Raw genomic sequence first — 87,662 nt, 5'->3', positions numbered from 1 at the left:
TGGGCAGTCGGTCGAGCGTTCGTCGCTGGTGTTCGCAGTTTGTACATTATTATAACCGCCAGCGACCGCATCAATCGCTAGATGATCGAACGCCAACTGAGGAGGTCGCTAACTAGACAGTGCCTGTATACTATAATGGTCAGATGGGTTAAATATTGTGTTGGAGCCCCGTCTATGCCATCGGTGGTGGTTGAATACTGTTAGTCGGCTTCATCCCCGCCCTGAAGGGCGAGGCTTTCGCCTCGAATTTTCCGTAAATCCGACAACCGTTCCACAGTCCACTGTCGATAGCTGGCCGGATATTCAACACTATTCCATATCATTAAGTAGGTTTGTCTACAGGCGGAGCAGGCCGAGTGCCTTGGGGCTTGACCCCGGGGCGGTTCACTCGTTTGACGAGTACTCCGACGGAATCGAGAGGATTACAAAAAGATAATCATCATCACCCTCTCCGAACAGTTTGAGAACCCCGTTATTGGCTCATTTGTCGGTAGCCTACCACAGCTACCACAGCCAATACGATTATTACCAGCAGACCAACGAGTGCTGTTGATCCAGGGCCGTCATCTTGTTCGTCGTCTGCCCCACTGTCGTCTGCCTCACCGTCATCTGTTCCAGACTGGGTTTCAACCTGGTTTACCTCGGCCACTGCAAAGAGCGAGAAGCTATCAGTATCTGCCTCTAGTGTTACTTCGCCCTCGCTCGTCTCCTCAACAGTTGTTTCTAATGTTTCCCAACTGTCTCCAGTCTCGTGAACGATCACTGCATTTTGCGGGTTGTCAAGCCTGTCACGATCGGCAGTCATTGTAACAGCACCATCAGAATTACGGGCCTCGTCGGAGTCCGGTGAAATATCTGCGACGGTCACGACCTGTGCTTCAACAGAGGTAACTTGTGCGTCGCCGCTGTCATCGCCGTCACTGCTATCACTGCCATCGCTGCCATCGTCGCCACTCTCTGCTTCTGCTTCTACTTCCTCTGCTACTTCTTCGGCGAGTTCCTGATCGTCTTGTAGTGCGCCAGAAACGGACTGTGAAACTGTTTCTGGTGGATCCTGCCACTCTCTCACATCAAGATTACCGCTCGCCTGTTCGTTGTTGATAGTGACTTCTCGAACAGATTCTGTCCCTTCAGGATTAATATTCACTCCGGGCCTATCAGGGTCGTTATCAGCGATCTCTGACCGCGACTCTGTGTTTGGCTCTGTCTGTTCAAGCTCTTCACGTACTTCTTCGACAGTCGGTGATTGCTCTTCTTGTCCTTCACCGTCTTGTTGTTCCTCTTGCTGTTCTTCTTGCTCGTCGTCTACTACACCGACACCGCCGCCACCGCCACCACTACTACCACTGCTACCACTATCATCGTCGTCGCCGCCATTATCGCCGCCGAGAGTGAACGTGCCCGTCTGGCTACTCACGGCATTTTTGTTATTCTCGATTGTACCTAGGTAGACATACTCGTATGTTCCTGTTCTCCAATCATTATTTGTCTCAATAGTCAGAGTGTGATCCCCACTTTCGTCTACGTCTGCGTCCATCGATGCGTTAAGTACCGTAGCAGACGATGTGCTCAGCGAACTATCAAAACTCGTCGGAGGAACGTTTCCGCTAAGCTCCTCTCCAATAAAGTCGACCATCGCCCCTGAACCTACAGAACGCGAGACCGTCCCGTCGGAGAGTTCAATCCCATTTACTGACGCTCCATCTTCGACAGTCGCTGTCCCGTCGACCTTCTCAATCGAGTGGAAAAACTCGCTGTCGTCCTCAATGTTGAAGTTTTTGTCGAGATTATTCCGGTCAATATCGATCAGGTGTGCCGAATCCCTTAGCGTATCTCGGTCGTAAACCGCGATGGCATGCGTAACTCCTGATTCGGCCAATTGCTCAGATGCATCAACGTCAAAATTGATTGTATCTCCGGGTTGTGGATTACTTGTTGTCCGGTCGACCGTTGCGGAACCACGTTGCACCGTGACGGCATCACCACCGATCACGGTTATGTCGTCGGAGATTGAGATGTTCTGACTACTCTGGTCAATCGAAATCTCCGTATTGTCATCAGTAGCCGCAATGAAGAATGCGTAGTGGCCTGCTTTTGGCGGCGTAAACGTGAACTCGGTTGTCGTCGTCGCACCATCACTGTCTGAATTCAACTGCTTACCCTGATCCACCCAGTAGTACGACGCGTTTTCATTCGCGTTCTCGCTTGTGAGAGCATCTAACGCGTCGGAAAAAGTATCTGGGGCAGTGCCGTCTGTAGGTTCCGCACGTGCAGCCACAACTTGCACGTTTTGATCGTAGAGCTCACTGTTACCCGTATCGTACTCAAATGTGAGCTCCGTCCCTTGATTGAACGTTGCTGTGAAATCTTTCCCGAGTGATGATTCCAGAGAACCTGCTTTGACATTAACGGATGGATTCTGAACGCGGAGTGCCGCATTATCCGTTTGCACTCGATAATTTAGTGCTGACTCGTCCCACACATTCACAACATCGGAAGCCTCAATAATCTGATTGTCGGGGAGGCCTGTGGGATCTCCACTCCCCGCGATCACTGCTGGTGCAACAGCTATCTGGCTTAGTAGTAATGCTGATACTACGAGTAACACTCTTGAATGTGCCATTTATATGCCTCTTGTCTCATTGCCATCACATTAACTTTTCGGACAATATCTCTTCTGTTTGAATTCAATCTAGATTGTTAAAGCCAATTATCCGAAGTTACATCATCCTCGCCGTAAACAGCGAGGAGGATCTCACTATGACCGACGAGGGCGATTTCAACTCAATCATCGTAGAGCGCGGCCTGAAAGCCGCGCTCTTCGAACCGATTCAACCCGTTGTATACCGTCTGGCAATCCCAGCCGTACTTTGCTTCAATCTCATCAGGAGAGTTCTTCCAGATATTTTCGTGCGGCGGTAAGACGCTTGATCGCCTTCGGATCGGTCTCGTCCGCGAGATGCTCGCGGACTCGACCCTTTGTCAACTCAGGAATCTTGCCCCCTTCCTGGGTCATGTGACCAGTTGTTTCTTCAGAGTGTCAAAATCTTTGACCGAGAGTATATGGAATAGAGTTATGTAACTGTGTAAGACAGACTGGGTATGGTACGGATTCCGGGTCACACATCAATCCTGCTCGTCATGGTGGCTGTTATGATTCTAATGGCTACTGCGCCAGGAGTCGTAGCCCAGTCTAGTTATCAACTCAGCACTCCAGATAGTGTCGACACCCCCACCCGCGAAATCACGCTTCGGAGTACCACATACGAGGTATCAGCCCTGGGAAGAGCTGAACCAGATAGCAGTGTTGATTTAACAGTTGATGCTCCGGATAACCAGTTCTATCGCGTTTATTTATATAACTCCAGCCAAACCCCGGTAATTCGGGAATCTGGAACTGGGGATAGTAAGTTAACATTCGATCTGAGCGGTCAAGACCCCGGCACGTATATGTTTGCCCTGCAAGAACAAGGAACGACGCAAGTGATACATCCACTGGTGATTAAGGGCTATGGTGTAGATCTTGACACGCCAGATCAGGTCTCGTCTGGCGACTCATTTACAGCGGACATCTCTCTCAGCCAAACTGGATCCGATTTAACGGCTGACCGCGTTGAAGTTGTTGTTGCCGGACAAGAATCACAGATAACAGAAACCGCTTCCGAAAACGGCGACTCCTATACAGCGACTGTTTCTACAGACCCACTTTCTGACGGGTCATATTCAGTTTATGCAAACGTCCGTGGAACTAATACAGTCTATAACGAGCAAGAAATACTCGGCGTTAGTAGTACAAACGAGGTCATCGTCGGTGACAACGAGAATACTGACGGGGATGAGACGACAGACAACGAAAATACTGACGGGGATGAGACGACAGACAACGAGACTCCCAATGACACCAACGAGCCCTCCGGACAGATCAAAGATCCTGAAGCCACAGAAGAACTCCCAGACCCAGAACCTGATGAAGGTGATCAGACAGACACCTCTAGTGAGGACGACCAGGGACAGACGGACACACAGTCCGAAACCTCAAGCACGATTCCCGGTTTTACATTCCCACTCGCAGTCATTGCGGTGATGCTGACGTCTCTGACTATGCGCTTCTACGACCGATAGCTTCCGTACCAAATCACGGATGCGGCACGGCAACGTGAGCAATAGACGCCGTCACGCCAGCGAACCTATCGTAGCAGGGTCGCAGTTCAATGTTCCGAGACAAACGTCTTGGTTGGGAACATTGTTTATCGGATGATACGTCCGTGGTACCTTTGCCGGCTGTGACTTCCAACTGCTGAGAACTGACCAACAATCCTCTACAGAGGAAACAAGGCGAGTACCTCGGGGCTTGACCCTGTGGCAGTTCACCTAAGAGTATAAATGAAGGTGTTTCGACACTGGTCTCATTGACGGCAACAGGAGAATGAATTCGAATCAGTCCGCAGGCCCTGTTTGTGCCTGATCTGTCTCAGTAGGCTCTTTAGACTCAGATACGTGCTGTATAGGGAGTTTGTCCGTTACTTTCTCGGTTCCGCGATCCGGCAGTTGGTTGCGAAGTCGACGCCCGATCCCGTGAGCTTCAGCGATTTCGATATCACCGAGAGCTTGAATGAGTGTAACTGCCCGTTCGATTCTGGTCTGCTGCCAAGAGTGCTCACGGGCTTCATAAGTGCGGATCCCACGGAGGAAGTCGATTTTCGAGAACTCCGGCCAGTAGGGCGCACAAAAATACACGGCAGCCTCATTGCCGTTGGCGTGCCACGGCAGGAAATTCGAGGTCCGTTCGTCGCCGCCGGTCCGGATGATGAGATCAACATCCCGAATCGGCTGGCGGTAGAGGTGAGACTCAATGGTCTCGACGTCGATCTCCTTGGGTCGGAGGTCACCTGCCTCAATGGCAGCGGTCACATCACAGGCCGCACGCAGCAGTTCGTTCCGGCCACCGTATGCCAAGGCGACATTGAGCCGAAAGCCGCTGTACTGGTTTGTTTCGGTTTCAGCATACTCAATCGCAGATTGAATTCGCTCGGGGAGCCGTTGAATCTCTCCGAGAGCCCGAATACAGACCTCAGCGTCGTGTACTCGCTGGCTATCGGCGAGTTCGTAGAGCTTTGATTCGATAATATCGAAGAGGGGTTCGCGCTCTTTGAGCGGCCGATCGAAATTCTCCGTCGAAAAGGCATACAGCGTCAGCTCCGAAATGTCGAGCTCTTCACACCAGTTGAGCACCTGTTCGGAAGTATTGGCACCCGCTTGGTGACCCTCCGGCGTTTCGCCACCTTGTTTGCGGGCATAGCGCCGATTGCCGTCTTGGATAATGCCGACGTGGGTTGGCCCCTCGCCGACCTCTCGGCGAAGCACCTGCTCGTATGCTCGCCGTAGTTGTCGACTCACCCACGAATACATCTACTCAGAACTATCTTCACGTAGCTATAATATTCTTTCTCATATAATTTTAGTGAGAAGTTGTGTGATATCCTTGCCCGCCGTGAACAGTAGCCTACCTGTTTAATCAAACTTCGGGGTGTTTCGCACCGAGCGAGCAGGTTGTTGCAAATCCTAATATCCCAACGCTCGGGAAGTCTTGTCGTTTACGGCGAGGAGGATGTCAATTCTTGTTCTGTCGGTTTTATCATCCGGCTAAAGACGGGTGTATTCGACTTATACACTATACTATACTCGGCTCTGCACGTTTATATACAACCCTCAGAGCCCTCTGAATGGAGGAAGAGATGGTCGATGTCTTCCATCAGTCCATCAAGATCACGGTCTGGCTGCTCACGCACCCACGAAAACATGTTGTAGATCGTCTCTTTGAGGCCGTGTTCAAGCTGGGCTCGGAGCGACGAGGCTTTCGAGACGAGTCGCTCCGAGACGCTCGACGGAGAACCAAGCCGAAGCAGACTGTAGGTCAACATCTGAAGGTGCCAGTGCCGACTGGCACCGTCAGAATCACGCACCTCGCAGCCTCCAAGGCCAAGATCCTCTTTCGAGTCCTCGAAGAATGTCTCAATTCGCCACCTCTGGGAGTAGCTTCGAATGATATGAGCTGACGGAGCGTCAACCTTGTTCGTCGCAAAATACTTGATCGGATTCTCTTCGTCCTCGTCAACTTCTTTCTCGGTGATTACCAGCCGGACCTCACCCAATTTTGATACAGGCAGCGTTTTCGTCCAGATGTTGTAGACCTCATCGTCAATCTCCCGTTCTTCAGTGTCGATACTCTCTGCGAACGCATCGACCCGCTTCTCTTCGCCATCAAATGTGACCTGTCGATTGCTCCGGAGAGGTCCAATCCAGTCCTTTCGGTAGGATTCGACATGCTTGATCAACTCAGAACCGTGAGCGAACCACGAATCGAAGAGATAGGTGACCGCAGGTACACCTATCTCTTCTTCGAGTTCCGTGATTATCTCTTGTGCAAGCTCATACTTCGTCGCTTCTACGTCCTCCTCGTCGTCATCAGCTTTCTCGTACTGGCGAAATGCCAGAGGATAGGACGTTTTGTGGTCAGTATAGAACGCATAGACGAGATCTTGTCCCCAGACAGGCTCGCCTTCGCTGTGATCATAGAACGATCCAGCACCGGGAAGTTCCTTCCCGGTTCGCTGGAGCACTGAATCGTCGATGACAATGTAGCCGTCCTTCGACCACCGCGTCTCACCGTGATTTTGCAGTTCCTCTAACCGCTCGTGGTTAAGCTGATCTTCGTCCCAATCATACTCGGTGATGAATTTGTTGAGTGCCCGGTCGCTTCCAGCAGGAAGGACCTCTCGTGCTATTCCAGTGACGGTCTTGCTGCTGGCCGCAGCAAGACCTGTCACGTACGTTTTGGCGTGCTGTATTTGGTGATACGACAGCGAATCGAAGTCATCCAGTGGATCAGTGCACGATAGGAAGTCCGTAATCGGCGGAATTGGCTGTCAATACTGTGTTTTCTTGGATCCTAGTTAAACGTGCAGAGCCGAGTACTATGTATGACAGTAATGTATTTATAATATGTAATCATAAGTTTATTTACCTGCAATGAATTTGACTTCGAGTCAAAGAAAGATGCTCTCTGGATTAATTGACCTCTATCAGCAGACCAATGATCCAATCAAAACCGGCGACCTTGCTATGGAAGTAAACCGGGATTCCGGGACGGTCCACAATCATATGCAGAACCTCAAGTCTCTCAGGCTTGTTGAGGGCGTACCTGGTCCAACAGGAGGGTATAAACCGACCGCAAAAGCATACGAAACACTTGAAATTGAGCAGATCGACGATTCAGCAACTGTTCGATTGATGCGGAACTCTGAGGTTATTGAGGACGTGGATGTTGTGGAAGTCAACCTCTCAAGCGTTCATCATCCAAATATTTGCCGAGGGAAAATTCATATTCAAGGCTCCATCCAAAATTTCCGCGAAAATGATGTAATTGTTGTTGGTCCAACACCAATATCTGAACTCCAGATTACTGGAACTATCGATGGTATAGATGAAATAAATAGTATACTCATAATACAGGTGACAGACATGAATGCTCCAGTTGAAGACCCGTCTCAGTGAGCTCATCCTACAGTAACTCTGAGTTTGTGTAGAATACCATTTGGTACTTAGCTGAAAGTAGGTGCTAAGCCCCCTTCCTCAGCGAGTGCCGACCGAAGGGAAGGCGCGAGCAGGGAGGGGATACAGCGCCGCATAGTTCTCATACACGATTCGGTGACAGGCCCACAGACCCACGCAGTCGCAACGTTTTAACAGTAGGATAGTATTATATTGACCGAACTCAATGGAGTACGATCTCGACTCGGGAGCACACTCGACGTATTCCCTGCACTACCACCTGATACTCACCACAAAGTATCGGCGCGGAGTGCTAACCGAGGAGCGAACCCAATTCATCCACGAGGTCATCAGCGGGTTCACGGACAACTATGGTGTCGAACTGACGAACCTCGACGGCGAGGACGACCACGTACACATCCTCTTCCGAGCGAAGCCAACCACAGACCTCGTGAAGTTCATCAACACGGCCAAGGGCGCGACCGCCCGCCGTATCCGCAACGAGTACGCGGACGAACTCAAGACCGAACTGTGGGGCGACTCGTTCTGGAACGACTCGTACTGCCTCATCTCGACGGGGCAAGTGTCGCTGGATGTGCTGAAACAGTATGTAGAGGACCAACGCGAGTAGAATGTACTACGCCTACAAGTACCGTCTCAAGCCGTCCGACGCCCACCGAGAGGAGTTGGACCGCCACCGAGACATTTGTCGGCAACTGTACAACCACACGCTCTACCGTCTCAACGAGTATCAAGACGAACACGGTGAACTGCCGTCCATGACCACCCTACGGTCGGAACTCCCCGACCTCAAGAAGTGGTGGGACGGCCTCTCGGACGTGTACTCGAAGGTTCTCCAAACCGTCGTGGAACGCCTGTTCGACAACCTCAAAGGACTCTCGGCGCTCAAAGAGAACGGCTACGGCGTCGGCCAACTCAAGTGGAAGCCGCCACGGGGGTTCCGCAGTTTCACCTACAGTCAGTCTGGCTTCAAGCTCGACAAGAAGGGCGGTCAGACTGTCCTGTCACTCTCAAAACTCGCGGACATCCCGATTCGGCTCCACCGCGCCATCCCCGACGACGCCACGCTCAAACAGGTCACGGTCAAGAAGGAACCGACGGGCGAGTGGTTCGCCACGTTCGGCGTCGAAATGGACCGTGAACCACCCGAACCGCCTGAGAACCCCGAGAAGTGCGTCGGTATCGACGTGGGGATTCTCAAGTACGCCCACGACACCGACGGCACGGCGGTCGGGTCGCTCGACCTCTCAGACGAACGCGACCGCTTGGAGCGCGAGCAACGGAAGCTCTCGCGCAAACAACACGGGTCGAACAACTACGAGAAGCAACGGCGTCAAGTCGCGGAGTGTCACGCCGACCTCCGACGGAAGCGCCGCGACTTCTTGCACAAGCTCTCTAACTACTACGCTCTGGAATACGACCTCGTGGCAGTCGAAGCCCTGAATGTGAAGGGGATGATAGAATCCCCGTCGAACAGCCGCAACACGGCGTCTGCTGCGTGGCGAACGTTCCTCTCGTTGCTTGAGTACAAATGCGAGCGTGAAGGAACGCACTTCGTGGCGGTCAACCCGAGAGGGATGACCAAGGAGTGCGCGTCATGCGGCGTTTCGACGCGAAAGCCGTTGTGGGTCCGTGAACACTCCTGTCCTGCCTGCGGGTTTGAGGCGGACAGGGACGCGAACGCAGCGTGGAAGATTCTGTCTCGCGGTCTCGAAGATGTAGGAGTGGGGCACTCCGAAAGAACGCCTGTGGAGACTGCGCTCCCTGTGGATACGCCTGTATCTGCAAAGCGCGTCGTTGAAGCAGGAAGCCCTACCCTCAAGGAGCGAACGGCGTTAGCCGTGAGCGAGTAGGGTAGGGTAGGGTAGTTCACATACCAACCGTTCCCATGCCGATGTATCTCGGTATAGGTGGGGCCGACGTATCTAGGAACGGTATCCAAGGAGATACTCGGTGATGGATGAGATACGATGGCAACCAACTGCTCCACACACGGTCGACAGTACGCGACCGACACCGCTGCACAGGGAACGCTGATCGAGATGGCCTCGATTATCGGCCACAAGTGGTATCCGGTAATCCTCAACGAACTGTGCGTTGAGGACGACCGCGGCTTCAGCGACCTCCACGACTCCATCGACGGGGTCTCAAACAAGATGCTCTCGGACAGCCTCTCGGCGCTTGAAAACCGGGGGCTGGTCGACCGAGCGGTCGTCAGCGACAAACCGGTCCGGGTCCGGTACACGCTCACCGACGCGGGCCACGACCTCGAAACCGTCCTCGCCGCGATGCTCGACTGGGGACAGGCGAATCTCGACCACCGGGAGACGGGGTCGACACCCACGACTACTGTGGGAACCGAGCCGGTCGCCGCAGCCGTCTCTTCCGGCGGCCACTCCACGGGGGCCGACCAATGAGCAGCGGTGCCGAATCGGGAGCCCCCCGCGATTGGTCGGCGCTCATGGCCAACCGGTGTGATCCTGACTCCGAGCCGTCAACGCGAACTCCTGACCCCTCGGCAGTCACAGTGGCCCAGACCGTTTTGGGACTTCGGTCGCAGGATCTGGCCACCTATGATGCGGTCAGTTCCCAGCCCGGTGCGTCGACCAAGGAGCTCGCTGCCGAACTCGATCGCGACCGGAGTAACGTCAACCGGTCGCTCACTCGGCTCGACGAGGCGGGACTGGTGTGTCGACAGCGACGCCTCCTGGAGAGTGGCGGCTACTTTTATGCGTACTTCGCCGAGCCGAGCGAGACCGTCACCAACCGACTCCGCGAGGCGCTCGACCGCTGGACCGAGGCCGCAGCCTCGACCATCGACACCACGCAGTGGAACGAACGGATCGCATCGGACGTGTGAGTTGGGGTGTCTGGGGTTTTTTGTTCGTTTCCTCGCGGCCTCACTCGGCCGGCGGCAGCGTGAGTGTCACCCGGCTGCCGCGTGGCCCGTTTCGCTCGAATGCAATCCGGCCACCCGTTCGGGTGATGATCCAGTTGACGATCCACAGCCCGAGCCCACTACCGTGTTTCAATGGCGTTTCTTCGCCATCGAGGAGCACCTCTTTTTCATCAGCGGGGATACCCGGTCCGTTGTCGGCGACAGTTAGCTCGACGACGCCACCGTCGGTTGTGGGTGTCTGTGCGGAGATGTCGACCCGTGGAGTGGCAGCGTCGTTGTGCTCGGCGGCGTTTCGGACGACGTGTTCGACTGCCAATCCGAGTTTCGGGGCAGCCATGACACACACTCGCTCGGGGAGGTCGACCGAAAACGCGACGTCGGGATCGGAGTCGGCCAGTTCGTCGACCGTCTCGTCGACGAGAACCGATAGATTATGTGGTCGTTGGGTGTGGTGGGCCGATTCGAGGATGTCGGCAAGCTCCTTCGCGTAGGAGGCCTGTTCGTAGAGTTCCCACGCCTTCGAGACGACGGCCTCACCGCTGGCAGCCACCTCCGGTGTCTCGGCGTCAGCGAACTGCTCGGCGTGGCCGATGACGACATTGAGTCCGTTGCGGAGATTGTGACGCAACATCCGGTTGAGGACGACTGCCTGCTGGCGACTTTCCTTGCGGGCGGTCACGTCCCGAGCATTGAGCACGTAGCCGGTGATCGGCGAGTCGGGATGGCTGCTGAGTGTGGCTTCGAGCCACGCCCACGAGCCGTCGGCCTGACGGAATCGAAACTCGTGGGCGCTCTCCGAGTTACCGCCGATGACCTCGAACATCTCGATCGTCTCTCGAAGCGTCGACTCGTCGTCGGGATGAACGTAGTCGAAAACCGATTCGTCGCGGACCGTTTCGTGTCCCAACACGGTTGTCAGCGACGCACTCTCGTATCTGACCGTTCCGTCGGCCGCGACGATCAGCATGATATCGGTGCCGTGTTCGATCAGCGATTGAAACCAGTCGCGTTCGGCACGGTCGGTCGTCTCTCGAATGTGGTTGACGAGATGCGGACGGCCGTCGAGTTCGACCACCGAGGCCGACATCTCGGCGGGGACGATCTCGCCGTCTCGCCGGTAACAGGTGATTTCGTCGGTCCACCCGTCGCCGTCTTCGATAACGGTCTCGGCGAAGGAAGCGAACTGTGAGAAGTTGTGCGGGTGGAGCTCCGAGGCGTCCATCGACAACAGTTCCTCGTGTGAGAAATCGACCAGTTCCTCGGCGGCGGGATTGCAGTCGACGATGCTATCTTTTTCGATGTCGACAATGAAGATCGCGTCGTTGGCGTGCTCGAAGATGGCCTCGAACGTCTCCCGTGAAGCCGCCGGGCGACCGGACGGATCGTCGCTGCCAGTCGTATTCATTGAGTCTTCGTCTCAGGATCCCCGGACGGTTTTATAAAGGGCAGGTAACCCTCCTGTAACTGTCTCCACTTCAAAAAGCAACGCTTGTGTATCGCCGTCGACCGGCCGCGACATTGTTGTTACAATAACGTTCGTTACAATCTGGTATGTCGTCGACCGAATCCCCACCAGGACCGACTCCCGACCGAACCGATCCGATCGCTGGTTCGTACGCCATCTACGTGACTGCCGAGCAACTGCACGTCTGGCAGTATCAACACAATATGTCTACCCCTGAGGGGAAATGGCAGCTCGTCGAAACGCTCGACCGGGGAGACAACCCGCAGCTCTCGTTGACCCAAGCAACACTCACCGCTCCGACTGACGATAACTACTGGGTGTATGCCAAAGAGTATGACTGTTTCCTCGGCTGTAACTAACTATCGTCGATCAGATTGTAACGTGTCGATGCTAACGTAGCTACCACATACTGAATACTACTGTCCGCTGATACCGGTACGGTGGTGTGGGGATTACAATCACCGGCTTCGGTATCACTCCTCGGTGCAACCCCGCAGAACGGTCGGAAAATCCGATGTTGGTACGTAGCGTTGGAACGCGACTACGTGTGGTAGGACGACTCACAACTCGCGTCGCAGAAGTGTTTGTACTCGACTTTCCCATCTTTCGTGGTTGCGATGACACGATGAGTTGGGTAGTCGACGATTTTGTTACTACAGACGGCACACTTCGGAGCGTCTTCCTTTGGGATCGTTGTATCGCTCATACATCAATATAGTAACCTTTGTGCTGAATAACATCAGCGCTGGAGTGCTATTCTGCTGCACATCCGGTCTGTGAAACAGTTTCACATGGATGGGCTGTGCCAGCCCACCGGTGGGAACTCGCCTAATCGTTCGGCACCGACTCCGAACTGCTCAAGATACAGATGTTTGGGACGAGGAGATTGTTAATTACGCCCACCGAGATACAGTACCGCAAACCGCATTCATAGAAACGATCCCCCGGCTAGCTGCTTACTCTGGCCGACCCACACCGGCGTATTCGATCCCGGTCAGCTCTGCGATATCGGATTTCCACGTCGTGAGATCCCGCTGTTCGAAGCCGGTTAGCGAGTCGTGACCACAGGCACGGGCCATCACTTCCATCAACTCGACCGTTGCATCGAAAAACCGCGCGAGGTTGTCGGCAGCCTGGTCGACCACGAGCCGCGACCGGAGGTCGTCCTTTTGAGTGGCGATGCCGACCGGACAGTTGTTCGAATCACAGGCCCGCATCCCGAGACAACCGATGGCCTGGATCGCACTGTTGGCAACTGCCACCCCATCAGCGCCGAGCGCCATCGCTTTGATGAACTCGGATTCGGTCCGCAGGCCGCCGGTAGCGATCAGTGTCACGTCGTCTGCGTCGCGCTCGTTGAGGTGTCGACGGGCCCGAGCGACGGCAGCCATCGTCGGTACCGAGATGTTCTTTTTGAATACATCGGGGGCTGCACCAGTGCCGCCGCCGCGGCCATCTAGGATGATATAATCTGCGCCCGCTTCGAGGGCGAAGTCGATATCGTCCTCGACGTGCTGGGCTGAGAGCTTGAAGCCGACCGGGATGCCGTCGCCATGCTCCCTGACCGTTTCGGCGACCGCTGCGAAGTCATCAGGCGTCTCCAGATCGGGGAACCGCGAGGGGCTCACCGCGTCGGTGCCGGGTTCGAGATCCCGAACGTCGGCGATCTTGCCCTGGACTTTTTCGCCGGGGAGGTGGCCACCGGTACCGGTTTTCGCGCCCTGTCCACCTTTGAAATGGAAGGCTTGGACCTTCGAGAGGTGGTCGACGTCCCAGCCGAACTTCCCGCTGGCGAGTTCGTAGAAATATTTTGTATTAGCTTCTTGCTCCTCCGGCAACATCCCGCCTTCGCCCGAGGCGATGCCGGTTCCGGCCTGCTCGGCCCCCCGTGCGAGCGCAATCTTGGCCTCCTCGGAGAGCGCACCGAAGCTCATATCGCTGACGAAGATCGGAATATCGAGTTCCATTGGCGAGTCGGCTCCCGGTCCAATAGTGAGTGAGGTGTCGACCGGTGCGTCGTCAGCCAGCGGCGTCGTTGCCAACTGAGCCGACTGGATCTGGATATCGTCCCACGAGGGCAGTTCGGTGCGTGGGACGCCCATCGCGGAGATCTTCCCGTGGTGGCCCCACTTGTCGAGCCCGTTCTGGGCGAGATGTTGAATATACTTGGTGTGTGGCTCCTTTTCGGGATGGGGATCGCCGTAGAAGTCGGGAAACGAATCTTCCTCGTCGTACTCGTTGGGGTTGTCCTCGTTCCAGGCACGGATTTCGGCGGCGTCGACATAGACCGCGTCGTCATCCTCGTCGATCCATGCGGTGAATTTCTCCAGCTGTTCGCTGTTGTCGTACTCACTGATCCCTGTATCATAGCGATAGTCCCAACCATGGACGCCACAGATCAGGTTCTGACCGTCGATGTGGCCGTCCGATAGCAGGACGCCGCGATGCTGACACCGGCCGTATAGCACCGATACCTCGTCATCGTAGCGGACCACGACGAGGTCGACACCGGCGACTCGGGCATCCGTTGGTTCCCTGTCGGGGAGTTCACTCCATGTTGCGACAGCTTCTGGATAGTCGATCTCGGCTGGTGGGCCTGTTTCACTCATAATCAGTACGATTTAAAAAGTGACTTCGCTGAATCTGTTCGCACACGTATCTAATCCGAGTCAGAATAGGATATTAAGATGCTGCCGCAGTGCGCTGAGTACACCTAACCATCCATTTTGTTTCTCAACTACCGTTTCTGGATGTAGTACGTCGGCTATTCCAGCACTGTTCAAATAGTGATCTTAGGTCATTGACGGCGAGGTCCCATTCGTGATGAGCGTGTATTTTCGGTCTTGACTGGTCCGCGGCTCATCAACTCGCTCTGTGTACTGATCGATGCTAGATGTTGCCGTCTCAGACCAGCTTCGGTGGCCCACCCAACTTCAGCCCCTGTTCTGTGAGCAGTTCTTTGAGTTCCTCGGCTAACGCTGCTTTCTGTTCAAGTGCCTCAATACCGACATCCCAAGAGTAGTCCCCGTCTATCTCAGTTTCCCATGTCGTGTAATTCTCTGTATTGCGACCATCTGTGGGCTCTATAATTGAGATCGTGTGAATGATTTCTGGAAGAACTGTCGGACTAGGGAATGACACAGTCTTCTCAATACGCATCTCGATATCTGTTATTCGCCACTGCTGTACCGTCTTCGAATCAACAGACACATCAATAGAATTTCTATTGAACCGGTCCCCTATACCGTCCAAAACCTTACTGGCGGTATCGTGGATCTCATCAGCCAAGCCAGTGGATTCATGAGTACCATGTTCCCGAACGTAGGATTTGATCTTCTTCTTGATACTGGGGCTGAGGTCGCCTCTCGAGTCGATATACTCAAGCAGTTTCTCTATCGCTTCAGCTGATAAGGTGGACAGTTTCGTCGGATCGAGTTCGGGGATGTCATCGCCGATGTCGTCGACTCCTCCGTTCTCAGTGTAGATGAGGCCCGCAAGTCGGAATGGTTTGATTAGCCCCCACTCGATTTCCGATTCATGGCCGTAATCCATCTCTTCGAGAAATTCCCAGATGCTTGGGTCGACCTGATACGTGACGTTGCCAACATCTGAGGGGCGTGCGTTGATGTAATAGCCTTCTTTGCCGACATAGGCTTTCAGGGTTGGCATAACACTGATTAGTTGTTGAATATATTAAGTTTTCAGTCTTGGAGAGGCATCAACGTGCGCCCATACCGACGCCAGAGATGTCCTCTGCCCAGTCGAATCGTTCTTGAAGGGCGTACATGACGAGTGTAGCGGCTTCGTGAACTTCGTGATCGTACCCGATGTTTAGATTTCCTTTTGCCTCCAAGAGGTTGTACCGGGTCATCTTTGAGAGGTAGGTTCGAACGAAGGCTTCGGCATCCTCAGTGAGATCGATGTCAAAACGACGGTCAAAAAGAAACACGACGTCGACTCAGCCAGTATCAAATCCTTGGCGCGTGCAATCCCGCGCTCGCCCATGAGGGGCTTGTAGAAGAGCCAGAGTTAGGGGCACTACTTCCGTGCAACGTCATCGTCTACGAAACTGAAGAGGGAAATGTGGTGGTGAGTGCAGCTGATCCACAGCAACTGTTGTCTCTTGCCGACAACCCCGCACTCGATTCCATTGGAGATGATGTCTTCGGCCGGTTCGAGCGTGTCATCTCGACCGTCGACGACGAATTCGAGACCGTATCGGAGGCCTAATTCCTGATGTCCTCATTGACTCAAGTCGATACCACGACCATTGTACTCCTGATTATTGGGGTAATTATCATAGAATAACGTATACGCCAAACTATTAATTTCGAAGAAATACGCGTTTTAATAATTTCCACAGTCAAATTCCCACAGTCAAATTCCCACAGTCAAAGTAGATACGAGACGATTGGAGTCGTCATGTCGACGACTGTAACACATGAGTGATACGTCATTGATTCGGTTGTATCCGAACAAACGTCCGAGAAGAACTGCTTTCGAAAGCCCGAACACATACACGCGACTGCGCACTGAGGGCCATTGTGTCGAAAGCGGGTCTGGGTTCGTGACTGAGAAAGGCCGTCCGGTACTCTTGGATGCTAATGTGACGCCGAAAGTAGCCGACACACGAAAGCTAAACAGCATTTGCCCTCCGAGTCACTGTATGCCTCACGACCGTCTTCATGCCCAGAAACCGACACATGATCTTGACCGTTGGTCGACCGGGACTATCGATTCAGTCGAACAGCGGGACGGCCACTGTGTCGTCACTGTCATCGACGAGGACAACGAACCCGTAGAATTGGGTATTACACTCGCGATCCGGGAGTTGTTCCTCAGTCGGTTGGATATCGACGATGGGGAATCCCCAGTAGGTGAGCGCGTCTGGTACCGGAAACACGGTGGCTGAAGACTGGCCAACTGCTTCGTTCGTCTTCCTCTCCACCTCTTGGTTTCCCGGAAACGACCCAAATTGGTTTTTGTACTGACCGTTCTTCCCTGAATGTGGATGGCCGATGCTGATCTCTCGCAGGCAGTCGATGTCGACCTCGATAGTGACGATGTCGTCACCGTCGAGACGCTGAACGACGAAATTGCCGATCTGATCGACGACCAGACTGATCTGAACCACGACTACGTTGTCGGCGACGTGTCTGGATGCCGCGACTCAAATGGCCACGTCCACTTTGATCTCGTCTTCGGGGATGCCTCGATTCACTGCGTTCTGTTCGGTTTCCGACGGAGTCAGACAACTGTCGAGCCGGAAGCGGAGATGCAGGTCGCGGTTCGAGGCGAGTTGTCCTTCTACGAGCCACAGGGCTCCTGTTCGATCCTCGTGACCGACGTCGTCGACATGGGCGAAAGCGAGTACAGCCAAATCTATGCCGAGAACAAGCAACTGCTCGCCGAGGACGGGCTGCTTTCAGATGGCCGCAAGCAACCGCTGCCGGAACTTCCGGAAACGATCGGGCCGTAACCTCGGCCGATAGCGACGCTCGCGTCGACGCTGTCACAGCCATACATGCCCGCTACCCTGATGTCGACATCAAAGTTCAGCACGCCAGCGTCCAAGGCCCAGATGCCCTCCAGGAGCTGATGAGTGGCGTGGCCACGCTCGACGAGGATGCGACGGTCGTCTTCGAAACCGAGTCGGCGATTCCCGACGACCTCGCGGGGCTGCTTGACGACTACGGTGGCATCGCCCGGTCGATCCTCATCGGAGTGCCGACGTGGTCCTGGCCGACGGCGACATTGGGATGGCCCACCGCGAACTACGGGAACGCGATCAGCTTATCGAAACCATCGATGCTGCAGACAAGGAGTTGTACGGTCATGACGACCCCCATGCGGCACACACCATGGGGCTGTTGCTCGATAGTGTGCGGCGGAGTGCTGAGTACGGAGCCAACGCTGCAACGATCGGTATCCAGCAGGTGCTTCGTCAGGCCGAATCGGACGAGTAGGGAGTCGTCTATTTGCCGGGTGAAGTCAGCACATCGTCCCCGGTGATTGATGATCCGTGAATGCCCTTTTGTTGAATATGAGTAACGAGTCGTGGGAGAGGCGGCCCCAAACACGTCGACGGCAGGGAGTTCGAATGAGCAGCGAACTCGCTGGACTGGACAGCCTCGGTGCGGCTGGCAGTTCGACAGTCGTCGGTGGATCGGAGTACAACCCGAAGGTCGTCGACGGCGCGGTCAGCCGGCGCGTCTCGCTGGCGGCCGAAGCGATCGATCGATGCCTAGCAGTCACATGAACGGCGACAGCGACACTGGTAAGATAACGCTCGCGTTCTCGCTCTCGGCCATCGAACGACTCGAAGACCCGAAAGCGGCGTTCGAGGATGCACAGAATTGGAGTCAGTCGATCGGTCTCATCGACGATGATACCGACCGGATCGAGCGGATCGTCACCGAGTACGACCTTCGACAGGATTTCGATATCCAGGGCCGCGACAAGTGGTTCCTCCTCGAAGAGATCTGCGAGACGGTACCGACACCACGGCACGTCTACGTTGGGGCGAGCGACGAGGATATGCGGGTGTCGACGCTCTTTTGTTGGGAGTACGTCCGTGTCTCGAAGGCGGCCGAGAGAGCCGACTGGAAGGTCTCCGAGACTCGATCCGATCCCGGGCTCGTCGCTCGTCTCCTCGCTCCCGTTCGAGACCTGATTGATTGAGATCTTCCCCACGCTGAAGCGCGAGACTTTTTCGTTGATTTCGCACCTGTGCAATAGTGGAATCGTTAGCTGATCGAACGCCAACTGCGGAAGTCGGTAACTAGACCGTGCCGAACGACTGCGAGTATGCGCATTGAGAGACGAATCTTCGATACCGAGAGCCACTACTATTAGATTCGTACGAATACGGACATACGTGAACCACAGAACGCTTGGGACGATCGACTCGGTAAGTGAAATCGGGTATGGGTCGTGGGAGATCGGCAGTGACTGGGGCGATGTTTCATCGGCCGAGGCACAGCGGGCGGTCGAAACCGCTCGCGAAAGCGGCGTCGACTTCTTCGACACTGCGGACGTCTATGGCGACGGGCGCTCCGAGCGCATCCTCGGCGACGTGCTGCGAGAAGACATCGACAGCTCAGAGGTCACAGTCGCAACGAAGGCAGGTCGACGGCTCGATCCACACACAACCGAGGGATACACCGAAGCAAACCTTCGGCGGTTCGTCGACCGCTCGCGGGAGAACCTCGGCGTTGAGGCGCTTGATCTCCTGCAGCTCCACTGCCCGCCGACCGACGTCTATTATCGCCCCTCGGTCTTCGATGCGCTCGACACGCTCTGTGACGAAGGGCGGATCGAACGCTATGGCGTCAGCGTCGAACGCGTCGAGGAGGGACTCAAAGCGATCACGTACCCTGGCGTGGAGTCGGTACAGATCATCTTCAATCCGTTTCGACAACGGCCCGCCGAGTTGTTCTTCGAGGAGGCTGCGGCCCGAGATGTCGGCGTGATCGTTCGGGTGCCGCTTGCCTCGGGACTGCTCACTGGGACGCTTTCACGCGAGACCGAGTTCCCCGAAAACGACCACCGTAACTACAACCGCGAGGGCGAGGCCTTCGACGTCGGCGAGACCTTCGCTGGTGTGCCCTACGAGGTCGGTCTCGATGCTGTCGACGCGTTGACCGAGCACGTCCCGGCGGAGCTCTCGTTGGCGCAGTTCTCGCTCCGGTGGATTCTCGATCACGAGGCCGTCTCGACGGTTATTCCCGGATCGACGACGCCCGAGCATATCCGCGCAAACGCCGCGGTCTCCGAGGTCGACCCGCTTGGGGTCGACGCTCACGAGGCGGTCGAAGCAGTCTATGAGAAGAACGTGCGCGAGCACGTCCATCACCGGTGGTAGGCCACTTCGCCAATTCGATGACGTCGGGCTACCTCTGTACACCCGACGAAATCGTCTCTTTCTGATCGAGTCTTGGTCGACCGACAGTATTCAACTGGCAGTCGACCCCTGTTCCACTGAGCAGGGAGTGCGCGCGAGTGTGGTCAGTATGGCTTTTGGATACAGAAGCGGGCGCATATTGGAGGTGCCACCGGCAAATTCAGATTTCCCATCCCATTCTGGCCTGATTGCGAAAACGAGTGAGATCGGATTATAAAGTATCTAAAGAGATTTGAAGCCTCAATAAAATGTTGAGAGGAGACTCATTTCATGTCTAAAGAGTCTGAATCTGTCCGAACGCTCGTCGTATTATATGGGTATCTGGATTGTTGATGTAGTCAGACGGTGACCATCTGATGTCGAACGCCACACCAAACCATGCACAGAATACGAGCCCAGTGACGAACTGGGCTGCAGATGTCGCACAGCAGGGAACGCTTGCGCTCAGAGCAACCGTTCGAGGAATGAGTTTTTGGGCAGCCATCCTGTTGCCGCTGGTCTACCTGCCACTCCTCTCGGGTGGCTTAGGCTCACAGACCGGCTTCATATTCCTCGGTCTGCTCGCAGTGAATCTGATCGCCCTGTTCGTCGGACACAACCACACCCATACCAACCAATGAGCGCCTCATCCCATCCTGATACCTCGACCAGCGACGCCAAACCGAAAGACGAGCGGCTTGCCGACTATCTTCGTGCCCGTGTCGAAGATGGTGAGTTGTACTTCAAAAGCAAGTTCATCGCCGAGGATGTCAGCCTCTCGTCGAAGGAGATCGGCGCGCTGATCGTCAAGCTTCAGGACTCGGTCGACGATCTCTCGATCGAACGTTGGTCGTATACTGGGGCGACCACGTGGCGTGTCGAGCAGACCAGCTAACGGCGTCGTCACCGTCGACCCACCACCACTCCTTTGGACCAATTGCTTCGAGCACCAGCAGTGTCTCGGCTGACAGCGAGACGAAGACGATCTCTTGCAGAGGCCTTCCTAATCCGCTTGGATACCTCGCTGTTTGGGTGCGGCAGTGAGAGAACCCTCGGACCGCATTTTGGGATCACGTTAACCAACAGGTGACAGCAGACTTAGCCCACTGTTGGTTAATAATTGGTTACAGACGAACCCTCGTGGGGTCGAAGTCAGAGTGAGTGAATCCGACCTGGACAAACTGGTACTGTTTCAGATTGACACCACCAGCGGCATATGATCGCTTGCGTCGATCCAGTCGTTGTACTCACCGACCGTCATCTTGATATTCGATTCCAGGAGTTCGCGTGGGACGAACGTATAGTCAATGTGGTAGGGCCGTTCTTCTTTCTTATACATATAGAACGTCGCGTCTGTCTCCTCGCCGAAATCCTCGCGCTCTAGCGCGGGGAGAATGTCACGTATCCCAGAGGGCCCAGAGAATCACGATCGTTTGTTGGGTGCTACGGAAAAGCCTCGGTTAGCTGGTTACTTCAGTTCGATCTTGAGGTCGCTACCGTCACTTACTGCAAGATTGGCGACACCGTTGCCAGCGGCGAAGGCGACTCGTTCGGCACCGAGACCCAAGCGCTCAGCAATGCTCCGATCGGGCTCGAACTCTTGGGTTTCAACATCGGCATCGATCAGATCGCCAATTCTATTCTCGATATCGGCTTCGGTTCCGAGTTCGTCGACGAGCCCGATTTCTAGCGCATCGCTTCCGAGATAGATACGGGCCTCCGTATCGCGGATGTCTTGTGGGTCCATGTCACGGCCGTCGCTGACGGTCTCGACGAACTGGTCGTAGTAGCCGTCAACGATATTTTGGAGATACTCGCGCTCGTCGTCCTCGATTTCGCGGAGCGGAACACCAGCGTCTTTGTACTCACCGGCTGTGAATTGTTCGTAGGAGAGCCCGAGTTTGTCGGCCAGTCCAGCTGCGTTGGGTCGGGAGCCGACGACACCGATTGACCCGACGAGGCTGGCATCTCTGGCCCACAGCTCGTCGCACCCACTTGCGATCCAGTACCCGCCCGAGGCACACGTGTCGGTCGCATACGCAATCGTCGGCCCCTCGAAGTCGACCGCCGCACGGCGGATGTCGTCACTCGGAAGCACTTCCCCACCGGGTGTATTGAGTTCAACGAGGAGGGCTTCGACAGCCTCGTCGTCGTCGGCTGCCTCGATCTGCTCGACGATCTCGTCGGCAATGCACACATTTCCTCCCGAGAGTGATGAGGATCGACTGCGGGTGCGCTGAATCGGTCCTGAGACGGTGACTTTCGCTACATTGTAATCTCTAGGACCGCCGAACCGGCCGTCTGTGAGTCGACCAACGAGTTGTTTTCCAGCGAGGGTCGCTGCAGCACCCGCGAGCCCTGCAGCAACCATGGCTGATTTGTTGGTATCGGCGTCAGTGTTCATATTTGATCTGACTTATTTTCGGGAGTGGCTCGTATATATCACTCGCCACGTAGCCCACTGACTACCCGATTGCACTGGAGACTTCGACAAATTGATTCTGTTCGATACCCTGACGAACTCGCTGGCTGGCAGGAGACAGCAACCGTCAGCGCCACTCTTCAAGACCAAAAACGAAGCTCTCGGTGTCACTTCGAAGCCATGCCTCAGGAGACTCGGCTGACTCGTCAGGCCTGAACTCTACAAAACCCTGCGTACTGAGTGTTGTACAGAGCTGGCTCTTTTCGTACTCAAGATCGGAGGCACTGGGCGTATTTGCTAACCCCTCAAGCTTCGATTCAAGGAATTCGTTGGAGACCATACAGTCGAGACGCACAGAGGTGACTTTCAGTACACGTCGACTACTGTTCGTAATCGCACAGTAGGGACTGCCTACGACGACTAACTGACCGGTAGCCACGAACTACTCTCAACCCAGTATGGCAGTTGGCTAGTCGCCTACTCGTTGAGCAGGGCTACGTGTCTCGGTAAACACCAGCGACGGATGCTTGACTGACTGCCCACCCACGAATTATGGAAGCGGTCGATCCGAGTGACAGACCTGTTTTACCTTAGTCGTCTGAACCATTTTTTGATTAACCCAGCCCTAAGAGTCTCAGCTAGGTTCGGCAATTACTGTTCAGGGCAGGGAGGATATCAACTGATATCCAGTCTCACCTCCCACTTAGGACGCATACGCATCCCTACTCAACGGTGACGCCAGTGATTTCAAATCGTGCACCGCCCGAACCGGCTTCTGTGACGTGAATCTGCCAACGGTGAGCTGAGACTAACTGCCGAACAATCGAGAGGCCCAATCCAGTACCCGTATAAGCCCTGCCCTCAAAACGCCAAAGGCAGTTAGGGTGGGGTAGTTGATGGAGAACATTCCGGACTTGGTGTGCTCCGGGCCATGCATATGAGGCTTCGAGCAGAAGACCGAACTGATGGCCGAGTCGCCACATGCTGCACCGGCCGATCAGGTTCTGGACCGGGTCGACTCCCACCCCGAGGGGCTCCCAAGCGAGGAGGCCCAGCAGCGACGCACCGACTACGGCGAAAACACGATCGCTCGGGCCCGTGGACGCCCAGCAGTCGGCATCTTTCTCGACCAGTTCAATAGCGTCCTGATCTGGGTCCTGCTGGCCGCCGCCGGGCTCTCGATCTGGGCTGGCCACACCGTCGACGCAGTCCTCATTTCGGTCATCGTCGTGGCCAACGGCGTGTTTGGGTTTGTACAGGAGTACCGGGCCGAACGAAGTCTCGAATCGCTTCGGGAGATGGCCGCACCGACAGCCATTGTCCGTCGGAAAGGGGAGCAGCACACGGTTGAGGCGACTGAAATCGTCCCCGGTGATGTGGTCGTTCTGCGGAGTGGCAACGTCGTCCCAGCTGATGGTCGCCTGCTTGAGACAAGCGGTCTCGAAACCGACGAGGCAGCTCTGACCGGTGAGAGCACGCCCGTCTCGAAGTCGACCGAACCAGTCGATGCCGAGACGCCGCTGGCCGAGCGGACAAGCATGGTCTACAAGGGGACGACGATCACCCGTGGGACGGCAACGGCGGTCGTCACGGAAACCGGGATGGAGACGGCGGTCGGCGAGATCGCCCATGCACTCGCCTCGACCGAGGAGACTCGGACGCCACTCCAAGAGGAACTCGACGAGTTGGGACGGACGCTTGGTGTTGGAGTCATCCTGCTGTCGGTCGTGGTCGCACCTGTGCTGGTAGTTCGGGGGACGGAAGCGGTCCAAGCCGCACTCACGTCCGTCTCGCTCGCGGTCGCCGCGGTTCCGGAGGGGTTACCGGCGGTGGTCACACTAACCCTTGCAGTCGGCGTTCGAGGGATGTCGGCCGAAAACGCACTGGTCCGACGGCTCCCGGCGGTCGAAGCACTCGGCTCGGTCGACGTGATCTGTACGGACAAAACCGGCACCCTGACACGGGGACAGATGACCGTCAGCAGGCTCTGGGTGAACGACGCCGTCATCGATGTCGACACCGCTCGCGACGGTAGTCGTACGATGGGCGATGCCGGCACGGCTCACGACGATCGTGATGCGGTGGCATCCGAATCAGAACGGTGGTCGGAACGAGACGATCTCCTCGTGCGGATCGGGGTGCTCTGTAACGACTCGACGCTCGAAGACGGCGATCCAACGGAGCAGGCGCTGCTCGAATTGGCCGACCGTCGCGGCATCGATATCGACGCCCTTCGGGCCGAACAACCACGAACTGGTTCGATACCGTTTGCCTCCGATCGGAAGTGGATGGGGACGGTCCACGACGAGATCGGTTACGTCAAAGGGGCACCGGAGGTCGTCATCGAGAACTGCGACCGGATCTTCACCGCCGACGGGCCGGAGCCACTCACGGCTGAGGCCCGCGAGCGAATCGAGGCGATGGTTCGAGCCTTCGCTGACGACGCTCTTCGGGTACTGGCGATGGCCTACCGTGAGTCGACTACTGTCGACGATCTCGATGGTGGACTCGTTTTCGTCGGATTGACCGGGATGATTGACCCGCCGCGAGAGGCGGTCGAACCGGCGATCGCGGCGACGACGCGTGCGGGAATCGCCGTCAAAATGGTGACCGGTGATAACGTCCGGACCGCGCGGGCCATCGCCGAGTCAGTCGGGATCGGCACCGAGGTGCTTGCAGGTCGAGAGATCGAGCGAATGGACGACGAAACGCTTCGGGAGCGAGTCGAGTCGGTCGACGTCTTTGCCCGGACATCGCCGGACCACAAGGTGCGCATTCTGGAGGCTCTCCAGTCGAGGGATCACGATGTCGCGATGACTGGCGACGGCGTCAACGACGCGCCAGCACTCAAAAACGCGGATGTGGGTGTTGCAATGGGCGTTCGTGGGACGGATGTCGCCAAACAGGCCGCCGATATCGTGCTGCTGGACGACAACTACGCGACGATGGAGCGGGCCGTCGAGCGCGGGCGGGCGATCTTCGACAACATCTGGAAGTTCGTCGCCTACCTCTTGACTGCCAACGTCGCAGAGGTGGCAATCGTCTTCATCGCCTCGCTGTACGGCTATCTCATCTTGCCAGCCGTCCAGTTGCTGTGGATCAATCTGCTGACCGACGGGCTGCCAGCACTCGCCCTCGGCGTCGACCCCCAGAGCGGTGAGGTGATGGAGCGGCCACCACGTGAGTCCGACCAGGGAATCATCGGTCGAGAGATGCTCGGCTTGATCGGTGGCATCGGAGCGGTGACGACGAGTGCACTGCTCGTGTTGATGAGCGTCACGCTCGACGGTGCGCCGGAGACCACGCCGTATGCGATGACGATGGTGTTCACGAGCTTCGTCTTCCTCGAATTCGTCGGGCTCTACGTCATCCGCTGGTTGCGGGGGACGCCAGCGCTGTCGAATCCATGGTTGCTCGTCGCCGTCGTGGTTTCGGCTGGACTCCAACTTGCAGTGGTGTATACGCCACTCAACCGGTTTTTTGGAACGGTGCCTCTCACTGTAACCGACTGGGGAATAATCGGGCTCGTGCTCGCGGTCTGCCTTCCGGCGTACATGGGGGTCGCCGTGCTGGCCTCGCGCTTCGCTCAGTAGTAGGGGCGGACCACCTGCTGGCCGACTTGACCCCTCTCAGCCCCGCAACCCGAGACTCCCGCACCGGGAGCTCAGTCGAAATTGATAAGCGGCTTGATAAGTCGACTGCAGTTCGCCATGAGTAGCCGACAGCCACCACTTATAAGAGCAGGTTGCCAGCAACAGGCCGGATAGTTGTGCCCCATCCAAGCGACTATCGATCCTGGCATGGAGTATCATGACATGGTGTCGACACGCCACCACCGTTGCAACCTCTGTGGCCGGGGGGCCGAGACAGGCAAGCAAGTCGAAGATGACGTCGACCGTCGGAACCCGAAAGAAGACCTGTACTGGTGGGTCGTCGCCGAAGACTCCACGCGGGACCTACGGTTCGAGCGGTGATGCACGGATGGCGCTCGAACGACCGTCGCGCCGAACGACGCTCGCGCTACTGGTCGCTGGCGGCCTCTCGCTACTCGTGGGTCGGGTGGTCGACGCGTTCGGACCCTTCCGATCCGACGGCGGTGAGCGATGGCCAGCCGACGATACCGTCTCGCTGCCAGCGCCGCGAGACCAGAGCAATGTCTCGGTCGAGGACGCAATCGACAGCCGCCGCTCCCGGCGTACCTACAGTGACCGCCCGCTCGACCGCAGTGAACTCGGGCAGGTACTCTGGGCGGCACAGGGTGTAACCGACCAGGTAGATGATCACCGGGCGGCCCCGAGCGCGGGCGCGCTCTATCCCCTTGAACTGTACGTCGTCATCGGCTCGCCCGGCGTAGAGGGACTCGACCCCGGCGTCTACCGCTACCGGCCGGAGGGTCACGAACTCGGCCAGGGCCGAACCGGCGACCTCCAGGCCGAGCTTCGGGCAGCGACACTCGATCAGGAGTTCGTCGACGACGCACCCGCCGACATCGTCATCTGTGGAGTCGACGAGCGCACGACCGGCAAGTACGGCGACCGCGGGCGGCAACGGTTCGTGCCGATGGAGGCTGGCCACGCCGGTGAGAACCTCTACCTACAGGCCGAAGCACTCGGCCTTGCGACCGTCTCGGTCGGTGCCTTCGACGACGACCGCGTTCGGGAGGTCTTGGAGGCCCCGTCGACCCAGCGACCGTTGTACGTCTTCCCGGTCGGCGAGCGAGTGGGAGTGACCGACGAGTAAGCGAGATCGACTGTTGTGTCTGGCTGTCGTTGTCTCGCAGCTCGGGCGCCGCAGCGTCGATCCGTGTTGTGAGGAGACCGCGAGCGTGTCACAAGCGGAACCAGCCATGAAAGATACCCCATATCTGGCATTGGCCGAGGCGGCAGGCGTGTTCAGCCAACTCGTAAGTTAGTCGCCAATATGCCCTTATCGCGGAGTCTGATAGGGGTTGTATGCCGTCCCCGATTCGTATCAACGACATCATGAGCAGTCCCGCCGAGACAGCTCCTCCCGACGCCACGGCGACCGCGGCTGCGGCCACCTGCCAAGACGAAAATATCGGATCGCTGGTCGTCGTCGACGAGGGCGCAGTCGTCGGCATCGTCACCAGCGACGACTTCGTGGGGGTGCTTCGCGACGACTCGGACCCCCGAACGCGCAGGCTGGCCGATTTCATGTCGACTGACGTGGTGACCGTCGATGCCAGCGCGACTGTCGGCGAAGCCGTCGAGCGGATGGCCGACAACGACATCGCTCGGCTGGTCGTCCTCGACGGCGAAGAACTCGTCGGGCTCGTCAGCACCGACGACATCGTCCACCACGTCCCGCAGGTCCTCCAGCGCAGCGAGCTCGACCGGCCCGACGACGCGGCCCACCGCTACCACCGGTTCCAGGAGACCGCCTACGAGATGGACAACTGGGAGACCGAAAGCCGTGGGCTCTCCGATGCGGCGGTCTCAGTCGGCGACCGGATCGCCTTCACGAAACCGATCAGCGAAGGGGACGTGCGGGGGTTTGCCGCTGCCAGCGGTGACACGAACCGTCTCCACCTCGACGAGGCCTACGCCCGCGAGACACGGTTCGGTCGACGGATCGTCCAAGGGACGCTTGTCGGTGGGCTGATCAGCGCCGCGTTGGCTCGCTTCCCCGGCGTGACCATCTACGTCTCCCAGACCCTCTCGTTCCTCCAGCCGGCCGACATTGGCGAGCGACTCACCGCAGTCTGTGAGATTAGCGAGCACGTACGCGGAGACAAGTACCAACTGACGACGGATGTCGTCGACGCCGATGGCGAGCGGCTCGTCGAGGGACAGGCCGCTGTGCTGATCGACGAGCCACCGGATATCGGTCGGATTGAGCTCGAAGCGATCCCCGCTGGATGAGGCCCTACCTAATGATGGTTACCGGAACTGGAGCACCCTTGAGAACGCTCTGGGCGACGCTGCCGAGGATGACGCGAGAGAGGCCAGTGCGACCATGTGATCCCATAACGATCAGATCGATGCCGTGGTCCTTCGTGTACGAAATAATCTCGGCTGCAGGGGTGCCGAAGACGTACGCGGTCGTGAGTCGATCCTCGTCGGTCACGTCTGCGGTCACGTCTGCGAGCAGCGCCTCGGCACGCTCGGTCGTCCGCTCGTGTAGTTCCTCCCGTCCGATCATCGCCTCGGCGACGTCCATCTCCTCGATGTAGTCGATAACGTGTAGCACCGTGATCTCTGCTGTCGGGTGGACTGCCAGTGCATACATTAGTGCGTCCCGCGAAAGTGGTGCGCCGTCGGTCGGGACGAGGACCCTCTCGACATCAGCAGCCATGGACGAACTACAGGCCAGGCTCGCTAATAATTATGTTCCGGATACGGGCCGACTAAATATTATATTACAAGCGGAATGACAACCAGTATGATCGGCACGAGGAGCAACGACCCGACGAACACGACGAACGCGCGGCGGTCTTCGAGCAGGAGATCGTCGACGGTTTCGATGCTCCACACGTACCAGTCGAGCAGTAGGAGGGCCACGACCGTGGCGACGGTCGACAGTCCGAGGATCAACAGGACGGTCGTGACGCCGACCGGTGTCGACAGGACGAGCGCAACGAGCAGTGCATCGAACAGCGTCCCGATGTTCGCGCCGAGCACGTAGGGAATGATTTCGGTCCGTTCGACGTAGCCACGGTTGTAAAGCGGGACGATCACACCCACCGAGAAGGCGACGCTCGTCGTCACAGTCGTGATGAGCAGCCCGAGGCCGAATGAGAGCCACGTTCGCTCGAAATGTCGGAACAGATAGCTCCGTAACACGGTGGTTTCGATCCCATCGAGGATACGGTCGAACAGCTGGAGACTCCCGAACAGAACCGCGACTGCCAGCAGGAATGCTGGCGCTGGTCCGAGGAGTTCCGTGAGCTGCTGACAGAGCGTCGGGATCGCTGCGAGGATTCCTCCGTCGACAGTTGGGAGTCGACCGACAGTCCGGGCTGGGCCCGTCATCCGTGGCAACAGCAGATAGCCCACGGCGGTCACTGGCAGGTAGATCGAGTGTGTCAACAGGAACGTGAGTAGTCCCATACTCACGCCCTCCTGCAGCGAATAGCGCTCCTTCTGGAAGAAATCCAAGGCTCCGATAAACACGACGATGGCGGCCGCACCGAGCCGTGAGCCCGCTATCATGAGGAACAACTGCGAGACCGGAACGAGTCCCGCGTTGTACAGCGAGAGGGCAAGCGCAGCAACGACTGACCCGTTCCCAAGTACGTAGGCCGCGAGCCAACTCACACCGAGCGCGGAGCTATCGCCGACAACCACCCTCGTTAGTGCCTGTCTGAGTGCCGGAGCAGCCGCGTTCGTCGTCGTTCCCAACAATTGGACTGCGAACAGAAACAGCGCGACAGTAGTGACCGTGGCAACCACGAGTCGAAGCGACGACGAAATCCGGCCGAGCGACCGCTTCCCGGGCCAGTTCACGAGTCTCAGTCCTCCATTGTATACGGCCGCTGTACAGTGAAACGACAGCCATTCGAATAAGCTGTGTTCCCACTCATGTGATAGGACAAGTCGTATGCCCGCCACGAGTACAGAATCCAAACGCGAGAGTCGCCATCCGAACCACAATCTCGGAGGATGTCAACGCTCGACTAAGCTTCCACTAGATCCTGAATCTACTCCGAACCGTTCGTGTCGACCTCGTCGAACAGGTCTGTAACGCGCTGTTCGATATCGTCCCGGATCGCGCGGACCTCATCGAGACCCTGCCCATCGGGATCGTCCAGTGCCCAGTCACGCACGTCGACGTCGTCGGCATCGAGTTCGAGCGTCGAACAGCCCATCGTGGCGACGACGTCACACGATTCGAGTTCGTCAGTGGAGACCTCCCGCGGCGTTCGATCCGAGAGGTCGATATCGTGATCCTCCATGACGGTCACGACTTCGTCGTGAACGCTGTCGGCGGGGTGGGTGCCGCCGGTGATGATCTCGACGCTGTCTTCGAGCCCACGGCGCTCACGCTCTCGTTCGGCGAAGGCGGTCGACATTTGGCTGCGCCCGGCGTTCTGTACACACACGAATCCAAGGGTCGCCGTCGAATCGTCTCCCATACCGACCCCGACTGCCGCTGTCGGATTAACGACTTCTATGTGGTGTATATATGTCTCAATAGACGCCGTCTGACAGCATGGAGGGACCACGGCTCGACGGATGACAGATGACGGCTCGATCGGTTACGGCTCGACGGATCGGGAGCCGTCGAGCGCGACCAGCATGGCGGTCGCCCGGTTGGTCGTGTTATACTTGCGCCACTTGCCGTCCTTTCGCCGTGTGAGGAGCCCGGCGTCGGTGAGCTGTGACAGTGCATGGCTGATCGCACTGTCGCTCACATCGAGCAGTGGCGCGAACTCACAGACACACAGCTCCTCGCCAGCCGTGTGAATGATGCGAACGATCTTGTACCGCGTTTCGTTAGCCATCGCCGACAGGAGGTCGACGTCCGATTCGAGATCGGGGCCGCCGACAGCTGCATCCAACTCCTCTAGTTCTTCGAGTCGCTCCTGGAGTGCGTCGTTCGTACAACTCCCCCGTTCGTCGGTGAGATACCGCTGGAGCCGGTTGCTCGCGGACATACGAATAGTTGATCGACATGTAAATTAACTCTTTTGCAGCACTACCCACGATATCGTCTCACCCACAACAAAACAATTTAGAATTTACTAATCTAAGCCCGTATATAGTTATCCGTACAGTACAGTGGCGGGTGTCACAGTCGACGCGGCTAGCGACGAACAAAAAACGTCGACCACTGACACCAGTCGACTCTGGGACTGTGGGGTGGGCATAATGTCGTACACGCGCGTCAACTACACCAACATCCAACCGGTTTCGGGAGCAATGCACACGCTGCGTGACCCACTCGACAGCAAGGAAGTCGGCGTTATGATCGCCCGCCGTGAGCCGGAGTGGCGGAATCGTCCACACGACCACGCCGACAGCGACCACGAGGAGATCTACATCCTCATGGAGGGCCGCGCGACCGTCGTTGTGGATGACGAGTCCGTCGCAATGGAAAGCGGTGACGTAATCCGCATCCCGCCGGAGTCGACCCGCCAGATCAGAAACGGCGAAACCGAAAGTGCGTTCGTGCTGGTCAGCGCGCCCGCCTCCCGGTGTATCACGACCGCTGAAACGGCCGATGACGACGGTTCGTGGATCGCAGACGGCTTCGTTGGCTGAGCCGATTCGGCCGACAATCGGTTTAGTGTTCATCGAAACGTTTAGGTGACTGTTTCACGTTTTGCTCAAATGAGTACGAGACAAGACGATTTTCACTCACGGTCGACGGTTCCGACCAGTCGAGTCTCGTTTGACCAACAATCAATCAACCCATGACCCAAATTCAACTCTACGAAGAAGCGATGTGTTGCTCCACAGGCGTCTGTGGACCGGACCCCGACGACGAACTCGTCGAACTGAGTGCTGCGCTCGACCAACTCGAAGACGAATTCGACGAGGCCGAGATTTCGCGTGCCAATATGCAGCACAACATTGAGGCGTTCCTCAACACCGAGGAGATCTACGACCTCGTTCAAGAGAACGGCCCCGAGATCCTCCCGATCACGACCGTCGACGGCGAGATCGTCGCCAAGGAAGAATACCTCTCCTACGACGAGCTGGCAGCCGAACTGCGCGCCAATCAATCTCAAGAGGCCTAATTAATGGCAACAACGCAAACAACGACGGACGCACGAGGGATTGTTGAACCGAGCGGTGACGACACCGAGTTCGTCTTCTTCAGCGGGAAAGGCGGCGTCGGCAAGAGCACCGTCAGCTGTGCGACGGCAACGTGGCTCGCCGACAACGACTACAACACCCTGCTGGTGACCACCGATCCCGCACCGAACCTCTCGGATATCTTCGGCCAAGAGATCGGCCACGAGGTCACCGAGATCCAGGACATCGACAACCTCTCGGCGATCGAGATCGACCCGGATCAGGCCGCCGAGGACTACCGCCAGGAGACCATCGAGCCGATGCGCGAACTGCTCGACGACGAGCAGATCAGCGCGGTCGAAGAACAGCTTAACAGCCCGTGTGTCGAGGAGATCGCGGCCTTCGACAACTTCGTCGACTTCATGGACTCCCCGGAGTACGACGTGGTCGTCTTCGATACCGCGCCGACGGGTCACACGATCCGGCTGATGGAACTCCCATCCGACTGGAACGCCGAACTCGAAAAAGGAGGGTCGACCTGTATCGGCCCCGCGGCCTCAATGGAGGACAAAAAGGCCGACTACGAGCGCGCCATCGACACGCTCCAGGATAGCGAAAAGACCTCGTTTGCCTTCGTCGGCAAACCAGAGGACTCCTCGGTCGACGAGATCCAGCGGAGCGCGTCGGATCTCGGCGAGTTGGGCATCGAGTCCCAGCTGCTGATCATCAACGGTTACCTGCCCGAGTCGGTCTGTGAGGACCCCTTCTTCGAGGGCAAACGCGAAGACGAACAGGCTGTCATCGAGCGCGCCGAACGCGAGTTCGACGCCGACGCGATGGCGACCTACCCGCTGCAGCCCGGTGAGATCGCTGGTCTCGACCTGCTTGCCGACGTCGGTGGCGTTCTCTACGACGACGACGAGGCCACCGTCGACGTCGGGTCGGCAACCAACGTCGACACCGAGGAGTCGGTCGACTTCGACCCTCTGACCGACCCCGATGCTGTCGCCGAGAAACTCCAGCCGGTCGACGGCGAGACGCGCTATCTGTTCTTCACCGGGAAGGGCGGCGTCGGCAAGAGTACAATCGCCGCAACCTCGGCGACGAAACTCGCCGAGGCGGGCTACGAGACGCTAGTGGTCACGACCGACCCCGCGGCCCACCTCGAAGACATCTTCGGCGAACCCGTCGGCCACGAGCCGACCTCGGTGAGCCAGGCCAACCTCGATGCAGCCCGCATCGATCAGGAGCAGGCTCTCGAAGAGTACCGCGAGCAGGTCCTCGACCACGTTCGGGAGATGTATGAGGGCAAAGAGGACACCCAGATCGACGTCGAGGCGGCCATCGCCAACGTCGAAGAGGAGCTCGAATCACCATGTGCCGAAGAGATGGCCGCCCTCGAAAAGTTCGTCGGCTACTTCGACGAGGATGGCTACGACATCGTCGTCTTCGATACCGCACCCACGGGTCACACGCTCCGACTCCTCGAACTCCCATCCGACTGGAAGGGGTTCATGGATCTCGGCTCGCTGACGAAGGGAGCCGCCCCCGCGAAGGGCGACCAATACGACAACGTTATCGAGACGATGCAGAACCCCGACAAGAGTTCCTTTGCCTTCGTCATGTACCCCGAGTATACGCCGATGATGGAGGCCCACCGCGCCGCCGAAGATCTGAATGATCAGGTCGGCATCGAGACGGCGTTCGTCGTTGCCAACTACCTTCTGCCCGAGGAGTACGGCGATAACGCCTTCTTCGCCAACCGCCGGGCCCAACAGCAGCAGTATCTCGGCGAGATCAAGGATCGATTCGAGACACCGATGATGCTCGCTCCCCTTCGCGGGGACGAGCCGATCGGCCTCGACGAACTCAGCGCGTTCGGTGACGCGGTGACCGGACTGGCTGAGCTCACTGACAAACAGACCGCAGAAGTCCCACACCAATGAGTGAAACCCAATCCGTCGAAGACGCAGTCGAACAGAAGCTTCAGGCGTTCATCGACGCCATCGAGGACAGCGAAACCTACCAGCAGTTCATGGCTGCCAACGAGCGGCTCGAAAACGACGACGAAGCCATGGAACTGCTCGATGAGTACCGACAGAAACAGCGACAGATGCAGCAGAACTTCGATCAGTCGCTGATGGCCGAACTGCAAGAGCTCCAAGAGGAGCTCTCGGAAAACGAGACGATCCAGCAGCACCGTGCGGCACAGTCCGACCTCATCGAGTTGCTTCAGGAGACAAACGACGTAATCAGCGAACCGATCGGCATGGAGTTCGCCCAGTCATCGGGAGGTGGGTGCTGTTGAGCACCTCCAACGACGAGGTCATGGCGGCCGCAGAGGAGCTCGGCGAGGAGCTTCGCAACGCCCAACGCGAGCAGAGCCAGTTCCAGTTCAATTCCCTGCTGATGCGGTGTAACGACGCCATCGGCCGGGAGATCGGCGTCGACTACGGCAGCGCTTGCGGTGCTGGCGACGACTGCTGCTAAGTAGTCACACCGCGCTCCGTTTTCCCTGCGACTTCCCTCTCAGAGGCACCATCATGACCCAGAGCCACCCATCCTACGCGGATATTGCCCGCCGCGAGCGACTCGCCGAGTCGACGCTGGATCTGCTGGCGTTCGATACCCAGAACCCACCTGGGGAGACCACCCAACTATTGGCGTGGCTTGAAGATCGCATTTTGAACTGGGGTGTCGACACCGAATGGATCGAGTCCGTCGACGGGAAACCGAACCTCGTAGCGATCGTCCCCGGCGACAGCGAGTGGACACTGCTCTACGAGGGCCACGTCGACACCGCGCCCTACGAGCGCGAGGCGTAGAGCTACGATCCCCTCGGCGAGCGCGTCGACAACCGCATCTACGGCCGCGGAGCGACCGATATGAAAGGTGCGGTCGCGGCGATGGTTGAAACGCTCCGCATGTCTGTAGTCGACGACTTCAGTTCGGACTCTCTCAAACGATCGTGTCGATAGATGGCCTGTCGAGCGCGAGACGGGGTCGTCACTCATCAGGAGTCCAATCGGCATGCTGCAGATGGCAGGCGCTCCAGTCGGAGTTGGGATCCCGAAATACAGTCGTTTGATACGGATTATCGTCGGAAGGTACCGCTTGACCACCACCGAGCGGCGGCCAGAGCGGCTAATTTTGTATAGCGTAATATGATTTATTCTTACCGCGGATTATTCCACCACATTTGCGTGGGTTTAGCAGACTGTACTGGTCTGCATAACCCACAGAATTATAAGATTCTCTACTGAATGGCTAAACGACCAGTCTATGCCACTCTTAGAATTAGGTCGACAGACAGCGATCGGGCTCCCTTACGCGATTTTCGCGACCGAGGAGGAACCATTTAATGAGTGACTCCCCGCAGACTCTGGACGGTGACTCACCTACATTCGACGATATCCGATGGACAGAATGTTCGCTGGAGGACTTTGTCGAACTGTACTGGGACCGTATCGCTCCGTGTCTCGAGGCCGAAGATATCGATCCCACGACCGAAAAGCCCAGCCACCAGTGGTTTCGGGACCACGGTGCGCGATCGTTTGTTGCTGCCCTCCGACGGCACCACGGTCGCTCTTTTGGCGACTTCTGGGCTGAAACCCTTGCGCTCGGCGTCGACGACGGGTACGACTGGGCTACCCAAGACAGCGAGACAGTAGCTGCGCTTGAGGGCTTTCTCGATCGTCGTCAGTCGCGGTACAGTCTCGCTCAGTCCTCGGTCGACGCACTCAGGACACGGCTCAATCTCTATGTCCGGGCCTATACGGAAGCCAACGATACCGACGATCTCCTCACACCCATCCAACGAGACGAAGAGATACCGGCCTACGAGGCTGTCGACGCCTGTTATGCAGCCTTCGATTGGCTCAATGAAGGTGCTGACCACGAATACAGTGCTCAAACGCTCCAGCGGGTGCGGCGCATCGTCGATGCGTGGTATCAACATCTCGTCGGTCGACGGATTGCCTCGCTTAATCCGGCGAGTGGACTCTACGACGAGTTCAAATGGGAAGTCGGGGCCTCCTCAACGCCGTCGCTTTCTGCTGAACACATTCAGGAGCTCGTTGCAGCGACCACCGAAACCCGAGCGAAACTCTTGATTATGGCCTTGGCTGGTTGGGGCCTCCGAGCCAGTGAAGTCGCTGGCCTGCATGTCTCACAATTCAATCGTGATGTCCCAGACAACGATGTCCCCTATATCGAATTCGAAGACCGGAAAAACGGCCCTGGAGAGGTCTCTGTGTTGTTTGGAGCGGATCTGCTGGACTCACGGATAGAGACATTGGCAGCCGATGAGACATGGTCTGGCTATCTGTTCCCGTCCTCACAGGGGGCGAAACCACACGTCACGAGAGATACAATCCGCAACCGCTTCCGAGCGCTTGCGTCAAAGGCCGATCTCCCAGAGCAAATCGACGGTGAACAGCCCAGTCCACAGCTCTGTCGACGGTTCTGGTACGATACCTATACTGCGGTTCTGGAGGGCGTGCTTGATGGAGTCGAAGAAATTGCTGCAGAACAGGGCAGTAGTGATCCACAGGTCGTCATGCAAAACTACCTTTCAGACAATCGGTCTCGCCAGTTACGTCGACAGTTCATGCGGGAACAGCTAGCTGAGGCGTTTAACCCCCTATAGTGGGGCCAGAGAATTTCATCGTTACTGCAATTGTAAACTTTATACCGCTATATCAATTCGACAACCGGTAAGTTGAGACTACAGTGGGTTTAGCGGGGCTATAATGCGTGAATTTGACCGATTCGGTCAGTGGAAACTGCCTCAGGTCGCTCTCCAAACAGCCATTCTTGTTATTCTGCCAATCATACGAACAGATTTTGATATATCTAGCAGTGTAGCCACTCAGACGGTCTGCTAACCCGAACAAAACACCTCACTACCCGATTCCTGTCTGCTTCTTCAGCAGGGTCAGCGTGTTGTCCGCTGTAATCAGCGGTGAATGGTCATACTCACCGGTCAACTCGACCTGTACCAGCAGATCGACTGCTCGCCAGATCGAGTACAGGAGACACGCGAACGCGAAGTAGAAGAACCGTAGCCCAAAATTTTTTGAGGTTATCGCAGCCATGAACCGCTTGATCGATTTGTACCCGCTCTCGATCTCCCACCGGTAGCCGTACTCAGTGAGGTGCCCGCTCCCCCGATTCGTTATGAACACCGAGTACTGCCGGTGATCGTCGTGCTCGGAGTTCTCTTTACGTCGGTAGATCAGCGTCGTTTCGTGCCACTCGTTGTTTCCGAGGTGGAGTTTCCGGTCGGTCTCATACCGATCTTCCCCTCGTTGGATGAGTCGCTTTGCTTGGGCTCTCTCGCTGGTCTGCATCCGTTTCGGGACGACATATGAGAGTCCGCGTTGACTGATCATCTCCAGCACGTGCTGGCTGTCGAACTCACGATCCATCAAGACATTATCAACGTGCACGAGGTCCTCAGCCGAGTCCAGTAGATCGTCGACGATCTCCTTCCGTGACTCCCCTCGTCGAACTGGTCGTGCATCGAGGACAAGTGGGACAGCGTTTCCGACCAGCTGTACTGTCGCCCACTGGTAGGCGTACTCGTCAGTTGGCTCTTTTGTCCCGATAATCTCGTCTTCGTGGCCAGTTCGGTCGCCTGTAAAGGGATCGGTCTCGGTAATCTCGATTGCCACGATTCCGGCACAATAGAACTCCTCCGTCGCTGCTACCCTATCTAAGAGTCGGTCGACTGCCTGCCGGTACATCTCTCTAATTTGGTCGACTGAGAGGCTTCGGAGGTGATCTCGGTGGGTATGCCCGAGCGGTGTTCGATCACGCCGTGATTCGTGAACGAAACTGAGAGCCCCCTCATCCGCCGCTAAATTTTCGCGCAAACCGAGATACGTCTGTAGGTCCCAGAACGCATGTTCGTGTATTTCACAGCTCTCTCCACGTTCAAGTGAGAACGCAGGATAGGCAATCTGACCCACGTGAGTAGTGATCTCTTCAGCCCGATCTAGTGTACCAATTGATCCGTAAAATTTCCATCACCACTCTCGTCACTACGAAATTGGCGTGAAGGCTTTCTGGGAATACTGACACCTTCATCCTCAGCTTTGATCAGGATTGCCCGAGCACCCTTCTGAATCGTTTCTCGGAGGGTTGTCGGGAGTCGGCGGTGCCACGTTCGCCACAGTGTCGACTGATCAGGGACGGTCTCAAAGTCAATCTGCTGCCGGACGTTCGGATAGCGTTCAAGATACTCGACAAGTGATGTCTCGTGCTCCCATCCGTGGACTTCCTTCAGGAGAGATAAGCGTACCAGCGTTCGCATACGGTACGTTGTTGAACTGCTGTACCGATCATGACCTGTGAAATCCATGTATTGTAGTGGTAAATCGCAAATGAACTCGTCAACCGAGTTGTGGGAGTCATGACTAAACCAAACAGAGGCAACAGTTCTGATATCCTCATCAAGTGCTCCAAGCGAGGAGGTATCGTACAGTGGTATTGTATCGTAGGCTGGCCAATTGTAATACGAAGTCGTCGCAATCTCTCGAAAAATCTCACGTCTTGAGGAGAGCGTTGAAGACATGGTGAAGTAGTAGACCTGTTATTTTCAAAAAGAACCGAGATCATATGTTCAATAGAAATTGCAAGACTACGACCGCAAATGTGGCACTGATAAAATCGCCTATAAAAAGAACGGATTGGTCATGACTGTAGTTACCTCTTGAACCGCGTTTCGGAAAGATTCGTTGCATCAACACATGGCTTATTCGTTACCTACGCTGGGCTGTCGTCGTCGAGGTGACGTTCGAGTTGCTGTTCGAATTCGGCTTCGGTGAGTTCACCTCTGGTGTATCGTTTTTGAAGCCATTCGATGGGATCGCTAGTGTCCTCGGTTGATGCCTCGTCCGGTTCCGTCTCTGCGGTCACGAGTTTGTAACCGACGTATCCAATCCCCAGTGCCAGAAACAACGGTAGGATGATGAGAACCGACGACCCTCCCATCAGGCCTCAATTCCGTCATAGTAGTAAACGGCCGTGTACTGTGAGCCGACAGAGCAACTACCAAATAAAAATTGTGTGGCTACTCTTTGGGGAGCCGGATCACGTTCTCGCGGCCGATCCGGATCTTTTCGATTGCCCCATCGTCGGCCATCTCCGAGAGGACGCGGGAGGTCTTCGATTTCGACCAGTCGAGCGCATCGACGATGTCTGCCTGCTTCATCTGGCCGTCGTGCTGTTCCAACACGTCGACGACCTGTGACTCGTTCGTCACGAGATCATACTCCCGCCCAGTAGGGGCCTCAGCGTCAGTTGTTACATCGGAAGGGCTGGCATCACTTGCGGTCGCGGGACCGGTGTGGTCGTCGTCGACCGCAGCCTCGTCGGTCGGTAGTTGGTCGGAACCGGTCGACTGCTCGCTTGTCGACCGATGTCGTCTGACGGCCAGCACCCCAACAGCGACAACCACTACGAGACCGACAATAGCCGGAATCAGTGTGGAATCGACCGGCAGCGCGCTGACAGGGGCTGCAACGACCCGTGGCCGACCGTCGGCGAAATCTTCACGCCCGCTCCACTGGACGACGCCATCAGTGGTCTCGTCAGGGGCTGGCGCGGAGCTGCTGACGGTGTATCCTTCGGGAGCAGCGATTTCGAGGACATCTCCCTCACTGATGAACAGTCCACCAGCAAACACGTCGCCCACGACCCACTGCTCGTCGTTCTGGGCGGCGAACCCTTCCCAGCGAAACTGGAAGCTAACGATCCCCCATCGGTTTGGGACCTCTTGGACGCTGGTTTTAGCCTGAAATTCGACGGCGCGCATCTCGCGGTCGTACTGTTGGTTCGCCCCAGCGACGACCGCCGTCATTCGCTCCTCGAATGGACCGAGATACTGACTGGTGTCGTTGCTGAACGCAGCCTGAAACGCTTCGTACTTCTCGGTAGCAGCCGACGTCGAGAGCCGAGTTCGGAACTGGATCGTCCACACCGCATCGCCGTTCGGACGAAGGTCGATCCGCGTAACAGTGTTGTCCGGCTCGGGCTGGTCGGTTGCGATCTGATACGGACCGGTGTGGTCGGTGGCCGCCACACCGCCCGCGATCACGCTACTACAAACGAGAGCAAACAGACACATTGAGACGAGACGTGATCGCATTGCCAGCGGTATTAACTGATTTGTATTAAACAGTCGTATTGTGGCCGGATAAGTAGTAGAGATATACAGATACACCCATTTCAGATGAATATACGCCCCAAATAGAACAGTCCGAAACAGTGTCGGAACGTCCTGAACAGTCGTGAAATCGGCCGGAACGTCCAGAAACCGGCAGTACGGTCGTTGGCATATATTATGGCAGGGTGACTGGTAGAGAATGATGAGAGCGACACAACTGATCGCTGTGCTGGTGGCGTTGGGCCTTGTGGTTGGTTCAGTGCCCGTCGCCGCGATGGCAAGCACAGCTACGACCGGGGGCGCACAGACAGCCCCACTCCAGATGGACAGCACCGAAACCAACCAGTCGGGAACGAATCAGTCGGGACCCAATCAGTCAGCATCTATTCGTGCGAGTACGGGCCAGCAGCTGACGACCGTGCTGGCGGTGACCGATGACGAGGTGAAAAGTGCCGTCGAGGAGTCGTCGGTCGAGGCCTCGTTTGCGGCCGCCGCCGAGACCGAACGCGCCGAACTGATCGCCTCGCGTGCGTCGACGCTTAGAGAGCGCGCCGAGGGACTGATCGCCGAGCGGCGAGCGGCGACCGCCGACTACGAAAACGGGACGCTGTCGAGCGCCGACTACGCCCAGCGTATCGCCGTGCTGAGCGGACGAGCCACGGCGGTTAGCAACGCCATCACGAGGGTCCAGCAGCGCGCAGTGACAGTCTCGGCCTCGGAACTGGAGGCCGCAGGCTACGACGTTGCGGCCGTTGCCGACAGCCAAGAGCGGCTGCAGGCGCTGACCAGTTCCAGCTCGCGTGCACTGCTCGACCAGTACACGGGGATGAGCAGCGGTGAGATCAAAATCGAGCGAGCCAATGGCGTCGAGATCGAGATCGAAAGCGAGGACGGCGAACAGTCACGGAGCTTCGAGCGACCACAGCCAGGCGACGGGAGCTTTGTCGTGAGCATGGATGATGCACAGGCAACCGCCGAGTCGGCACTCTCGACCGACACCGACGGCGAGTGGACACTCGAAGAGGCCAAACGCAAAACGGAGTACGGCTTCTACGAATTCGAGTTCACCTTCGAGGGACCGAGCCACACTGGGGAAGCTGAAGTAGACGTTGACGGCCAGACCGGCGAGATATTCGCATTCGAGGAGGAGATCGAACCGCGGGACGCTGAAGACGAAGACGAAGAAGACGACACACGACTGTTGATCTCGGTCGTCGAAGGCGAGCCAGCCCCGGGTGCGACGGTCACACTCCGGGTGACTGCCGCAGGCGATCCGGTGTCGGGCGTGAACGTCGAAGTCGGCGGTGAGATCATCGGGACGACCGACGCCGACGGCCGACTGATGGTCACCCTTCCGGACGACGAGGAGGTCGACATAGAGATCGAAGACGGCGAGCGCGAGGGAGAACTTGAACTTGAGTTTGCCGACGAGGAAGACGGCGAAACCGAAGACGACGAGCAAGACGACGAGCAGGACGAAGCGGAGCCCGAAACTGAAGACGACGAGCAAGACGACGAGCAGGACGAAGCGGAGCCCGAAACCGAAGACGAGAACGAAACCGACACCGACGACAGCGGCGACCTTTCGATCAACGTTGTCTCCAGTGATCCGGCACCGGGCGCAACCATAACGCTCGAAGTCAGTCAGGGCGGCCAGCCGGTTGCAGATGCGTCGGTGACTGTCAACGACGAACCGGCCGGGACGACCGACGCAAACGGACAGCTGACAGTCACGTTGCCCGACGACGATGGCGTCGAAATAACAGTCGAATCCGGCGACAATGATGGAGACCGCGACTTCGAGTTTGATAGTGAGGACGACAGTGAGGAGGACGAATAATGTCTCGACGCCGCCCACGTGTGATTACACTCGTGATGACGCTAGCTGTACTCGCGGCGGCTGGTGGCTCGGCAGTTGGTCCAGCCAGTGCGACGACCTCGGTCGACACACTCAGCGAGCCAGCGTTCGTCGTCGACCTCCAGTCGGATGGCGACGCGACAGTGAGTCTGGTCGTGAGCTACGACCTCGCTGACGACGCCGACCAGCAGGCATTCGATCAGCTCCGGGAGGATCCCTCGAATCTCACCGGCAACTTCGAGCAGCGACTCTCGCGGATCGCGGACCGAACCGCCACTGACACCGGCCGCGAGATGACGATCAGTGGTGTCAGCGCCTCCGTCGAGACGAGGGACGGGGTTGGCGTGATCCGTGTTTCCGCCGAGTGGAGCAACCTGGCAAGCGTTTCGGGCGACGAGCTGACGCTCACCGAACCGTTCGCCAGCGAGTTCCAGCCCGACCGGCTGTTCGTGATCAAACCACCTGAGGGCTACCAGCTCGCAACCAGTAGCCACGAGCCTGCCAACACGGACGCGGAGACGGTTCAGTGGACCAGTGGTGTTGACCTCTCTGGATTCAGCACCACGTTTGCGACCGACAGCTCAGAGTCGCTTCCCACACCGCTGACGACGCTGCTTGCGCTTGGACTCGTGAGCGCGCTTGGATACGCAGGCCACCACCGACTTCGACAAAAACAGTAGTACAGCCAGTCAATCGCGCCTATTTTTCGAACTGTCCTACTCGCCGTCGAACATACCGGTCGACATGTATCGTTCGCCGCTGTCCCAGAAGACTGTAATCACGAGTGGGTCATCGACGCCCGACTCAACGAGTCGTTCGGCGATGCGTTTGGCGGCGAGATTCGACCCCCCTGCTGGACTGGCTGACGAATTCCGTATGCATTGAGCAAAGGACTCTCAACTTCAAATACAGTTTCAAAAGGTTTCGTCTGTGCTACTGGCGTCGATACCAGAGTACAACCCCGATTCCACCGAGGCCGGCCACGAGCAACACCACGATCAGGGTAGTACCACTACTAGCTCCATTCGATTCGCCACCGACAGCAACCGACCCAACCGACTGCTGGCCGACGCGGAGGTTGTAGTCACCTGCTGCATCGAAAGCGGGCGAGAGCGTGAGTGTCGTGTCGCTCTGTGCGTCGATGAAGACCGTCTCGGAGGTCACGACCTCCCCGTCTGCGGTGAGGGCTGCGGTGTAGTTACCGGCTTTACCGCCGCGGTTGGCCACCGTCAGCGTGACGTCGACCGGCTCGCCGGTTGCGAGACTCGTCTTGCTGACCCGGCTGTCGGTCAGCTCGTACAGCGGCTGGATCGACCCGACAGTAAAGATCGACAGTCCGGGTGAAGTCGCCTCGAAGACGTACTCGGAGTCGGTTTCGTCGACGAGGGTGGTGGGCAGGGCGTTCCACCGGACCGTCTCGTCACGGTAGAGCCCGACCGACTCGGCGCTAATCCCGCTCCTGTCGAGGTAGGACTTCCCGACGCGGAACGTGAACGTCACGTCCTCGATATCCTCGTCGGGGATGCTGTGGTCGACGGTCACCTCTCCGATCGCCCGTGACCCGGTTTCGCGTGCGAACTCACGATCGGTCTCCGAGAGCCCATCAAGCGAACTGGCCGGTTGGCTCTGGGGCGAGTCAACCAGTGTCTCGCTGCCATCGGCGTCAGTCCCGGTGGGCGTCTCACTGTCACCGGTGTCCGTGCTGGTTGGCTGGTCGCGTTCCCGAGTCGTTACATCGAGTGTGAAGTCACCGTCTGTGTTGATGTTCATCCGGATTCTCGGTACTCTGATGTTGGGCTTTGTCGTCTCGGCTGACTCAGTATCGTCGGTTGCAGCGTCATCGGTGTCAGCGCCATCCGTTTCGTCCGTCTCTGGCTCCTCGAAGGAGATGTCGACCGGCTGGTCGGCCCGTGCGTTTGAGACGGTGACACTCCAACTCGAGTCCGTCGTCGAGTCCGACTCGGCGTCGTCGGTTCCGGTCTCCTCGTTTTCCTCGCTCGACTGGTCGACAGTGACGGTCGTTTCTTCGGCCTCTGGCTCGTCGTCGGATGACGAACCCGAAGACGAACCCGAAGACGAACCAGATCCTGACGAGACTTCTTCGACGGTCACGGTGAGCGTGTCGGTGTCGTAGTTGCCGGCCCCGTCCGATGCGTTCAGCGTGACGGTGTAGGTGCCGGGTGAGCCGTAGGTGTGAGTCGGTTTCTCACCGGTCGTTTTTGAGCCGTCGCCGAACGTCCAGTTGTATGTCGACACACCTACGTTGTCGGTCGTATTCGAGCCGTCGAACTGGACGGTCGTTCTCTCGTCTACGGTCCGGTCGCTGCCAGCGTCGGCCGTGGGGGCGGTCGTATCAACCGTAATCGCGGCCGTCCCCTCGGAGTAATGGATGCCAAAATCGACACGGACGCCGCCGGAGACGGGCGTAATCGTCGTCGACCGGCTCTGGCCGTTGAGTTCTCCGGCGAGTTCGGTCGCGTTCACGCCCCAGTCGGTGAGCAGTGTCTGGGGTAAGAAGGCCTCGAAGAAGCCGGTGTTGTTCGTGCCGTCCTTGGCGAAGTGGGGCGCTTTGACGGTGAGTTCGACCTTATCGTTCGTTCCCGTCGTGTTGTACTGCGGCGTGCCGAACTCTTGGGCGTCGGTCGTCATAATCGAGCCGTTGAGTCGTTCGCGGTAGGTCTGTGACATCACGCTGAGGTCGTCGACCGCGAACGTCAGCGCGGCGTCCTGCGACTCGTTGGCTTGGTGGGTGCCGGGCCACGACATGGGCGACGAGCCATCGGGCTTGAAGTAGGATTCGACAGCAGTGGGCGTCCCCTCGATAGAGAGGTTCCACGTGTTGTCGCCGTTGTCCGTCCGTGTCCAGTTGGCGTCGTGGGCGCTGCCGATCAGTACGCGCGGCGTGAAGTTCTGAACGGTGACGTTCATCCGGATGAGCGTACTGCTGTCGGCTCCGAGGCCGGCGAGTTCGTAATCTGGTTCGGTGTTGGTGTCGCTTGTGCTTGCGCTCGCGTTCTTGGCTTGGATCTGCAGGAGACCACCCGAGAACCGGGCATCAAGCGTGACGTTTGTCATGTCGGGTTTCGTGCCCGAGAGGTGTTCAAGTGACGAGGAGACGACCGCGGTCCCGATGGCGACACTGTCGGATTCGCTGTTCGCCCCGTTGTTACCGCTCGCATCGCTGGCGGTATAGAGGGTCGCCGTGTAGCGTCCGTCGCTGCTCCCGTTGTAGGTGGCGGTGTAGCTGTAGGGACCGCTGCCGGTTTCAGTGAAGTTCGACGCATCGAGCAGTGCTGATGCCGGGCCATTGAGGCTAACCGAGATCGTGCTCAGTTGTTCGCTCGCGTTGAACGACACCGTGACGTTCTGGCCGGTGGCATTCGTCGACGAGAACTCCGAGATTGTCGGCACGACTGTGTCGACGGTCACACTGTCGGTCTCGTCGCTCGCACCGTCGTTGCCAGCAGAATCATTAGCCGTGTTGAGCGTAGCTGTGTAGGTACCATCACTGCTTCCAAAGTATTGTGTGACGTACTGATAGGTACCATCACCGGTATCCAGTTGCTTAAACTGTGATTCAGTAAGTGTTGCCGTCTCTGCTCCACTGATTGTGACGTTTATCGAAGACAGTGTTTCGGTCGAATTGAACGACACTGTGACGTTTTGACCCGATGGGTTCATAACTCCGAACTCCGAGATCGTCGGCGCGGTCGTGTCGAAACGTACCGTTCGGGATTCACCACCCGCACCGTTGTTGTCTGCCGAATCGTTGGCCGCATTCAGTGTGGCGGTGTAGCTCCCGTCACTGCTCCCGTTGTAGATCGCAGTATAGTTGTAGGGACCATTGCCGACTTCGGTGAAGTTGGTTTTGTCCAGTGTTGCTGTCTCCGCCCCACTGATCGTGACTGTGATCTCGTCGAGTGTTTCGCTCGCATTGAACGCAACCGAGACGTTCTGTACCGATTGGTTCGTCACCGAGAATTTCGAGATCATCGGTGCGACCGTGTCGACAGTCACGCTGTCGGATTGACCGTTCGAACCGTTGTACCCGACCGAATCATTGGCTGTGTTGAGGGTCGCTGTATAGCTTCCGTCACTGCTGCCGACGTACCGTGTGTTGTACCCGTATGTTCCGTCTCCGTTGTCCAGTTCGCTGAAGTCGCCCGTGGTGAGCGTTCCGGTCTCTTGACCGCTGATGGAGACGGATATCTCACTCAACTGTTCGCTTGCGTTAAACGACACCGAGACGTTCTGACTGGATGGGTTTGTTGCCGTGAACTCCGAGATTGTCGGCGCGGTCGTGTCAAAACGTACCGTTCCGGATTCACCGCCCGCACCGTTGTTGCCTGCCGAATCGTTGGCCGCATTCAATGTGGCCGTGTAGCTCCCGTCACTGCTCCCGTTGTAGATCGCAGTATAATTGAAGGGACCACTGCCGACTTCGGTGAAGTTGGTTTTGTCCAGTGTTGCTGTCTCTGCACCACTGATTGTGACAGTGATCTCGTCGAGTGTTTCGCTCGCATTGAATGCAACCGAGACGTTCTGTACCGACTGGTTTGTCACCGAGAATTTCGAGATTGTCGGTGCGACTGTGTCGACAGTCACACTGTCGGACTGACCGCTCGCGCCATCTCTGGAACCGCTGTCCTCGGCAGTATTTATCGTCGCAGTGTACGTTCCATCAGTCCCGCCTGCGTACGTAGCAGTATAGGTGTAACTTCCAGCGGAGCCGGTTTCAGTAAAATCGCCTTCAGTGAGCGTCCCTGATTCAGCTCCGCTGATCGATACCGAGATGTTCACGAGTTGGATATCCGAATCGAACGAGACCTCGACGTTTTGGTCAGACGGGTTCGTTGCACTCAGACTCGAAAGAGCCGGTCCAGGCTGTTCGAGCGCGTGAAGTTTACTCACTGAGCCGTAGTAGAGCGTGCCATTCCATGCCAATGGCGTCGGGTAGAGGGTCGTTGTCGGCGAGGTGTACTGCCACCGTTCGGTTCCGGTTGTGGCGTTGAATGCGTGAACAGTATCGTTTCCGAAATCGGAAATATACAGTGTCTCACCGGCCACAACCGGTGCACCGCGGAAGTCGGACCCTGTGGTGTTCCAGATTTCCTCCCCGTCGGTCGCGTTCAGCGCAACGAGGTCACCACCACGACTTCCTGCATACAGGGTGCCGTCTGCATATACTTGACTAGCGTCGACATCTCCGGTCACTGTGTAGTTCCACCGCTCGGTACCGTCGGTCGCGTTCAGCGCGTATACATATCCGGTTCCCGACGTTTCGCCCGACGTGCTCTCACTCCCGATAAAGACGGTATCACCGACAACCGTCGGATCCGACTGGCTCTCGTCCGGTAGCGTGTAGTTCCAGATTTTGTCTCCAGTCGTCGCGTTGAGCGCGGTGACGTTGTCGTCGGCGGCTCCGAAGTAGACGACATCGTCGACGACCGCTGGATTCGACTCGACGAGCACGGGCTGGTAGAGTCTGTGATACCACAGCTCCTCACCGGTGGCCGCGTTCACCGCAGTCATGTTGCCGTCGTTGCTGCCAAAGTAGACGACGCCGTCGACGACTGCTGGTGCCGACCGGACGTTGGTCTGTGTCGAGTAGTTCCATATCTCACTGCCGTCAGTCGCGTTTATTGCGTGGAGTTTGTAGTCGTTGGTTCCAAGATAGAGCACGCCATTGGCGTAGGCGGGTGTTGTCCATGTCGACCCGTCTGTGCCACCGGGTGTAGCGTTCCACTTCTCCGCGCCAGTCTTCGGGTCGACTGCGTAGAGTTTGCCGCCGTTGTGGAAAGCGACGTACAGCGTGTCACCGACGACAGTCGGCTGCATCACCAGTGGTGTGCCATCGGAAATGTTCCACACCTCTTCGGGCTGTGTGGTCGGTCCCTGCTGGTTCGGATAGTAGCCGCGATTGTCTGCCCCGCCGTGGTACTTGGCACTCGCCGTCTTGACCGTCACGGTCTCGCTTGCGCTCTGACCGCCGCCTGCAACCGTGACCGTCCGGTCACCAGTATTCCAGAGCGTCTTCAGAATCGTGACTGTTCGGCTCTCACCCGCGGCGATGGTTCCGTTCCTCCATTCGACGACTGTCCCGTCAACGCTCAACGAAACCGCATACGTCTCGGCCGAGCCGCCGGTGTTGTTCACCGTAATCGTCCCGTTAGCTGCACTGCCTGCATACAGCGTCGACGGCGTCACCGATGGCTCCTCGTAACTCACCGGTCCTGCTGCCGCAACCGTCCCGGCTGTGGCAACGAACCCACCGACTGTCGACCCCACAAGGAAGACCACCATCGTGAGCGCGAGTAACCGATCTCTCCGACTGTGGCTCATTGTCACACCCCACTGGCAGTCGGCTGAAACAACCAATCCCGACAGGAATTCGGCTGTGTCACACTGATCGAAGTATCATACCACTGACCACAAGCTGATCGTGTCGACCGAATAAGAACCACTACAATTATTGACAGTATTCGGTATAAATTAACTATTATCTGATGTTTAATAGGCATACGAAGTAAAATGAATTAACCTCTAATAAATGAATCGCCTACGTATGACGTTCTCCTCGAAGAGTAACCCGACTAAGTCGGTATAAAAGATCAACGAGCTGGCGAAGCAACCGGCCGAAGGATCTGAGGAGGACATATCCGCTCATTTGGGCCCGTAGACCGCAGATATAGGGACATTCCGCAGGTCTACATAAGAGCGTAGAATCTTAACCAACACAAGATGGCCTAATCAATGAGTGTTGGTTAATACAGCTCTGATTAGATCTTCAACTCCCGAAGCGGCCTCACACGGAAGGTATCTGGCTCGTCGACCGTCTCTTGAACGCCTCTTCGTTCCCACTATTTTACGCGATCGTCGGTTGATCAGCGCGTTGCGAACACGTCGACGACGGGCTCGCTATCGACAGCATCGAAGGCCGTCCCGATCTCGTCGTCCGTGCGTTTGACTCGGCGAGTCTAGTCGTCGAGGTCGAAATCGCCGACGCACTTGCCGACCGGACAACAGGCGTGGCCGACCAACTCGATGGATTCCGCACACAACGCTACCAGCGCGTGTTGGTCGTTCCAGAAATGGTGACGAATGCAGCCGAACGGCTTGACGAAGACTTAGAGGGTGACCTGACGGTGTCGACGCCAGACGGCGTGTCCGAGTTGCTTCAGTAAGTGAGTACGTCTCGTCCGTTCTCGCTCCGTCGACCACACGCCTCTTTGCATGAGCGGCCGGCGATCGCTTTACACCCCTCATTCAAAGTGAAATCCCGTCGATTCCGGCCGCCAATACAGCCGACGCACCGATTTAGAGTCCGATGTTCGAAGCGACTAACTCGGGATCGTGGCCGACGCCTTCAACGACCACGTCGGGGTCTTTCAATAGACGGTGGGCCGTAAAGGTGCTTTCTGGTGACCGCCACCGGTCCGTCGACACTCAATGATGTCCAGAAACGCCTGTTCGTCGAGTAGTTGCCGAACCCGGTCGATTTTCAGTGGATCGGTGCTTTCCTGCTCGCACACCGTTTTGTAGGCGTCGTAGACATGTGTCGTTCGGTAGCCATCTTCGCCGTCGTCTGGATCGGCGTTCTTGGTGAGCAACGCCAGCGCCAGCAGAATATGCCGGGCGTGTGGCGTCTGGGTCGAGACGTGTTCGGCTACGCGGTCGGCTTCGGCGTGGTGTTTGGCCTGCTCTAAGTGAGCCTCTCGAACTTTCGTGTCGCCTTTTTCCTCAGCGATCACGCCTGCGTTTTTCAGAATCCGAATCGCTTTCCGGGCATCGCCGTGTTCACGAGCGGCCAGCGCCGCCGCCCGTGGGATGACCGCACTGTCGAGTGCGCCCTCATAGAAGGCGTCCTCGCGAGCGTGCATAATCTCGCGGAGTTGGTTCGCATCATACGGCGGAAACAGTAACTCGGCATCGCCGAACGACGATCGGACCCGCTGGTTCATTTTCTCTGGGTAGTCGAGTTTGTTCGAGATGGCGATGATACCGATGTTGGTGTCGGTTTTCTGGGCCTCCCGCGCCCGCGAGAGTTGCATCAGGATATTGTCGCGGTTGCCGTCGGCGTCGGGTTGGATACGGTCGACCTCATCAAGGGTGATGACCGCGGCATCGAGGTCCTCGAACAGCTCCTAGATCATCGTGTAGTACTGCGAGGCCCCCAGTCCAGTCAGTGGGACGTTCTTCGGTTCGCCGACTGCGCGGTTGGCCGCCCGCGCTGTCGCACACGCTGCCCGGGTCTCTGTGGAGTGTTGCGAACAGTCGACGTAGATGTCGGTGACAGAGAGCCCTTCGCGTTCGGCGACGGAAGTTGCGGTCTGGGCGACGTGGCGGGCGACGAGTGACTTTCCCGTCCCAGTCTTCCCAGAGATCAACACTGGCGTCGGTGGTTCGCCACGGACGATCGGGCGGGGGTTCGAAACCAGCGACTCGATCTCGTCGTCCCGGCCAACGAGACAACAATCAGAGCGAGAAGTCCCGCCACCGTACGACTACGATATCAGTCGAAGGTCATGCCGTAACCCCATTCTTCGAGTCGTTCCTCGGTTTCATCGAGATGTTCGAGTCCGACCTTTACCAGTGCTTCTCGAAGATCCGTCAGTGAGACATTGTCGCCGAAGCGCTCTTCGAGTTCTCTCAGTGCTTCTCGCTCAGCAGTCTTCGTTTCTGGTTGTAGAAACAGTGGAACCCTATCGCGACCGTCTTGGACGCTGTCACGGCGATATTTGTAGGGTATCTGCATCCGTGTTTGGGTGGATTGTCCGCTCTCGGTCGACTCTGGGGTCGTATCTACGTTAGTAGCGACAGGCGTCTCATCCGTCTCTTCGGAGACTTCGGGCTCAGGAGATGGGTCCGGATCGGAAGCCGGTGGTTCAGTATCCTCTGCAAAGGGGTCTTCGCCGGCGCCTTCTTTCATTCCCGTCATGGGGTCAGCACCTCGTGGTCGACGTCACCCGGTTCAGGTGGGTTTGGAGCTTCGATCCCTGCGGTTTCCTCGAGATAGCGTGCGATCCGGTCGAACTGTGCCAGCGTCTCGATCTCGTAGTCCCGCGATCGGTCACGGTGTTCCCGTACATAGGTGAATGCCGAACACTGTTTCATCCAGCAGCCCTCCATCAGTGAAGCCCGCTCGCCGATGATTTCCGGGATCGTGTACTCGATTTCCTCGAGGATCGACTGTTGGTCACGCGTATTTTTGAACCCGATCGGGACGGCTGCCATGACTCCAACCTCGACGTCGAGTTGATCCTCGAGTCCCGCAACAAGTGATTCGAGGCCTTCGACTGCTGCCCGGCCTTTCGCACTCGGTTCAACGGGGATAACCAGCGATCGGGTAGCATGGATCGCATTGTATAGATGCGGCCCCTCTGTGGCAGGTGGGTCACAGATCAGGACATCGTAGTTGTCGGGCACACCAGCTTCTCGAAGCACCCGCAGCAACTGCGCATGCATCCCGAAGGCCTCGCCCATTGCTTCTGCCTGATCTTTCTCTCGCTGGAGGTATTCTGCCATATCCGAGAGCATGTTGTGTTCGGGAATGATATCGACACCTTCGACAGATCGGATTAGATTAGCAAAGTCGCCCTTCGGTCGACGGATCATATGTCGAACAATGTTGTCGACTGGCTCAGTGCGTTGGTCGTCGACACCGAACAGCCGCGAGAGATCGCCGTCCTGGGGATCCAGCGGGACAACCAGTGGCTTGAGGCCTGCCCGGGCATGGGCCACTGCCAAATTAGCTGCAGTCGTCGTCTTTCCGACCCCACCTGCCTCACTGTACGTTGAGTAGGCTAACATATTCTCTACATGGTGTACATCCATCTTGAAACTTCGTCAGACACATTCATTGTTTGAGTACGTAGACTCATGCATTGAACACACACAGTGAACACACACAGTGAACACACATTATAAATACACCTAATGAACACACCTAATGAATATTGTTCATGAACACAATTAGTAGATGTGGAATTTGAACACAAATTTTGGGTGCTTATCCTGAATTTCGGGACTGAACAGTTATGCCAAACACCAGCGCTGAACACAACTAATGAACATTTCTATTGAAGAATTTTATTGAACACATACACTGAACAAAAGCCATGAACACGTAGCCGTACTGCGGTTTAGGGGTTTATTTGACTTCTCAGACACCCGGGCAAGAGGATATGTGACTACAGGGAAATAACGTGACTCCGGCATTGACTACCTCAAAAACGACAATCCGCATATGTTGGAACAGATACAATTTCACCAAACATCACAGAGGGAGTCGACTTCATGTTGGCTCGAAGGAGCCTGAATGCCCGGAGGGACATTCTATTGCCAATATGATCTCTAACTTCGTTGTGCTACTGTCCGTCCGGCATCGTCCAATCGATATCCGCGTCCCGACTGGGGAATCGCGGCATTGAGACGACCTCGAACGTTCGGTCTGCTGCGGCAGGTGTCACCGGTGCCGAAAGCATGAGTCGCGCGACGTCCGCTCGCGAAATCGTTCCCCAGAGCTTCGCGCCCGGCTCGGCAGCCGTCACTAGGTCTGTCCGTGAGCCGTTCGTCAAGATGCCAGGCCGGAGGATCGTGTGACGGATCCGTGCGTCCCGGATTGCAGATTCGGCTGTGGCCTTCGCCTCCTGAATCGGGCCAATAAACGCGTTGAACGCCGTCGCAAGCGGGCTTGCTGGCTCAGATCCGACGCCGATGGCCGACTCCATGACGAACGAGTCGACGCCAGCGTCCGCTGCCGCACTGACCAAGGTGCGGTTGCCAGCCCCGTCGACGAACGGCGGGCCAGACCGGAGTGCAGTCGGCGCAGTCCCGACGGCGCTCAGTACCGCATCGACATCGGCAACAGCTGCCGACAGGTCCTCTGGGGCCAACAGATCGTCAACAAACACCTCGTCAGCACCAGCAGTTTGGAGCCCGGGAGCGGCGTCAGGCGACCGCGTGAGTGCACGAACGGTGTCGACGCGTGTTTGGGCGAGCCGCAGAATTTCGCGCCCGGTTGCTCCGGTTGCGCCAGCGACGAGGATTGTCTCGAGGGTGTTCGATCCCATACCCCTGTCACGGTTCCGACAATAAAAAGCGCCTTGATCAGGTCGCTACCCTCAGAGTATCCGCCGACCGTTTCTCTCCGTGTGAGCAGTTGGCCACTTTCGGCCCTGTCCTTGTGGGGACACGTTGGCACCAGTCCAGAGAGACGGACACCCACAGTCTTGTCGACTATCTCGGCCGCTACAGCCAACACTGAGCTTTGTGTCGAACCTGATCAGGACACCGAGTTCCGATGCGAACTGTGGACCTTGCTGCAGATCTCACATTCCCAGAGGGTAAAAATACGCTATACGGACAACAGGCCCACCAAATCGGGTGACGTTTTTCACCGACGGGACCGAATTTCCATACGGCCATGTCCACAGATGAAACAATGCGCGCTGTAGAGGTTCCAGCAGCCGGCGCAGACTTCGAGATCGTCGAGCGCGATGTTCCTGAGCCCGAAGATACTGAGGTTCGAATCGCAGTCGACGCCTGTGGAATTTGCCACAGCGACGCAGTCGTGAAGGAAGGCACCAGACCGATCGAGTACCCGCGTATTCCAGGCCACGAAGTCGTCGGGAGCGTCGACGCGATCGGAGAGGAGGTCACAGAGTGGTCTGTCGGTGACCGCGTGGGTGTCGGTTGGCACGGGGGTCACTGTTTTACAGAATACAAGGAGAATGCCCCGGGGCTTGACCCCGGGGTTGAATCCGACATTCTGTGACACAAACCATTAAGCGGACACATCGATAATCAAGAGACAGCGATGGAGTACAGTCACCGTTACCCTGCATACCCGACACAAGCGGTAGCGGCTGAACTGGAATACCACATCGACGTTCATCGCCAAGCGTACAACTACACTCTGCAGTAGTTGAGACTGGAGTTTTCAATGCATAGGCTGCAGGATCAGTTTGATCACTGACAACGGGTGGTTATTTGGACCGTTTGAACTCGAACCGTGCCCCGCCATCGGTTCCGTCTGTCACCGAAACCGTCCAGCCGTGTGCCTTCGCGATGTCGGCCACGATTGAGAGCCCGAATCCGGTACCCCCCTCACTGGACGTGACGCCGTGCTTGAACACTTCATCTCGCCTTTCCGAGGGAATTCCGTTGCCGTCGTCCTCAATGTAGAACCCATCGTTCTCATCCAGTCGACCCACGGTAACCGTGATGTCGGCACCACCGTGCTCGACCGCATTCCGGAACAGATTCTCGAAGAGCTGGGTCAGCCGCCCTGCATCGCCGGTGACTGTCGGAACTCCATCTGCAACTGTAAGCGTTGCCTCCCCAGTGTCGACGTATCCCCACGCCTCCGTCGTAATACTCTCGAGGTCGATCTCCTCTGCATTCTCGATCGTCGTCTCCCCACGTGCCAGCGTCAGAAGGTCCTCGATGAGCCGTTCAATTCGGTCGTGTGCGGATTCTACTTTCTCGAAGTGCTCCGCGTTCCCGGTCTCCTCTGCGATTTCGAGGAATCCCATCGCGACGGAGAGCGGGTTCCGAAGGTCGTGGGCAACGACGCTCGCGAACTGGTCGAGTCGCTCGTTCTGTCGATGTAGTTCTTCCTCCCTACTCGCTCGTGCGAGTGCTGCCTCGACAGTCGCACCGAGAATCCGGAACAGATCGACGTCCGTCTCAGAAAAAACCCGCGTGGAAACTGACCCCGTCGACATGAGCCCATACTCACCCAGTGGAACGAGAATTTCACTCCGAATCTCTGTGTTCGGATTGTGGGGTTGCCCCTCGGCCTGGACATCATCGTATACCCGGGTTTCTCCGGACTCAAACGCGTCCCAAGCAAGGCCGTCCCCGGGAGCGAACCGAGGGGAATCGCCAAACAGGTCTCGTGCTGCGGACGTTTCCGTAATCGGGACGAGCGCGTCCTCTCGCCCGTCGTACTCCCAGATACCGGTGATATCGAAGTCGAGTATCTCGGTCGCGGCATCGACGGCAATCGCCCCGATCTCGTCGCTCGATTCAGCGCCGCTCAGCTGCTGTGCGGTCTCCTGAAGTGATCGAAGGCGGGCTTCCAACTCTTTCTGTTCGGTGATGTCCTCTAAGACGGCGAGGATACTCGTGACTTCCCCATCGGGGCCTGTAATCGGCGCGACCGACAGGAGCAGGTCCAGTTTGTCTCCGTCTTTTGTCTCCCGCCGTATCTCTTTCGCCCGGATTCGCCCCCCGTTCAGGACGCGCTGTCGGTGTGAGGCAAACTCTTCCTGCTGCTCGTCCGGAACCATCGGATTGAACTCACCAAGCACCTCTTCGCGCGACCAGCCGAACATATTTTCAGCCTCGTCGTTCCAGCGGATGACGTTGCCATCGGTGTCAATCTCCATGACGGTGAGTGGCGTGGCCTCGATGAATGATTCCAGTCGCTGGTTCGTCGCCTCGAGTTCGCGCTCTCGCTCGACCTGCTCGGTGACGTTTCGGGCGATGCCCACAACTCGAACGGTCTCTCCATCGACAACAACCGGTGCGAGGCTGGTCTCCCAGAACCGTGCATCGTCACCGACGTCGAGTTCCTCGCGATACGAGATCGGGGCACGCTGCTCGACACAGCGAGTGTAGTTAGCCTCGATTTCAGCACCCTGCTCGTCGCCGAACACCTCTCGGGGTGTCTTGCCGCGGACCTCCTCAGTTGTAAGTCCGGTCTGTGTCTCGTATCCCGGACTGAGTCGGGCGAACTCGAACGACGGGTCCGTTCCATCGGTATCGACGTCAAGCAAGAATATCGCGTCTCCGGACGTTTCGAGCAACGCCTCGTATTCCTCCGCGAGTTCTCGATGCTCACGGAGTTCTGCTTTTCGCTCCGTTATATCCTGAAAAACGCCTCGAAGTGCTGAACCGCCACGCTTTGTGTCCTCAACGTATTCCCCCCACGCCCGAACGTCACGAACCTCTCCGTCGGTTCGTACGATCCGGAGGTCGAGGTCGTACGGTTCCCCGTCTTCGATTGCCTGGTCGACTGCTGCGGTAATCGTCTCTCTATCCTCGGGGTGATAGAACTCGAGTCCGTCGTCGAGGGTTGGCTCGTAGTCCTCGGCGACACCGTGAATCTGGCGGACGCCGTCAGACCAGATGAGTTCGCCGCTCGATGGGAAGTATTCCCAGATACCGATGTCTGCGATGTCCTGAACGCGGTCGAAGAGGAACTCCTGACGTTCGAGCTCGGCACGGTCACCACGACGCGAGAGTTCGGTACTCACGAGTTGTGCTACCAGCTCGACGAACGTTCGTTCGAGCGCTCCGAACGGCGCGACTCGCGTCGTTGGACTCGAGAAATTGACTGTTCCATAGCGGGTGTCGTCAACGACGAGGGGCACGCCGATGTACGACTCCAACTCGAATTCACGATAGGCGGGGTGAGCCTCTTTTCCGTCGCTAACGGCGTCTGCGAACGAACGGACCGAATCCGTATTGACGACTTCCGCACAGTACGTCGAGTCGAGATCGAACTGATCGCCGGCTTCGATATCGGCCTCCGGTGCGTGAACTGCCTCGACCGTGTAGTTGCTGTCCTGAATCCGAGAGACGATTCCGATTTCGAGCCCGAGGGTATCGCAGCCGACTTCCAACAGGTTCTGGAGCCGTAACTCGGCCGAAACACCGCTTTCTGCCATGACGGATTGGAGGTCCCGGAGCGCGTCTCGCTCTCGTTCTAATTGACGCTTCACCTCGCTCTGTTCGGTAACGTCTCGAGCGACGACGAGCACTTGTTTGTTTTTCTGATTCTTGAACGGTGTTACCCGGACATCGAGCGTTCGCTTACTGTCCCCGACCATAAGGTCGAGTTGTAGATCCGCATCGTACAGTCCGGTGAGACCACCATCACCCTCTATCCCGTCAAGTGTCGATTCGACTGTCCGGGAGAGCCGCGTTGCATCGGACTCGCTAATGCGGTCATCGACGACCGTTTCAAGCTGTTGTCCTGTGATCTGTGCCGACTGATCCCCTGTGAGTACCCGTTTCGCGGCCGTATTCGCGAACTCGATATCTCCCTCTTTATTGAGGACGAACACGATATCGTGGACGTTCTCCAGGATCGTGGCACTGCGTTCTAGCTCGAACTCCCGTTCTCGCTCGGTAGTGATCTCGCGTGAAAAGACGCTCATCCCGTCGTCGTCCGGGAACGCTCGCACTTCGACCCAGTAGTCGAACGGCTCCGGCAGGTACTGTTCGAACGACACCGACTCGCCGGTCTCCATCGCCGTTCGATATTTTTCTTCGAGTTCCGTCCCGACGATCGACGGAAATTCCTCCCAGATCGTAGCCCCAGTAATGGCGTCCGGGTCACGGCTGATTCGCTCGGCCATCTTCTCGTTCATGTACTCGATACGCCAGTCGCTATCGACAGAATAAATCGCGTCAGTAGCGCGTTCGAGTGTTCGTCGAAAGCGCCGTTCCGTTTGCTCGGCCTCCTGTTGTTTCCGTGCAGCGCTCGCAAGTGTTCGAATGCGGGCCGCAAGTAGTGTGAAGTTATCACGCTCCGACCGGACTGGGATGTAGTCTGAGACGCCGGCACGAGTCGCTTCGCTCGCGATCTCCTCGCTCCCCTGTCCGGTAAAGAGGATTATCGGGATATCATCGTTCTGCTGGCGAATCGACTCCGTAAGCCCGATGCCGTCCGAATCATCGAGCGAGTACGCCGTTACGATACAGTCGATCCGGTCCGAAGCAAGATTGTGCAGTGCTTCGTCGATACCGACGGCATGTATATAGTCGATCTCGGTACTCGTCTGTTGGAGCTTGGTTTGAACCAACTCCGCGAACGCGGGATCGGAGTTCACGTAGAGGACGCGGATTGGATCGTCCAGTTCGCCAGTAGTACCGAGCACAGTTACAGAGATCTGATTGTCCAACTGGTTAAATATTTCCTGCTAGACGTCCGCGTGGGTTATCGAGGTGGCTTACGATTGAGAATCGCAATAATTGAGGGTGATTATTTGTATGTCGGTGTATTTAAGCGAACGAGATGGGTATTTTGCTAGTATGCCTGCGGAAATTCTGGCTGCTGACGATGACGAAGACATCCGAGAGATGATCGATGTTAGTCTCAGTGAGGAGTTCGACGTGGAGACTGTAAAAGATGGCCGGGAGGCATGGGAGTGCTTGGAAAAGGACTCGGATTCACTACCGAAAGCGGTCATCCTCGATGTCATGATGCCAGAGATGGACGGGTTTTCGGTTCTGGACCATATCCGAGAGAAAGACGAGATGCAGGATATGTCGGTTATTATGCTAACATCTCGGAGTCGGGAGGAGGACATCGTTCGAGCACTTGAGGCAGGCGCGGACGATTTCCTGGCTAAGCCATTCAATAAATCGGAACTTTACGGACGTGTACAGCAAACTCTCCAGTAAGCAACCGTACAAAATTGAAACAGTAAAGGTGCATTAGCCGGTAGACAGTTACAATGTGGGTGGCCACGATAGTCGCCGTTATCGGTCTCTTGAGCGTCGGGACCATTACTCAGTTCACCGGGTATCGTATGGGTGGTTCAATCACTATTCCCATTCTTGCGGTGTACTCTTTGAAGAACTTCGTCATGCTCCCCGTTTTTGTATTGAGCGCTGCAGCCGCGTACGTCGGCCTGTGGATCTTCCGTCGCCGAACGTTGATCTTTGGTCGTGACGAGCTCATTGCAGCGATGGTCATTGGCACAGCCGTTCCAGTAGTCACGCTCTTTTTTATCTTGCAATTAGGACTTGAGGTGGGAGTAGTTGCATTCCTGGGAAGTATTCTCCCTGGACTCGCAGCGTACAATTACCATCAAATCAAGCCGGAATATCGCCGAAACGACCTCTTGGCGAGTGTCGGGTTGTTCGTTACCCTCACTGCACTCGGCTGGGTACTGGTTTCCAATGGATTTGCGCGTGAATTTGGCACGCTGACGCCCCCAGTCCTTTTCTCTTCGACGGCAGACGTCGCTATCTACAAGGGTGTTGCAGTGTCCCTCGACCCCGAATCTGTCATCCTCCCTCGAGAGATTGTGGCCGGACTGTTCGCTGGTGGACTCGTTCTATCTGAACGGCTCCGGGGGCGGTTCGGTGTTCGTGTCGGGATCATCGGTGCGGTCCTCCTCGCAATTTACGCGCTAGCGAGCTATTGGCTCGTAATCCTGTACGTCCTTCTGCTTGCACTATCGTTCGGCTTCATCCAGTTGTCGAACTACCACACACTCCGGTACGGACGAGTGCTTCTCGGCGTGACTGTCGCAGTCGCGATCTTCGCTGCAGGATCGCTGACGTTTGTCATCCCAATTGAGCGAGGGCTGTCGGCGTTCTTTACTGCAATTTTAGCAGGTGTCGGGGCGTACAACGCGCATGCGTCGGCCCCCTTCGAGCGCCGCCTCGTCGTCCCGCTTCAGATCGTGGTCTTCGTCCCCGCTTTGATCGTCGCTCGACTGTTCAGTGCTCCCCAACCTCGTGGGTTTCCACAAGAGCTGACGTTGCCTGTCCTGGGGATTGCAGCGGTTTTCTGGGTGGCTGCCCTGGGTATCGCGTACTGGTATACTGTGTCACCCCCGAGTGAAGAGGAGGTCCTCTCAGCGTCAGTTCTGTCTGAGGGGGGTGAAACATGAGTCGGACTGCCTTCGAGATTTACGGCCGTGGGTTCGGCTGGGCGTGGCGCCTCAGGGGCCCAGCGGAGGTTCTAGCAACCGGTAGTCGCCACTACGATACGTCCCGAGCAGCTCGCGAAGCAATTGATGTCGTTCGCGCCGCTGTTGCAGAACTATCGGGGAATGAAAAGTCCTTCCAAGACACCGATGTCGACGCGCCCGACATCATCATCGAACAAGAACCCACACCGTCGGGAGAACTCCCGAAAGAACGAAACAACTGGGTCTGGCGGCTCCAAACTGCAAACGGGGTACTGGGACACAGTTCCGATCGCTTCCCGACAGAAGTGTCGGCACAGTCCGCGGCGGACCAGTTCTTAGACTATGCGGCGGGGGCACTTCCGATGTTTCTCGTCGGGGCCGAATACGAGTGGAAGACTGGTCCGAACCCAATCGAAGTCGGGTCGTCGAGTTTGACAGGACTGGTGAGTGAAGTGACAAGAGGTATCCGACATCGTAAGATTCTCGATCGAATCGATACCCAGATTGTCGTCTCGGGGACTCGTGGTAAATCCTCAACTACCCAACGCCTCGACGACGTCTTCAACCGCCGGGGGTATGATACGCTCACGAAGATCACCGGCAACCATCCACTACTGATCCACAACGGCGAGGCCCATCCTATCGAACGACGGGGCCCCCGAACGACGCTCTACGAGAATATCAGTCTCATCGCTGAATTCGTCCCCGAACTCGATGCGTACGAGCCGGACGACGTCGCTATCTTTGAGAACCAAGGGATTACAGAATATACGACCCGGCTGTTCAATCAGCGTCTGACCGACCCGGACATCATCGTGTTAACAAACGTCCGTCAGGACCACACAGATACCCTCGGGAAGACTCGGACAGACCTCGCACGTTCGTTTGCGCGGTCGGTCCCGGCGGGAACACACGTCGTGAGCGGTGAGCAACACCCGGTGTTGCACGAATATATGCGGAAAGAGATCGAACGTCGCGGAGGGACTATCGAGCAGGTTGAGATCCCCGACGAACACGACGGACTGATCGGTTCTGAAACGATTCACGCAGTCAATGCGGTGTTAGATGCTGTTGGCGAACCGCCACTTCCAGCCGAAGAGATCGAATCGTTCCTCAGTGCGATCCAACCAACGTGGATAGAAGTTGAAGACGGACGCATCTTCAACGCTGCCGAGGTGAACGACGTCGAAAGTACTGAGATGGTTCGACGGAGGCTCGTCGATGACGAATGTATCACCCCGTTCGTATATCTCCGGCGAGACCGGCGAGGGCGGACAGCGTCATTTGCTCAATATATCGAGTTGCTATTCGAGCGAGAGTTAATTGATAAGGCCCACGTCGGTGGGGCTAACACACGTGCGTTCGCCGAAAACGTCGATGTTCCGACCGAGTGCCACAGTCAGAATGCGGACCCGGAGCAAGTTCTAACTGAACTGTTCGCCGATGGCCGACCGGTCATCCTCATGGGTAACACGGTGGACGAGTTTATGCGTGAGATGCAGACGTCAATTGAAAAACGAGTGAAAGAGAAAAAACAGGCTGCCTCGGCAAGCGAAGCTGTTGACCTTTCTGAACTGGCGAGCGTGGAAGCGAATAAACCAAAAGATCACGAATAAAACGTTAGCTTCTGTAAGGAGCCGGCCTTTCGGTTAGATGTAGATGTGTTCTTGAGGAGGCCATAACGATTGTCCGATAGTGCCCATTACTACTGAATCTCGGAGAACCGTCTTTCGACAAATTGCACGGCGGTCGTACGTTGAGTGGCCAGCGTACGATTCGACACCGTTGTACGACCGCACCTCACTTGCCGGATTAGAGGCGGACGTCCGGATCGTCTCAGGAGCCTGGTTCAGGCACCATGAGCACAGCTCTGTTGAGCAGTTCGTCTCCGAACTTCCGCTAGCCTACTTCCAATTCGAGGCCCACGACTGCTACGAGGGTCCGACACACTACGAGATGGACACCCTGTTTCGCGTGTTCGTTCTGAAAGAACTTCACGGATGGGAGCACGAAACATCTCTCTACGAGTACCTCAAAAGCTGTCCGGAGCTTTGTGAGCGGCTTGGGTTGGAGACAGTTCCTGAGCAATCGACACTCTGGCGCAGTTGGCACACACGCTTCACGAATGCTCTTCGGAAGACAGTCCAGAAAGCGTCTCGAACGATTCTCGTCAAAGCGCAGAACGCCGACGTCACTGTCCCGCGCGAACCGGAGCAGATCCTCGCGGCTCGTGGCGATGACGTGGACGAATCGGTTCCAGACGACCGAGCCATTCTGGACAACGCCGATAGAGTCACCGAGCACGTCAGCCGTGTCGTCTTTCCGGCGTTCTCGCTGGACCGTGGCGAGGGCTGTGTGATTCACGAGAACGCCTACTGGGGCCTACAGACATATCTCGGACTTCGCGAGCGGCTGGCTGCGAACGAAGGAGCTCGTAGTTTCCTCTACGAGTCGACTCGGGATCGGACACCGCTGGGGCACGCCCACCGGGAGCAGATTCGGGACCTCTCCATTGAACAGGTTCGAGCGATGTACCGGCAGGCCATCACTCGGCTCCTAAACGAAGCTGCGGAGACAGAGCAGTTCTTTCGAGCCGGAATCGTCGCGATCGATATTACCGAAGCTGATCCGTTCACAGGTGACCGCACGGGCTACGAAGACGAGATCATCGGAACGAAGGAGAAGACCAACGAATACGCTTACCAGTGGGCGACGGTGCAGTTGGTCGGGAATGCCGTCCCGATCGTGCTGGATGCGCGGCCGGTGCGAAAGGGGCAGACACGACTGGAAATCGTCGAGGACTTGCTCGATTCGGCTGAGAACCTCGTCCACGTCGATAACGTACTGATGGACCGGGAGTTCGATAGCCAGCACGTCTTGGAGATGATCAGCCAGCGCGGACTCTCATACGTCGTCCCGAAACGGATGCAGGCGAGCGAGAAAGCCCAGGCGAAGCGGTTGCTCCAGCGGGACCAAGACCGATACGAGACCGACCGCAAACTCCATCTGGGCAAGAACGAGTGGCACGAGACGACGCTGATCTACCGTCGGAAAGAAGACTCCGAGCACGACGACCATCGACAATATTCGGTATTCATGACGAATTGCGGGAGTGGACACCTCACGGAGTACGGCTACCGGTGGGAAATCGAGAGTGGCTACAGGTCGATCAAACGGTTCATGGCCGCCACCACGTCGAAGGATTTTGGGTTGCGATTCTTCTATTTCGCATTCGCCTGCCTGTTGTACTCAATTTGGCGAGCGGTCGATCTACTTGTCCAGGTTAAGCTGACTGGTGAGTACGAGCACTCGCCGATCGTGACGGCAGATAATACGCTCACGCTGCTGAAGAAGGAGACGGGAATCGGCTGAAGGCTGTCCATTTCGGGGAAACGCCGACGTTCCGAGTGGCAACACTGGTGGTAGTCTCGGATATCTCTCGAAATAGTTGGTGGTGGGATAAGAACGGTCATTTGAGCGTTGGGTCGGAACCGTTTCTGGTCGCAGATTCAGTCGAAATCACGCATCACAGACCCGCTAAAACCACTGTAGTCTCAACTTCACACACTCTGTACGAGTATGAGAACGTGGACGCCGACAACATCGGCTCGGCGTACAAACACCACTACCGACTCCCTAACTGGAAAGACGAGTTCTCTGTGTTCTCAGAGGTGAACTCGAAGGCTCTGCAACGAACCGTCACGCGGTTCTACGACAACCTCTCGAATCTTAAAGACCAGAAAGAGCATGGGAACAAGGTGGGGAAACTCAAGTGGAAGTCTCCACGGGAGTTCCAGAGTATGACGTTTTCGCAGTCCGGCTTCGAACTCAAAAACACGAGTGGCCGACGTGCGACACTCTGGCTCTCCAAAATCGGTGACATCAAAATCTGTTATCACCGCGAAATTCCGGATGAGGCAGACATCAAAGAAGTCACGATCAAGAAAGAGACGACCGGCGAGTGGTTCGTCTCCTTCGGACTGGAAACCGCCGACGCCGACCTGCCTGAGAAACCCGACGTGGAATTACTGGATGCGAGCAACAGCATCGGTATCGACCTCGGCATTCTCAACTACATCCACACCAGCGACGGCAAGACCGTGGACTGGCTTGACCTAAAGACGAGTACGAGCGTCTGCGCCGCGAACAACGCAAGTTATCGCGGAAGCAAGAAGGGTCGAACAACTGGGAGAAACAACGCCGGGAAGTTGCGAATGTCAAGCGTCACATTCGTCGGAAGGTGCTGGACTACCAACACAAGATTACAACGTGGCTTGTCCGCGAGTACGACGCGGTGTTCGTTGAGGACTTGAACGTGAAGGGAATGTTGGAGCAGTCGCACAACGCCCGAAACAAGCAGGATGCGGCGTGGCGGCAGTTCATAACGCTACTTGAATACAAGGGTAACTTGTATGGTACGCACATCGTTCAGGTAGAAGCACGAGGAACGACAAAAGAGTGCGCGTCGTGTGGTGTTGAGACTGCGAAGCCCATCTGGATCAGAGAACACTCGTGCCCGTCGTGTGGGTTTGAAGCAGATAGAGATGCGAATGCGGCGATGAACGTCTTGCAACGCGGTTTTGCTGAGTTAGGGCTGGGATGGCCCGAAGACACGCCTGTGGAGACTGCGCTCCCTACGGACACCACTACGGTGTCTGCAAAGCGCGTCGTGGAAACAGGAAGCCTCGGGGCTTGACCCCGAGGCGATTCACCTGTGAGGCCTGTCGTCGTGGTGATTTCAAAAATTGTGACCGGACCCTGGTCACCGGTCTTGACTTTGACGGCGGCTACGCAGAGTATCTCACAGCCCCACGTGAAGCACTCGCAGCCGTCCCCGACGAACTCGATGCTGTCGATGCGGCCCTGCTGCTCTGTGCCGGTGTCACGACGTTCAACGGGCTCCGCAACAGTGACGGTCGACCTGGTGATCTCGTCGCCGTCCAGGGTATCGGTGGGCTCGGACATCTAGGGATTCAATATGCACATAGGGCGGGTTTCGAAACGGTCGCCCTCTCACGAGGTAGCGACAAACGAGAGGCAGCACACGAACTCGGTGCTGACCACTACATCGATACCGAAGCCGAAGACCCAGCTGAGGCGTTACAGGACCTCGGTGGAGCGGATGTGATCCTCACAACGGTGCCATCTAGCGAGGCGATTGCCTCGGTTGTGGGTGGTCTCGGTGACAATGGTGATCTCATCGCAGTCGGCACTCCAGGCGACCCAGTTGAGGTGAACATTCAAGAACTCATCGGGTCTCGAAGTTCGGTCAGCGGCTGGGCCTCTGGGACAGCCATCGATTCCCAAGAGACACTGGAGTTCAGTGCACTCCGTGATGTGACGCCCGACATCGAAACTTTCGATCTCGAAGACGTTGGCGAAGCATACGAGCGTATGATGTCGAATGAAGTGCGGTTCCGGGCTGTGCTAGTCCCCTGACCCAGCGAACCCCGATCACAGTGAAACTCACCAATTCGAATGGCTGCCTCGAAGAACCCTACGAGCCAATCGGCCGCCGCCTGCCACGACTAGTGATTAGTAGCCTAAGTGCTCACGGATGAGTACCACAGTCGTCCGCCCCTCGTCGAGTTCCTTCCGGAAGATGAGTTGCTTGGCGATCGCAGACTCAACCCCATAGGCATCTTTCGCGCGCTCGTTTTCGAGCGGGTAGGCTACGGATTCGAGACGATCCAGTGCATCATCGAGGGTAGGCACGATCTTGTTGACGCCGCTGACGATGACGACGTTCCCCGCAGCGAACGGATACGCACCGATCCGACTGCCGGATCGATCTGCTGCGACGAGTTCGCCAGTCTGGGCGATGGCATTGATGCCACCGACGAAGTAGTCGGCCGTCTGAGACTGCCGACGAGCGGCCTGCCGTTCGGCATCATCGTCGATACTCCAGATTTCGGCGGGAAGACTCTCCCAATCGTGGTCGCCGTCGGTGAGATACTCAGCAAACCCGATCTCTTCGAGGGTTGTTGAGTGACCGTTCATTACCGACATGCCCTCGGGGATCTGTGACTGGAGGGTCTCTAGGGCATCGGCAGCCGAGTCGGCAACTACGACTTCAAATCCGTTGGCTTCGAGGTTAGCCACGGTTTCGTCGATCGTCTCGTCGTCCGGGTTGGTATCGAGCCTTTCGTCGATATTGACAGCAGCTGCATAGTTTGATTTCTCCTGAGACATGGGTAAATGATGTACATCCATTCGTACTACCGGGACTGTGATAAGCGCTCGCAGACATCGGTGTCGGGTGGTTACATAGATGTTACTACTCCAAGCGCTGATAGAGAATCCATCTGGAGAGTGTGCAGTGAGAGGGGACCAATTCAGTGGTGCCTCTGATTGGTTTTCAAACCAATCCGGGGGTTGCCTCTGGCCGGCAGTCCTACATTAGCTGTTGGAAATATATTGTTTTGGTTTGAATGAATACCGGGCCCAACATGGACGGACGGTCGCTACGATCCAGTCTGCGATGGTGTTTCCTTTCGGGTAGGTGGTAATAACATCGGGAACCACTTCAAGACGGTCCTGGAGAACTGCCGCCCATCTGCCGTTACACATCGATATGCTGAACGCTGTGGGTTTGGATCGTCAGCGTTGCTGGCTCTGAAACGGTGAGTGTGTATCTATTCACGTCGTGTTCGATTCACCATTCATGCACGCCCAGCAGTCACAGTACGTAGTCAGCGACAGACAAATTAGCAACACTCAACTCGTTTATCCGATCAGATCTGATCAGCCGGCGCCGGGGGATCGAAGTGACTCTCAAAATTGAACGCGTCGGCAAACAGTACGGCAACCACTGGGCTCTCAAAGATGTCGACCTCACCTTCGACGATGGGGTGATCGGACTGCTTGGTCCGAACGGTGCCGGGAAGTCGACGCTGATGCGGATTATCACGACTGTCATGAAGCCGACCGAGGGGACTGTTCGGTGGGACGGTACCGACGTAGTCGATGACCCCTCGGTGCTACGACGTCGGATCGGCTACTTGCCGCAGGATTTCGGCGTCTACCCAAACCTCTCTGCGAGGGAGTTTCTGGAGTATCTCGCTGGGATTCGAGGGCTCTCGGATGCGGACGACCGTATCGATGAGTTACTCGACCTAGTCGACTTGGCCGACACGGAGGGACATCTCGGCGGCTTCTCCGGGGGAATGCAACAGCGGGTCGGTATCGCCCAATCCCTGTTGAGTGATCCAGATCTGTTGGTCGTCGACGAACCAACTGTCGGATTAGATCCCGAAGAACGCGTTCGGTTCCGGAACGTGCTGACCGATCTCGCCGACGAGCGGATCGTGATTCTCTCGACACACATCGTCTCGGACGTCGAAGTGACCGCGAGCGATATCGTGCTGTTGGCCGACGGCCGAGTTCTAGCCCACGAACACCCCTCAATACTGCTCGAGCAGGTCACTGGCTCTGTCTGGGAGTGGACCGTCGATGACGAGTCACTGCCGAGCATCAAACGGAACCATACACTCAGCGGCACCGTTCGACAGCGCGACGGTGTCGCAGTGCGGGTTGTCTCCGAACAACAACCGACACCGGCAGCTGAACTGTGTGATCCAACGCTCGAAGATGCATACCTCCATGCCATCAACTAAACGCAGTCGCCTCTTTGGTCCGACTGTTGCTGTTGCGCTGGCAGATCTTCGTGAACGCTCGCGGTCGAGAACGCTGGTTGTAGTCCCGATTCTCGTCGCTTACTTCGTGAAACTGGTCACCGTCGATACCACGTTGGTCCTTGATGGTCAGTATACCGGTGTCCTGACGAGTACGTGGATCGCCGGCATGACGACAGTCATCGGCACCTTGGTGTTTTTCCTCTTTGGGTTCAGCTTCGTCAAGGGAGCCGTAACAAGGGACCGTGAGAGGAAGGTGGGCGAATTAATCGCGGCTTCGTCGATCTCGACCCCGCAGTATCTCGTCGGGAAGTGGCTGAGTAACGTCGTCGTGCTTGCGGCTGCAACCGCGATACTGATGGCTGCGACCGGTGTCGCATTTTTCCGCCAGGGAACGGGTGGGCTCGACGTCTGGGCGTTTGTCTCTCCGTTTGTCCTGATCACGCTGCCCACGATGGGCTTGGTCGCCGCTGCGGCCGTGTGTTTCGAGGCCACTGGGCTGCTTCGCGGTACTGCTGGGACTGTGGTCTACTTCGCCCTCGCTTTGCTACTGCTTAGTGTCAGCATCGGACCGAATACGGCACTGGATGTGACCGGTCTCTCACTCGTCCGTGAGAGTATGGCAGAAGCTATCGCCGCTCAGTATCCTGCCTTCGATCCCTCGGCGCTCGGAGTTGCTTACACAGACGATCCAGGAAGCCTCCAACAGTTCAGTTGGTCTGGAATCGAATGGAGCACCTCGGCCCTTCGCACGCGGGTGCCGGTGGTCGGACTTACCGTCGGCCTCCTCGGGATAGCAACGATCGCATTTGATCGATTCGACGATACAGGGGGGTGGTCGGTGCCGTTCAGAGGTAAATCGGATGACGAAGCAACGACGACGTCGGTGGCCGAGGCGAGTCACCCACCAGCGGTCGATGCCCCAGCCGTCGACGTATCACTCCCATCGGTTTCTCATGGACGGTTCGCCTTCGGTCGGGTGCTCCTCGCAGAACTTCGGCTTGCGCTCCGTGACCACCAGTGGTGGTGGTATCTGGCTTGCGGTGTTGGGTTCATCGCGACTGGGGTTGCACCGCTTGAGGTAACACGCCAAATCGTCGTGCCCCTTGTACTCCTGGTACCGCTTTCGGTGTGGTCTGTACTCGGGGCGCGGGAACAGCTCCACCGAACCGAGGAACTCGTATTCGTCGGAAGTCAGCCGCTTAGACTGCTGTCTGCAACATACCTGTCGGGAGTCATCGTTGGCCTGATACTGACGCTTCCTGCCGGAGTTCGGTTTACCGCCGCCGGGCTATACAGTGGACTGCTCGGCTGGGGAGTTGGGCTCCTATTCCTGCCGGCGATTGCACTCGCCTGTGGGGTCTGGAGTGGTCGATCGAAACTGTTCGAGATAAGCTATCTCACGGCGTGGTATCTCGGTCCGGTGAATGGACTCGGCTACCTGGATTATCTCGGTGTCAAAGATGGAACAGTGACCAGTGGGGTCACACTGGGCTACCTTGTGGTGACAGTTTCGGCACTAGGCGTTGCGGTGTTGGGTCGTCGACGCTAACGGCCGAGCATGGGGAGATCCCTAACGGTGAATGGTCTGATATGGCTCTCGCAAGCAGTCGACCGGACGAGATTGGGCGCTGGATCGGGAGGCTTCTAAGGATCGTTGGCGCAGCATTACGCGTTGAACTCGCCAGCGGTATCCACAGCGCTTTCTGGGCGGAATTCCGTTTTCGTGGCTACGTAGTTCGATTCCGTTCGGTATCGGGTTCGTCTTGGTACCGGTCGTGTTGCTCGAATCCTACCAGCACCCCGCCGACAGCACCCCCACGGCAACGATCCTCGGCATTAGTTAAATTGAGACGCTGAATCTCCTTCCGACTCACTCACTTCGCTTGTTCGTTGAGGAAGGAGCCGTGCGTCTTAATTCAGGTAAACGTCTTCTGTAGGTCACCTACAAGCAGCTATTCTGTGTCGATATACAAGCCGTATCGGTAAAATTCGTCGTCATACCAGAGCAGCTTTCCATTTTCTGCCGTGTCGACCGTTCCAAGCCCAAGAAGATCAAGCAGCCTGTCGAAGGCCCCAGATATCGGAGCCTCTTCTGAGTAGGTTCTGTTAGCAATCGCCTGCTCAAGGATCTCCCGTGGTTCTGTAGGCAACTCGCTGGGAGAAAGATCCGCATCGATCCGAGAGCCGAATACAACCTCACGGAACTCACCCTGTGAGTTCGCCACCTCAACGGTCAAGGCAGTATGAGCGGTTTCGGTGAGTTGCTCCGTTGTGACCTCAACACGGTAGGCCCACGGTCCACTGTCGGTCATAGTCACGACTTGCCCATCCAACTCACCGCTTGCGAGTCGACTCTCACCTTCGCTCGGCCGCCGCAACACGTAGCCATCGTCTCGAAGTAACTCTGCAGAGCCTGATTCACCACCACTCACCGTATATGAGTGCAGTATTTTGATCACCCGAGCACTGGGTCGTTCGAGCGTCTCCACCAGGATCGAATCATCGGGCACCTGCTCTTGTGGGACGGTATCAACACGAACTACTTGTCGCTCCAGCTGCTGTCGACCGGTGACGATATATTTGATCTGATAAAACGACCCCTCGGACTCGACGTAGGCGTCGTTCGGCAACGGTTCGTAGCCGTATGTCGTGTGTCGACCCGCTGGGAGAATGTTCTCGAGAGCGGTTTCTGCGGGGTCTCCGAACAGAGGACTGTCATCAGGTTCGTAGAGTGCGTGCTCGACAGGAGAGCTCTGAATCTGATCGATAGTAAGCTGGTACTTTTCGGTCGACTGCTGAGAATTTGATTGAAAACCAGTCAAACAACCAGCAAGCGTAGTGATAGCTGCGGTCCCAACCGCTTGAAGCGTGCGTCGACGGGTTGGAGTCATCGCTCACCCTCTGGATCGAGTGCGAGCAGTCCAACCGGCCCTGAGACGAAGATTCGTCCAGCAGCGACTACTGGAGAAGCGTACTCGGCGGCATGGACGTCGGTATACTCCCACTGTGTTCGATCATCGCTGCGTCTGCCATTTGTATCCCGCCGGAAGGCACGAACATCACCCGAGACCACGATCACACTGTCGTCAGTAACAACGGGGGCTGCTGTCCCCTCACTCGGGAGATGTGTGTGCCACTTCGTCGACCCAGTGTCTGCTGTGAGACAATGGAGATCGTCCGAAATCACGTATATTTCGTCATCACTGGCTGCTGCTGCCGCTCGGCTTTGGAGGTCTCGTCGCCACCGAACGTCTCCGGACGGGGTTACTGCGATCGTCTCTTGCCATCCGGTCTGGATGATCCCACCGTCGTCGACTGTCGGAGCCGCATAGGGAGTATCGACCGAGAGACGAAACCGTTCGTCGCCACCCTCACGGTCGAGTTTCACAATCGCATCGGAATCAGGGATGTAGACACCCTCCTCGTCGACTGCGGGAACGATCTGTGTGGCTGTCGAATCGCCGAGATTGTACTCGTCATAGACGAGCGGCTCAAGTGACTGCCGCCAGCGTTCGGTACCATCGGCAGCCAGTCTGAGACACGCGGAGTCACTCCGAATGAAGATGTCCCCGTCGACAACGGTCGCACCGTATGTTTTCTCAGTACCGACCCGGTAGGCCTCGAGTAGTTCGCCCTCGGAGAGCGACAACACATGCAGCGTGGCGCGTTGTGAGACCTCGTCGGTCGATCCAGTGATTTGGGTGGGAACGTAGAGCCGTCGGCGATCCGGATCGAGACACGGAGCCCCCGAAACTTCGTGATCTAACTGGTGGGTCCACTGCTGGGTTCCCGCTGTGTCGAGCGCAACGACCTCTCGATCGGTCGCGAAGTAGACAATATCGTCGTGCACCACTGGTGGGGTGTAGATCCAGCCGGCCGATGTGAGTGGCTCATGACGCTGCGGTTTGGGTGTGCCACCTTGGACCTGGTTCGTGTTTCGAGGCCCGTTTCCGAACGAGTGCCAATTGCCGGTATACAGTGGGGCCGTCTCCTCGGTATCGCCGATAGAACTACAGCCAGCCAGTGTGCTCGCCACTGTACTCCCGACGACTGCAAGTAGTTGTCGACGGTTGAGACGACTCGGAGATGACTCTGGAGGCGGTCTGTTATCATCTCTTCTCGATGAATACTGAGGCGGCAGGTCAGCAGTGGTCACAATTTGCGTTACACCACTTGTCGTAAGTGTATAGTGTTAGGTGAAATCAAGCTTGCACCCATTCGTAACGTATATTCTCTCACTGTGGACAGAGATATCATCTGAAATCTGTATCACCTACGACGGCATAGTACGGATCATCTCCGGGGTGGTCGACGACGGTATTCACAATCCATCCATCGCCAACGCTCTATTAATTAATCAACAGTTGAACACCACAATCCGATATCGTTGGTTAAAAGATCAACTACATAGCATAGGCGTCGACGAGCGAGGCCGAGAGCCATCTCTGGGGAGGGCAAAAACAACATAGTCCAATGAGCACCAACAGTCGGTCGACAGTCGACGATCACCCACAGTATGCCTTTTTCAGACCGTCCGCTGAGCCACGAGAAATGCGATGTGGTGGCTGGATGGCGAGCGGCAAGCTGTGAATTACGTGGTTCGGGTGGCACTGGGCTGTGACACACTTTTTATCGTATTGTTTAGTCCTCCTTTGTATGGATCCGACCGAGTTTCTCCAGAACGGGATAGTCAGCATCTCGGACGACACATATGCAGTCTGCCGGACCAATCACAACCATCCCGGTGCATTTGCGACCATCCAAGACGAGACAGAGACAACAGTGGTCCTCAACCAGGATGATGTCGACACTGTTGATGCCAGCGAGGTCGAATCAGGCTGGAAGCGACTGACATTCGAAATGGAACTTCCGTTCGAACTCGTTGGCTTTCTGGCGACGGTTGCCTCAGCCCTTGCCGAGGTAGATATTTCGGTGTTTGTCATCTCTACGTACTCAACTGACCACGTGTTCATCAAGGAAGATGAGCTTGATGCTGCTGTCCTCCGGCTCGAAAACTTGGGATGCAAAGTCACTGACTGACGCCGATCGACATAAAAACCACACCCCGTTTTCTCCCACGAACTCGGTTTCCGTCTTGTACGCCGATTGTGACACCGCTCAAAGAGACGGGCAGCTTCAGTCAGTGCTTTCGGCCTACCGAGTAGTCACAACGCTTGTCTCGGTTACTCCTCACTCTCGCCTTCGAGTTCCAATCGCTGCTTCAGGTTCTCTAAGGCGGTGCGGAGTTCCCGTTCGTTATACCTGCGGGCGAACGGTTTGACGACCGCACTCAGGACGCGACTTGGGATCTGGTATTTGGCCCTGTATGTCACTTCAGTACCGCCGTTTACCGTCGTAAATTCGAGATCCAGTTCACCGTCGATGCCACTGTACATATCGAAGACCATCCGCCGGTTCGGTTCGTGGACTGTTTGTTTGAGTTCCGTCTGCAAGCCGACCCCTGCCATCGTGTATGTGCAGTCCAACCGCTTGCCGCCGTTATCAAGTCGGTCGACGTTCTGGACGTTTGTCACACTAGGGGTGACTTCGGCGTGGTTGTACGGATCATCGAGATATTCAAAAGCCGTTTCGACTGGGGTATCGATCCAGATTGACTCGCTGACCGAAGTCATTGCTATTGGCTATGCGGCCCAACGGAGTTATATCGCTCTACATTATCAAATTCGCTAAGAACCGAATTAGAATTATTCAGAACAGTTGTGATGAAACGAATCAAAAGCTGCCAGCGATACGATTGACGCTTTATACGGTACTGCTCGTGCCAATCTGTGACTCAATTTGCAAATCACGCAAACTCGGCTCAGTCTCTGTGATCGCTCGTTCGATATGCTCTTGGGTGACTGATTGTAGGTCGTCTACTGCTGCCCCATCCATTGCATACCGAGTGGCTGTCTTCGCTATCTTTTCTATATCAGATGCGACATAGGGCCTTGGAGTGCTGTTGTCTTCGATAGTCTGTTGGATCAGATCCCAGTCAATATTTTCCTCGTCGACAGGTGGACATTCAAGATGTTTTCTCAGAATCTTGATGCAGGTGTTTCCATCCGGAGGTGGGATCTCGATCGTTTCGCCGAGACGGCCTGCCCGTGTGAGTGCGCCATCGATGATACTTGGGCGGTTCGTCGTTCCGATCACGAATACATCGGATTGCTCAAGGGCAGATATCTGGGCTAATAATTCATTCACCGCTTGTTGTTCAGAATTAGTCATGTGCCCATCACGGTCGTTCGCGAGTGCATCAATCTCGTCGATGAATACGATCGCTGGAGCAACCTCCGTAGCAGTCTGAAACAGATGTTGGATATTCTGTGCTGCCTCTCCGACCCATTTGCTCACAACATCTGAGGCAGTAATTGAGAGAAATGCATAGTCAGCCTCACCTGCTAATGCTTTAGAAATATATGTTTTTCCAGTCCCCGGTGGTCCATACAATAAAACGCCGTTTGGAATCTCAAGACCGTACCGTTCGTACAGTTCTGGATCAGATATGGGATCAAGAAACGTTTCCTTGAGGTGGTTTTTTGTCTCGCTCATTCCTCCAACGTCCGAGAAATCGATCTCAGGAGTCTCTGCAAGGAACTGGCCAGCAGTAGCCTCTTGCTGTTCCGCAGCCACCGTGTCTAATTCCTCTAAGATGAGTTCACTCGTAACGTGTGGGACTTCGTCATCGGTAGTCCTACGGAGGCTCTCCCGCTGTGCAGAGTCGGCAATCTGGACGATATCACTCGGTGTGAAGTCACTTGTCGCGTCTACGAATGTGTCGCTGAATGCTTGATCATCCCAGACTGGTTCGACAGAACCAGTAAACGATTCGAGTTCTTGTTTCAAAATCGCGAGACGACTCTCGGCGTCAGGCAACTCGAATTCGACTTTCGTGTCGATCCGACCGGTGCGCTTTACAGCTGCATCGATCTGTTCTTCGCGGTTTGTCGTACCAATTATAACGATATCTCCGTTTTCTTCGTTGACCGCTTCGATACGTCGAAACAGATGGTTAACAGCCTCCGCACGTGCCTGATGTAAACGGGTATCACGAGTCGGTGCGATAGTGTCGAGTTCGTCTAAGAGCATGACACAGGGTTGATTGGCTTCTGCGATCTCGAACACCTCTGTGATGTTGCTCTGCGTTTGCCCAAATTCACGACTACGAAGCCCGCTCACATCTACTTCGAAGAAATTGTATCCGAGTTCGCCAGCAACTGCTGTCGCGATATGTGTCTTGCCCGTTCCAGGCGGTCCATAAAACAGGATGCCATTGCCCTTCGAAACGTCGTACTCGTCGAACCGAGGGTCACTAAAGGGTTCTATGACTTCCTCTCGAAGTTGTGTTCGAAGCTCGTACATCCCTGCAATATCCGAAAAATCCACATCAGGAGGGGGGTCGAGATACTCGTGATCACTGTCGACGATCGCACTGCTGCGAATTGTTTTTCCAGTGGTCGTCAGCTGTGTGACCGTCGAAAACTCGGTCAAGATGGCTGTCGGAGACCCGTCCCGTGTACTCATATACACGTCTTCTATCCGAACTTTCATACCGGGCTTGAGTTCGGGGTGGGAAGCCTCATCGACGAACGGAATCCGAGCAGTGTCGTCTGCGAGCATACCTGAGAGCAATTCTTTGTTGTCGGTCGATGTATCCGTGGTATCTGATTCGGTTTGGAGGACCCTCACCTCGATATTGCGACCGTGATCTCCGACCGAGAAGTCGTCTAAATCGGTGTCGCCACCGATCGAGTGATCGACATCGACTGGCTCGTCGGCCATCGAGACTGTCGTCGACTGGTTGAAATAGAGCTGGAGATCGTCCCTCCATTCGTGTGTCGAAGCATCAGTAGCAGTAATTGAGTCACCCACCTCAAAATCGAAACTACTGTGCCCAGTATAATACATGACGCCGGTCGAGTCGGCGACTTTTCCCTCATAAATAACTACTTTTTCATCACCGTAGGAGACCTTCCGTGTTCCTTGAGTGAGAACCGTCACAGTGACAGATACCGACTCCAGAGGATCCGTGATCGCCTCGAGATCTCGACCCTCTGACGACGAATTCCTCTCTTCCATACTTTTTTCGTATGCGATCCGAGCGAGGTGTACCGCTTCGTGCAGCGAGACGTGTCGCAGATGGTTGCGTATCGAACGTTCGACGGCCTCTTTGGGAACTCCGAATTCTGCGGCGATCTCTTGGGCTTCACTCTCAAGGCTCATTCGTATGTCGACTGGTTCATAGTCTGCTGCTCGGTCTCAGAGAAACCAGTGATCTCCTGGTGTTGGTGCGTAATGTGAGGCTGCACAACCTCAATGTGATCATGTCGGGTGTCCTTCATAGGTTCTCTAAGTTTCGGTTAAATTTGGATATGATCAATAGCGCCCCAATAAGTCGACAGCATCGGAGTGAATCCGTTCGGCAGTGGTCGTCCCAACTTGCATAACATCCGTCAGCTCCTCTTGTGATGCAGTAACGATATCGTGCGGTGTCTGATAGCCTGCCTCCCAGAGGAAGTATGCTTGTTGACCCGTTACCACATCGATATCAGCGACTGTCGGGCCATACAGTACACGCAAACTCGGAGCCGCTTCGGAGGCCGGTACTCCGGAGGCAGCCAACGACGACAACGCTGACGCAAATTCTTCTTTCTCTACCCCTGTCTGGGCTTCGAGGCGTTGGTCTACTGGTGGTGTCTGTCCCAACAGCTCTCTGGCTCCTTCGATTGCGACCGTCGCGATCGATTCGCTGATCTGATCGATCGTCGCTAACTCGTTCGGTCGTGAATCTGCGAGTGTTTCTATCGACTTCACACCGCCAACAACGAGTTGTTTTGCACGTAGTGGACCGATCCCGGGAATCTGTTGTAGTGATTCGACTGTCTCAGGGTCGGGGTCGTCCTCAACCGTGGAATCCGATGCGGCCATCTCGGTGGTGGGATCTGCTTCGGTTTCTTCCGATGGCTCGGATTTGGACGAAGATGTTACTACGCCGGTCTGTTCGGACTCGTCTGAATCCGACACAAAGAGACTTTCTGGAACAGATGGTAATTCCTTGATCTGAAGATCGGACGCCGATACGGACTCGGAAAGTGGTGAGTCCTCAAGTACCCGACGAACTCGTTCTTCGTTTCGTTCGGTGAGATATGATTCGGTAACGTAAGCTGTCAGCGCCGCTCGCTCATTCCCGGTTAGCGAGCCCTCGACAGAAAAGTCCCGAATGACCTGGTCGACATCGCGCTGACGAGGAAACCAGCCGTCACCCATAGCAAGAATAAAGGGAACAAAGTGATCGGAGAGGGTACTTCTGACCGACAACCCGAGCCGATCCTTGAGAAGATTTACTGCACGGTCATCTAAGGAGAGCTGATATCGGCCCCCGGGCAGTGATATTTTTAATTTGTACCGTCCAGTCGCATCTTGAATAAGCCTCGTGGGTTTATTCTTCATTTACTGAATATCTTATTTATATCCATATTGAATAAACATTTTGTTGTCAACGTATCGCATATCAGGAAATCGACGTCTCACTAGGAGCCGTGATCTACACACAATGAGTGCTACTTCTTCAGAACGCGCCGCACTCAACAGAGCCACGCAGGATTTGATCAAGCAAATTGATAACTAATGCCGATGCCATAGAAACTGTTTCAGTTGCTGATCATAGCGAGTGCACCCGGATAAACTCGCTCATCAATAAAACAATTGACCGATAGGTTTAACGTTTTTTCGTCGTAATACTATATAATGCAGTCCGGGACAGAAGCCAATCCTAATGACGCACCCTCTTTGCAACTTGTTCTCATTGGTGATGATTTGCAGGCTCGCAATACGCTACACTCGCTGCTCCAGGCCGAAGACTCAAAACACACCGTAATCAGTATCACAGCGGACGAACTCACAGAGTTGCCGCTAGAGGCTTCGACTGTCGGTGCCGTTTATGTCGACTGCGTTCCTCAAGACGGATCTCGGACCGCCTTCGAATCATCAAAAACGACGCCACAAATCGTCGTCGGTACCGAAATCAATCCTGCAGTCGCGTATACAAACGGGGTTACCGAGGTAATTCCACTCAGTGTCGACAGCCACGCTGAAACGATCGCTACCCAGATTAAACACACCGTCGCACAAGCCAGCCACCACCGGTTTCCGACGGATTTGCTCAATCAAACCAGTGACGGGATCGTGGTTCACCATCCAGAGACGGGCGAAATCATCACCTGTAATGATACATTCTATCAAATGTTGGGATATGATCCCGAAACGACTGACCTATCACTTAAAGATCTAGTCGGTCACAACGACGAGTTTACTGAAAAGAGGGCAGTTGAGATGGTCCAACGCGCTGCAGCGGGCTCTTCGGAAACCTTCCTTTGGCCGGATCCAACCAACGATGGTCGACAGATCTGGGTTGAAGTAAAGATCAAACCGGCGATGCTTGATGGATCAAAGTACGTCGTCTCCGCGGTGCGGGATATCAGCGAACGCAGAGCACAAAAGAAGCAATTAGAAGACAATCAAGCCGCACTCGAACGCTTACAACAAATCACCGCCGACCCCTCACAAAACCTCACGACCCAAGTGCAGGACCTGCTGCGTTTCGGTGCTGAATACCTCGGAATGGACATCGGCTTTCTATCGAAGATCGAAAAAGAAAGTGATCACTTCGAAATCGTCGAGGCCGTCGGTGATCACCCGCTCATCCAGTCGGGGAACGAAGCTGCCCTCAAAGAAACGTACTGCCGTCGAACGCTACATGAGGATGTCGACTCGCCGCTTGTTTACAATGATGCCGCAACTGAAGGGATGACTGGCGATCCAGCCTACCAGAAGTTTGGACTCGGCTGTTATATGGGCGCGAAAGTTACAGTCGATGGCACCCTGTACGGCACGATCTGTTTCGCAGATACTGATCCTCGGACCGAACCGTTCTCCGAGATAGAGCAGACGCTGCTCGAATATATGTCGCAATGGCTCCAACAGGAGCTTGAACGGCGCGAATACCTCGAAGAGGTTGAGACGGCCAGACAACGTAACCAAAGCCTGCTCGAACGTATCGATGACGCATTTTTCGGCCTCGACGACGACTGGCACGTCCAGTATGTCAACGACGCCGGTGGGAACGTGCTCCGTCAAGCGATGGGCACCGACTACGACAACGAGGAACTAATTGGCAAACATCTCTGGGATGAGATACCAGCGGCCGTCGAGACGACATTTTATCAAGAGTACCACCGGGCACTGGACGAACAAACCACCGTTACCTTTGAGGAGCGGTACGAACCGCTCGACGTGTGGTTCGAGGTGCGCGCCTACCCCGACGAGCACGGTCTCTCGGTCTTCTTCTCGAATATCACCGACCGAAAACAGCGCGAAGAGGAACTATACATCCTCGAACGTGCGATGAAGGAAGCATCGTTCCCACTGACACTGGCAGATCCCACACGGGAGGATAACCCACTAGTGTTCGTTAATACCGCCTTCGAGAACCTCACCGGTTACAACGCCGAGGAGATACTCGGGCAGAACTGTCGGTTCCTCCAAGGGCCCGATACCGACGCTGAGACGGTGGCCTCACTCCGGGAACACATCGACTCTGAGGAACCATATACGACAGAAATCAAGAACTACCGGCAGGACGGCTCGACGTTCTGGAACCGACTGGATGTGACGCCAATTTACGATACTGACGGGACGCTACTCCGGTATCTCGGCAGCCAATCCGATATTACTGATCCGTACCGAAACCGAGAGATCCGTCGACGGCTGCTCTCGACGACACAGGACCTGATGGATGCAGACTCTCGAAATGAGATTGCCAATATTGTTGCTGATGCAGCCGTGGAAATCCTTGACCACGAACTCACCGTCGTTTATCTACAGGATCATAGTGACGACAGACCACTGACCCCCGTCGCGTGGGCCGATCGGGTCGACGAGATGTTCGATGGCCCCCCAAACTATCAAGCCGAGGGGCCGCTGTTGGAAGCCTTCGAAACAGGCGAGCCAATTATCGTTGCTGACGTGGCTGACCGGCCCGAACTCTCAATCGAGATGTTTGATCCGGTTGAATCACTGCTGCTTATTCCGCTCGGCGAACACGGAGTGTTAGGCGTCGGAGGCTACGAAACAGGCAGCTTCGATGCAGCCGATGTCGAGCGAGCACAATTGCTGACGGTTAATGCGGCGAGTGCGTTCTCCCGGATGGATCGTCGACAGGAACTCGAACAGTACGAGACGCTATTCGAGACCGTTCAAGAAAAGCGGTACGTCGTCGACAACGAGGGCTACATTGAACTGATAAGCAAGCCACTAGCCGCTGCAGTCGGGCAAACGCCAACAGATCTCGAGGGAGTACACATTTCGACGATCCTCTCGGAAACGACTGAGGCCGACCGACAGGCAGTAGAACGACACCTCATCGACACGCCAGACACAACCGTCAGCTCATACGAAGGAACACTGGTCGGTAGTGATGACATCGAAACGCCAGTCGAAGTCGATGTGTCGTTGCTCCCTCACGACGAGCGCTTCCGTGGAGCAGTCGGTGCAGTACGGGATATCTCTGAGCGTCGACAACGGGAAGCCGAGTTGCGTGTGTTCCAGCAAGCCATTACGCAGGCCGGAATCGGGCTGACGATGTACGACGAAAACGGACACTTCGAGTATCTCAATGACCACTACGCACAGTTGGTCGGTCAGCGACGCGAGACGTTGCAGGACACCCCTATTTGGCAGACGATCGCAGATCTTTCATCCGATTCGTTCGATGCCTACTGGGACTCGTTCGAATTAAACGAGACACGAACCGAACAGACCGAACACGTCCGCACTGATCAGTCGACGGTCACTGTAGAAAGCATCACGACAGCCGTCGAAATTAACGGGACTAAACACCACCTGATGTTAGTCCAGGAGATTACCGGTCGACGGGAACGTCGTCAACAATCAGAAGTGCTACATCGTGTACTGCGCCACAACCTTCGGAATAATCTGACCGTGATCATCGGTCGGGCCAAGATGTTAACCGAAGAGCTTGATAACGAGACGGCCGACCATGCTGAGGTTATCGAGCAGAATACGAGTGACCTCCTAAGGACAATAGAGGCTGCCAGCGATGCTCGAAACGTAATCAATCAAGATATCGTCCGCAAACCGACTGATGTCGTCAACTTACTTCGTGAGGAGATCGATACTATCGAGGACTCGTTTGATGGGACAGTGACAACCGAACTCCCAGACTCCCAGTTGGTTCTCGCTGATATCCCTCTCCAACGAGGATTCCACCATCTCATCGCGAATGCGGTTGAACACAATGACGCCGATGACCCATGTCTATGTGTCCGCGTGACTGAGGCCACCGATCGGCTGGGGTGGGTTGCTATAGAGATCGAAGACAACGGGCCGGGGATTCCCTCCGGAGAACTTGACGTGCTTACTGCGGGGGAAGAAACAGCACTCAATCATGGCAGTGGGATCGGTCTCTGGGTAGTCAACTGGGTTGTCACACGATACGGCGGTGATCTGGAGTTCGAAACCCCGGCTCACGGTGGGAGTCTCGTCCGCATCAAACTCCCCGTCGCAGAAAAACGTGAGTGACACCCGCGATGTCTGTGGTGTTCGTTGTTTCAATCATACCGAGCTACCCAAATCTATATTATACTGACGTGATTGACATTCAGCGTGCCTGTTAAGCGATCGAAACCTCTTGGTGAACTCTATCAAGAGGTTTCAGACTACGACCTCGTTCTCGTACCCGACTCTCCGCTTGCCGATGCACTCAATCGTCGACTCAACCGACCCCACTTTGGTCCGTTTGCAATAACGCCCCGCCGGCTTGCAACACGTCGTCGAGAGACAGCCGAGGATCGAACTGCCTTCCTCGAAGTGATTCGGAGAACCGATTTGAGTTGGAAGCAAGTCTCCAAATCAGTCGGTGACATCCTCCAGTGTTGGGAGTATCAAGGTCGACCGGAGGCCATCTTGGAGTACGAGGGGTACGATACAGCTGCGAATCGAGAGGTTATCGACACGATTCGTTCAGTCGACACGTCCTCGCAGATTTTGACGGAGTACCAGATCGACGAGTCGACAGCAGAATCAGTGGCTGTTGTGGGTGAGGACCAACTCACAGCACTTGAACGATCAATCCTCCCCGAGGAGTACGATACAGTCGACCGCTTTGTCGACGAACCGTACGAACTCCCGCCGTTTCGAATTTTTGAATCAGCAACCGCCATTGTAGAGACGCTCTTGGAGACCATATCTACCTCGAATGCTGATGATATTGCTGTCGTGCTTGACGAGGGAAGCGAGTATTCGCCGCTTGTTGAGTCGGCACTCGAAGCTACCGATATTCCATATTATGGCGGTCCGGGATTCATAGATCAGGCTGATCATCGAGCGTTCATCCAACTCCTTCGGTACGTCACAGGTGGTGTTGACACACGTGTCCGTGTCGTCAAGCCGCTTCTGACTATCCTCGGTGAGGATCTCCCCGTCGATCATGACGAAAAGCGACTCGTCGATATCGTCTCAGAAGAGCTCGAATGGCTGGAACCGTTACTCGATACAGACACAGTTCCGACTGTTGGCGAGCTTCTGTCGGTCTATGAGACTCGCTCCGGTGCTGAATTAGAGACACTCAGGGAAGAATTAGCGGCCTTGGAAGTCATCGAGGAACAGGCGACTACTGAGCTCGTCGACCGGCTGACGTACTATTTCGACACATATGATGTTCCAATCGCGCGTGAGAACGAGGGTGTGCTCCTTGCGGACGCAAAGTCCGCATCGTTCGTTGATCGTCCCCTCGTATTCTTCCTAGGTCTCGATGAGGACTGGACCCATACATCACCCAACCGACCGTGGGTCGACCGTGACTCGGAATTTGAGCGAAATATCGACGGGTTCCAATCGCTCCTACAGAGTGGCGTCGAGCGATATTACTTGGTGCAGGACTCCACCGGCGGCTCTCCAGTGACCCCGTGTCTGTATTTCGAGGAACTACTTGACGACGAGTTCGACCGATTTAGCGACCTCGACTCGATCACGCATACTCGACCGACTCGACAGACAGAAGGCGGGTTTGGGAAGGAGCCACTCGATGCAGAAAGTGGATATGAACCACTTGAGAGTGTTAGTCAATCGAGTCTAAACTCGTATGCAAACTCACCACGGGACTACTTTTTCGGCCGGATCCTCGACTCGCCAGATACGCACTACTTCAAGGAGGGTAATTTGTTCCATGACTTCGCAGAGTTCGCGGTCAACCATCCGTCGACGATCGAGGACCATCCACTCGAAGACATCGTCGATGCGATGATTGAGGAAGCACGCCCGTTCCATCGGTCTGTGGACATCCCGACGAGACGCACCCGCTACCGCGTCGGCTTGGAGACGATACTGGAGTTCCTCGACGAGTATGCACCAACCGACACCTCGTTTGTGACTCCATCGAGTGGGTGGGGAGAGAATTTCTTTGTCGAATATTTCGACATGGAAGTCGATTCACCTGTCACTGAACGCTGGTTCGATGATACAGAACTTGGCGTGAAGGGCAAAATCGACCTGCTGTCGTCGCCCACCACCCTCGTGGACTACAAGAGCGGTCGACGGAAACGTGCCTCACAGATTACGAAGGGATCATCGATTGATGAGCCAAGCGACAAACCAAATTTCCAAGCACTGCTCTATCTTACCTACTGGCGACAGCAGCAGCCTGGTGAGCAGCTTCAATTCACGTTCTTCCATTTCCTTGAGACGCTTGATGATGCCGTCGCCGGTGATGCCGAACTCAGCGACTGCCTGACAACGGTCGAATATCGACCAACCTCGTTTGCTGAGTTTGTTCGTTCACCCGCTGTGTTTGAAGAACTCTGTGAGGACGCCTCAAACGACTGCAATAAGACGTTTTCGAAGGTCGACTACGATACCTTCCAAGACGTCGTCAGCACTCACCCACTCCCACGCACTCGGGATGCCGACGAGATGCTTGATTCTCAGTTCGGTGAGACGCTCGTCGAACGGATGGTCGACGAGGTCGGTGACTACAAGTATGTCACAAACGGTTGTAAACAGGCCTGTAGACACCTTTGTGGCTATCGGAAGGATACGTACTTCGAAGGGGACGTCGACGCATTCGAGGAGTTTGTCTCCGAGCAGATTGCAGACCTGAATCATTATCGGAGCGGGAAAGATCGCTTCCCGGTCGACGGACGGGCCGGTGAGCCGAACTATCGGTACGTAAACCACCGAGATCTGCTGTTGACGGAGGAACGCCCGAACACATCGGTGGCCGACGAATTTGAGCCAGTGGCGGCTGCTGATATGGAGGGAACCCAATGACGTCGCCGAATCCGAAACAACAGCAACTCATCGACGGCACAGATGGTATCTATCTCGTCGACGTCGGTGCCGGAACTGGAAAGACATTCACTGTCACTCGACGCTACGCGAATATCCTCGCACAGGACGACATCGAACCGGAGGACGTCCTGCTTATCACGTTCACGCGAAATGCGGCGACTGAGATGAAAGACCGGATCAGTGCGAGTTGTGACTACGATCTGCGAGCACTGAACGATGCACCGATCCAGACGTTCCATAGTCTCTGTAGCGATATCCTCGACGAGCACGGATTCCACACCCCATCGTATCTCGGTATCAATGACTCAATCACGGGGTCGACTCGAATCCTGGAAGACGAGAGTATCGAAACCGAACAGTTCAGAGAGTTCATCAATCAGTTCACCGATGCACACGAGGAATATGCCGGGGTTCTTCGAACGCTTTCTGATCCGACAGAGCTACTGAGTTTGATCAAGAACCTCGCCTCGAAAGGCGTGTTCCCGACTAAGACTGGCTGGTATCGCAATTCCAAAGCTGTTCTGGAAGGGGACTACGATACGTTCAAGCACGCGTTTGACTCGGTCAACGAGCCGCAAAACGGTGGGAGTAGACAGTCGACGCTTCGAAAAAATCTGGGTCGATACGGGAAGAACAAGCTCTACCTCCCGAATGCGCCAGACCGACACGAACTCCGTGGTGAACGAGGCTCGAAAGCAGTTCCTGACGAAGTAGCTGAACTAGCGTTCCATGAGGATCGTGGCGAGTTGTTTTCGTTTGTGCATGATGTCTACTTTGAGTACCTCGAGTTCGCACTCGGGCGGAACTATCTGAACTTCTCGTTTTTGCAGTTGTTCGCGTATGTCCTCTGCTGTGAAGACGACAGGCTCAGAGAGTCGATCTCATTTGAGTACGTGATGGTCGATGAGTTCCAAGATTCGAGCGAGATACAGTTCAAACTCGCGTTACTCCTCTCTGGGACGCAGAATTTCTGCGTTGTGGGTGATTGGAAACAGAGCATCTACTCGTTTCAGTATGCCGCTATCGAGAACATCACCGAGTTTGAGTCTCGTCTGAACCAGTTTGCCACAGAGCTCAACGATGACGCCGAGCGAGTGTCGTTTCCGCTCTCGCCGATCAATCGCATTGAGCTCGAACAGAACTATCGGTCGACCCAGTCGATTCTTGATTTCTCTGAGCACGCTCTCGTCGTACCGGGAAGTAGCAAGGAATCGGTAGACAAGGAGGCGGTCCTTGAGAATGTCGTGTCGTTGTGCTCGAATACCGAGCACGACCATTCCCAGATCGAAGCATTCCACCACACCGATGAACACGAGGCCGTGCTGTCGAAAATCGAGTCCATCGTCGACAACGACGAGTACGCCATCGAAGAAGACGGCGAGCTCCGTCAACCGACGTACGACGACATTGCGGTCCTCACCCGAACCCGAGATTACGGGCGTGAGTTACTCTCTGTCGCTGACGCGTATGATTTCCCGATGGCGTACGAGGGGGGCATAGAGCTCTTCCGGCGCGACAGCGCGAAACTGCTCTTGGCATGGCTTCGGATACTCGAAGACAACGCCGACGCAGACCGTGGCTGGGCCGTTGTGTTAGAACGTGCTGGATACACGCTCGATGAAATAACACATATCCTGGAGACGGGATCGTATCCGTCCGAAATGCAGTCGTTCCGGTCAGAACTCACAGCACTCGAAACGCATGGTGCGGTCATGCGACGGGTGTTCGATCGATACGGCTACCGTGAGTCGACGGTCGATGCGCTGCTTACGACCCTGAACTTGATTCATACCTCGACGACGATGACACGGGGAGATATCATTCGACTCATCACGGACGGGATCGAGAGCGGATACACTCAGGAGGTGGAGGCACCTGCAGGCTCGGACTCGGTTACTGTACAGACGATCCACTCGGTCAAGGGATTGGAGTATCCGATCGTGATTGTCGCAAATATGAACGACGGAGCCTTCCCGCCATCAGGCAGTCATGGCGGTACGATCACGTTTTCGGAGACAACTGGGCTCCGTCACCGAAAGACGTACGCAGAGGCACACGGCGTCCCGCATATCTACGACAACTGGCGAGCAGACGTTCTCCGACGCTGTATCCCGACCGACTACGATGAGGAACGTCGACTCCTCTATGTTGCCATGACTCGGGCAGAGAACCATCTCGTGTTCGCTGCGGGAGAGGAACCAAACACTTTCTTGGAAGAACTTCCGGTCGATATCGAGACCGTCGACCCATCAGTCGACATGAATGACCGTGACGCCTCGTCGAAACGGGAGTTTCGTGCGGATATGCCGGTGGTTGACGGACCTGAAGGGTATTCACCACACTCGCTCATGGACGATTCGGTCTATGATGATGTCACCGAGGGGCGTGGAATGGAGTTCGGCTCAGACGTCCATGAGTTCGCTGAGGCGTACGTCCTCGGAGAAGATGTTACGGCAGACAATGATGATAAACAGCATATCAAGACGCTTATCGACTCCTTACCTGGTGAATTCCACGTTGAGGAGCGAACCTATCTCCCATTAGAAACTGAACACGGGAATGTAACCATCTCAGGGATTGTTGATTTGGTCCATGTTACTTCGGATAGAGCGGAAATAATTGATTTCAAAACGGATCTCTCACGGCATGCAGAACCAGAGTACCGGAAGCAGCTGAGTGTCTATTACCATGTTTTGGATAAATGGTTTCCAGACCACACCGTGAGTGCTTCGATATTCTATACCGCCGAGGGTGACCGAGTGACAATTGAACCGATTAGTCGGGCGGATCTCCGTGAGCTCACGGATTTGAATCTGCGGTCATGACAAGATAACATCGGGACGTGTGATAAGTCGAAAACCAAGGAACCGGTTTCTATGCAATTATAATCCAGTCCCCGGACGGACAAGCGGCGGGGCAAGCGGTAGTGGTGGCAGTGACAGTGGAGACGTACCAGCCGAGTTTGGCGGTGGCAGTGGTCCGGCCGGTGCGTCGACAGATCCAACCGAGGCCCATCTTGAGACGATCCTTGAGTCGATCTTTGCGGCAGCAGTGCAGACAGGCCGAGAGGCAACAGGAGCAGTCCCCAATGACGAGGTGAAAGAGCGCCTCACAGACAGGCTCCCAGATGATGTCGGGACGAGTTATTCGGAACTATCCAACATCCTTGAGAAACTCGATAGTACCGAGTACGTTACGACAGAGCGAGTTGACGGCGAATCCCACATTTCGCTCACACCAGCGGGGGAGGCCAAAGTCTTCGAGAGAGACACCGGATCGGCCGGGAGTGGCGGTGGCGACGACCACCGCTGGGTGCTTCGAGAGGCGTTTACTGCGTTCACCAAGATCGGGTATGAGACGTGGTTGCCACAACAGGACGGTGGCGAACTCCCCGATGGAGTAGCCGATTCGCCAATCGACGTGACTGACGTCGACGAGTCACTCTCCGGTAACGAGGTGATCGAAGAGATCCAACAGCGAAAAGATCGTCTCCAAGAACAGTATCCCCCAGTGTGGGAGCTTTCGGGGGCCGACGGACTCTCTATCGAAGCCGAGACGTCGACACTCAAAACCCCGTTCCAGACGTTCAACAACCTCAATAAATCCAAGCGACGGGGGAATCTCTGTGTGTTCGCCCTGAAAGACGAGAGTGCGAACAAAGGTGAGTTTGCGTATTGGGGCCGGCGTGCAGAGCAAGCGATCTACGAAACGGTCCAACACAAGAACTCATCCAAAATCATCAACTACGAGCCAGTATGGCGAAAGCGGCGTCCAGACGAGGATAGCAACCCTCGATACTACAATCGCTCTTGTGGCGGAGATTGTTGGTGAGTCATAGTGCAGCTTCGAGGATGCTTTTTAGAGCTTCTTCACCTGGTTTTCTGAAGACCTCACGTCGGAACTGAAACGCTCTGAGGTACGGTGTGAGTTTATCCTTTGAGACACCTCGATGGGGTGAGAGCCAGGATCGCACCAGCGATCCGTGGCTCTCGCAGGTGTTCACGTGAACGTCTCCATCAACGTACTCG

General features: G+C 56.3%; 69 protein-coding genes and 12 pseudogenes. 47 read left to right on the top strand and 34 right to left on the bottom strand.

All coding sequences use genetic code 11. The features are described 5' to 3' along the window. Window positions 1-116: integrase core domain-containing protein (locus NKJ34_RS14485; RefSeq protein WP_253739028.1), on the top strand; the 116-nt coding region annotated here is incomplete at its 5' end. A gap of 356 nt (window positions 117-472) precedes the next feature. Here the strand turns inward: NKJ34_RS14485 and NKJ34_RS14480 are convergent. Next, complete coding sequence (locus NKJ34_RS14480) at window positions 473-2,623, bottom strand: hypothetical protein (protein WP_253739024.1); 2,151 nt, start codon at window positions 2,621-2,623, stop codon at window positions 473-475. Window positions 2,624-2,787: 164 nt separating this feature from the next. Beyond that, window positions 2,788-3,016, bottom strand: a pseudogene (locus NKJ34_RS14475) (IS630-like element ISHwa16 family transposase); the annotation flags it as partial. Between the two features lie 86 nt (window positions 3,017-3,102). Between NKJ34_RS14475 and NKJ34_RS14470 the strand changes: the two are divergent. Next, window positions 3,103-4,122, top strand: a complete 1,020-nt coding sequence (locus NKJ34_RS14470; RefSeq protein ID WP_253739023.1) for a hypothetical protein — start codon at window positions 3,103-3,105, stop codon at window positions 4,120-4,122. On the opposite strand, the pseudogene NKJ34_RS14465 reads toward NKJ34_RS14470, so the two are convergent. The 3 genes and pseudogenes from NKJ34_RS14465 to NKJ34_RS14455 form a co-directional block, all read right to left on the bottom strand. Next, window positions 4,116-4,244 (bottom strand): annotated as a pseudogene (locus NKJ34_RS14465) (IS1595 family transposase); the annotation flags it as partial. The gene NKJ34_RS14470 and the pseudogene NKJ34_RS14465 overlap by 7 nt on opposite strands. Window positions 4,245-4,437: 193 nt before the next feature. Next, window positions 4,438-5,409, bottom strand: coding sequence for a polyprenyl diphosphate synthase (gene uppS, locus NKJ34_RS14460; protein WP_253739022.1), 972 nt, complete (start codon window positions 5,407-5,409; stop codon window positions 4,438-4,440). Between the two features lie 287 nt (window positions 5,410-5,696). Further along, window positions 5,697-6,920 carry an IS701 family transposase gene (locus NKJ34_RS14455; protein WP_253739027.1) on the bottom strand — a complete coding sequence of 408 codons (1,224 nt, stop codon included), beginning with the start codon at window positions 6,918-6,920 and terminating at the stop codon, window positions 5,697-5,699. A 109-nt stretch (window positions 6,921-7,029) separates the two neighbouring features. Between NKJ34_RS14455 and NKJ34_RS14450 the strand changes: the two genes are divergently transcribed. The 5 genes from NKJ34_RS14450 to NKJ34_RS14430 all read left to right on the top strand — a co-directional run bounded on the left by NKJ34_RS14450 (window position 7,030) and on the right by NKJ34_RS14430 (window position 10,432). After that, window positions 7,030-7,554 carry an HTH domain-containing protein gene (locus NKJ34_RS14450; protein ID WP_256488766.1) on the top strand — a complete coding sequence of 175 codons (525 nt, stop codon included), beginning with the start codon at window positions 7,030-7,032 and terminating at the stop codon, window positions 7,552-7,554. A gap of 223 nt (window positions 7,555-7,777) precedes the next feature. Further along, window positions 7,778-8,182, top strand: a complete 405-nt coding sequence (tnpA, locus tag NKJ34_RS14445; RefSeq protein ID WP_253739020.1) for an IS200/IS605-like element ISHbo4 family transposase — start codon at window positions 7,778-7,780, stop codon at window positions 8,180-8,182. A gap of 1 nt (window position 8,183) precedes the next feature. After that, window positions 8,184-9,425 (top strand): RNA-guided endonuclease InsQ/TnpB family protein, encoded by a 1,242-nt coding sequence (locus tag NKJ34_RS14440; protein WP_253739019.1) that lies wholly within the window; start codon window positions 8,184-8,186, stop codon window positions 9,423-9,425. Between the two features lie 117 nt (window positions 9,426-9,542). Further along, window positions 9,543-9,989 carry a winged helix-turn-helix transcriptional regulator gene (locus tag NKJ34_RS14435; protein WP_253739018.1) on the top strand — a complete coding sequence of 149 codons (447 nt, stop codon included), beginning with the start codon at window positions 9,543-9,545 and terminating at the stop codon, window positions 9,987-9,989. Then, window positions 9,986-10,432 carry a helix-turn-helix domain-containing protein gene (locus NKJ34_RS14430; RefSeq protein ID WP_253739017.1) on the top strand — a complete coding sequence of 149 codons (447 nt, stop codon included), beginning with the start codon at window positions 9,986-9,988 and terminating at the stop codon, window positions 10,430-10,432. Before NKJ34_RS14435 ends, NKJ34_RS14430 begins: the two co-directional genes overlap by 4 nt. Window positions 10,433-10,472: 40 nt before the next feature. Here NKJ34_RS14430 and NKJ34_RS14425 read toward each other — a convergent pair whose 3' ends face one another. Next, window positions 10,473-11,876: a PAS domain-containing sensor histidine kinase gene (locus NKJ34_RS14425; RefSeq protein ID WP_253739016.1), complete on the bottom strand. Its 1,404-nt coding sequence runs from the start codon at window positions 11,874-11,876 to the stop codon at window positions 10,473-10,475. A gap of 146 nt (window positions 11,877-12,022) precedes the next feature. On the opposite strand from NKJ34_RS14425, the gene NKJ34_RS14420 reads away from it, so the two are divergent. Beyond that, window positions 12,023-12,295 carry a hypothetical protein gene (locus NKJ34_RS14420; RefSeq protein WP_253739015.1) on the top strand — a complete coding sequence of 91 codons (273 nt, stop codon included), beginning with the start codon at window positions 12,023-12,025 and terminating at the stop codon, window positions 12,293-12,295. A gap of 182 nt (window positions 12,296-12,477) precedes the next feature. Here NKJ34_RS14420 and NKJ34_RS15995 read toward each other — a convergent pair whose 3' ends face one another. From NKJ34_RS15995 to NKJ34_RS14410, 3 genes are all read right to left on the bottom strand, one after another. Further along, window positions 12,478-12,642, bottom strand: a complete 165-nt coding sequence (locus NKJ34_RS15995; protein ID WP_425491843.1) for a DUF7576 family protein — start codon at window positions 12,640-12,642, stop codon at window positions 12,478-12,480. Window positions 12,643-12,892: 250 nt separating this feature from the next. After that, window positions 12,893-14,545 (bottom strand): glutamate synthase-related protein, encoded by a 1,653-nt coding sequence (locus NKJ34_RS14415; RefSeq protein WP_253739014.1) that lies wholly within the window; start codon window positions 14,543-14,545, stop codon window positions 12,893-12,895. 295 nt (window positions 14,546-14,840) lie between these two features. After that, on the bottom strand, window positions 14,841-15,605 hold the full coding sequence (locus tag NKJ34_RS14410; RefSeq protein ID WP_253739013.1) for a hypothetical protein: 765 nt from the start codon (window positions 15,603-15,605) through the stop codon (window positions 14,841-14,843). Window positions 15,606-15,825: 220 nt separating this feature from the next. Here NKJ34_RS14410 and NKJ34_RS15990 point away from each other — a divergent pair. The 9 genes and pseudogenes from NKJ34_RS15990 to NKJ34_RS14365 all read left to right on the top strand — a co-directional run. Further along, window positions 15,826-16,166 (top strand): annotated as a pseudogene (locus NKJ34_RS15990) (DUF302 domain-containing protein); the annotation flags it as partial. Between the two features lie 436 nt (window positions 16,167-16,602). Then, window positions 16,603-16,848 (top strand): DUF7861 family protein, encoded by a 246-nt coding sequence (locus tag NKJ34_RS14400; RefSeq protein ID WP_253739012.1) that lies wholly within the window; start codon window positions 16,603-16,605, stop codon window positions 16,846-16,848. Window positions 16,849-16,947: 99 nt separating this feature from the next. Then, window positions 16,948-17,415 (top strand): exodeoxyribonuclease VII large subunit, encoded by a 468-nt coding sequence (locus NKJ34_RS14395; protein WP_253739011.1) that lies wholly within the window; start codon window positions 16,948-16,950, stop codon window positions 17,413-17,415. 253 nt (window positions 17,416-17,668) lie between these two features. After that, the gene (locus NKJ34_RS14390; protein WP_253739010.1) at window positions 17,669-17,902 is read left to right on the top strand and encodes a hypothetical protein; all 234 of its coding nucleotides are present in this window, start codon (window positions 17,669-17,671) and stop codon (window positions 17,900-17,902) included. Window positions 17,903-18,036: 134 nt separating this feature from the next. Further along, the gene (locus NKJ34_RS14385; protein WP_253739009.1) at window positions 18,037-18,195 is read left to right on the top strand and encodes a hypothetical protein; all 159 of its coding nucleotides are present in this window, start codon (window positions 18,037-18,039) and stop codon (window positions 18,193-18,195) included. Next, complete coding sequence (locus NKJ34_RS14380) at window positions 18,177-18,617, top strand: DUF7124 domain-containing protein (RefSeq protein ID WP_253739008.1); 441 nt, start codon at window positions 18,177-18,179, stop codon at window positions 18,615-18,617. Before NKJ34_RS14385 ends, NKJ34_RS14380 begins: the two co-directional genes overlap by 19 nt. Window positions 18,618-18,813: 196 nt before the next feature. Then, the gene (locus tag NKJ34_RS14375) at window positions 18,814-19,800 is read left to right on the top strand and encodes an aldo/keto reductase (RefSeq protein ID WP_253739007.1); all 987 of its coding nucleotides are present in this window, start codon (window positions 18,814-18,816) and stop codon (window positions 19,798-19,800) included. A 395-nt stretch (window positions 19,801-20,195) separates the two neighbouring features. Further along, window positions 20,196-20,459: a DUF8028 family protein gene (locus NKJ34_RS14370; RefSeq protein WP_253739006.1), complete on the top strand. Its 264-nt coding sequence runs from the start codon at window positions 20,196-20,198 to the stop codon at window positions 20,457-20,459. Continuing rightward, window positions 20,456-20,713 (top strand): DUF7123 family protein, encoded by a 258-nt coding sequence (locus NKJ34_RS14365; RefSeq protein WP_253739005.1) that lies wholly within the window; start codon window positions 20,456-20,458, stop codon window positions 20,711-20,713. The genes NKJ34_RS14370 and NKJ34_RS14365 overlap by 4 nt, the downstream gene beginning before the upstream one ends. A 297-nt stretch (window positions 20,714-21,010) precedes the next feature. Here NKJ34_RS14365 and NKJ34_RS14360 read toward each other — a convergent pair whose 3' ends face one another. The 3 genes from NKJ34_RS14360 to NKJ34_RS14350 all read right to left on the bottom strand — a co-directional run bounded on the left by NKJ34_RS14360 (window position 21,011) and on the right by NKJ34_RS14350 (window position 22,580). Beyond that, a complete protein-coding gene (locus tag NKJ34_RS14360; RefSeq protein WP_253739004.1) occupies window positions 21,011-21,157 on the bottom strand; it encodes a hypothetical protein in 147 nt (48 codons plus the stop codon). Between the two features lie 129 nt (window positions 21,158-21,286). Beyond that, the gene (sppA, locus tag NKJ34_RS14355) at window positions 21,287-22,222 is read right to left on the bottom strand and encodes a signal peptide peptidase SppA (protein WP_253739003.1); all 936 of its coding nucleotides are present in this window, start codon (window positions 22,220-22,222) and stop codon (window positions 21,287-21,289) included. Between the two features lie 145 nt (window positions 22,223-22,367). Then, window positions 22,368-22,580 carry a hypothetical protein gene (locus NKJ34_RS14350; RefSeq protein WP_253739002.1) on the bottom strand — a complete coding sequence of 71 codons (213 nt, stop codon included), beginning with the start codon at window positions 22,578-22,580 and terminating at the stop codon, window positions 22,368-22,370. A 625-nt stretch (window positions 22,581-23,205) separates the two neighbouring features. Between NKJ34_RS14350 and NKJ34_RS14345 the strand changes: the two genes are divergently transcribed. From NKJ34_RS14345 to NKJ34_RS14330, 4 genes are all read left to right on the top strand, one after another. Then, complete coding sequence (locus NKJ34_RS14345) at window positions 23,206-25,833, top strand: cation-translocating P-type ATPase (RefSeq protein WP_253739001.1); 2,628 nt, start codon at window positions 23,206-23,208, stop codon at window positions 25,831-25,833. Window positions 25,834-26,055: 222 nt separating this feature from the next. Further along, window positions 26,056-26,214: a hypothetical protein gene (locus NKJ34_RS14340; RefSeq protein ID WP_253739000.1), complete on the top strand. Its 159-nt coding sequence runs from the start codon at window positions 26,056-26,058 to the stop codon at window positions 26,212-26,214. Between the two features lie 7 nt (window positions 26,215-26,221). Further along, window positions 26,222-26,980 (top strand): SagB/ThcOx family dehydrogenase, encoded by a 759-nt coding sequence (locus tag NKJ34_RS14335; RefSeq protein WP_253738999.1) that lies wholly within the window; start codon window positions 26,222-26,224, stop codon window positions 26,978-26,980. A 212-nt stretch (window positions 26,981-27,192) separates the two neighbouring features. Beyond that, window positions 27,193-28,122: a CBS domain-containing protein gene (locus tag NKJ34_RS14330; protein WP_253738998.1), complete on the top strand. Its 930-nt coding sequence runs from the start codon at window positions 27,193-27,195 to the stop codon at window positions 28,120-28,122. 4 nt (window positions 28,123-28,126) lie between these two features. Here NKJ34_RS14330 and NKJ34_RS14325 read toward each other — a convergent pair whose 3' ends face one another. The 4 genes from NKJ34_RS14325 to NKJ34_RS14310 form a co-directional block, all read right to left on the bottom strand. Further along, window positions 28,127-28,555: a universal stress protein gene (locus NKJ34_RS14325; protein ID WP_253738997.1), complete on the bottom strand. Its 429-nt coding sequence runs from the start codon at window positions 28,553-28,555 to the stop codon at window positions 28,127-28,129. Between the two features lie 59 nt (window positions 28,556-28,614). Beyond that, window positions 28,615-29,706: a Na/Pi cotransporter family protein gene (locus tag NKJ34_RS14320; protein ID WP_253738996.1), complete on the bottom strand. Its 1,092-nt coding sequence runs from the start codon at window positions 29,704-29,706 to the stop codon at window positions 28,615-28,617. 194 nt (window positions 29,707-29,900) lie between these two features. Further along, complete coding sequence (locus NKJ34_RS14315; RefSeq protein WP_253738995.1) at window positions 29,901-30,335, bottom strand: low molecular weight phosphatase family protein; 435 nt, start codon at window positions 30,333-30,335, stop codon at window positions 29,901-29,903. 123 nt (window positions 30,336-30,458) lie between these two features. Then, window positions 30,459-30,857 carry an ArsR/SmtB family transcription factor gene (locus NKJ34_RS14310; RefSeq protein WP_253738994.1) on the bottom strand — a complete coding sequence of 133 codons (399 nt, stop codon included), beginning with the start codon at window positions 30,855-30,857 and terminating at the stop codon, window positions 30,459-30,461. A gap of 214 nt (window positions 30,858-31,071) precedes the next feature. Between NKJ34_RS14310 and NKJ34_RS14305 the strand changes: the two genes are divergently transcribed. The 8 genes and pseudogenes from NKJ34_RS14305 (at window position 31,072) to NKJ34_RS14275 (ending at window position 36,589) form a co-directional block, all read left to right on the top strand. Further along, window positions 31,072-31,464: a cupin domain-containing protein gene (locus NKJ34_RS14305; protein ID WP_253738993.1), complete on the top strand. Its 393-nt coding sequence runs from the start codon at window positions 31,072-31,074 to the stop codon at window positions 31,462-31,464. Window positions 31,465-31,616: 152 nt separating this feature from the next. Beyond that, on the top strand, window positions 31,617-31,943 hold the full coding sequence (gene arsD, locus NKJ34_RS14300; protein WP_253738992.1) for an arsenite efflux transporter metallochaperone ArsD: 327 nt from the start codon (window positions 31,617-31,619) through the stop codon (window positions 31,941-31,943). A gap of 3 nt (window positions 31,944-31,946) precedes the next feature. After that, the gene (gene arsA, locus NKJ34_RS14295) at window positions 31,947-33,887 is read left to right on the top strand and encodes an arsenical pump-driving ATPase (protein WP_253738991.1); all 1,941 of its coding nucleotides are present in this window, start codon (window positions 31,947-31,949) and stop codon (window positions 33,885-33,887) included. Further along, window positions 33,884-34,249 (top strand): halo-CC-star protein HcsL, encoded by a 366-nt coding sequence (gene hcsL, locus NKJ34_RS14290; protein ID WP_253738990.1) that lies wholly within the window; start codon window positions 33,884-33,886, stop codon window positions 34,247-34,249. The genes arsA and hcsL overlap by 4 nt, the downstream gene beginning before the upstream one ends. Continuing rightward, on the top strand, window positions 34,240-34,431 hold the full coding sequence (gene hcsS / locus NKJ34_RS14285; protein WP_425491842.1) for a halo-CC-star protein HcsS: 192 nt from the start codon (window positions 34,240-34,242) through the stop codon (window positions 34,429-34,431). The genes hcsL and hcsS overlap by 10 nt, the downstream gene beginning before the upstream one ends. A 53-nt stretch (window positions 34,432-34,484) precedes the next feature. Further along, window positions 34,485-34,766 carry a hypothetical protein gene (locus NKJ34_RS14280; protein ID WP_253738989.1) on the top strand — a complete coding sequence of 94 codons (282 nt, stop codon included), beginning with the start codon at window positions 34,485-34,487 and terminating at the stop codon, window positions 34,764-34,766. 33 nt (window positions 34,767-34,799) lie between these two features. Beyond that, window positions 34,800-34,919, top strand: a pseudogene (locus tag NKJ34_RS15985) (hypothetical protein); the annotation flags it as partial. A 383-nt stretch (window positions 34,920-35,302) separates the two neighbouring features. Next, window positions 35,303-36,589 (top strand): tyrosine-type recombinase/integrase, encoded by a 1,287-nt coding sequence (locus NKJ34_RS14275; protein WP_253738988.1) that lies wholly within the window; start codon window positions 35,303-35,305, stop codon window positions 36,587-36,589. 256 nt (window positions 36,590-36,845) lie between these two features. Here NKJ34_RS14275 and NKJ34_RS14270 read toward each other — a convergent pair. From NKJ34_RS14270 to NKJ34_RS14260, 3 genes and pseudogenes are all read right to left on the bottom strand, one after another. Next, a pseudogene (locus NKJ34_RS14270) lies at window positions 36,846-38,518 on the bottom strand (transposase). Between the two features lie 191 nt (window positions 38,519-38,709). Next, a complete protein-coding gene (locus NKJ34_RS14265) occupies window positions 38,710-38,937 on the bottom strand; it encodes an SHOCT domain-containing protein (RefSeq protein WP_253738987.1) in 228 nt (75 codons plus the stop codon). A 79-nt stretch (window positions 38,938-39,016) separates the two neighbouring features. Next, entirely contained in the window at window positions 39,017-40,093 is a 1,077-nt protein-coding gene (locus NKJ34_RS14260; protein WP_253738986.1) for a helix-turn-helix transcriptional regulator, read from the bottom strand. Between the two features lie 217 nt (window positions 40,094-40,310). Here NKJ34_RS14260 and NKJ34_RS14255 point away from each other — a divergent pair, with 217 nt between their 5' ends. After that, window positions 40,311-41,951, top strand: coding sequence for a DUF7096 domain-containing protein (locus NKJ34_RS14255; RefSeq protein ID WP_425491840.1), 1,641 nt, complete (start codon window positions 40,311-40,313; stop codon window positions 41,949-41,951). After that, the gene (locus tag NKJ34_RS14250; RefSeq protein ID WP_253738984.1) at window positions 41,951-42,649 is read left to right on the top strand and encodes a DUF7345 domain-containing protein; all 699 of its coding nucleotides are present in this window, start codon (window positions 41,951-41,953) and stop codon (window positions 42,647-42,649) included. The genes NKJ34_RS14255 and NKJ34_RS14250 overlap by 1 nt, the downstream gene beginning before the upstream one ends. Before the next feature lie 36 nt (window positions 42,650-42,685). On the opposite strand, the pseudogene NKJ34_RS14245 reads toward NKJ34_RS14250, so the two are convergent. Both NKJ34_RS14245 and NKJ34_RS14240 read right to left on the bottom strand, forming a co-directional pair. After that, window positions 42,686-42,823 (bottom strand): annotated as a pseudogene (locus NKJ34_RS14245) (PLP-dependent cysteine synthase family protein); the annotation flags it as partial. Between the two features lie 79 nt (window positions 42,824-42,902). Then, window positions 42,903-48,311 carry an outer membrane protein assembly factor BamB family protein gene (locus NKJ34_RS14240; RefSeq protein WP_253738983.1) on the bottom strand — a complete coding sequence of 1,803 codons (5,409 nt, stop codon included), beginning with the start codon at window positions 48,309-48,311 and terminating at the stop codon, window positions 42,903-42,905. A gap of 686 nt (window positions 48,312-48,997) precedes the next feature. Between NKJ34_RS14240 and NKJ34_RS14235 the strand changes: the two genes are divergently transcribed. Further along, on the top strand, window positions 48,998-49,153 hold the full coding sequence (locus NKJ34_RS14235) for a hypothetical protein (protein ID WP_253738982.1): 156 nt from the start codon (window positions 48,998-49,000) through the stop codon (window positions 49,151-49,153). 204 nt (window positions 49,154-49,357) lie between these two features. Here NKJ34_RS14235 and NKJ34_RS14230 read toward each other — a convergent pair whose 3' ends face one another. The 5 genes and pseudogenes from NKJ34_RS14230 to NKJ34_RS14210 all read right to left on the bottom strand — a co-directional run bounded on the left by NKJ34_RS14230 (window position 49,358) and on the right by NKJ34_RS14210 (window position 53,041). Next, window positions 49,358-50,110: a Cdc6/Cdc18 family protein gene (locus NKJ34_RS14230; protein ID WP_256488768.1), complete on the bottom strand. Its 753-nt coding sequence runs from the start codon at window positions 50,108-50,110 to the stop codon at window positions 49,358-49,360. Between the two features lie 3 nt (window positions 50,111-50,113). Further along, window positions 50,114-50,425: pseudogene (locus NKJ34_RS14225) on the bottom strand (sigma 54-interacting transcriptional regulator); the annotation flags it as partial. Window positions 50,426-50,481: 56 nt separating this feature from the next. Beyond that, the gene (locus tag NKJ34_RS14220) at window positions 50,482-50,907 is read right to left on the bottom strand and encodes a DUF7970 domain-containing protein (protein WP_253738981.1); all 426 of its coding nucleotides are present in this window, start codon (window positions 50,905-50,907) and stop codon (window positions 50,482-50,484) included. Then, window positions 50,904-51,779 (bottom strand): ParA family protein, encoded by an 876-nt coding sequence (locus NKJ34_RS14215; RefSeq protein ID WP_253738980.1) that lies wholly within the window; start codon window positions 51,777-51,779, stop codon window positions 50,904-50,906. The genes NKJ34_RS14220 and NKJ34_RS14215 overlap by 4 nt, the downstream gene beginning before the upstream one ends. 557 nt (window positions 51,780-52,336) lie before the next feature. Continuing rightward, on the bottom strand, window positions 52,337-53,041 hold the full coding sequence (locus NKJ34_RS14210) for an SDR family oxidoreductase (RefSeq protein ID WP_253738979.1): 705 nt from the start codon (window positions 53,039-53,041) through the stop codon (window positions 52,337-52,339). A gap of 371 nt (window positions 53,042-53,412) precedes the next feature. On the opposite strand from NKJ34_RS14210, the pseudogene NKJ34_RS14205 reads away from it, so the two are divergent. Further along, window positions 53,413-53,688: pseudogene (locus NKJ34_RS14205) on the top strand (alcohol dehydrogenase catalytic domain-containing protein); the annotation flags it as partial. Window positions 53,689-53,787: 99 nt separating this feature from the next. Continuing rightward, window positions 53,788-53,889: pseudogene (locus NKJ34_RS15980) on the top strand (helix-turn-helix domain-containing protein); the annotation flags it as partial. Window positions 53,890-53,956: 67 nt separating this feature from the next. On the opposite strand, the gene NKJ34_RS14200 reads toward NKJ34_RS15980, so the two are convergent. Continuing rightward, window positions 53,957-57,862, bottom strand: coding sequence for a PAS domain-containing protein (locus tag NKJ34_RS14200; RefSeq protein WP_253738978.1), 3,906 nt, complete (start codon window positions 57,860-57,862; stop codon window positions 53,957-53,959). Window positions 57,863-58,016: 154 nt separating this feature from the next. Between NKJ34_RS14200 and NKJ34_RS14195 the strand changes: the two genes are divergently transcribed. From NKJ34_RS14195 to NKJ34_RS14170, 6 genes and pseudogenes are all read left to right on the top strand, one after another. Next, window positions 58,017-58,388, top strand: coding sequence for a response regulator transcription factor (locus NKJ34_RS14195; protein WP_253738977.1), 372 nt, complete (start codon window positions 58,017-58,019; stop codon window positions 58,386-58,388). 53 nt (window positions 58,389-58,441) lie between these two features. Then, the gene (locus NKJ34_RS14190; protein WP_253738976.1) at window positions 58,442-59,608 is read left to right on the top strand and encodes a poly-gamma-glutamate biosynthesis protein PgsC/CapC; all 1,167 of its coding nucleotides are present in this window, start codon (window positions 58,442-58,444) and stop codon (window positions 59,606-59,608) included. Next, on the top strand, window positions 59,605-61,245 hold the full coding sequence (locus tag NKJ34_RS14185; RefSeq protein ID WP_253738975.1) for a folylpolyglutamate synthase/dihydrofolate synthase family protein: 1,641 nt from the start codon (window positions 59,605-59,607) through the stop codon (window positions 61,243-61,245). Before NKJ34_RS14190 ends, NKJ34_RS14185 begins: the two co-directional genes overlap by 4 nt. A 79-nt stretch (window positions 61,246-61,324) precedes the next feature. Continuing rightward, entirely contained in the window at window positions 61,325-63,001 is a 1,677-nt protein-coding gene (locus NKJ34_RS14180) for a transposase (RefSeq protein ID WP_425491839.1), read from the top strand. A gap of 146 nt (window positions 63,002-63,147) precedes the next feature. After that, window positions 63,148-64,325 (top strand): annotated as a pseudogene (locus NKJ34_RS14175) (RNA-guided endonuclease InsQ/TnpB family protein). A gap of 11 nt (window positions 64,326-64,336) precedes the next feature. Next, window positions 64,337-65,068, top strand: a pseudogene (locus tag NKJ34_RS14170) (zinc-binding dehydrogenase); the annotation flags it as partial. A gap of 96 nt (window positions 65,069-65,164) precedes the next feature. Here NKJ34_RS14170 and NKJ34_RS14165 read toward each other — a convergent pair. Further along, entirely contained in the window at window positions 65,165-65,821 is a 657-nt protein-coding gene (locus tag NKJ34_RS14165) for a lactate utilization protein (RefSeq protein ID WP_253738973.1), read from the bottom strand. A gap of 575 nt (window positions 65,822-66,396) precedes the next feature. On the opposite strand from NKJ34_RS14165, the gene NKJ34_RS14160 reads away from it, so the two are divergent. Further along, the gene (locus tag NKJ34_RS14160; RefSeq protein WP_253738972.1) at window positions 66,397-67,245 is read left to right on the top strand and encodes an ABC transporter ATP-binding protein; all 849 of its coding nucleotides are present in this window, start codon (window positions 66,397-66,399) and stop codon (window positions 67,243-67,245) included. After that, entirely contained in the window at window positions 67,232-68,815 is a 1,584-nt protein-coding gene (locus NKJ34_RS14155) for an ABC-2 transporter permease (protein WP_253738971.1), read from the top strand. The genes NKJ34_RS14160 and NKJ34_RS14155 overlap by 14 nt, the downstream gene beginning before the upstream one ends. A gap of 403 nt (window positions 68,816-69,218) precedes the next feature. Here the strand turns inward: NKJ34_RS14155 and NKJ34_RS14150 are convergent, their stop codons facing one another. Continuing rightward, entirely contained in the window at window positions 69,219-70,088 is an 870-nt protein-coding gene (locus NKJ34_RS14150) for a hypothetical protein (RefSeq protein WP_253738970.1), read from the bottom strand. 65 nt (window positions 70,089-70,153) lie between these two features. Further along, a complete protein-coding gene (locus tag NKJ34_RS14145) occupies window positions 70,154-71,302 on the bottom strand; it encodes an outer membrane protein assembly factor BamB family protein (protein ID WP_321169460.1) in 1,149 nt (382 codons plus the stop codon). Window positions 71,303-71,922: 620 nt separating this feature from the next. Between NKJ34_RS14145 and NKJ34_RS14140 the strand changes: the two genes are divergently transcribed. Next, entirely contained in the window at window positions 71,923-72,306 is a 384-nt protein-coding gene (locus NKJ34_RS14140) for an ACT domain-containing protein (protein WP_253738967.1), read from the top strand. Between the two features lie 143 nt (window positions 72,307-72,449). Here the strand turns inward: NKJ34_RS14140 and NKJ34_RS14135 are convergent, their stop codons facing one another. The 3 genes from NKJ34_RS14135 to NKJ34_RS14125 form a co-directional block, all read right to left on the bottom strand. Beyond that, the gene (locus NKJ34_RS14135; protein WP_253738966.1) at window positions 72,450-72,899 is read right to left on the bottom strand and encodes an SRPBCC family protein; all 450 of its coding nucleotides are present in this window, start codon (window positions 72,897-72,899) and stop codon (window positions 72,450-72,452) included. Window positions 72,900-73,029: 130 nt separating this feature from the next. Next, window positions 73,030-75,492, bottom strand: a complete 2,463-nt coding sequence (locus tag NKJ34_RS14130; protein WP_253738965.1) for an AAA family ATPase — start codon at window positions 75,490-75,492, stop codon at window positions 73,030-73,032. A 153-nt stretch (window positions 75,493-75,645) separates the two neighbouring features. Next, on the bottom strand, window positions 75,646-76,719 hold the full coding sequence (locus tag NKJ34_RS14125) for a helix-hairpin-helix domain-containing protein (RefSeq protein ID WP_253738964.1): 1,074 nt from the start codon (window positions 76,717-76,719) through the stop codon (window positions 75,646-75,648). A gap of 297 nt (window positions 76,720-77,016) precedes the next feature. On the opposite strand from NKJ34_RS14125, the gene NKJ34_RS14120 reads away from it, so the two are divergent. From NKJ34_RS14120 to NKJ34_RS14105, 4 genes are all read left to right on the top strand, one after another. Continuing rightward, entirely contained in the window at window positions 77,017-80,868 is a 3,852-nt protein-coding gene (locus NKJ34_RS14120) for a PAS domain S-box protein (protein WP_253738962.1), read from the top strand. Between the two features lie 84 nt (window positions 80,869-80,952). Next, a complete protein-coding gene (locus NKJ34_RS14115; RefSeq protein ID WP_253738961.1) occupies window positions 80,953-83,613 on the top strand; it encodes a PD-(D/E)XK nuclease family protein in 2,661 nt (886 codons plus the stop codon). Then, on the top strand, window positions 83,610-86,459 hold the full coding sequence (locus NKJ34_RS14110) for a UvrD-helicase domain-containing protein (protein WP_253738960.1): 2,850 nt from the start codon (window positions 83,610-83,612) through the stop codon (window positions 86,457-86,459). Before NKJ34_RS14115 ends, NKJ34_RS14110 begins: the two co-directional genes overlap by 4 nt. 19 nt (window positions 86,460-86,478) lie before the next feature. After that, on the top strand, window positions 86,479-87,465 hold the full coding sequence (locus NKJ34_RS14105) for a hypothetical protein (protein ID WP_253738959.1): 987 nt from the start codon (window positions 86,479-86,481) through the stop codon (window positions 87,463-87,465). A 1-nt stretch (window position 87,466) separates the two neighbouring features. Here NKJ34_RS14105 and NKJ34_RS14100 read toward each other — a convergent pair. Continuing rightward, window positions 87,467-87,662 (bottom strand): annotated as a pseudogene (locus NKJ34_RS14100) (IS1595 family transposase); the annotation flags it as partial.

Source organism: Halohasta salina (genome assembly GCF_024178165.1).
Taxonomy (GTDB): Archaea; Halobacteriota; Halobacteria; order Halobacteriales; family Haloferacaceae; genus Halohasta; species Halohasta salina.
The sequence above is the reverse complement of the archived record's forward strand: the minus strand, read 5'-3'. Positions and strand labels throughout refer to the sequence as shown.

Excerpts from the sequence above, each read along its gene's own strand:
- uppS (WP_253739022.1), bottom strand. The coding sequence starts at position 5,409 with ATGTATTCGTGGGTGAGTCGACAACTACGGCGAGCATACGAGCAGGTG.
- sppA (WP_253739003.1), bottom strand. The coding sequence starts at position 22,222 with ATGAACACTGACGCCGATACCAACAAATCAGCCATGGTTGCTGCAGGG.
- NKJ34_RS14315 (WP_253738995.1), bottom strand. The coding sequence starts at position 30,335 with ATGGGAGACGATTCGACGGCGACCCTTGGATTCGTGTGTGTACAGAAC.
- NKJ34_RS14135 (WP_253738966.1), bottom strand. The coding sequence starts at position 72,899 with ATGACTTCGGTCAGCGAGTCAATCTGGATCGATACCCCAGTCGAAACG.
- NKJ34_RS14365 (WP_253739005.1), top strand. The coding sequence starts at position 20,456 with ATGAGCGCCTCATCCCATCCTGATACCTCGACCAGCGACGCCAAACCG.
- NKJ34_RS14215 (WP_253738980.1), bottom strand. The coding sequence starts at position 51,779 with ATGTTAGCCTACTCAACGTACAGTGAGGCAGGTGGGGTCGGAAAGACG.
- NKJ34_RS14155 (WP_253738971.1), top strand. The coding sequence starts at position 67,232 with ATGCCATCAACTAAACGCAGTCGCCTCTTTGGTCCGACTGTTGCTGTT.
- NKJ34_RS14110 (WP_253738960.1), top strand. The coding sequence starts at position 83,610 with ATGACGTCGCCGAATCCGAAACAACAGCAACTCATCGACGGCACAGAT.
- NKJ34_RS14430 (WP_253739017.1), top strand. The coding sequence starts at position 9,986 with ATGAGCAGCGGTGCCGAATCGGGAGCCCCCCGCGATTGGTCGGCGCTC.
- NKJ34_RS14440 (WP_253739019.1), top strand. The coding sequence starts at position 8,184 with ATGTACTACGCCTACAAGTACCGTCTCAAGCCGTCCGACGCCCACCGA.
- NKJ34_RS14125 (WP_253738964.1), bottom strand. The coding sequence starts at position 76,719 with ATGAAGAATAAACCCACGAGGCTTATTCAAGATGCGACTGGACGGTAC.
- NKJ34_RS14120 (WP_253738962.1), top strand. The coding sequence starts at position 77,017 with ATGCAGTCCGGGACAGAAGCCAATCCTAATGACGCACCCTCTTTGCAA.
- NKJ34_RS14335 (WP_253738999.1), top strand. The coding sequence starts at position 26,222 with ATGGCGCTCGAACGACCGTCGCGCCGAACGACGCTCGCGCTACTGGTC.
- NKJ34_RS14435 (WP_253739018.1), top strand. The coding sequence starts at position 9,543 with ATGGCAACCAACTGCTCCACACACGGTCGACAGTACGCGACCGACACC.
- NKJ34_RS14420 (WP_253739015.1), top strand. The coding sequence starts at position 12,023 with ATGTCGTCGACCGAATCCCCACCAGGACCGACTCCCGACCGAACCGAT.
- NKJ34_RS14265 (WP_253738987.1), bottom strand. The coding sequence starts at position 38,937 with ATGGGAGGGTCGTCGGTTCTCATCATCCTACCGTTGTTTCTGGCACTG.
- NKJ34_RS14260 (WP_253738986.1), bottom strand. The coding sequence starts at position 40,093 with ATGCGATCACGTCTCGTCTCAATGTGTCTGTTTGCTCTCGTTTGTAGT.
- NKJ34_RS14190 (WP_253738976.1), top strand. The coding sequence starts at position 58,442 with ATGTGGGTGGCCACGATAGTCGCCGTTATCGGTCTCTTGAGCGTCGGG.
- NKJ34_RS14250 (WP_253738984.1), top strand. The coding sequence starts at position 41,951 with ATGTCTCGACGCCGCCCACGTGTGATTACACTCGTGATGACGCTAGCT.
- NKJ34_RS14220 (WP_253738981.1), bottom strand. The coding sequence starts at position 50,907 with ATGACGGGAATGAAAGAAGGCGCCGGCGAAGACCCCTTTGCAGAGGAT.
- NKJ34_RS14410 (WP_253739013.1), bottom strand. The coding sequence starts at position 15,605 with ATGCCAACCCTGAAAGCCTATGTCGGCAAAGAAGGCTATTACATCAAC.
- NKJ34_RS14360 (WP_253739004.1), bottom strand. The coding sequence starts at position 21,157 with ATGTATAAGAAAGAAGAACGGCCCTACCACATTGACTATACGTTCGTC.
- NKJ34_RS14255 (WP_425491840.1), top strand. The coding sequence starts at position 40,311 with ATGATGAGAGCGACACAACTGATCGCTGTGCTGGTGGCGTTGGGCCTT.
- arsA (WP_253738991.1), top strand. The coding sequence starts at position 31,947 with ATGGCAACAACGCAAACAACGACGGACGCACGAGGGATTGTTGAACCG.
- NKJ34_RS14345 (WP_253739001.1), top strand. The coding sequence starts at position 23,206 with ATGGCCGAGTCGCCACATGCTGCACCGGCCGATCAGGTTCTGGACCGG.
- NKJ34_RS15995 (WP_425491843.1), bottom strand. The coding sequence starts at position 12,642 with ATGAGCGATACAACGATCCCAAAGGAAGACGCTCCGAAGTGTGCCGTC.
- NKJ34_RS14395 (WP_253739011.1), top strand. The coding sequence starts at position 16,948 with ATGGCCGATGCTGATCTCTCGCAGGCAGTCGATGTCGACCTCGATAGT.
- NKJ34_RS14415 (WP_253739014.1), bottom strand. The coding sequence starts at position 14,545 with ATGAGTGAAACAGGCCCACCAGCCGAGATCGACTATCCAGAAGCTGTC.
- NKJ34_RS14350 (WP_253739002.1), bottom strand. The coding sequence starts at position 22,580 with ATGGTCTCCAACGAATTCCTTGAATCGAAGCTTGAGGGGTTAGCAAAT.
- NKJ34_RS14280 (WP_253738989.1), top strand. The coding sequence starts at position 34,485 with ATGACCCAGAGCCACCCATCCTACGCGGATATTGCCCGCCGCGAGCGA.
- NKJ34_RS14330 (WP_253738998.1), top strand. The coding sequence starts at position 27,193 with ATGCCGTCCCCGATTCGTATCAACGACATCATGAGCAGTCCCGCCGAG.
- NKJ34_RS14310 (WP_253738994.1), bottom strand. The coding sequence starts at position 30,857 with ATGTCCGCGAGCAACCGGCTCCAGCGGTATCTCACCGACGAACGGGGG.
- NKJ34_RS14480 (WP_253739024.1), bottom strand. The coding sequence starts at position 2,623 with ATGGCACATTCAAGAGTGTTACTCGTAGTATCAGCATTACTACTAAGC.
- NKJ34_RS14130 (WP_253738965.1), bottom strand. The coding sequence starts at position 75,492 with ATGAGCCTTGAGAGTGAAGCCCAAGAGATCGCCGCAGAATTCGGAGTT.
- NKJ34_RS14140 (WP_253738967.1), top strand. The coding sequence starts at position 71,923 with ATGGATCCGACCGAGTTTCTCCAGAACGGGATAGTCAGCATCTCGGAC.
- NKJ34_RS14380 (WP_253739008.1), top strand. The coding sequence starts at position 18,177 with ATGCCTAGCAGTCACATGAACGGCGACAGCGACACTGGTAAGATAACG.
- tnpA (WP_253739020.1), top strand. The coding sequence starts at position 7,778 with ATGGAGTACGATCTCGACTCGGGAGCACACTCGACGTATTCCCTGCAC.
- NKJ34_RS14450 (WP_256488766.1), top strand. The coding sequence starts at position 7,030 with ATGAATTTGACTTCGAGTCAAAGAAAGATGCTCTCTGGATTAATTGAC.
- NKJ34_RS14370 (WP_253739006.1), top strand. The coding sequence starts at position 20,196 with ATGTCGAACGCCACACCAAACCATGCACAGAATACGAGCCCAGTGACG.
- arsD (WP_253738992.1), top strand. The coding sequence starts at position 31,617 with ATGACCCAAATTCAACTCTACGAAGAAGCGATGTGTTGCTCCACAGGC.
- NKJ34_RS14425 (WP_253739016.1), bottom strand. The coding sequence starts at position 11,876 with ATGAATACGACTGGCAGCGACGATCCGTCCGGTCGCCCGGCGGCTTCA.
- NKJ34_RS14185 (WP_253738975.1), top strand. The coding sequence starts at position 59,605 with ATGAGTCGGACTGCCTTCGAGATTTACGGCCGTGGGTTCGGCTGGGCG.
- NKJ34_RS14400 (WP_253739012.1), top strand. The coding sequence starts at position 16,603 with ATGCCTCACGACCGTCTTCATGCCCAGAAACCGACACATGATCTTGAC.
- NKJ34_RS14165 (WP_253738973.1), bottom strand. The coding sequence starts at position 65,821 with ATGTCTCAGGAGAAATCAAACTATGCAGCTGCTGTCAATATCGACGAA.
- NKJ34_RS14275 (WP_253738988.1), top strand. The coding sequence starts at position 35,303 with ATGAGTGACTCCCCGCAGACTCTGGACGGTGACTCACCTACATTCGAC.
- hcsL (WP_253738990.1), top strand. The coding sequence starts at position 33,884 with ATGAGTGAAACCCAATCCGTCGAAGACGCAGTCGAACAGAAGCTTCAG.
- NKJ34_RS14340 (WP_253739000.1), top strand. The coding sequence starts at position 26,056 with ATGGTGTCGACACGCCACCACCGTTGCAACCTCTGTGGCCGGGGGGCC.
- NKJ34_RS14240 (WP_253738983.1), bottom strand. The coding sequence starts at position 48,311 with ATGAGCCACAGTCGGAGAGATCGGTTACTCGCGCTCACGATGGTGGTC.
- NKJ34_RS14210 (WP_253738979.1), bottom strand. The coding sequence starts at position 53,041 with ATGGGATCGAACACCCTCGAGACAATCCTCGTCGCTGGCGCAACCGGA.
- NKJ34_RS14195 (WP_253738977.1), top strand. The coding sequence starts at position 58,017 with ATGCCTGCGGAAATTCTGGCTGCTGACGATGACGAAGACATCCGAGAG.
- NKJ34_RS14385 (WP_253739009.1), top strand. The coding sequence starts at position 18,037 with ATGAGCAGCGAACTCGCTGGACTGGACAGCCTCGGTGCGGCTGGCAGT.
- NKJ34_RS14325 (WP_253738997.1), bottom strand. The coding sequence starts at position 28,555 with ATGGCTGCTGATGTCGAGAGGGTCCTCGTCCCGACCGACGGCGCACCA.
- NKJ34_RS14470 (WP_253739023.1), top strand. The coding sequence starts at position 3,103 with ATGGTACGGATTCCGGGTCACACATCAATCCTGCTCGTCATGGTGGCT.
- NKJ34_RS14305 (WP_253738993.1), top strand. The coding sequence starts at position 31,072 with ATGTCGTACACGCGCGTCAACTACACCAACATCCAACCGGTTTCGGGA.